General features: G+C 68.6%; 89 protein-coding genes, 2 tRNA genes and 3 pseudogenes (2 of these 94 cut by a window edge). 57 read left to right on the top strand and 37 right to left on the bottom strand.

Going from position 1 to position 115,343, the window contains the following annotated elements:
* A protein-coding gene (pepN, locus tag MAA44156_RS12985; RefSeq protein WP_009975931.1) for an aminopeptidase N crosses the window boundary here: on the bottom strand, window positions 1-1,556 show its 5' portion. Its footprint begins 1,036 nt before the window's first position; only the first 1,556 of its 2,592 coding nucleotides appear in the window; its start codon is at window positions 1,554-1,556; its stop codon lies beyond the left edge, outside the window.
* 107 nt (window positions 1,557-1,663) lie between these two features.
* On the opposite strand from pepN, the gene MAA44156_RS12980 reads away from it, so the two are divergent.
* The 4 genes from MAA44156_RS12980 (at window position 1,664) to MAA44156_RS23815 (ending at window position 4,034) form a co-directional block, all read left to right on the top strand.
* On the top strand, window positions 1,664-2,287 hold the full coding sequence (locus tag MAA44156_RS12980) for a mycothiol-dependent nitroreductase Rv2466c family protein (protein ID WP_009975933.1): 624 nt from the start codon (window positions 1,664-1,666) through the stop codon (window positions 2,285-2,287).
* Between the two features lie 55 nt (window positions 2,288-2,342).
* Window positions 2,343-2,822 (top strand): ribose-5-phosphate isomerase, encoded by a 480-nt coding sequence (locus tag MAA44156_RS12975; RefSeq protein WP_003875844.1) that lies wholly within the window; start codon window positions 2,343-2,345, stop codon window positions 2,820-2,822.
* A gap of 18 nt (window positions 2,823-2,840) precedes the next feature.
* Window positions 2,841-3,647 (top strand): Fpg/Nei family DNA glycosylase, encoded by an 807-nt coding sequence (locus MAA44156_RS12970; RefSeq protein WP_009975935.1) that lies wholly within the window; start codon window positions 2,841-2,843, stop codon window positions 3,645-3,647.
* A 90-nt stretch (window positions 3,648-3,737) separates the two neighbouring features.
* Window positions 3,738-4,034, top strand: a complete 297-nt coding sequence (locus tag MAA44156_RS23815; protein ID WP_472419732.1) for an Mtp family mycobacterial-type pilin — start codon at window positions 3,738-3,740, stop codon at window positions 4,032-4,034.
* A 66-nt stretch (window positions 4,035-4,100) separates the two neighbouring features.
* Here MAA44156_RS23815 and MAA44156_RS12965 read toward each other — a convergent pair whose 3' ends face one another.
* Together MAA44156_RS12965 and MAA44156_RS12960 are read right to left on the bottom strand one after the other, a co-directional pair.
* The gene (locus MAA44156_RS12965) at window positions 4,101-5,291 is read right to left on the bottom strand and encodes a serine hydrolase domain-containing protein (protein ID WP_009975937.1); all 1,191 of its coding nucleotides are present in this window, start codon (window positions 5,289-5,291) and stop codon (window positions 4,101-4,103) included.
* Between the two features lie 32 nt (window positions 5,292-5,323).
* A tRNA-Gly gene (locus MAA44156_RS12960) sits at window positions 5,324-5,394 on the bottom strand.
* 148 nt (window positions 5,395-5,542) lie between these two features.
* Between MAA44156_RS12960 and MAA44156_RS12955 the strand changes: the two genes are divergently transcribed.
* From MAA44156_RS12955 to clpP2, 4 genes are all read left to right on the top strand, one after another.
* Window positions 5,543-5,619 (top strand) — tRNA-Pro (locus MAA44156_RS12955).
* Window positions 5,620-5,687: 68 nt separating this feature from the next.
* Window positions 5,688-7,082 (top strand): trigger factor, encoded by a 1,395-nt coding sequence (gene tig / locus MAA44156_RS12950; protein ID WP_009975939.1) that lies wholly within the window; start codon window positions 5,688-5,690, stop codon window positions 7,080-7,082.
* Window positions 7,083-7,211: 129 nt separating this feature from the next.
* The gene (locus tag MAA44156_RS12945) at window positions 7,212-7,802 is read left to right on the top strand and encodes an ATP-dependent Clp protease proteolytic subunit (RefSeq protein ID WP_009975941.1); all 591 of its coding nucleotides are present in this window, start codon (window positions 7,212-7,214) and stop codon (window positions 7,800-7,802) included.
* Window positions 7,799-8,434, top strand: a complete 636-nt coding sequence (gene clpP2, locus MAA44156_RS12940) for an ATP-dependent CLP protease proteolytic subunit ClpP2 (protein WP_003875849.1) — start codon at window positions 7,799-7,801, stop codon at window positions 8,432-8,434. The genes MAA44156_RS12945 and clpP2 overlap by 4 nt, the downstream gene beginning before the upstream one ends.
* Window positions 8,435-8,455: 21 nt before the next feature.
* Here clpP2 and mmuM read toward each other — a convergent pair whose 3' ends face one another.
* The gene (gene mmuM, locus MAA44156_RS12935; protein WP_009975942.1) at window positions 8,456-9,331 is read right to left on the bottom strand and encodes a homocysteine S-methyltransferase; all 876 of its coding nucleotides are present in this window, start codon (window positions 9,329-9,331) and stop codon (window positions 8,456-8,458) included.
* 332 nt (window positions 9,332-9,663) lie between these two features.
* Between mmuM and clpX the strand changes: the two genes are divergently transcribed.
* From clpX to proB, 15 genes are all read left to right on the top strand, one after another.
* Complete coding sequence (gene clpX / locus MAA44156_RS12930; RefSeq protein ID WP_003875851.1) at window positions 9,664-10,944, top strand: ATP-dependent Clp protease ATP-binding subunit ClpX; 1,281 nt, start codon at window positions 9,664-9,666, stop codon at window positions 10,942-10,944.
* A 286-nt stretch (window positions 10,945-11,230) separates the two neighbouring features.
* Window positions 11,231-13,186 (top strand): 2-oxoacid:acceptor oxidoreductase subunit alpha, encoded by a 1,956-nt coding sequence (locus MAA44156_RS12925; protein WP_085988248.1) that lies wholly within the window; start codon window positions 11,231-11,233, stop codon window positions 13,184-13,186.
* Between the two features lie 57 nt (window positions 13,187-13,243).
* Window positions 13,244-14,335, top strand: coding sequence for a 2-oxoacid:ferredoxin oxidoreductase subunit beta (locus MAA44156_RS12920; RefSeq protein WP_009975946.1), 1,092 nt, complete (start codon window positions 13,244-13,246; stop codon window positions 14,333-14,335).
* A gap of 13 nt (window positions 14,336-14,348) precedes the next feature.
* Entirely contained in the window at window positions 14,349-14,930 is a 582-nt protein-coding gene (gene mobA / locus MAA44156_RS12915) for a molybdenum cofactor guanylyltransferase (RefSeq protein ID WP_049770286.1), read from the top strand.
* A gap of 1,009 nt (window positions 14,931-15,939) precedes the next feature.
* Complete coding sequence (locus MAA44156_RS12910) at window positions 15,940-16,473, top strand: transglycosylase family protein (RefSeq protein WP_033724854.1); 534 nt, start codon at window positions 15,940-15,942, stop codon at window positions 16,471-16,473.
* Between the two features lie 69 nt (window positions 16,474-16,542).
* On the top strand, window positions 16,543-17,802 hold the full coding sequence (locus tag MAA44156_RS12905; protein WP_009975963.1) for a saccharopine dehydrogenase family protein: 1,260 nt from the start codon (window positions 16,543-16,545) through the stop codon (window positions 17,800-17,802).
* A gap of 58 nt (window positions 17,803-17,860) precedes the next feature.
* Complete coding sequence (locus tag MAA44156_RS12900) at window positions 17,861-20,509, top strand: valine--tRNA ligase (RefSeq protein WP_009975964.1); 2,649 nt, start codon at window positions 17,861-17,863, stop codon at window positions 20,507-20,509.
* Window positions 20,506-21,963 (top strand): bifunctional tetrahydrofolate synthase/dihydrofolate synthase, encoded by a 1,458-nt coding sequence (gene folC, locus MAA44156_RS12895; RefSeq protein ID WP_009975966.1) that lies wholly within the window; start codon window positions 20,506-20,508, stop codon window positions 21,961-21,963. Before MAA44156_RS12900 ends, folC begins: the two co-directional genes overlap by 4 nt.
* Window positions 21,960-22,337 carry a DUF4233 domain-containing protein gene (locus MAA44156_RS12890; protein WP_003875859.1) on the top strand — a complete coding sequence of 126 codons (378 nt, stop codon included), beginning with the start codon at window positions 21,960-21,962 and terminating at the stop codon, window positions 22,335-22,337. Before folC ends, MAA44156_RS12890 begins: the two co-directional genes overlap by 4 nt.
* A 40-nt stretch (window positions 22,338-22,377) precedes the next feature.
* Window positions 22,378-22,788 (top strand): nucleoside-diphosphate kinase, encoded by a 411-nt coding sequence (gene ndk, locus MAA44156_RS12885; RefSeq protein ID WP_003875860.1) that lies wholly within the window; start codon window positions 22,378-22,380, stop codon window positions 22,786-22,788.
* A gap of 339 nt (window positions 22,789-23,127) precedes the next feature.
* Window positions 23,128-25,968 carry a ribonuclease E gene (gene rne / locus MAA44156_RS12880; RefSeq protein ID WP_156649248.1) on the top strand — a complete coding sequence of 947 codons (2,841 nt, stop codon included), beginning with the start codon at window positions 23,128-23,130 and terminating at the stop codon, window positions 25,966-25,968.
* A gap of 210 nt (window positions 25,969-26,178) precedes the next feature.
* A complete protein-coding gene (gene rplU / locus MAA44156_RS12875; RefSeq protein WP_003875862.1) occupies window positions 26,179-26,490 on the top strand; it encodes a 50S ribosomal protein L21 in 312 nt (103 codons plus the stop codon).
* 17 nt (window positions 26,491-26,507) lie between these two features.
* Complete coding sequence (gene rpmA / locus MAA44156_RS12870) at window positions 26,508-26,774, top strand: 50S ribosomal protein L27 (RefSeq protein WP_003875863.1); 267 nt, start codon at window positions 26,508-26,510, stop codon at window positions 26,772-26,774.
* Window positions 26,775-26,864: 90 nt separating this feature from the next.
* Window positions 26,865-28,343, top strand: coding sequence for a GTPase ObgE (gene obgE / locus MAA44156_RS12865; protein WP_009975971.1), 1,479 nt, complete (start codon window positions 26,865-26,867; stop codon window positions 28,341-28,343).
* Window positions 28,340-29,443: a glutamate 5-kinase gene (gene proB, locus MAA44156_RS12860; protein WP_009975973.1), complete on the top strand. Its 1,104-nt coding sequence runs from the start codon at window positions 28,340-28,342 to the stop codon at window positions 29,441-29,443. The genes obgE and proB overlap by 4 nt, the downstream gene beginning before the upstream one ends.
* Before the next feature lie 14 nt (window positions 29,444-29,457).
* On the opposite strand, the gene MAA44156_RS12855 is transcribed toward proB, so the two are convergent.
* Complete coding sequence (locus tag MAA44156_RS12855) at window positions 29,458-30,108, bottom strand: TetR/AcrR family transcriptional regulator (RefSeq protein ID WP_009975975.1); 651 nt, start codon at window positions 30,106-30,108, stop codon at window positions 29,458-29,460.
* A gap of 104 nt (window positions 30,109-30,212) precedes the next feature.
* On the opposite strand from MAA44156_RS12855, the gene MAA44156_RS12850 reads away from it, so the two are divergent.
* Complete coding sequence (locus MAA44156_RS12850) at window positions 30,213-31,490, top strand: cytochrome P450 (protein ID WP_011724312.1); 1,278 nt, start codon at window positions 30,213-30,215, stop codon at window positions 31,488-31,490.
* An 11-nt stretch (window positions 31,491-31,501) separates the two neighbouring features.
* On the opposite strand, the gene MAA44156_RS12845 is transcribed toward MAA44156_RS12850, so the two are convergent.
* Window positions 31,502-32,350 carry an SIR2 family NAD-dependent protein deacylase gene (locus MAA44156_RS12845; RefSeq protein ID WP_009975979.1) on the bottom strand — a complete coding sequence of 283 codons (849 nt, stop codon included), beginning with the start codon at window positions 32,348-32,350 and terminating at the stop codon, window positions 31,502-31,504.
* 17 nt (window positions 32,351-32,367) lie between these two features.
* Window positions 32,368-32,910 carry a cysteine hydrolase family protein gene (locus MAA44156_RS12840; RefSeq protein ID WP_009975981.1) on the bottom strand — a complete coding sequence of 181 codons (543 nt, stop codon included), beginning with the start codon at window positions 32,908-32,910 and terminating at the stop codon, window positions 32,368-32,370.
* 59 nt (window positions 32,911-32,969) lie between these two features.
* Here MAA44156_RS12840 and MAA44156_RS12835 point away from each other — a divergent pair, with 59 nt between their 5' ends.
* Window positions 32,970-35,012: an NAD(+) synthase gene (locus MAA44156_RS12835; protein ID WP_009975982.1), complete on the top strand. Its 2,043-nt coding sequence runs from the start codon at window positions 32,970-32,972 to the stop codon at window positions 35,010-35,012.
* Window positions 35,013-35,060: 48 nt separating this feature from the next.
* Here MAA44156_RS12835 and MAA44156_RS12830 read toward each other — a convergent pair whose 3' ends face one another.
* The 5 genes and pseudogenes from MAA44156_RS12830 to MAA44156_RS12810 all read right to left on the bottom strand — a co-directional run bounded on the left by MAA44156_RS12830 (window position 35,061) and on the right by MAA44156_RS12810 (window position 39,740).
* The gene (locus MAA44156_RS12830; protein WP_009975983.1) at window positions 35,061-35,468 is read right to left on the bottom strand and encodes a hypothetical protein; all 408 of its coding nucleotides are present in this window, start codon (window positions 35,466-35,468) and stop codon (window positions 35,061-35,063) included.
* A gap of 139 nt (window positions 35,469-35,607) precedes the next feature.
* Complete coding sequence (locus tag MAA44156_RS12825; protein WP_009975984.1) at window positions 35,608-36,177, bottom strand: LeuD/DmdB family oxidoreductase small subunit; 570 nt, start codon at window positions 36,175-36,177, stop codon at window positions 35,608-35,610.
* Window positions 36,174-37,421: a 3-isopropylmalate dehydratase large subunit gene (locus tag MAA44156_RS12820; protein WP_009975985.1), complete on the bottom strand. Its 1,248-nt coding sequence runs from the start codon at window positions 37,419-37,421 to the stop codon at window positions 36,174-36,176. The genes MAA44156_RS12825 and MAA44156_RS12820 overlap by 4 nt, the downstream gene beginning before the upstream one ends.
* Window positions 37,412-38,297: pseudogene (locus tag MAA44156_RS12815) on the bottom strand (isocitrate lyase/PEP mutase family protein). Before MAA44156_RS12815 ends, MAA44156_RS12820 begins: the two are co-directional and overlap by 10 nt.
* A 12-nt stretch (window positions 38,298-38,309) precedes the next feature.
* On the bottom strand, window positions 38,310-39,740 hold the full coding sequence (locus tag MAA44156_RS12810) for an MmgE/PrpD family protein (RefSeq protein WP_009975987.1): 1,431 nt from the start codon (window positions 39,738-39,740) through the stop codon (window positions 38,310-38,312).
* 82 nt (window positions 39,741-39,822) lie between these two features.
* Here MAA44156_RS12810 and MAA44156_RS12805 point away from each other — a divergent pair, with 82 nt between their 5' ends.
* A complete protein-coding gene (locus MAA44156_RS12805) occupies window positions 39,823-40,635 on the top strand; it encodes a GntR family transcriptional regulator (RefSeq protein ID WP_019732662.1) in 813 nt (270 codons plus the stop codon).
* On the opposite strand, the gene MAA44156_RS12800 is transcribed toward MAA44156_RS12805, so the two are convergent.
* Entirely contained in the window at window positions 40,632-41,510 is an 879-nt protein-coding gene (locus MAA44156_RS12800) for a ribokinase (RefSeq protein ID WP_080555734.1), read from the bottom strand. The two genes, MAA44156_RS12805 and MAA44156_RS12800, sit on opposite strands and share 4 nt — an antisense overlap.
* A gap of 157 nt (window positions 41,511-41,667) precedes the next feature.
* Between MAA44156_RS12800 and MAA44156_RS12795 the strand changes: the two genes are divergently transcribed.
* The 10 genes from MAA44156_RS12795 (at window position 41,668) to MAA44156_RS12750 (ending at window position 52,452) form a co-directional block, all read left to right on the top strand.
* Window positions 41,668-43,863 carry an adenylate/guanylate cyclase domain-containing protein gene (locus MAA44156_RS12795; protein ID WP_009975992.1) on the top strand — a complete coding sequence of 732 codons (2,196 nt, stop codon included), beginning with the start codon at window positions 41,668-41,670 and terminating at the stop codon, window positions 43,861-43,863.
* Window positions 43,863-45,266, top strand: a complete 1,404-nt coding sequence (locus tag MAA44156_RS12790) for a mechanosensitive ion channel domain-containing protein (protein ID WP_009975993.1) — start codon at window positions 43,863-43,865, stop codon at window positions 45,264-45,266. Before MAA44156_RS12795 ends, MAA44156_RS12790 begins: the two co-directional genes overlap by 1 nt.
* A gap of 64 nt (window positions 45,267-45,330) precedes the next feature.
* Window positions 45,331-46,638 carry a glutamate-5-semialdehyde dehydrogenase gene (locus MAA44156_RS12785; protein ID WP_009975995.1) on the top strand — a complete coding sequence of 436 codons (1,308 nt, stop codon included), beginning with the start codon at window positions 45,331-45,333 and terminating at the stop codon, window positions 46,636-46,638.
* 33 nt (window positions 46,639-46,671) lie between these two features.
* Entirely contained in the window at window positions 46,672-47,547 is an 876-nt protein-coding gene (locus MAA44156_RS12780; RefSeq protein WP_003875882.1) for an AAA family ATPase, read from the top strand.
* A gap of 10 nt (window positions 47,548-47,557) precedes the next feature.
* Complete coding sequence (locus tag MAA44156_RS12775) at window positions 47,558-49,006, top strand: vWA domain-containing protein (protein ID WP_009975998.1); 1,449 nt, start codon at window positions 47,558-47,560, stop codon at window positions 49,004-49,006.
* A 133-nt stretch (window positions 49,007-49,139) separates the two neighbouring features.
* Window positions 49,140-49,808, top strand: coding sequence for a nicotinate-nucleotide adenylyltransferase (gene nadD / locus MAA44156_RS12770; RefSeq protein ID WP_023879858.1), 669 nt, complete (start codon window positions 49,140-49,142; stop codon window positions 49,806-49,808).
* Entirely contained in the window at window positions 49,805-50,200 is a 396-nt protein-coding gene (gene rsfS, locus MAA44156_RS12765; RefSeq protein ID WP_009976001.1) for a ribosome silencing factor, read from the top strand. Before nadD ends, rsfS begins: the two co-directional genes overlap by 4 nt.
* Window positions 50,197-50,871, top strand: a complete 675-nt coding sequence (gene gpgP, locus MAA44156_RS12760) for a glucosyl-3-phosphoglycerate phosphatase (RefSeq protein ID WP_009976003.1) — start codon at window positions 50,197-50,199, stop codon at window positions 50,869-50,871. Before rsfS ends, gpgP begins: the two co-directional genes overlap by 4 nt.
* Window positions 50,861-51,610 carry a diglucosylglycerate octanoyltransferase gene (octT, locus tag MAA44156_RS12755; protein WP_009976005.1) on the top strand — a complete coding sequence of 250 codons (750 nt, stop codon included), beginning with the start codon at window positions 50,861-50,863 and terminating at the stop codon, window positions 51,608-51,610. The genes gpgP and octT overlap by 11 nt, the downstream gene beginning before the upstream one ends.
* Window positions 51,611-51,618: 8 nt before the next feature.
* Window positions 51,619-52,452 (top strand): DegV family protein, encoded by an 834-nt coding sequence (locus MAA44156_RS12750; protein ID WP_011724320.1) that lies wholly within the window; start codon window positions 51,619-51,621, stop codon window positions 52,450-52,452.
* Window positions 52,453-52,461: 9 nt separating this feature from the next.
* Here the strand turns inward: MAA44156_RS12750 and MAA44156_RS12745 are convergent.
* The 8 genes and pseudogenes from MAA44156_RS12745 to MAA44156_RS12710 form a co-directional block, all read right to left on the bottom strand.
* Window positions 52,462-55,367 (bottom strand): annotated as a pseudogene (locus tag MAA44156_RS12745) (MMPL/RND family transporter).
* Window positions 55,364-55,831, bottom strand: a complete 468-nt coding sequence (locus tag MAA44156_RS12740) for an MmpS family transport accessory protein (protein ID WP_003875890.1) — start codon at window positions 55,829-55,831, stop codon at window positions 55,364-55,366. The pseudogene MAA44156_RS12745 and the gene MAA44156_RS12740 overlap by 4 nt, the downstream one beginning before the upstream one ends.
* A 101-nt stretch (window positions 55,832-55,932) precedes the next feature.
* Entirely contained in the window at window positions 55,933-56,988 is a 1,056-nt protein-coding gene (locus MAA44156_RS12735; protein WP_009976011.1) for an NAD(P)H-dependent amine dehydrogenase family protein, read from the bottom strand.
* A 66-nt stretch (window positions 56,989-57,054) separates the two neighbouring features.
* Complete coding sequence (locus tag MAA44156_RS12730) at window positions 57,055-57,705, bottom strand: GAP family protein (protein WP_023879861.1); 651 nt, start codon at window positions 57,703-57,705, stop codon at window positions 57,055-57,057.
* Between the two features lie 40 nt (window positions 57,706-57,745).
* The gene (locus MAA44156_RS12725; RefSeq protein ID WP_023879862.1) at window positions 57,746-59,482 is read right to left on the bottom strand and encodes an AMP-binding protein; all 1,737 of its coding nucleotides are present in this window, start codon (window positions 59,480-59,482) and stop codon (window positions 57,746-57,748) included.
* A gap of 48 nt (window positions 59,483-59,530) precedes the next feature.
* Window positions 59,531-60,661, bottom strand: coding sequence for an acyltransferase PE (gene pe, locus MAA44156_RS12720; RefSeq protein WP_011724324.1), 1,131 nt, complete (start codon window positions 60,659-60,661; stop codon window positions 59,531-59,533).
* A gap of 40 nt (window positions 60,662-60,701) precedes the next feature.
* Complete coding sequence (locus tag MAA44156_RS12715; RefSeq protein WP_080555735.1) at window positions 60,702-63,710, bottom strand: MMPL/RND family transporter; 3,009 nt, start codon at window positions 63,708-63,710, stop codon at window positions 60,702-60,704.
* A 118-nt stretch (window positions 63,711-63,828) separates the two neighbouring features.
* Window positions 63,829-65,250, bottom strand: a complete 1,422-nt coding sequence (locus tag MAA44156_RS12710) for a condensation domain-containing protein (protein WP_009976019.1) — start codon at window positions 65,248-65,250, stop codon at window positions 63,829-63,831.
* Between the two features lie 905 nt (window positions 65,251-66,155).
* On the opposite strand from MAA44156_RS12710, the gene MAA44156_RS12705 reads away from it, so the two are divergent.
* Window positions 66,156-77,195, top strand: coding sequence for a type I polyketide synthase (locus MAA44156_RS12705; RefSeq protein ID WP_009976021.1), 11,040 nt, complete (start codon window positions 66,156-66,158; stop codon window positions 77,193-77,195).
* Between the two features lie 13 nt (window positions 77,196-77,208).
* Here the strand turns inward: MAA44156_RS12705 and MAA44156_RS12700 are convergent, their stop codons facing one another.
* The 3 genes from MAA44156_RS12700 to MAA44156_RS12690 are packed head-to-tail and all read right to left on the bottom strand — an operon-like array spanning window position 77,209 to window position 79,910.
* Window positions 77,209-77,631 carry a PPOX class F420-dependent oxidoreductase gene (locus tag MAA44156_RS12700; RefSeq protein ID WP_009976022.1) on the bottom strand — a complete coding sequence of 141 codons (423 nt, stop codon included), beginning with the start codon at window positions 77,629-77,631 and terminating at the stop codon, window positions 77,209-77,211.
* Window positions 77,632-77,635: 4 nt separating this feature from the next.
* Complete coding sequence (locus MAA44156_RS12695; protein WP_009976023.1) at window positions 77,636-78,742, bottom strand: acyl-CoA dehydrogenase family protein; 1,107 nt, start codon at window positions 78,740-78,742, stop codon at window positions 77,636-77,638.
* Between the two features lie 7 nt (window positions 78,743-78,749).
* Window positions 78,750-79,910 carry an acyl-CoA dehydrogenase family protein gene (locus MAA44156_RS12690; protein WP_003875901.1) on the bottom strand — a complete coding sequence of 387 codons (1,161 nt, stop codon included), beginning with the start codon at window positions 79,908-79,910 and terminating at the stop codon, window positions 78,750-78,752.
* 179 nt (window positions 79,911-80,089) lie between these two features.
* On the opposite strand from MAA44156_RS12690, the gene MAA44156_RS12685 reads away from it, so the two are divergent.
* Genes MAA44156_RS12685 through holA form a run of 3 tightly spaced genes read left to right on the top strand, consistent with a single transcriptional unit; the run spans window position 80,090 to window position 83,534 of the window.
* A complete protein-coding gene (locus MAA44156_RS12685; RefSeq protein WP_009976025.1) occupies window positions 80,090-80,950 on the top strand; it encodes a ComEA family DNA-binding protein in 861 nt (286 codons plus the stop codon).
* Window positions 80,951-80,994: 44 nt separating this feature from the next.
* Complete coding sequence (locus MAA44156_RS12680; protein WP_065370706.1) at window positions 80,995-82,497, top strand: ComEC/Rec2 family competence protein; 1,503 nt, start codon at window positions 80,995-80,997, stop codon at window positions 82,495-82,497.
* 59 nt (window positions 82,498-82,556) lie between these two features.
* Window positions 82,557-83,534, top strand: a complete 978-nt coding sequence (gene holA, locus MAA44156_RS12675) for a DNA polymerase III subunit delta (RefSeq protein WP_009976037.1) — start codon at window positions 82,557-82,559, stop codon at window positions 83,532-83,534.
* A 10-nt stretch (window positions 83,535-83,544) separates the two neighbouring features.
* On the opposite strand, the gene rpsT is transcribed toward holA, so the two are convergent.
* Complete coding sequence (gene rpsT / locus MAA44156_RS12670) at window positions 83,545-83,805, bottom strand: 30S ribosomal protein S20 (RefSeq protein ID WP_003875905.1); 261 nt, start codon at window positions 83,803-83,805, stop codon at window positions 83,545-83,547.
* A 144-nt stretch (window positions 83,806-83,949) separates the two neighbouring features.
* Here rpsT and MAA44156_RS12665 point away from each other — a divergent pair, with 144 nt between their 5' ends.
* From MAA44156_RS12665 to MAA44156_RS12650, 4 genes and pseudogenes are all read left to right on the top strand, one after another.
* The gene (locus tag MAA44156_RS12665; protein ID WP_009976039.1) at window positions 83,950-85,626 is read left to right on the top strand and encodes a circularly permuted type 2 ATP-grasp protein; all 1,677 of its coding nucleotides are present in this window, start codon (window positions 83,950-83,952) and stop codon (window positions 85,624-85,626) included.
* Window positions 85,626-86,603, top strand: a complete 978-nt coding sequence (locus tag MAA44156_RS12660; RefSeq protein WP_009976040.1) for an alpha-E domain-containing protein — start codon at window positions 85,626-85,628, stop codon at window positions 86,601-86,603. Before MAA44156_RS12665 ends, MAA44156_RS12660 begins: the two co-directional genes overlap by 1 nt.
* Window positions 86,603-87,439: pseudogene (locus tag MAA44156_RS12655) on the top strand (transglutaminase family protein); the annotation flags it as partial. The gene MAA44156_RS12660 and the pseudogene MAA44156_RS12655, both read left to right, overlap by 1 nt.
* A gap of 206 nt (window positions 87,440-87,645) precedes the next feature.
* Complete coding sequence (locus tag MAA44156_RS12650) at window positions 87,646-88,173, top strand: hypothetical protein (protein ID WP_009976042.1); 528 nt, start codon at window positions 87,646-87,648, stop codon at window positions 88,171-88,173.
* Here the strand turns inward: MAA44156_RS12650 and MAA44156_RS12645 are convergent.
* The gene (locus MAA44156_RS12645; RefSeq protein WP_009976043.1) at window positions 88,152-88,994 is read right to left on the bottom strand and encodes a ribonuclease Z; all 843 of its coding nucleotides are present in this window, start codon (window positions 88,992-88,994) and stop codon (window positions 88,152-88,154) included. The genes MAA44156_RS12650 and MAA44156_RS12645 overlap by 22 nt on opposite strands.
* Before the next feature lie 127 nt (window positions 88,995-89,121).
* On the opposite strand from MAA44156_RS12645, the gene MAA44156_RS12640 reads away from it, so the two are divergent.
* Complete coding sequence (locus tag MAA44156_RS12640) at window positions 89,122-89,550, top strand: CBS domain-containing protein (RefSeq protein WP_009976044.1); 429 nt, start codon at window positions 89,122-89,124, stop codon at window positions 89,548-89,550.
* 28 nt (window positions 89,551-89,578) lie between these two features.
* Here MAA44156_RS12640 and MAA44156_RS12635 read toward each other — a convergent pair whose 3' ends face one another.
* Window positions 89,579-90,181 (bottom strand): type II toxin-antitoxin system PemK/MazF family toxin, encoded by a 603-nt coding sequence (locus MAA44156_RS12635; RefSeq protein ID WP_009976045.1) that lies wholly within the window; start codon window positions 90,179-90,181, stop codon window positions 89,579-89,581.
* A gap of 24 nt (window positions 90,182-90,205) precedes the next feature.
* On the opposite strand from MAA44156_RS12635, the gene lepA reads away from it, so the two are divergent.
* Complete coding sequence (lepA, locus tag MAA44156_RS12630) at window positions 90,206-92,140, top strand: translation elongation factor 4 (RefSeq protein ID WP_009976046.1); 1,935 nt, start codon at window positions 90,206-90,208, stop codon at window positions 92,138-92,140.
* A 14-nt stretch (window positions 92,141-92,154) separates the two neighbouring features.
* Complete coding sequence (locus MAA44156_RS12625) at window positions 92,155-92,913, top strand: sensor domain-containing protein (protein WP_009976047.1); 759 nt, start codon at window positions 92,155-92,157, stop codon at window positions 92,911-92,913.
* 12 nt (window positions 92,914-92,925) lie between these two features.
* On the opposite strand, the gene MAA44156_RS12620 is transcribed toward MAA44156_RS12625, so the two are convergent.
* On the bottom strand, window positions 92,926-94,965 hold the full coding sequence (locus tag MAA44156_RS12620) for a glycoside hydrolase family 15 protein (protein ID WP_009976048.1): 2,040 nt from the start codon (window positions 94,963-94,965) through the stop codon (window positions 92,926-92,928).
* A 161-nt stretch (window positions 94,966-95,126) separates the two neighbouring features.
* Here MAA44156_RS12620 and MAA44156_RS12615 point away from each other — a divergent pair, with 161 nt between their 5' ends.
* From MAA44156_RS12615 to MAA44156_RS12595, 5 genes are all read left to right on the top strand, one after another.
* A complete protein-coding gene (locus MAA44156_RS12615; RefSeq protein ID WP_003875916.1) occupies window positions 95,127-95,321 on the top strand; it encodes a hypothetical protein in 195 nt (64 codons plus the stop codon).
* Window positions 95,322-95,671: 350 nt separating this feature from the next.
* A complete protein-coding gene (locus MAA44156_RS12610; protein ID WP_011724332.1) occupies window positions 95,672-96,703 on the top strand; it encodes a sulfate ABC transporter substrate-binding protein in 1,032 nt (343 codons plus the stop codon).
* Window positions 96,700-97,572: a sulfate ABC transporter permease subunit CysT gene (gene cysT, locus MAA44156_RS12605; RefSeq protein ID WP_003875919.1), complete on the top strand. Its 873-nt coding sequence runs from the start codon at window positions 96,700-96,702 to the stop codon at window positions 97,570-97,572. Before MAA44156_RS12610 ends, cysT begins: the two co-directional genes overlap by 4 nt.
* On the top strand, window positions 97,569-98,387 hold the full coding sequence (gene cysW, locus MAA44156_RS12600; RefSeq protein ID WP_009976057.1) for a sulfate ABC transporter permease subunit CysW: 819 nt from the start codon (window positions 97,569-97,571) through the stop codon (window positions 98,385-98,387). Before cysT ends, cysW begins: the two co-directional genes overlap by 4 nt.
* 14 nt (window positions 98,388-98,401) lie before the next feature.
* Window positions 98,402-99,490 (top strand): sulfate/molybdate ABC transporter ATP-binding protein, encoded by a 1,089-nt coding sequence (locus MAA44156_RS12595; RefSeq protein WP_009976059.1) that lies wholly within the window; start codon window positions 98,402-98,404, stop codon window positions 99,488-99,490.
* A 46-nt stretch (window positions 99,491-99,536) separates the two neighbouring features.
* On the opposite strand, the gene MAA44156_RS12590 is transcribed toward MAA44156_RS12595, so the two are convergent.
* Together MAA44156_RS12590 and MAA44156_RS12585 are read right to left on the bottom strand one after the other, a co-directional pair.
* A complete protein-coding gene (locus tag MAA44156_RS12590; protein ID WP_003875922.1) occupies window positions 99,537-100,280 on the bottom strand; it encodes a phosphoadenylyl-sulfate reductase in 744 nt (247 codons plus the stop codon).
* Complete coding sequence (locus tag MAA44156_RS12585; protein ID WP_009976061.1) at window positions 100,277-101,944, bottom strand: nitrite/sulfite reductase; 1,668 nt, start codon at window positions 101,942-101,944, stop codon at window positions 100,277-100,279. Before MAA44156_RS12585 ends, MAA44156_RS12590 begins: the two co-directional genes overlap by 4 nt.
* Before the next feature lie 340 nt (window positions 101,945-102,284).
* Between MAA44156_RS12585 and hemW the strand changes: the two genes are divergently transcribed.
* Window positions 102,285-103,457 (top strand): radical SAM family heme chaperone HemW, encoded by a 1,173-nt coding sequence (gene hemW, locus MAA44156_RS12580; RefSeq protein WP_009976062.1) that lies wholly within the window; start codon window positions 102,285-102,287, stop codon window positions 103,455-103,457.
* Window positions 103,458-103,463: 6 nt separating this feature from the next.
* On the opposite strand, the gene MAA44156_RS12575 is transcribed toward hemW, so the two are convergent.
* Window positions 103,464-104,705: a sodium-dependent bicarbonate transport family permease gene (locus tag MAA44156_RS12575; RefSeq protein ID WP_009976063.1), complete on the bottom strand. Its 1,242-nt coding sequence runs from the start codon at window positions 104,703-104,705 to the stop codon at window positions 103,464-103,466.
* A gap of 490 nt (window positions 104,706-105,195) precedes the next feature.
* Here MAA44156_RS12575 and MAA44156_RS12570 point away from each other — a divergent pair, with 490 nt between their 5' ends.
* On the top strand, window positions 105,196-106,548 hold the full coding sequence (locus MAA44156_RS12570; protein WP_011724335.1) for a salicylate synthase: 1,353 nt from the start codon (window positions 105,196-105,198) through the stop codon (window positions 106,546-106,548).
* A 160-nt stretch (window positions 106,549-106,708) separates the two neighbouring features.
* Window positions 106,709-107,725, top strand: coding sequence for an acyl-ACP desaturase (locus MAA44156_RS12565; RefSeq protein ID WP_011724336.1), 1,017 nt, complete (start codon window positions 106,709-106,711; stop codon window positions 107,723-107,725).
* 332 nt (window positions 107,726-108,057) lie between these two features.
* Here MAA44156_RS12565 and MAA44156_RS12560 read toward each other — a convergent pair whose 3' ends face one another.
* From MAA44156_RS12560 to MAA44156_RS12535, 6 genes are all read right to left on the bottom strand, one after another.
* A complete protein-coding gene (locus tag MAA44156_RS12560; protein ID WP_003878367.1) occupies window positions 108,058-108,984 on the bottom strand; it encodes a MerR family transcriptional regulator in 927 nt (308 codons plus the stop codon).
* Between the two features lie 14 nt (window positions 108,985-108,998).
* Window positions 108,999-110,501, bottom strand: a complete 1,503-nt coding sequence (locus MAA44156_RS12555; RefSeq protein ID WP_003878366.1) for a flavin-containing monooxygenase — start codon at window positions 110,499-110,501, stop codon at window positions 108,999-109,001.
* Window positions 110,498-111,418: a hypothetical protein gene (locus tag MAA44156_RS12550; protein ID WP_009976070.1), complete on the bottom strand. Its 921-nt coding sequence runs from the start codon at window positions 111,416-111,418 to the stop codon at window positions 110,498-110,500. Before MAA44156_RS12550 ends, MAA44156_RS12555 begins: the two co-directional genes overlap by 4 nt.
* 24 nt (window positions 111,419-111,442) lie before the next feature.
* Window positions 111,443-112,291, bottom strand: coding sequence for an SDR family NAD(P)-dependent oxidoreductase (locus tag MAA44156_RS12545; protein ID WP_023879869.1), 849 nt, complete (start codon window positions 112,289-112,291; stop codon window positions 111,443-111,445).
* Between the two features lies 1 nt (window position 112,292).
* Window positions 112,293-113,297 (bottom strand): alpha/beta hydrolase, encoded by a 1,005-nt coding sequence (locus MAA44156_RS12540; RefSeq protein WP_156649247.1) that lies wholly within the window; start codon window positions 113,295-113,297, stop codon window positions 112,293-112,295.
* Window positions 113,298-113,491: 194 nt separating this feature from the next.
* Window positions 113,492-113,755, bottom strand: coding sequence for a hypothetical protein (locus MAA44156_RS12535; protein WP_009976076.1), 264 nt, complete (start codon window positions 113,753-113,755; stop codon window positions 113,492-113,494).
* Between the two features lie 7 nt (window positions 113,756-113,762).
* On the opposite strand from MAA44156_RS12535, the gene MAA44156_RS12530 reads away from it, so the two are divergent.
* Together MAA44156_RS12530 and MAA44156_RS12525 are read left to right on the top strand one after the other, a co-directional pair.
* Window positions 113,763-114,008: a hypothetical protein gene (locus MAA44156_RS12530; RefSeq protein WP_009976077.1), complete on the top strand. Its 246-nt coding sequence runs from the start codon at window positions 113,763-113,765 to the stop codon at window positions 114,006-114,008.
* Window positions 114,005-115,343, top strand: partial view of a thiolase C-terminal domain-containing protein gene (locus tag MAA44156_RS12525; RefSeq protein WP_029248437.1) — the 5' portion only. Its footprint extends 281 nt past the window's final position; only the first 1,339 of its 1,620 coding nucleotides appear in the window; the start codon lies at window positions 114,005-114,007; the stop codon falls past the right edge of the window. The genes MAA44156_RS12530 and MAA44156_RS12525 overlap by 4 nt, the downstream gene beginning before the upstream one ends.

Raw genomic sequence — 115,343 nt, 5'->3', positions numbered from 1 at the left:
GTGACAGGACCCTCGACGTCGAGTTCCGCCCGGTGCACTCGCACCAGCTTCCCCGACCCGTCGTCGTCGTAGATGCCGATCACCAGCCGGTGCACCCGGGTCTCCCCGGCGCCCGGGGCGGCACCACTCTGGGTCACCGCGAACCGGGTGAACCGGCCGCGGTCGTCGACGTCGAAATCCGGCCGCAGCGTGTTCAGCCCGGTGGTCTTCAGCCACTGCCGACCCCAGTCGGACAGGTCGCGGCCGGATGCCTTCTCCAGCGCGGCGACCAGATGGTCGAAGGTGGCGTTGCCGAACGCGTGGGCGCGGAAGTAATCGCGCAGCCCGGCCAAAAAGTGCTCCAGCCCGACGTAGGCGACGAGTTGTTTGAGCACCGAAGCGCCCTTGGCGTAGGTGATCCCGTCGAAGTTCACCTCGACCGCGGCCAGGTCCGGGATGTCGGCGGCGATCGGATGCGTCGACGGCAGTTGATCCTGGCGGTAGGCCCACGACTTCTCCACCGTCGCGAACGTCGTCCACGCCTCGGTGAATTCCGTTGCCTCGCTTTGGCACAGCACCGACGCGAAGGTGGCGAACGACTCGTTCAGCCACAGATCGTCCCACCAGGCCATGGTGACCAGGTCCCCGAACCACATGTGCGCCATCTCGTGCAGCACCGTCTCGGCGCGCCGCTCGTAGGAGGCCCGGGTGACCTTGCTGCGGAACACGTAATCCTCGAGGAGGGTCACCGCGCCCGCGTTTTCCATTGCGCCGGCGTTGAATTCGGGCACGAACAGCTGATCGTATTTGCCGAACGCGTAGGGCATCCCGAAGTTCTTGTGGTAGAAGCCGAATCCCTGCTTGGTCTGGGTGAAGAGCCGTTCGGCGTCCATGTACTGCGCCAGCGAGGCCCGGCAGTAGATGCCCAGCGGGATCTCCCCGTGCTCGTCGACGTAGCTGTCCTTCCACTCGGCGTACGGGCCGGCGATCAGGGCGACCAGATAGGTGCTCATCCGCGGCGTGGTGGCAAACGTGTGCACCCGGTGTTGCGCCGCGTCGTTCACCGACACCGCCGCGCTGTTGGAGATCACCTTCCAATGCCGGGGCGCGGTCACCCGCACGTCGAAGGTCGCCTTGAGGTCGGGCTGGTCGAAGCAGGCGAACATCCGCTTGGCATCGGCGGTTTCGAATTGCGAGTACAGGTAGACCTCGTCGTCGACCGGGTCGACGAAGCGATGCAGACCCTCGCCGGTGTTGGAGTAGCGGCAGTCCGCGTCGACCACGACGACATTGCGGTCGGCCAGCCCCTGCAACGGGATCCCGGTGGATTCGTCGTAGCCGGAGACGTCGATGTCGCGACCGTTGAGGGTGGCGCTGCGCACGGTGTCGGCGGCGATGTCGATGACGGTGTCGGCGCCGGCCAGCGCGTCGAACACCACCGTGGTGATCGAGCGGAAGGTCCGTTCGCCGGGAGCGCCGTTCCCGTCGGTGAGGTCGAGGTCGATCCGGTAGCCGGCTACGGTGACCAGCGCGGCGCGCTCGACGGCTTGTTCGCGGGTGAGATTGGGAAGTGCCACGTGTCCAACTTACGGGGCGGGCAAACCGGGAACAGGATGCAGACGCCTACGGTTGTGCAGATCAGTCTTTCAACTCCACGAGCAACTCCCACACGAGAGGATCCGCCATGGCGCAGCAGGCCCCCGCGAAGAACAAAGCCGATTTCTGGTTCGACCCGCTGTGCCCGTGGGCATGGATCACCTCACGCTGGATCCTCGAGGTGGAAAAGGTCCGCGACATCGAGGTGAACTTCCACGTGATGAGCCTGGCGGTGCTCAACGAGAACCGCGAGGGCCTGCCCGACGAATACCGGGAGCGGTTGGCCAAGGCGTTCGGCCCGGTGCGGGTGGCCATCGCCGCCGAACAGGCGCACGGCGCCGAGGTGCTTGCGCCGCTGTACACGGCGATGGGCACCCGCATCCACAACGAGGGCAACAAGGACCTCACCGACGTGATCAAGCAGTCGCTGGCCGAGGTGGGCCTGCCGGCCGAGCTGGCCGAGGCCGCCGACACCGACGCCTACGACGACGCGCTGCGCAAGAGCCACCACGCCGGCATGGACCCGGTCGGCGACGACGTCGGCACCCCCACCATCCACGTCAACAACGTGGCGTTCTTCGGGCCGGTGCTGTCCCGGATCCCGCGCGGCGAGGAAGCGGGCAAGCTGTGGGACGCCTCGGTGACGTTCGCGTCCTACCCGCACTTCTTCGAACTCAAGCGAACCCGCGACGAGAAGCCCGAATTCGACTAGCCTGCCGCACACAGCCGCGGGCCCGGCGGCCCGCGGCTGTGTAAGGATTGCGGGCATGCGCGTCTACCTCGGCTCTGACCACGCCGGATTCGAGCTCAAGCAGCAGATCATCGCCCACCTCGAGCAGTCCGGCCACCAGCCGATCGACTGCGGCGCCTTCAGCTACGACGCCGACGACGACTACCCGGCGTTCTGCATCGCCGCCGCGACGCGCACCGTGGCCGACCCGGACAGCCTCGGCATCGTGCTCGGGGGGTCGGGCAACGGCGAGCAGATCGCCGCCAACAAGGTTCCCGGCGCCCGCTGCGCGTTGGCCTGGAGCGTGGAAACGGCGCAGCTGGCGCGCGAGCACAACAACGCCCAGCTGATCGGCATCGGCGGTCGCATGCACACCGTGGCCGAGGCGCTGGCCATCGTCGACGCCTTCGTGACCACGCCGTGGTCGAAAGCCCCACGCCACCAACGGCGTATCGACATACTGGCCGAATACGAACGCACCCACCAAGCCCCGCCGGTACCCGGCGCCGTGGGCTGAGGTCGGCAGGGTCCGCGCGTGCCCGAAGGCCATACCCTGCACCGGCTGGCCCGGCTACATCAACGCCGTTACGCCGGCGCGCCGGTGGCGGTGACCAGCCCGCAGGGCCGCTTCGCCGAGGCGGCCGCGGTGGTCGACGGCCGGGTGTTGCGGCGCACCAGCGCCTGGGGCAAACACCTGTTTCACCACTACGCGGGCGGCCCGATCGTGCACGTGCACCTGGGACTGTACGGCTCCTTCAGCGAATGGGAACGTCCCGGCGACGGGCCGTTGCCCGACCCGGTCGGGCAGGTGCGGATGCGCATGGTCGGCGCCAGCCACGGCACCGACCTGCGCGGCCCGACGGTCTGCGAGGTCATCGACGAGGGGCAGGTCAGCGACGTGCTGGCCAGGCTGGGCCCCGACCCGTTGCGCGACGACGCCGACCCGTCCTGGGCCTGGCAGCGAATTGCCAAGTCGCGCAGACCTATTGGCGCGCTGCTGATGGACCAGACCGTGATGGCCGGGGTGGGCAACGTGTACCGCAGCGAGTTGTTGTTCCGGCACGGCATCGACCCGTACCGGGCGGGCCGCGACGTGGGCGAGGCCGAGTTCGATGCGGCCTGGACCGATCTGGTGGCGCTGATGAAGGTGGGCCTGCGGCGCGGCAAGATCATCGTGGTGCGGCCCGAACACGACCGCGGCGCCCCGTCCTATCGCCCCGACCGGCCGCGCACCTACGTGTACCGGCGGGCCGGCGAGGCCTGCCGGGTGTGCGGCGAGCCCGTCCGGACTGCGGTGCTGGAGGGCCGAAACGTGTTCTGGTGCCCCACTTGTCAGAAGTGAGCCCGCCCGCTCGATCGCCCCGGTTGGCAGGAAGCTCACAGGCAAGAAACGCCAGGCCATTGTTTAGCCAAAGCATCTATACGGGTATGAGTGTTCTTCGTGAAAACTCTTCCACGTTTGGCCGCAACGGCCCTCGCGATCGGTGGGCTGGGCCTGGCCGGCTTGGGCATCGCAACGGTAGCCCAGGCCCATCCCGGGCCCTTCCCGCAATGGTGCCCCGGCGAATTCTGGGATCCGGGCTGGGGAAACAACTGGGACTGGAACAACTGCCATGACTGGCGTGGGGGCCCGCCCCCGCCGCCTCCGGGTCCGCCGGGACCGCCACCCCCGGGCTGGGGCCACCCTGGTCCAGGCGGACCGCCGCCGCCGCACGGCTGGCACCCCTGACGCCGCGCACGTCCACGAAACCCGAACGCGCCCCGCCGATCCGGGCGGGGCGCGTTCGCGTCGCAGTTAGCGGACGCCCAGCACGGAGTAGACCTCGTTGGACAGCGCCAGGCTCCGCGGATCGGCGTTGGCCTTGGTGGCGTCGAAGCGATTCATCACGTACGCGTAGCCGATCCGGTGTTCCAGGTCGACGAATCCGAACGAGCCGCCCAGCCCGCCGTGGCCGAAGATCCGCGGGTTGGGTCCGTTGACGCACCGCTGGTTGAGCATGTACCCCAGGCCCCAGCCGTGGTCGGCGACCCGGGGTCCCAGCACCAGGTCGGTGTCCAGCCCGCCCTGGCACACCCGCACCCGGTCCATGTGCTCGCGGCTGAGCAACTTCTCCTGGGCCAGCGCGTTGTAGAAGGTCGCCAAGCCGAGCGCCGACACCTGCCCGTTGGTGCCCGGGAACTCCAGTTCGCGCCACAGGTTCAGATCGTGCGAGCCCAGCTCGTCGTCGGGGGCGAAACCCATCGAGATGGACAGCCCGGCCTTGGGGTGCTCGGCAAGGCTCCTCGGGTCGGTGGGGGCGTTGGCGTCGGCCAGCAGGTCGCGGGCGTGCGGCTTGTTGACCCGCTCGGCGCAGCGGTGTTGTTCGGCCAGCGGCAACCCGATGTGGACGTCGGCGCCGAACGGTCCGGCGATCTCGGTGCGCAGGTAGTGGCCGATGGTTCGGCCGGTGACCCGGCGGAACACCTCGCCCATGATGAAACCGAAGGTGGTCATGTGGTAGCCCTGGGCGGTGCCCGGCTCCCACCACGGCTCGGCGGCGGCCAGCTGTTCGCAGACGTAGTCCCAGTCGGCGACCTGTTCCCAGCGCATCCGGGTGCGCGGCCCGATCACCCCGGATCGGTGGCTCATCACCATCGCCAGGGTGATGTCTTGTTTGCCCGCCTGGGCGAACTCGGGCCAGTAGCGGGCCACCGGCGCCTGTAGGTCCAGCTGCCCGCTGTCGGCCAGTCGATGCACACAGGTGGCGGACAGGCCCTTTGTGCCGGACAGCACCGTGGTCAGGGTGTTCTGCTGCCAGGGGCGGGTGCGCGCGGCGTCGGCCCAGCCGCCCCACAGATTGACGACCAGCGACCCGTCCACCCAGACGGCGACGGCCGCGCCGACCTCACCGCCATGGGTGAAATTGCGCTCGAAGGCGTCGCGTACCCCGACGAAGTCCGGCGCACATGAGCCATGAATCGGCGCGTCCGTCTTCAGGTCGCTCATGGCGCCTCTCTATCGAGAAGATAGTTAGCCCGAGCGGGCGACGGGAATCGAACCCGCGTAGCTAGTTTGGAAGACTAGGGCTCTACCATTGAGCTACGCCCGCATGTGTCTAGTCGAGCGTGACTGTAGCTGGCGACGAAGATCAAATCTAATCGACGCGGCTTTGTGACCACCCCGTGAGGTCCGCGCGGTCGCTGCGAAGCCTGTGGCGGACCTGGCTTCGAGGGGCCTTAGGATCATCGAGGTCAGCGCGGGGTGTAGCGCAGCTTGGTAGCGCATCCGCTTTGGGAGCGGAAGGCCGCAGGTTCAAATCCTGTCACCCCGACCAGCACGACCGGCCCCGTGCCCCGCGCACGGCCCACCGACCGCCAGCAACGAGTACCAAGGAGCACACCCGTGAAGAGCACCGTCGAGCAGTTGAGCCCTACCCGGGTGCGCATCAACGTGGAGGTCCCCTTCGCCGAACTCGAGCCCGACTTCCAGCGGGCCTACAAGGAACTGGCCAAGCAGGTGCGGCTGCCCGGCTTCCGGCCCGGCAAGGCGCCGGCGAAGTTGCTGGAGGCCCGCTTCGGCCGGGAGGCGATGCTCGACCAGGTCGTCACCGAGGCGCTGCCCGCCCGGTACGGACAGGCCGTGGCCGAGTCGGAAGTGCACCCGCTGGGCCAGCCCGAGATCGAGGTCACCAAGAAGGAGTACGGGCAGGAGCTGGCCTTCACCGCCGAGGTCGACGTCCGCCCCGAGCTGAACCTGCCGGACCCGGGCGCCCTGAAGATCTCGGTGGACCCGATCGAGGTCACCGACGAGGACGTCGACGCCGAACTGCAGTCGCTGCGCGCCCGCTTCGGCACCCTGACCGGGGTGGAGCGCCCGGTGGCCGAGGGGGACTTCGTCTCGATCGACCTGTCGGCCACCATCGACGGGCAGGAGGTGCCCGGCGCCACCGCCCAGGGGCTGTCGCACGAGGTCGGCTCCGGCCGGCTCATCGAGGGGCTGGACGAGGCCCTGATCGGGATGTCCGTCGACGAATCCCGGGAGTTCACGACCAAGCTGGTGTCGGGCGAGCACGCCGGCCAGGACGCCCAGGTGACGGTCACGGTCAAGTCGGTCAAGGAGCGCGAGCTGCCCGGGCCCGACGACGAGTTCGCCCAACTGGCCAGTGAATTCGACACCATCGACGAGCTGCGGGCCAACCTGCGCGAGCAGGTCGGCCGGGTCAAGCGGGCGCAGCAGGCCGAACGCATCCGCGACGCCGCGATCGACACCCTGCTCGAGCAGGTCGACATCCCGTTGCCGGAAGCAATCGTCAAGGCCCAGGTGGACAGCGCCCTGCACGGCGCGCTGCACAGCCTCAACCACGACGAGTCCAAACTCGAGGAAGTGCTTGCCCAGCAAGGGAAGTCCCGCGAGGAGTTCGAGAACGAGACGCGCACCGCCGCCGAGACGGACGTCAAGAAGCAGTTGTTGCTCGACGCACTGGCCGACAAGCTGCAGGTCCAGGTCGGCCAGGAAGACCTGACCGAGCGGCTGGTGGCGACCTCGCGGCAGTACGGCATCGAGCCGCAGCAGTTGCTGGCCTACCTTCAGGAGAACAACCAGCTGCCGGCCATGTTCGCCGATGTGCGACGGGCGCTGGCCATCGCCGAGGTGATCCGGGCGGCGACGGTCACCGACACCGCCGGCAACACCATCGACACCAGTGAGTTCTTCGGCAAGCGCCCGTCGGGCGACGGCGCCGCCGATGAGGACGCCGATCAGGCCGACGAAACCACCACGGCCGACGCCGGCGAATGACCTTGCCGATGACGCTGTGAGCGAACGCGGCCCGTTTCCGGGGCGCGTGGCCGCGAAACGGCGGGCCCGGTTGGTTAGTGTCGGTGCAGAGAAGAACTCGAGAAAGCAGGTAACCCAGTCGTGTCTGACATGCGTTCGCCCTCGCAGGGTCTCAACCTCACGGACTCGGTCTATGAGCGCTTGCTGTCCGAGCGCATCATCTTCCTGGGTTCGGAGGTCAACGACGACGTCGCCAACCGGCTGTGCGCGCAGATCCTGCTGCTCGCCGCCGAAGACCCCACCAAGGACATCTCGCTCTACATCAACTCCCCGGGCGGTTCGATCAGCGCCGGCATGGCCATCTACGACACCATGGTGCTGGCGCCCTGCGACATCGCCACCTACGCGATGGGCATGGCCGCCTCGATGGGCGAGTTCTTGTTGGCGGCGGGCACCAAGGGCAAGCGCTACGCGCTGCCGCACGCCCGCATCCTGATGCACCAGCCGCTCGGCGGGGTCACCGGCAGCGCGGCCGACATCGCCATCCAGGCCGAGCAGTTCCACGTCATCAAAAAGGAGATGTTCCGGCTCAACGCCGAATTCACCGGACAGTCGATCGAACGCATCGAGGCCGACTCCGACCGCGACCGCTGGTTCACCGCCCAGGAAGCCCTCGAGTATGGGTTCGTCGACCACATCATCACCCGCGCCGCCACCATCACCAACGGAGAAGCACAGTGAACCCTCAGATCCAGCCCCAGGCGCGCTACATCCTGCCGTCGTTCATCGAGCACTCCAGCTTCGGGATCAAGGAATCCAACCCGTACAACAAGCTGTTCGAGGAGCGCATCATCTTCCTCGGCGTCCAGGTGGACGACGCGTCGGCGAACGACATCATGGCGCAGCTGCTGGTGCTGGAGTCGCTGGACCCGGACCGCGACATCACCATGTACATCAATTCGCCCGGCGGCGGATTCACCTCGCTGATGGCCATTTACGACACCATGCAGTACGTGCGCGCCGACATTCAGACGGTGTGCCTCGGTCAGGCCGCCTCGGCGGCGGCGGTGCTGCTGGCCGCCGGCACCCCGGGCAAGCGGATGGCGCTGCCCAACGCGCGGGTGCTGATCCACCAGCCGTCGCTGCAGGGCGTGATCCAGGGGCAGTTCTCCGACCTGGAGATCCAGGCCGCCGAGATCGAGCGGATGCGCACGCTGATGGAGACCACCCTGGCCCGTCACACCGGCAAGGACGCCGCGACCATCCGCAAGGACACCGACCGGGACAAGATCCTGACCGCCGAAGAGGCCAAGGACTACGGGATCATCGACACCGTGCTGGAGTACCGCAAGCTGTCGGCGCAGACGGCCTAACTCGCTGCGCCGAACGTGCACTCAGGGCGATTTTTTGGCGGAATTTTCGCCGTCACTGCACGCTCGGCGAACGGCCGCGATGTCGGTGGGCCGCACCCGGCAGCATCCGCCGACGATACGTGCTCCCGCCGAGATCCATTGGCTTGCAAGTTCTGCGGAAAACTTTGATCGGCCCGTCCAGACGCGACCATCCCAGTGCTCTCCGCTGTTGGGATACACGATCACGGGTTTGCCGACGGCTCGGGCCGGCCCGATCGCCGGAAGCACATCATCCGGCGCGCAGCAATTGACGCCGACAGCGACAATCTCGGGAACCCCTGCCGCCACCGCGAAAGCGTCGGCCAGCGGCTGACCCGCCCGGGTGTGGGCGCCGTCAATGGTGTAGCTCAGCCACGCCGGCACACCGAGCGAGCGCACCAGATTCACCAGCGCCTCGGCCTCGTCGACGTCGGGGATGGTTTCCACTGCCAAGACGTCCGCGTCGGCGTCGGCCAACACCTCCAGCCGCGGCCGGTGCCAGTCCTCCAGCTGCCTCACGCTGAGCCCGTAGCGGCCGCGGTATTCGGAGCCGTCCGCAAGTGCGGCGCCGTACGGGCCCACCGACGCGGCCACGTAGCCCGCAACACCTGCCTCATCCCGCGCAGCCTTGGCGAGTTCGACACTGCGCCGAAGCAATCCGGCGGTGTCGGAACGGCTGATTCCGCGGGCCGCGAAGCCCTCGAAGGACGCCTGGTAGCTGGCCGTCGTCGCGATCATCGCCCCGGCGCGGAAGTAGGCGGCGTGCACCGCGCCGATCTCCTGCGGGGCGTCGGCGAGCAGCCGCGCCGACCACAACGGGTCGGAGAGGTCGTGACCGCGCGCTTCCAGCTCGGTGGCCAGGCCGCCGTCGAGCAGCACGGGAGCGCTGGGCCAGGTGAAGCCCCGGGCTGAACCCACCTGGCCACTGTAGGGTGATTTCGTGGGGGTTCGCCCACGCCTCGAGCCGGCCGCCAGCCTCGGTCGCATCACGACCGCGACACGCCAAAGACACGCAAAGCGCGTCTATCGCGAGTCACGGGCACCGTGTGGCTATATGTTTCATCCATACGGAAAGAGGCACGAACCCCCGCAATACCATGAGCGCGATTCGGCGTTTATGGTCGCGGCGGGCCCGATCAAGCGGGTAGCGTCGGTGAATACATGCGGGACAGGCAAGACCAACGGCGAACAGGAAGTAGGCCCTCAGCACCATGGCGCGCATCGGAGACGGCGGTGACCTGCTGAAGTGCTCGTTCTGCGGAAAGAGCCAGAAACAGGTCAAGAAACTCATTGCTGGCCCCGGCGTGTACATCTGCGATGAGTGCATCGACCTCTGCAACGAGATCATCGAAGAGGAGCTCGCCGACGCCGACGACGTGAAGCTCGACGAGCTGCCCAAGCCGATCGAGATCCGGGAGTTCCTCGAGGGATACGTCATCGGGCAGGACACCGCCAAGCGGACGCTGGCCGTGGCGGTCTACAACCACTACAAGCGCATCCAGGCCGGCGAGAAGGGCCGCGACTCGCGCCACGAACCGGTCGAGCTGACCAAGTCCAACATCTTGATGCTGGGGCCGACCGGATGCGGCAAGACCTACCTGGCCCAGACGCTGGCCAAGATGCTCAACGTGCCGTTCGCCATCGCCGACGCCACCGCGCTCACCGAGGCCGGATACGTCGGTGAGGACGTGGAGAACATCCTGCTGAAGCTGATCCAGGCCGCCGACTACGACGTCAAGCGCGCCGAGACCGGCATCATCTACATCGACGAGGTGGACAAGATCGCGCGCAAGAGCGAGAACCCGTCGATCACCCGCGACGTGTCGGGGGAGGGCGTGCAGCAGGCCCTGCTGAAGATCCTGGAGGGCACCCAGGCGTCGGTGCCGCCGCAGGGCGGCCGCAAGCACCCGCACCAGGAGTTCATCCAGATCGACACCACCAACGTGTTGTTCATCGTCGCGGGCGCCTTCGCCGGGCTGGAGAAGATCATCTACGAGCGCGTCGGCAAGCGGGGCCTGGGTTTCGGCGCCGAGGTGCGCTCCAAGGCCGAGATCGACACCACCGATCACTTCGCCGAGGTCATGCCCGAGGACCTGATCAAGTTCGGTCTGATCCCCGAGTTCATCGGCCGGTTGCCCGTGGTCGCCTCGGTCACCAACCTGGACCGCGAGTCGCTGGTCAAGATCCTGTCCGAGCCGAAGAACGCTCTGGTCAAGCAGTACACCCGGCTGTTCGAGATGGACGGCGTGGAGCTGGAGTTCACCGACGACGCGCTGGAGGCGATCGCCGATCAGGCCATCCACCGCGGCACCGGGGCCCGCGGCCTGCGCGCGATCATGGAAGAAGTGCTGCTGCCGGTGATGTACGACATCCCGAGCCGCGACGACGTCGCCAAGGTCGTGGTGACCAAGGAGACCGTGCAGGACAACGTGTTGCCAACGATCGTGCCGCGCAAGCCGTCGCGCACCGAGCGTCGCGACAAGAGCGCCTGACGCGACGCCGCGCCCCTGCCGCGGCTAAGCGCGGCGGTTAACGCTCACGACGTGACCAATAACACAGTTTGGTGCGGTCCGCGTCGGCGCCCCCGCCCTGACTTGGGCTTTTGGTGAGTTAACGGCCGCGTGTGGCGGGTATCAGGTGACCATGTACGCGCGAAATGAGTGCCATAATTGGTACCGCCAGTGACATAAAACCGTGATGGCCGGAGACTCACTTCGCCGGCGCGTAATCTGAAGCTGCGCGAACTGTCTGTCCGGTGAACAAATGGAGGGCAACGACGTGGATCCGAACGGCAGCGGAGCCGGATCAGACTCACAGAATGGGGCTTCCCCCAACGGATCTAGCCGTCAGCGCCTGGAACAGGTCGTCATCCGCTTCGCCGGTGACTCCGGTGACGGCATGCAGCTCACCGGCGACCGGTTCACCTCCGAGGCAGCGCTTTTCGGCAACGACCTGGCGACCCAGCCGAACTACCCTGCCGAGATCCGCGCGCCCGCAGGCACTCTGCCCGGTGTCTCGTCGTTCCAGATTCAGATCGCCGACTACGACATCCTGACCGCCGGCGACCGGCCCGACGTCCTCGTCGCGATGAATCCCGCTGCGCTGAAGGCCAATATCGGCGACCTACCCCGCGGCGGCATGGTGATCGCGAACTCCGACGAGTTCACCAAGCGCAACCTGACCAAGGTGGGTTACGTCACCAACCCGCTGGAGACCGACGAGTTGTCCGACTACGTGGTGCATTCCGTCGCGATGACCACGCTGACGCTCGGTGCCGTCGAATCCATCGGCGCGTCGAAGAAGGACGGTCAGCGGGCCAAGAACATGTTCGCGCTGGGCCTGCTGTCGTGGATGTACGGTCGGCCGATCGAAACCAGCGAGAAGTTCATCCGGGAGAAGTTCGCCCGCAAGCCCGAGATCGCCGAGACCAACGTGCTGGCGCTGAAGGCCGGCTGGAACTACGGCGAGACGACCGAGGCGTTCGGCACCACGTACGAGGTTTCCCGCGCGACGCTGCCGGCCGGTGAATACCGGCAGATCTCCGGCAACACCGCGCTGGCCTACGGCATCGTCGCGGCCGGTCAGCTGGCCGACATTCCGGTCGTGCTGGGCAGCTACCCGATCACGCCGGCCTCCGACATCCTGCACGAGCTGTCCAAGCACAAGAACTTCAACGTCATCACCTTCCAGGCCGAGGACGAGATCGGCGGGATCTGCGCCGCGATCGGCGCCTCCTACGGCGGCGCGCTGGGCGTCACCACCACGTCCGGGCCGGGCATCTCGCTGAAGTCCGAAGCGCTCGGGCTGGCCGTGATGACCGAACTGCCCCTGCTCGTCGTCGACGTGCAGCGCGGCGGGCCGTCGACCGGGCTGCCCACCAAGACCGAGCAGGCCGACCTGCTGCAGGCGTTGTTCGGCCGCAACGGCGAGTCGCCGGTCGCGGTGCTGGCGCCGCGCTCGCCGTCGGACTGCTTCGAAACCGCGCTGGAGGCGGCGCGCATCGCGGTGTCGTACCACACCCCGGTGATCGTGTTGTCCGACGGCGCGATCGCCAACGGCTCAGAGCCGTGGCGCATTCCGGACGTCAGCACTCTGCCGCGCATCACGCACGCCTTCGCCAAGCCGGACGAACCGTTCCAGCCCTACGCCCGCGACCCCGAGACGCTGGCGCGGCAATTCGCCGTTCCGGGCACGCCGGGCCTCGAGCACCGCATCGGCGGGCTGGAAGCCGCGAACGGCTCGGGCAACATTTCCTACGAGCCGGTCAACCACGACCTGATGGTGCGGTTGCGCCAGGCCAAGATCGACGGCATCTCGGTGCCCGATCTCGAGGTCGACGACCCCACGGGCGACGCCGAGCTGCTGCTGATCGGGTGGGGCAGCTCTTACGGCCCGATCGGTGAGGCCTGCCGGCGCGCGCGGCGCAAGGGCATCAAGGTGGCGCACGCCCACCTGCGCTACCTCAACCCGTTCCCGGCCAACCTGGGCGAGGTGTTGCGGCGGTACCCGCAGGTGGTGTGCCCGGAGATGAACCTGGGGCAGCTGGCCCTGCTGCTGCGCGGCAAGTACCTGGTAGACGTGCAATCGGTCAGCAAGGTACAGGGCGTGGCGTTCCTGGCCGACGAGATCGGTCGCGTCATTCGCGCCGCGCTGGGCGGCACGCTGGCCGAGGTCGAGAACGACAAGACGATGGTCGCCAGGATGGCGGCGGCAACGGTTGGAGCCAGCGCATGAGCGCACTGGTGACGGCCGGTTCGATGCAGAGCGAAGCGATGAGGAGGAGCGGCGCTCGTGACTGACGTGGTCGGCAACTTGGCGGGTAAGGACCTCGGTCTGACCGCGAAGTTGACCAAGAACGACGGGGTTCCCACAACGGACCAGCCGCAGAAGGCCAAGGACTTCACCAGTGACCAGGAGGTCCGCTGGTGCCCGGGCTGCGGGGACTACGTCATCCTCAACACCATCCGCAACTTCCTGCCGGACCTGGGGCTGCGCCGCGAGAACATCGTGTTCATCAGCGGCATCGGCTGCTCGAGCCGCTTCCCGTACTACCTGGAAACCTACGGCTTCCACTCGATCCACGGCCGCGCGCCGGCCATCGCCACCGGGTTGGCATTGGCCCGCGAGGACCTGTCGGTGTGGGTGGTCACCGGTGACGGCGACGCATTGTCGATCGGCGGCAACCACCTGATCCACGCGCTGCGCCGCAACGTCAACATCACGATCCTGTTGTTCAACAACCGGATCTACGGGCTGACCAAGGGGCAGTACTCGCCCACGTCGGAGGTCGGCAAGATCACCAAGTCGACCCCGATGGGATCGCTGGACCACCCGTTCAATCCGGTGTCGTTGGCCCTGGGCGCCGAGGCGACCTTCGTCGGCCGCGCACTGGACTCCGACCGGGCCGGTCTGACCGAGGTGCTGCAGGCGGCGGCCGGGCACCGGGGCGCCGCCGTCGTCGAGATCCTGCAGGACTGCCCGATCTTCAACGACGGCTCGTTCGACGTGCTGCGCAAGGAGGGCGCCGAGGAGCGGGTCATCAGCGTCCGGCACGGCGAACCAATTGTGTTCGGCGCCAACGGCGAATACTGCGTGGTGCAGTCCGGCTTCGGCCTGGAGGTCGCCAAGACCGCCGACGTGTCGGTCGACGAGATCGTGGTGCACGACGCGCACACCGACAACTCGGCGTACGCCTTCGCGTTGTCGCGGCTGTCGGACCAGAACCTCGAGCACACCGTGCTGGGCATCTTCCGCGACATCAGCCGGCCCACCTACGACGACGCCGCGCGCGCCCAGGTCCAGGCCGCCCAGTCGGCCAAGGCGTTCGACTCCGCGGCGCTGCAGTCGCTGCTGCGTGGCCGCGACACCTGGACCGTCGACTGACGTGGCCGACTCGATGCAACTGGCAGGGATCGTGCTTGCCGGCGGTGAATCGCGGCGGATGGGCCGCGACAAGGCCACCCTGCCGGGGCCCCGCGGGGCCGCGACGCTCCTCGAGTACGTCGTCGGGGTGCTCACCCAGCGCTGCGACCCGATCTTCGTGATGGCTGCCCCGGGGCAACCGTTGCCCGAGGTGTCGGCGCGCATCATTCGCGACGAGATACGCGGCCAGGGGCCGCTCCCGGCGACCGGCCGGGGCCTGCGCGCCGCCGCCGAGGCGGGCGCCCGGTACGCGTTCGTCTGCGCCGTCGACATGCCGCTGCTGTCCCCCGAATTGATCGACGACCTGGTGCATTTGGCCACCGAAACCAATGCCGAGGTGGTGCTGCCGTGGGATGGCCGCAGTCACTACCTTGCCTCGCTGTACCGCACCGATCTGGCCGAGCGGATCGACCGGCTGGTCGCCGGCGGCGCCCGATCGATGCGAGCCCTGATCGACGCCTCCGACGCCCAGCAGATCGTGCTGCCGGAATCGCGGTTCCTGGCCAACGTCAACACCGAGGCCGACCTGCGCGCCCTGGCGCAGGCGCGGGCCTGACAATCGGCCGGCGAATTCAGCGAATTCCCCTCTGCCTCCGAATTCGCGGCCGCCATCAATGCGGTAGCGCAAGCGAATGCGGCGTTATTGTTCCCTTTCGAATCGGTCTGGCCCGTCCATACCGGCTTTCCATCGTGATCTGTTGGGGCAGCGGCGATTTGAATGCACGTGTCGGAATCGGGTGCCGGCGTCCCACGGTTTTGCAAGTGGCCCGCCCACCCATGACGCTGTCGGGGCGTGGCAAATTCGAATCGGTGAATCCCGCGACCCGGTGTGCACGGTGGGCATCGCTTGGTGCCTATGAAAGCTGCTGCAGCACTGCCTGTTTGGTGAAATCTATTGCGGGCATTGGTAATACGATGACGACGGACCGCGGCATCGGTGTACCCGGTGGACAATTTATTTTCCGAAAAACCATGCAGCACAGCGCTACTCGACGTACGGGCGCACGATGTGCTGCTACTCGGCGTGGCGCGCGCTGTTGCGGCGCCCGCTGCGTTATCCTCCCGAACCCCCATCGGTGGGGGTCGAATGCGTTGAAGCACCACCGGATCGGGCTACCCACCCGGCAAACGATGGTGCGCCAGCTCACAAAATACGCGTGATTCGGCTCACCATTTGTTTGCCCGGGCAATCCGCGAGCTCCCGCCGAAAATGCCCGCACGACCTGCGAAAATGCCCGCGCTATCGCGGCGTGATCGGCTCGTTACCGAAACGAGATATCCAGTTTCCGAAGATGACGAATGCAGCGGCGTCTTCTACGGTCCGTGTTAGCCCACAACGGGTTACGGAAGAGTAATCGAAAATTGAATCCACGGACCCGCGTGTGAGCGGCGGCACGGACGGCGACAGCCCGCCCGTGACCGGTGGGTGAAGCCCGCCGGCAGACCTGGCCCGCCGCTGTCGTGCCCGACCCAGACGGCACGTCCCGAAGCAGGCATTCAACCAACAGCCTCAGCCCACCTTCGTGGGCTTGCTTTGGCGCGCGCGCACCGCGAAAGGAAGGATATTGAGGAACGTCCGCAAGACGCTCATTCTCGCCGCGGTCACGGGCACGCTCGTGACCATCCCGTCCGCTACTGCTCACGCAGACGCGGAGCAGGTGGGCTTCGACCCGAACGTGCCGGCCGCCGGCCCCGCCCCGGACGCGCCACCGCCCCCGGCCCCGGATGCTCCGCCGGCCCCGGCTCCGGACGCCCCGCCGGCCCCGGACGCTCCGCCGCCCCCGGCTCCGGACGCCCCGCCGCCGCCGGCCCCGGATGCGCCGCCGGCCCCGGGCCCGGACGTCCCGCCGCCTCCCGCTCCCAAGGCGTACAGCGTGAACTGGGACGCCATCGCGCAGTGCGAGTCGGGCGGCAACTGGGGGATCAACACCGGTAACGGCTACGCCGGTGGCCTGCAGTTCACCTCGAGCACCTGGCACGCCAACGGCGGCAGTGGCTCCCCGGCCGGCGCCAGCCGCGAGGAGCAGATCCGGGTCGCCGAGAACGTGCTGCACTCGCAGGGCATCGGCGCGTGGCCGGTGTGCGGCCGCCGCGGCTGATCCCAGCCATCCAAGAAGTGCCGGGCCTAGTGCCCGGCACTTCTTGGCTCCAGGGGTAGCGTCGGGCCGGTGACCGCAACACCGCGCGAATTCGACATTGTGTTGTATGGGGCTACCGGCTTCGTCGGCAAGCTCACCGCCGAGTACCTGGCCGGGGCGGCACCGGACAAGCGGATTGCGCTGGCCGGCAGGTCCACCGAGAAGCTGCATGCCGTCCGCGACTCGCTCGGCGACGCCGCGCAGTCCTGGCCGGTCCTGCAGGCCGACGCCAGCTCGCCCGCCACCCTCAACGAGATGGCGGCCCGCACCCAGGTCGTCATCACCACGGTCGGCCCGTACACCCGCTACGGGCTGCCGCTGGTGGCCGCGTGCGCGGCCGCCGGCACCGACTACGCCGACCTGACCGGAGAGGCGATGTTCGTCCGGGACAGCATCGACTCCTATCACAAGCAGGCCGCGGATACCGGCGCCCGCATCGTGCACGCCTGCGGATTCGATTCGGTGCCGTCGGACCTCAGCGTGTACGCGCTGTACCGGGCGGCGCGCGATGACGGCGCCGGCGAGCTCGTCGACACCGACCTGGTGGTGCGTTCCTTCTCCGGCGGGGTGTCCGGCGGCACCGTCGCCTCGATGCTCGAAGTGCTCGACACCGCATCCCGCGATCCCGAGGCCCGGCGCCAGCTCGCCGACCCCTACACGTTGAGCAGCGACCGCGGCGCCGAACCCGACGTCGGGCCGCAGCCCGATCTGCCGTGCCGACGGGGTCGCCAGATCGCGCCGGAACTGGCCGGGGTGTGGACCGCGGGCTTCGTCATGGCGCCCTACAACACCCGGATCGTGCGGCGCAGCAACGCATTGCTCGACTGGGCCTACGGTCGGTCGTTGCGTTACAGCGAAAGCATGAGCCTGGGCTCGTCGCCGCTGGCGCCGGTGGCCTCCGCGGTGGTGGGCGGAACGGCCGCCGCGACGTTCGGGTTGGGCAGCCGCTATTTCCGCTTCCTGCCGCGCCGGCTGGTGGAGCGCATCGTGCCCAAGCCGGGAACCGGCCCCAGCCCGTCGGCCCGCGAGCGCGGCTACTACCGGATCGAGACCTACACCACGACCACCAGCGGCGCCCGCTACGTGGCCCGGATGGAACAGCGCGGGGACCCCGGCTACAAGGCGACCTCGGTGCTGTTGGGGGAGAGCGGGCTGGCGCTGGCCTTCGACCGCGACAAGCTCCCGCAGCTGTACGGGGTTCTCACCCCCGCGGCCGCAATGGGCGACGCGCTGCTGGACCGATTCCCCGGCGCGGGCGTGTCCTTGCAGGTCGACCGGCTCGCCGGGTGACCCGGCGCACGGTTCGGGCACTTACATGAAGGTAAACGTCGCTCCCTAGAATTGACGGGTGACCGCCAGCCGCAGCCCCGCCACCGACCTGCCCAAGTCGTGGGACCCGGCCGCGGCCGAATACGCGATCTACCGCCAGTGGGTGGACGCCGGGTACTTCACCGCGAACCCGGCCAGCGACAAACCCGGCTACTCGATCGTGTTGCCGCCGCCCAACGTCACTGGCAGCCTGCACATGGGCCACGCGCTGGAGCACACCATGATGGACGCCCTGACCCGGCGCAAGCGGATGCAGGGCTACGAGGTGCTCTGGCAGCCCGGCATGGATCACGCCGGCATCGCGACCCAGAGCGTGGTGGAAAAGCAGCTCGCCGTCGACGGCAAGACCAAAGAGGACTTCGGTCGCGAGCTGTTCATCGAGAAGGTGTGGGACTGGAAGCGCGAGTCCGGCGGCGCCATCGGCGGCCAGATGCGCCGGCTGGGCGACGGGGTGGACTGGAGCCGCGACCGGTTCACCATGGACGAGGGCCTGTCCCGGGCCGTGCGCACCATCTTCAAAAGGCTCTACGACGCCGGGCTGATCTACCGCGCCGAGCGGCTGGTCAACTGGTCGCCGGTGCTGCAGACGGCCCTCTCCGACATCGAGGTCAACTACGAGGAGGTCGAGGGCGAGCTGGTGTCGTTCCGCTACGGCTCGCTCGACGACTCGGGCCCTCACATCGTGGTGGCCACCACCCGGGTTGAGACGATGCTGGGCGACACCGCCATCGCGGTGCATCCCGACGACGAGCGCTACCGGCACCTGGTCGGCAGCAGCCTGCCGCACCCGTTCGTGGACCGGCAGCTGCTGATCGTCGCCGACGAGCACGTCGACCCCGAATTCGGCACCGGCGCAGTCAAAGTCACGCCCGCGCACGACCCCAACGACTTCGAGATCGGGCTGCGCCACCAGTTGCCGATGATCTCGATCATGGACACAAAGGGTCGAATCGCCGACACCGGAACACAATTCGACGGCATGGACCGGTTCGCGGCCCGGGTCGCGGTGCGCGAGGCGCTGGCCGCGCAGGGCCGCATCGTCGAGGAGAAGCGACCCTACCTGCACAGCGTCGGGCATTCCGAGCGCAGCGGCGAGCCGATCGAGCCGCGGCTGTCGCTGCAATGGTGGGTCCGAGTGGAATCGCTGGCCAAGGCCGCCGGTGACGCGGTTCGCAACGGCGACACGGTGATTCACCCGACCAGCATGGAACCGCGCTGGTTCGCCTGGGTGGACGACATGCACGACTGGTGCATCTCGCGGCAGCTGTGGTGGGGCCACCGCATCCCGATCTGGTACGGGCCCAACGGCGAACAACGCTGCGTCGGCCCGGACGAAACACCGCCCGAGGGCTGGGAGCAGGACCCCGACGTGCTGGACACCTGGTTCTCCTCGGCGCTGTGGCCGTTCTCCACCCTGGGCTGGCCGGAGAAGACGCCGGAGCTGGAAAAGTTCTATCCCACAAGCGTTCTGGTCACCGGCTACGACATCCTCTTCTTCTGGGTGGCCAGAATGATGATGTTCGGCACCTTCGTCGGCGACGACGACGCCATCACCCTGGACGGCCGGCGCGGCCCGCAGGTGCCGTTCACCGACGTCTTCCTGCACGGGCTGATCCGCGACGAGTCCGGTCGCAAGATGAGCAAGTCCAAGGGCAACGTCATCGACCCGCTGGACTGGGTGGACATGTTCGGCGCCGACGCCCTGCGGTTCACCCTGGCCCGCGGCGCCAGCCCCGGCGGCGATCTGGCGATCGGGGAGGATCACGTCCGGGCGTCGCGCAACTTCTGCACCAAGCTGTTCAACGCCACCCGCTATGCGCTGCTCAACGGCGCGCAGCTGGCGCAGCTGCCGCCACTCGACGAGCTGACCGACGCCGACCGATGGATCCTGGGGCGGCTGGAAGAGGTTCGCGCGGAAGTCGATTCGGCGTTCGACAACTACGAGTTCAGCCGGGCCTGTGAATCGCTCTACCACTTCGCCTGGGACGAATTCTGCGACTGGTACGTCGAATTGGCCAAAACACAACTGGCCGAAGGAATTACACACACCACGGCGGTGCTGGCAACAACGTTGGACACGCTGCTGCGGCTGCTGCACCCGGTGATCCCGTTCATCACCGAGGCGCTGTGGCAGGCCCTGACCGGCAACGAGTCCCTGGTGATCGCCGACTGGCCGCGGTCGTCCGGCGTCGGCCTGGATCAGGTTGCCGCGCAACGGATCACCGACATGCAGAAGCTGGTGACCGAGGTCCGCCGGTTCCGCAGCGACCAGGGGCTGGCGGACCGGCAGAAGGTGCCGGCCCGACTGGCCGGTGTCACGGAATCCGATCTGGACACCCAGGTGAGCGCGGTGACCTCGCTGGCCTGGCTCACCGACGCGGGGCCCGACTTCCGCCCGTCGGCGTCGGTGGAGGTGCGGCTGCGCGGCGGCACCGTGGTCGTCGAGCTCGACACCTCGGGCAGCATCGACGTCGCCGCCGAGCGGCGCCGGCTGGAAAAGGATCTGGCCGCCGCCCACAAGGAGCTGGCGTCGACCACCGCCAAACTGGCCAACGAGGACTTCCTGGCCAAGGCGCCCCCGCACGTCGTCGACAAGATCCGGGACCGACAGCGGCTGGCGCAGGAGGAAAGCGAGCGGATCAACGCGCGGCTGGCCGTGCTGCAATGACCGAGCCGCCCGACTGGGCGCCGGAGCACGACGTTCCCGACCCGGTCCCCACCCCGGACGAGATCGCCGCGCTGCTGCAGGTCGAACACCTGCTGGACCAGCGCTGGCCGGAGACCAAGATCGAGCCCAGCCTGACCCGGATCAGCGCACTGCTGGACCTGTTGGGCTCGCCGCAGCGCGCCTACCCGTCCATCCACGTCGCGGGCACCAACGGCAAGACCTCGGTGGCCCGGATGATCGACGCGCTGGTCACCGCGCTGCACCGGCGCACCGGGCGCACCACCAGCCCGCACCTGCAATCCGCGGTGGAGCGCATCTCGATCGACGCCAAGCCGATCAGCCCGGCCCGGTATGTCGACACCTACCGCGAAATCGAGCCGTTCGTGCAGATGGTCGATCAGCAATCGCAAGCCGCCGGGGGACCGGCGATGAGTAAGTTCGAGGTGCTCACCGCGATGGCGTTCGCCGCGTTCGCCGACGCCCCGGTCGACGTCGCCGTGGTCGAGGTGGGCATGGGGGGACGCTGGGACGCCACCAACGTGGTCAACGCCCCGGTCGCGGTCATCACCCCGATCTCCATCGACCACGTCGACTACCTGGGCCACGATCTCGCCGGGATTGCCGGGGAGAAGGCCGGCATCATCACCCGGGCGCCCGCGGGGGCACCCGACACCGTCGCGGTCATCGCCCAGCAGCCGCCGGAGGTGATGGAGGTGCTGTTGGCGCAGTGCGTGCAGGCCGACGCCGCGGTGGCCCGCGCGGGCTCGGAGTTCGCGGTGCTGGGCCGGCAGGTCGCGATCGGCGGGCAGCTGCTGCAGCTGCAGGGGCTGGGCGGGGTGTATTCCGACGTCTACCTGCCGCTGCACGGCGAGCACCAGGTGCACAACGCCGCGCTGGCCCTGGCGGCGGTCGAGGCGTTCTTCGGCGCCGGCGCCCAGCGCCAGCTCGACGTCGACGCCGTTCGTGCCGGTTTCGCCGCCGTCACAAGCCCCGGCCGGCTTGAGCGAATGCGCCGCGCCCCAACGGTTTTCATCGACGCCGCGCACAATCCCGCCGGCGCGGCGGCCCTGGCGCGCACGCTGGCCGACGAATTCGACTTCCGCTTCCTGGTCGGCGTGCTCAGCGTCCTCGCCGACAAGGACGTCGACGGCATCCTGGCCGCGCTGCAGCCGGTGTTCCACTCCGTGGTGGTCACCCACAACGGGTCCCCGCGGGCGCTCGACGTCGAGTCGCTGGCCCTGGCGGCGCGCGAGCAGTTCGGCCCCGATCGGGTGAGCACCGCCGAGAACCTCAGCGACGCCATCGACGTCGCGACCGCGCTGGTCGACGACGCCGTCCGGGACGGGTTGGTGGACGGGCAGGCCGAGGACTTCGCCGGGACCGGGATCGTCATCACCGGCTCGGTGGTCACCGCCGGCGCGGCGCGAACCCTGTTCGGTCGTGATCCGCAATGACCCGGCCCGACCCACCCGAAGGCCCGCAGCAGCGCGGCGCGGCCGACCCGTGGCGCAGCTTCGGCGCGGTGATGGCCGCCACCCTGATCCTGGAGGCCATCGTCGTGCTGCTGGCGATCCCGGTGGTGGGCGCGGTCGGCGGCGGGCTGACGCGGGTGTCGCTGGGCTATCTGATCGGGCTGGCCGTTCTGCTGGTGCTGCTGGCCGGGGTGCAGCGCAGACCGTGGGCGATCTGGGTCAACCTGGGTGCGCAGGCGATCCTGCTGGCCGGCTTCGCCGTGTACCCGGGGGTGGGGTTCATCGGTGTGCTGTTCACCGGGCTGTGGGCGCTGATCGCCTACTTCCGCGCCGAGGTCCGCCGCCGGCAGGGATGACGCCCGGCGTCTGGCCAGCTGGTTATGTACGCTGTCCGCCGTGACCGAACGGACATTGGTACTGATCAAGCCGGACGGCGTCCAGCGGCAGCTGGTGGGGGAGATCATCGGCCGGATCGAGCGGAAGGGCCTCACCCTCGTCGCGCTGGAGCTGCGGCACGTCAGCCAAGATCTGGCCGCCCAGCATTACGCGGAGCACGAGGGCAAGCCGTTCTTCGCGTCGTTGCTGGAGTTCATCACCTCCGGTCCGGTGGTCGCGGCCATCGTCGAGGGGCCGCGGGCGATCGCGGCGTTCCGGCAGCTCGCCGGGGGAACCGACCCGGTGGAGAAGGCGATTCCCGGCACCATCCGGGGCGATTTCGGGTTGGAGACGCAGTTCAACCTGGTGCACGGGTCCGATTCGGTCGAGTCGGCGAAACGGGAAATCGGGCTCTGGTTTCCCGACGCCTAGAGCTGCGGCGATGCCGCCGCCTGCCGGGGGCGGGCGGTTCCGCCCGAGCCGGCGGCCTCAGGTGCGGGTGGGCCGGTGCCGTGATGTGGGATACTGATCTCGGGTGAACGTCGCCGGACCGGCGTCAGACACCCGAATGAAGACTTGGACAAGCGCGACCATAGCCCCGTCGCCTTGGTTCGCTGCGTGTCAGGCCGTCATTCAGCACGGCGCCGAGTGGGTTCTACCGAGCCGCTCGGGGCGAGACCATCACAAGCCCGGGAGAAGTGACCCGGGCCCATAGCGAAGCCCTCGCGTGGCCGCGTCGCAACGACGCGCCCGGGGGCTTGAGGAGAATACGTGGTAGACGGTGCACCGACTGCAGACCCATCAGAAGAATCGACCCGGTCCGGGGACCTGCCCGACCGTTTGAGAGTTCATTCGCTGGCCCGAACGCTGGGAACCACCAGCAAGCGGGTGCTGGACGCGCTCAGCGAGCTGGACGGCCGCGTGCGCAGCGCGCACTCCACGGTGGACCGCGAGGACGCGGTCCGGGTGCGTGACCTGCTCGCCGCCCAGCCGTCGGCAGAACCGGAGCCGGCTGCCGAGGACGCGGCGAGCGGCGGACCGGACGCCGGGATCACCGGCGAACCCGAATCCCGGCTGCTGCTGGAAACCCCCGACGCTACCGAGCGGCCGCATTACATGCCGCTGTTCGTCGCGCCGCAGCCGCTGGAAAGCAGCGACGACGACGGCGATGCCGACGAGACCGCCGACTCCGACGACTCCGACGGCGACGACGACGAGCAGGCCGACCGGCCGTCCAGCCGGCGGCGCCGCCGCGGCCGTCGCGGCCGCGGGCGGGGCCGCGGCGAGCAGGGCGGATCCGACGGGCCGGGCGACGGCGACGACGACGAGCCGCAAAACCGGGGCAAGAAGGGCGGCCAGTCGGACGGCGACGACGACTCCGACAGCCAGGACGCCGAGGACGCCGACGACTCCGACACCGGTGACGACGGCTCGGCCGACGGCGGTAATCGCCGCCGCCGCCGGCGCCGGCGCCGCAAATCCGGGTCCGGCGACGACAACGAGGACGGGCCCTCGCCCGACGATCCGCCCAACACCGTCGTGCACGAGCGGCCTCCCCGCAACGGCAAAAACGGCGGGGACGACGGCAACGGCAGCTCGAGCAGCGAGATCAAGGGCATCGACGGCTCGACCCGGTTGGAGGCCAAGCGGCAACGACGCCGGGACGGCCGCGACGCCGGCCGGCGCCGCCCCCCGGTGCTGACCGAGGCCGAATTCCTGGCGCGTCGCGAGGCCGTCGAACGGGTCATGGTGGTGCGCGACCGGATCCGCACCGAGCCGCCGCATCAGGGCTCGCGGTACACCCAGATCGCGGTGCTCGAGGACGGCATCGTGGTCGAGCACTTCGTCACCTCGGCCGCTTCGGCGTCCCTGGTGGGCAATATCTACCTGGGCATCGTGCAGAACGTGCTGCCCTCGATGGAGGCGGCCTTCGTCGACATCGGCCGCGGCCGCAACGGGGTGCTCTACGCCGGCGAGGTCAACTGGGAGGCCGCAGGGTTGGGCGGATCCGACCGCAAGATCGAGCAGGCGCTCAAACCCGGCGACTACGTCGTCGTCCAGGTCAGCAAGGATCCGGTCGGGCACAAGGGCGCCCGGCTCACCACGCAGGTGTCGTTGGCGGGCCGCTACCTGGTTTACGTGCCGGGGGCGTCCTCGACGGGCATCAGCCGCAAGCTGCCCGACACCGAACGCCAGCGGCTCAAGGAGATCCTGCGCGAGGTGGTGCCGTCGGACGCCGGGGTGATCATCCGGACCGCGTCCGAGGGTGTCAAAGAGGACGACATCCGCGGCGACGTCACCCGGCTGCAGGAGCGCTGGAAGCAGATCGAGGCCAAGGCGATCGAGATCAAGGAGAAGGCGGCCGGCGCGGCGGTGGCGCTCTACGAAGAGCCCGATGTGTTGGTCAAGGTCATCCGCGACCTGTTCAACGAGGACTTCGCCGGCCTGATCGTCTCCGGCGACGACGCCTGGAACACCATCAACGAATACGTGAATTCCGTTGCGCCGGACCTGGTTTCGAAGGTCACCAAGTACGAGCCGGCCACCGGCCCGGACGGCACGCCGGGGCCGGACGTGTTCGCGGTGCACCGCATCGACGAACAACTCGCCAAGGCGATGGACCGCAAGGTGTGGCTGCCGTCGGGCGGCACGCTGGTGATCGACCGGACCGAGGCCATGACGGTGATCGACGTCAACACCGGCAAGTTCACCGGCTCGGGGGGCAACCTGGAGCAGACGGTGACCAAGAACAACCTCGAGGCGGTCGAGGAGATCGTGCGCCAGCTGCGGCTGCGCGACATCGGCGGCATCGTGGTCATCGACTTCATCGACATGGTGCTGGAGTCCAACCGCGACCTGGTGCTGCGCCGGCTGACCGAGGCGCTGGCCCGCGACCGCACCCGTCATCAGGTGTCGGAGGTGACGTCGCTCGGGTTGGTGCAGCTGACCCGCAAGCGGTTGGGCACCGGGCTGGTGGAGGCCTTCTCGACGTCCTGCCCCAACTGCGGCGGCCGTGGCATCCTGCTGCACGCCGACCCGGTGGACTCGGCCCCGTCGAACGGGCGGAAGTCCGAGTCCGGGGGGCGCCGCGGCCGGCGCAAGAAGAGCAAGGCCGAGGAGCCGGTGGTGGCCAAGGTGCCGGTCCACTCGCCCGGCGAGCATCCGATGTTCAAGGCGATGGCCGCCGGCTCGTCCACGCAGGCGGCTTCCGACGAGGACGAATCCGCCGCCGAGGAGGCCGGTGACGAGCTCGAGCGGAAGAAGGCGGCGCGCGCCGAGGAGCTCGAAGCGGCCGAGGACACCGAGGACCTCGAGGACACCGAGGACGACGACGAGGACTCCGACGACTCCGACGACTCCGATGATGAGGACCTCGATGACGAGGACATCGACGACGAGGAAGATCTGGGCGACGACGACGAGGACCTCGAGCTGGACGACGACGACCTGGACACCGAGGACTCCGACGATTCCGACGACTCGGAGGATTCCGACGATTCCGAAGACCAGCGGGACCCGGCGGCCGAGCGCCCGGGCGTTTCGGCCCTCGGCCGGCCACGGCGTCGGCGCGCGGCCGGCCGGCCGGCCGGACCGCCGATCCACGCGGACTGAGCGCCGCGCCGGGGTGCCCGGTTTGACCCTGTAGCCGCTGGTCACGTACCCTTGGACAGTTGTCGTCGGGCCGGGTGGCTACTTTGGCCGGCGGCAGCGGGACTTCCCCGGGAATCGGCGCAGGCCCGCAACCCAGACCCACCACGTGCACCGCGGCTGGTTCGCGCGCGACGCGCCGAGCGGCGGCTACAAGAAGGAGCAGGAGCAACGATGGCGACCTACGCAATCGTCAAGACGGGCGGCAAGCAGTACAAGGTCGCCGTCGGGGACGTGGTCAAAGTCGAGAAGCTCGACTCCGAGCCGGGTTCGAACGTGTCGCTGCCGGTCGCCCTGGTGGTCGACGGCGCCAAGGTGACCAGCGACGCCGCCGCGCTGGCCAAGGTCGCGGTCACCGGCGAGGTGCTCGAGCACACCAAGGGCCCCAAGATCCGCATTCACAAGTTCAGGAACAAGACCGGCTACCACAAGCGTCAGGGACACCGTCAGCAGCTGACGGTCCTCAAGGTCACCGGTATCAAGTAGCTCGGGAGGCGACAGACATGGCACACAAGAAGGGCGCTTCCAGCTCGCGCAACGGCCGGGATTCCGCCGCGCAGCGGCTCGGGGTGAAGCGGTTCGGCGGCCAGATCGTCAAGGCCGGCGAGATCATCGTCCGCCAGCGCGGCACCAAGTTCCACCCGGGCACCGGCGTCGGCCGCGGCGGCGACGACACGTTGTTCGCCAAGCAGGCCGGCGCCGTCGAATTCGGCATCAAGCGCGGCCGCAAGACCGTCAACATCGTGGCGGCCGGGCAAGCCGCCGACTGAGCGCCGCGAGCGTGCACTCACCGCGATAATTCGAGGCAATTCTCGCGGTAGCTGCACGCTCGGCGAACGAGACGGCTGAGAGGATCCACGATGCCTCGGTTCGTCGACCGCGTCGTCATCCATGCGCGCGCCGGGTCCGGGGGCAACGGGTGCGCCTCGGTCCATCGCGAGAAGTTCAAGCCGCTGGGCGGCCCGGACGGGGGCAACGGTGGCCGCGGCGGCAGCATCGTCTTCGTCGTCGACCCCCAGGTGCACACCCTGCTGGACTTCCACTTCCATCCGCACATCAGCGCGCCGTCCGGCAAACAGGGCATGGGCAACAACCGCGACGGCGCCGCCGGCGCCGACCTGGAAGTCAAGGTGCCCGACGGCACCGTCGTGCTCGACGAGAACGGCCGGCTGCTGGCCGATCTGGTGGGCGCGGGCACCCGCTTCGAGGCCGCCGCGGGCGGACGCGGCGGCCTGGGCAACGCCGCGCTGGCGTCGCGGGCCCGCAAGGCTCCCGGGTTTGCGCTGCTGGGCGAGCCGGGCGAAACCCGTGAGCTGACACTGGAACTCAAGACCGTCGCGGACGTCGGCTTGATCGGCTTCCCGTCGGCCGGCAAATCGTCGTTGGTGTCCGCGATCTCGGCGGCCAAGCCCAAGATCGCCGACTACCCGTTCACCACGCTGGTGCCCAACCTGGGCGTGGTGTCGGCCGGCGAGCACACCTTCACCGTCGCCGACGTGCCCGGCCTGATCCCGGGCGCATCAGCGGGCCGCGGCCTGGGCCTGGACTTCCTGCGGCACATCGAGCGCTGCGCGGTGCTGGTGCACGTCATCGACTGCGCCACCGCCGATCCGGGCCGTGACCCGATCTCCGACATCGACGCGCTGGAAGCCGAACTCGCCGCCTACACGCCCACCCTGCAAGGCGACGTGACGCTGGGTGATCTCACCGAGCGGCCCCGCGCGGTGGTGCTCAACAAGATCGACGTGCCCGAGGCGCGCGAACTGGCCGAGTTCGTCCGTGACGAGATCGCCGAGCGCGGCTGGCCGGTGTTCCTGGTGTCGACGGTGGCTCGAGAAGGGTTGCAGCCCTTGACCTTCGGGCTGTGGCAGATGATCTCCGAGTACCAGTCCGCCCAGCCGGAGATCGTGCCGCGGCGCCCGGTGATCCGCCCGGTTCCCGTCGACGACAGCGGTTTTCGGGTGGAACCCGATCCGCGGCAGCCGGGCGCGTTCGTGGTCAGCGGTGCGCGGCCCGAGCGCTGGGTGCGCCAGACCAACTTCGACAACGACGAGGCGGTGGGGTATCTCGCCGACCGGCTGGCCCGGCTCGGCGTCGAAGAGGAGTTGCTGCGGCTGGGCGCGCGACCCGGCTGCGCGGTCACCATCGGGGACATGACGTTCGACTGGGAGCCGCAAACGCCTGCCGGACAACAGGTTGTGCTGTCCGGCCGCGGTACCGACGCGCGGCTGGAGCGCACCGAGCGGGTCGGCGCCGCCGAGCGCAAGGCCGCCCGCAGGCAGCGCCGCACCGGCGACGATGCAGAGCGCGGAACCACAGAACGCGGTGAGAACACGTGACCGCCCACCGCGACGCCATCCGCACGGCGCGCAGCCTGGTGGTCAAGGTGGGCACCAACGCGTTGACCACCCCGGCCGGGGTGTTCGACGCCGGCCGGCTGGCCGGGCTCGCCGACGCCATCGAGGCGCGGATGAAGGCCGGCACCGACGTCGTCATCGTCTCGTCGGGTGCCATCGCCGCGGGCATCGAGCCGCTCGGATTGTCCCGTCGCCCCAGGGATTTGGCGACCAAGCAGGCCGCGGCCAGCGTCGGTCAGGTGGCACTGGTGAATTCCTGGAGCGCGGCGTTCGCCCGCTACGGCCGCACCGTCGGGCAGGTGCTGCTGAGCGCGCACGACATCTCGATGCGCGCCCAGCACACCAACGCCCAGCGCACCCTGGATCGGCTGCGCGCCCTGCATGCGGTGGCGATCGTCAACGAGAACGACACCGTGGCCACCAACGAGATCCGGTTCGGCGACAACGACCGGCTCTCGGCGCTGGTGGCCCACCTGGTCGGCGCCGAGGCGCTGGTCTTGCTGTCCGACATCGACGGCCTTTACGACTCGGACCCGCGAAAGACCAAGGGAGCCAAGTTCATTCCGGAGGTGACGGGCGCGGAGGATCTGGCCGGCGTGGTCGCCGGCCCGGGCAGCGACCTGGGCACCGGCGGCATGACGTCGAAGATGTCCTCGGCGCTGCTGGCCGCCGACGCCGGGGTGCCCGTGCTGCTGGCCGCCGCGGCCGACGCCGCCAGCGCGCTCACCGACGCTTCGGTCGGCACGGTGTTCGCCGCCCGGGCGGTGCGGATGTCGGCCCGGCGGTTCTGGGTGCGCTACGCCGCCGAGGCGGCCGGCGCGCTGACCCTGGACGAGGGCGCGGTGCGCGCCGTGGTGCATCAGCGCCGCTCGCTGCTGCCCGCGGGTATCACCGCGGTGTCCGGCCGGTTCTACGCCGGCGACGTCGTGGAACTGCGCGGGCCGGACGCGGTGCCGGTGGCCCGCGGCGTGGTGGCCTACGACGCCACCGAACTGGCGACCATGATGGGGCGCTCGACCAGTGAGCTGCCCGGCGAGCTGCGCAGGCCCGCGGTGCACGCCGACGACCTGGTGGCGGTGTGAGCGGTGCCGTGCGGTCAGCTCCCCGAGGCGGGCTTGAGATACAGTGCGCCCCAAACGATTTCGGCCAGCGTGTCGGCCAGCTCCGCGTCGTAGGCGGGCGGCTGGGCCGGTAGGTTCTGCTGGCAGGCCCGCTCGACCATCCAGGTCAACGCGCTCGCGGTGGTGGCCGCGGCCAGCCGCGGGCGGATCGACCCGTCGGCCTGACCGTCTTCGATGACCCGGGTGAGCTGGCCGGAGATGCCGGTCAGTATCTCGCGGTAGGTCTGCGCCGTCAGCGGGTCGTAGCCGGACATCTCGTTGAGCGCCACCAGCACCGCCTGATGCCGGCGATAGGTGGCGATGATGCGGGTCATCGCCGCCCGCACGTCGTCGGGGTCGTGCCGCCCGGCCACACTCCACCAGCGCCGCGCGCCGTCGGTGAGCTCGCCGAACACCCGGCTGGCCAGCCGGCGCAGCAGATGGCCCTTGTCCTCGAAGTAGATGTAGAAGCTGGCCCGCGAGATGCCGGCCGCACCGGCGAGCCGATCCACGCTGAGCTCGGTGAAGCTGGCGCCGTCACGCATCAGCCGTTCGGTGGCGTCCAACAGCCGGCGCTCCAGCTGCTCGCGGCGCTGCTCGCGGCCCGGGCTGCGGCGGCCCGGCGGCGTGCGGGTCACCGACGGCATACGGCCAGCCTAGCCGACTATTCGACATATTGACTAGACACACTGTCTAGGAATATCGTCGCCGATGTGCTGTGACCGGTGTCATAGCGGAGAGGAACGGCATCATGGCCGTGCTGACGGGTGAGTCCGGGACCGATCGATCGCGCCGCGCCTACGACGAGATCGATCTGTCGTCGCGGGCGTTCTGGTCCGGCACCGCCGCGGAGCGGGAACGCTCGTTCGCGGCGCTGCGCGCCGAGCGGCCGGTGAGCTGGCATCCGCCGGTCGAAGACTCGTTGCTGCCCGATCCCACCGATCCCGGCTTCTGGGCGGTCACCCGGCGCGCCGACATCGTGACGGTCAGCCGCAACAACGACGTCTTCCTGTCCGGGCACGGGGTGATGTTCGAGAGCATTCCCGCGGAGCTGCTCGAGGCGTCGCAGTCGTTCCTGGCGATGGACCCGCCGCGGCACACCAAGTTGCGCAAGCTCGCGCACGCCGCGCTCAGTCCCCGCCAGGTGCGCCGCATCGAGGACTCGATCAAGGCCAACGCCAAGGCGATCGTCGAGGAACTGCGCGCCGCCGGCAGCGGCTGTGACTTCGTCGACCACTGCGCCAAGGAGCTACCCATCCGCACGCTTTCGGACATGATGGGCATTCCCGAATCCGAGCGGGAACGCATGGCGCACGCCACCGACGCCCTGGTCTCGTGGGCCGACCCGGAGTTCCTCAACGGGCGCCCGGCGCTGGAAGTCCTGCTGGAAAACCAGATGTATCTGCACCAGGTCGTCGGCGACCTGGCCACCCAGCGCCGCGAGCGGCCCGGCGACGACCTGATCAGCAGCCTGGTCACCGCCGAGGTCGACGGCGACCGCCTGGAGGACGCGGAGGTGGCGGCGTTCTTCGTGCTGCTGTCGGTGGCCGGGAACGACACCACCCGGCAGACCATCAGCCACACCCTCAGGGCGCTCACCGTATTCCCTGACGAAAAGTCTTGGCTGCTCGAGGATTTCGACCACCGCATCGGCACCGCGGTCGAGGAGTTCATCCGCTGGGCGAGCCCGGTGATGACCTTCCGCCGCACCGCGGCAGCCGACGTCGAACTCGGCGGTCAGACCATCCTGGCGGGGGAGAAGGTGGTCATGTTCTATCCGTCCGGCAACTGGGACACCGAGGCGTTCGACCATCCCGAACGGCTGAACCTGGGCCGTGACCCCAACCCGCACGTCGGCTTCGGCGGCGGCGGGCTGCACTTCTGCCTCGGCGCGCACGTGGCCCGGGCGCAGCTGCGGGCCATCTTCTCCGAGTTGTTCCGGCAGCTGCCCGGCATCCAGGCCGGCGAGCCCACCTATTTGGCGGGCAATTTCGTGCACGCCATCCGCGCCATGCCGTGCACCTTCTGACGCGTGTGGCGCTAATGCGTTGGCAGCGGCGATAACTCGTCGGCGAGCAGGGCCAGCAACTCCGAACACCCGCCGTCGACCTTGACGGTGGCCAAGTGGTCGCCCCGGGTGTCGCCGCGGTTGACGATCGCGATCGGGATGCCCCGCGCGGCGGCATGACGCACGAACCGGTAGCCGGAGAACACGGTCAGCGACGACCCCGCGACCAGCAGCGTATCGGACTCGTCGATGAGCCGATAGGCAGCTGCCACAACATCTTTGGGCACGCTCTCGCCGAAATAGACGATGTCGGGCTTGAGCATGCCGGCGCAGCGCGCACAGTCGACATAACGGAACGACGCGGTCTCGGCGACGACCGCGTCGGCGTCGGGGGCCACCGCCAGCCCGCCGATCGCCTCGGTGCGCTCGATGAACCCCGGGTTGAGCGCTTCCAGCCGCTCGGCCAACGCGGCGCGGCTCGTCGTGTCACCGCAGCCCAGGCAGATCACCCGCGCGTAGCTGCCGTGCAGGTCGATGACGTTTCGGCTGCCCGCCTTGGTATGCAGCAGGTCGACGTTCTGGGTGATCACGCCGGTGACCACCGCTGCATCCTCGAGCGCGGCCAGCGCCCGGTGGCCGGCGTTGGGCAGCGTGTCGTCCATGTGCCGCCAGCCGACGTGGTTGCGCGCCCAGTACCGCTGCCGGAACGCCGGATCGCCGGTGAACTGGCGGATCGTCATCGGATTGCTGGGCGGCGACTCGGGCCCGCGGTAGTCCGGAATGCCCGAGTCGGTGGAGATGCCCGCACCGGTCAGCACCGCGATCCGCCGACCGGCCAGCACCGCCACCAGTTCCGGGGATTCCGCGCGGCCGACCGTCACGCTGTTCAGGGTACGAGTCAGCCGAGGCAGTCCGCCGCCGTTGTCAGCTCGGCGGACATGTTCTGCTCCATCATCTTGCAGGCCGCCGCGCCCAGCTCGGGGTCGATGTGTGCGACCGCGTCCGTCGGGATGACGACGGGGAAGTGCCGCACGTAGGCGTCCAGGGCCGTGTAGAGGATGCACTGCTCGGTGACCTGCCCGGTGATGATCAGCCGCTTGGTGCCCAACCGGCTCAGCAGGTAAGCCAGCGCGGTCGAATAGAACGCGCTGTGACGCACCTTGGTCAGGCTGGCGGCTTCGCCCGAGACCGGGGCGATCGGCTTCACCAGGTCCGGCCGGGCGCCGTCGAGCGCCGAGCGGACCAGATCGGAGAACTGGGCGGTGAAATCGCCGTAGTTGTCGTTGACGTACACCAGGTCGACGCCGGCGGATTCGCGGGCCCGGCGCACCAGACCGGTCAACGGCTCGATGATCTTCTCGACATTGGGTATTAGATTTTCAGCGTCGGGATGCTGATACGAATTCATCATGTCGACCACCAACACAGCAGTGTCGCTCATGCCGTCCGGGATACCCGGCGGCCAGCAGTTGACACGCCTGGGGCGACAATGGAAGGGCGATGGACTTTTACAACGCTTACAGCCAGGGCTTCGCCCGCGTCGCCGCGTGCACGCATCGCACCGTCATCGGTGACCCCGCCGCGAACGCCGAGTCGGTGCTGCGGCTGGCCCGCGCCTGCCACGACGACAGCGCGGCGCTGGCCGTCTTCCCGGAACTGACGCTGTCCGGGTATTCCATCGAAGACATCGTGCTGCAGGACCTGTTGCTCGACGACGTGGAGCAGGCCATCGCCGCGATCGTGGCGGCCTCGGCCGATCTGTTGCCGGTCTTGGTGGTCGGCGCCCCGGTGCGGCACCGGCACCGGATCTACAACGCCGCGCTGGTGATCCATCGCGGCGCGCTGCTCGGTGTGGTGCCGAAGTCCTACCTGCCCACCTATCGGGAGTTCTACGAGCGCCGTCAGATCGCGCCGGGCGACGACGAGCGCGGCACCGTCCGCGTCGCCGGCCTCGAGGCGCCGTTCGGCCCGGATCTGCTCTTCGCCGCCTCCGACCTGCCCGGTTTCGTGCTGCACGTGGAGATCTGCGAGGACATGTTCGTGCCGATTCCGCCCAGCGCGCAGGCCGCGCTGGCCGGCGCGACGGTGCTGGCCAACCTGTCCGGCAGCCCCATCACGATCGGACGCGCCGAGGACCGTTGCCTGCTGGCGCGTTCCGCGTCCTCGCGATGCTTGGCCGCCTACGTGTATTCCGCTGCCGGCGAAGGGGAATCCACCACCGATCTGGCCTGGGACGGCCAGACCATGGTGTGGGAAAACGGTGTGCTGCTGGCGATGTCGGAGCGGTTCCCGAAGGGGGAGCGGCGCAGCATCGCCGACATCGACACCGAATTGCTTCGCTCGGAACGACTTCGGATGGGCACCTTCGACGACAACCGGCGCCATCACCGGATCGCGTCGGAGTCGTTCCGGCGCATCGAGTTCCGGCTCGACCCGCCGGCCGGTGACATCGGCTTGCGGCGTGAGATCGAGCGCTTTCCCTTCGTGCCCGCCGATCGCGAACGGCTGCAACAGGATTGCTTCGAGGCCTACAACATTCAGGTCGCCGGGCTGGAACAGCGGCTGCGCGCCCTGGACTACCCCAAACTCGTCATCGGGATTTCCGGCGGGCTGGACTCGACACACGCGTTGATCGTCGCCGCCCGGGCCATGGACCGCGAACAACGGCCGCGCAGCGACATTCTGGCGTTCACGTTGCCCGGCTTCGCCACTGGGGACCGCACCAAACGCAACGCGATCGAGCTGTGCCGAGCACTGGGGGTGACGTTCTCCGAGATCGACATCCGCGAGACCGCCCAGCTGATGCTCAAGGAGATGGACCATCCCTTCGCGCGCGGCGAAAAGGTGTATGACGTCACCTTCGAAAACGTGCAGGCCGGCTTGCGCACCGACTACCTGTTCCGGCTGGCCAACCAGCGCGGCGGCATCGTGCTGGGCACCAGCGATCTCTCCGAGCTGGGGCTGGGCTGGTCGACCTACGGTGTCGGCGACCAGATGTCGCACTACAACGTCAACGCCGGGGTGCCCAAGACGCTGATCCAGCACCTGATCCGCTGGGTGATCTCGTCGGAGGAGTTCGCGCCGGAGGTCGGCGCGGTGCTGCAGTCGGTGCTCGACACCGAGATCACCCCGGAGCTGGTGCCCAGCGGCGAGGAGGAGGAACTGCAGAGCAGCGAGGCCAAGGTGGGTCCGTTTGCGCTGCAGGACTTTTCGCTGTTCCATGTGCTGCGCTACGGGTTCAGGCCGTCCAAGATCGCGTTCCTGGCCTGGCATGCGTGGAGCGATCCCGAGCAGGGCAACTGGCCGCCCGGCTTCCCCGAGGACAAGCGACCGTCCTACTCGCTCAAGGAAATCCGGCACTGGCTGCAGGTCTTCGTACAGCGGTTCTATTCGTTCAGCCAGTTCAAGCGCTCGGCGCTGCCCAACGGCCCCAAGGTGTCGCACGGCGGTGCGCTCTCGCCGCGCGGCGACTGGCGCGCCCCGTCGGACATGTCGGCGCGCATCTGGCTCGACGAGATCGAACGCGAAGTCCCCGAGGACTAGCAACGGCGGCGGTGGGCCCGCCCGGGTTCGCCGAGCGGGCCCCGAACCTCACGCCCTGGCGCGCCGCCAGCCCTGGTATTGCAGCTCGGCGAACACCAGCGTGTAGACGCCGGCCGCCAGGTTCAACACCACACCCGTCGACGTCAACGGGAACACGTCGGCGAGCACCAGCACCACGGCGGCCGCGGTGTAAAGCAGGTTGCCGATGATGACGGCCATGCCGGCGCGGCGCACCGAGGGCAGCGCGGCCAGCCCGAACACCAGCACGCCGTAACCGATCAAGAACGCGGACATGCCGTACTCGAAGGCCGTGGTGGTGCCGGACACCTCGGCGAGCCAGCCGACCAGCGGGATACCGGCCAGGCCGACCAGCCCGCTGATGGCGGCGTCGGCGCGCATGGCCAGGCGGAGCAAACCGTCCCGGCCGGTGGTGCGGTCAATCGTGGTGGCGGACATGATTTTCCTTTCCGAGGGCTGACAGGTCGCCACCGAGGCTGCTCGCCCACCACTGCCAGATCGACGCGCTACGCTGCCAAACACTGCCAACCGCAGGTCAGCGGGGTTGCGCGGTGTCGGCAACGGCGGCGTCGAGCGCTCATGCGCCGCTGCCCGCGCCGCGCATCGCCACCGTGGGCGAGCGCAGCAGGTCGGCCAGCTCGCCGGGCAGGTATCCCTGCCGGGCAAGCCGGGGCAGCACACCGCCGCTGTCGATGATGTCGAGGATCAGGTCGGGAAGTTTCGGGACGGTGCCCGAGGCGCCGGTGGTGTCGTTGCGCCAGCTGCCCTCGGCGAGGTCGAAGGTGCCGGTGTCGCCGTCGCGGAACACCGCGGTGGCGTCGGGGACGGTGATGGCCGGCAGCCCGGAGTTGACGGCGTTGCGGAAGAATAGCGAGTTGAATTCCTCGGCGACCAGCCCCGCGACGCCGAGTTCGACGAACAACGCCGCCACCGGTCGCGACGAACCCAGCCCGAAGTTCTTGCCGGCCAGCACGATATCGCCCGGCGACACTTCGTCGGTCCAGCCCGGCCGCACCTGGTAGAACACGTGTTTGGCGGCTTCGGCGGGCTGCGTCTTCATCGCGAACGCCGGGTACATGGCGTCGGTGTTCAGGTTGTCGCCGAACACCCAGACCTTGCCGCGGAACATTAGCGAGCGCAGCGTCATGCGGTCACACTCCTCGGGTCGGTGATGTAGCCGGCGACCGCGGACGCCGCGACGGTGGCCGGCGAGGCCATGAAGATTTCGGCTTCGGTGCTGCCCATCCGGCCGGTGAAGTTGCGGGTGCTCGCGGTGATGCACACCTCGCCGGCCCCCAGCAGGCCCATGTGGTAGCCGAAGCAGGCCCCGCAGGTGGAATTGGTGACGACGGCGCCGGCGTCGGCGAGGTCCTGAAGGTAGCCGCGCCGCAAGGCCTCTCGATACACGGCCTGCGAGGCGGGGGTGATCAGCAGCCGCACGCCCGGCGCGACGGTCTTGCCGCGCAGCACCTCGGCGGCGATGCGCAGGTCCTCCAGCTGCCCGTTGGCGCAGGAGCCGATGAAGGCCTGGTCGATCTTCTGCCTGCCCAACCGCGACACCGGTGAACCGTTGCGGCTCACGGTGCCCGGCCGTGCCACGTAGGGTTCCAGCGTCGCCAGGTCGACGCGTCGGACGTCGTGGTATGCCGCGTCGGAATCCGGTGTGACGGCCTCGTATTCGACGACACCGCGTTCGGCCAGGAACGACGTCAGCACGTCGTCGGGCTCGAAGGTGCTGAAATCGGCGGACACCTCCGCGCCCTGGGTGGCGATGGTCCGCCGGTCGTGCATCGGGATGCCGGCCAGGCCCGGCCCGCCGAACTCGAGGTTCCGGTTGGGGGCGTCACCGTACTCGTCGGCGATGTGCAGGAAGATGTCCTTTCCGCTCACCACCTCCGGCTTGGCGCCGTGGAATTCGTAGCGGATGGTCGGCGCGACCTGGAACCAGGTGGTGCCGGTGCACATGATCGAGTAGATTTCGGCGGGCCCCAGACCACGGGCGGCGTTGTTGTAGGCGCCGGCCGCGCAGGTATGAGAGTCGGTGCAGGCCAGCACTTCTCCCGGACGGGCCAGCCCGTTCTCGGCGATCACCTGGTGGCAGATGCCGTGCCGGCCGACGTCGTAGAAGCGCTCGATGCCGAAGTCGGCCACGAACCTGCGGGCCTGCCGGCCGCCGTCGGCGTCCTTGATGGTGGGCGCGGGCACCGCGTGGTCCATGATCACCGCGAGCCTGTCGGGGTCGTGAATCCGGGTGGGGGATATCCACATGGTGGCGAATTGCAGGTCGATCAGGACGGTCATGTCGACGTCTACGACGACGGTGTCGCCCGATGACACGGAGTCCAGCCCGGCCTTGCGGGCCAAGATCTTCTCGATGACGGTCATGCCCATGTGCGGCCCCCGGTGTGTGCGTACTTCTCGTCGAGGGCCCGCCAGTGCGCCATGCCCACCAAGTCGAAGAAATCGCCCGGAGACGCCGGCAGATGGGCGGCCGGGTCGGTGCCGTTGAGGCCGCACAGGCTGTGCAGCATCGCGAACGTCGTGTGCATCAGCAGGTCGCCGGGGTGGATGGCGATGGCGTAACCCAGCTCGTGCAGCCGCGCCGCCGACTGCAGCGGCGTCAGGCCGCCGAGCACCAGGTTGATCAGCAGGGGTGCGTCGACTTCGGTTGCGATGCGCTCGATTTCGCCGGCGTCGTGCGGCGCCTCCACGAAGACGATGTCGGCCCCCGCGCGCGCGTACCGGTTGGCGCGCTCGATCGCCGCGTCCAGCCCGAGCGGGCCGCGCGCGTCGGTGCGGGCCACCACCAGCAGGTCGTCGTCGGATCGGACGTCCAGCGCGGCGGCCAGCGTCTGTTCGAACACCGCGGCGTCGACGACCTGCTTGTCGGGCAGGTGACCGCAGCGTTTGGGAAACACCTGGTCCTCCAGTTGGATGGCGGCCACCCCGGCCGCGTCGTAGGCGCGAACCGTGCGCACCACGTTCATGGGGCCGCCGTAACCGGTGTCGGCGTCGGCGATCAGCGGGACATCCCCCAATGCGGCCGCGATCATCGCCGCCCGATCCGCCATCTCGGTCGCGGTGACCAGGCCGATGTCGGGCAGCCCGAACCCCGATGCCGCCACGCCGGCGCCGGTCAGGCGCCGCAACGTGGCCGGTCCGGCGGGCCAGGTGCGCCGATAGCCCGTCGAAAACGCCTGGGGCGACGATGAGTTCGCCGTTGTCCAGCAATTGCCTGAGCCGCCTGCGGGCGGGTGTGGTGGCCATCTTCGTTCCTTGTCAGTCCAGTGCCCCAGCGACGGGGTCGGCCAGCAGGTCCATCAGGTTCTCGACGTCGGTCAGGTCGTCGAGTCGGATCACTGCGCGTTCGATCGCCGCGGCGCGGCCGCGGCTGGTCACCCGGTCGGCCAGCGCGTGGAACTTCGCCACTACTTCGTCGTTGGTGACCGGATCGTTGGGCGCGCCGTGCGGCAGCGCCACCCGGGCGCGGTGCACGGTTCCCTCGCGGGTGGTGACAGCGAGGTCGGTGCGGAACTTCTCGGTGATGTCGGCGTCGGCCAGTGATTCGTCGAGATGCACTCGGGTGGCCGAGATCAGCGCCCAGATGTCGTCGGCATCGAGGCGGGCCGCGGTGAATTGCTCGGGCAGCACGTTGCCGTCGAGCAGTGCGGCCGCGGTGGCGTACCCGATGTTCATCTGAGCGCCGATCGGGGTCAGCGGCCGCTCCGGTAGCCACCAGCCGTGCTTGTACACGGTCTCCCCGACGGTGATGTCGACCGAGGAGATGTTTTGCGGGGCAACCGAATTCCGCAACCTCCGGGCCGCGTCGATGGCCCCGTGCAGCCCGCCCATCGCGGCGTAGGACTTGACCATGATGAGCGAGGTCTCCCAGCGCTGGCCCAGGTCGGCGGTCAGTGCGGCGGCGTCGGGATCGTGGCCTTCACCGAATACACTGAGGAAACCCCCGTATTCGCGTTCGAACACCCGCTTGATGCCGGTGTAGCCGGCGGCCGCCAGGCCGGCCGCGTAAAAGCCGTTGCGCGCCGCCAGGCCGTGGTGCATCCGCTTACTCATCGCCTCGTACTGCGCGGCCATCAGACCGGCCGACTGGGTGCCGGCCAGCCCCAGGGCGTCTTCCAGTTGCGCCGGCGGCAGCCCGCGCAGCTTGCCGGACGCCATCGCCGCCGCGTGCGTGCCGAAGACCGGACCGGAATGCCATCCGCGGTCCAGCATTTGGGTGCCGTGCAGGGCGTGGCCGACGCGGGGACCGACTTCGAACCCGGCTATCGCGGCCGGCAGCAGCTCGCGGCCGGTCGTCGTCGCCGACCGCGTCGCCGCCGTGGACAGCAGCGCCGGGATCAGCAGCGAGCAACTGTGCAGCGGGGCCAACGGATGAAAGTCGTCGAGCTCGAAGCCCTGGATGAACGTGCCGTTGAGGACCGCGGCCGCGGGTGCGCTGGTCCGCCGGCCGGTTCCGATGACGATGCTGTCGCCGCTTCCCTCCAGGGCGAGGACGGCGTCGGTGGCGATGCGCGACCACGGCAGCTGCGCACCCACCAGGGCGCAGCCGATGCCGTCCAGCAGCAGGTGCTTGGCGCGGTCGACGACGGGCGGGGGGACGTCGTCGAGGGTCAGCTCGGCGACCCAGGTGGCGAGCAGCCCGGTGGGCCCGACCGGATCGGTGACTGTCTCCTGCTGCAGGGCGGTCATGGCTCCCCCTCGGACCGTGTGGTTATTTGTTATATGATTATAACAACAAATCGAATCCCGCAAGCGAGGTGGTGTGGAAGCATTGGGCATCGTGCAGCAGCGCAGCGACAAGGCCGGCCCGGTGACGGCGGCCGCCGGTGTGCCGTTGCACCGCCAGCTGTTTCTGGTGTTGCACGACGAAATCGACCGCGGCGTCATCGCCCCGGGCGAGGCGTTGCCCACCGAGCAGACGCTGTGCGATCAGTTCGGGGTCTCTCGCATCACGGTGCGACGGGCGCTGGCGGACCTGGCCGCGCAGGGCTACATCGAGCGCCGGCAGGGCGTGGGTTCCTTTGTACGCCAGCATGATCCGGCCGATGTGCCGACAGGGCGCTCATACCTGCAGGGACTGCGGCAGACCCAGTTTGAAACCGAGGCCGAAGTCGTCGAGCTGGGGGTGCGGTCCGCGCCCCGGGCGGTCGCCGAGGCCCTGGGGCGCTCCGGCGAGTTGTTACACATCGTGCGGGTGCGCCGGCAGCGCCGCACCCGCGAGCCGCTGATGGTGACCGACGCCTGGCTGCCGCCGGAGTTGGCCCCGGTGCTGACCGAGCGCGCGCTGCGGCGCGCGCCGCTGTATGAGCTGCTGTCGGCGAACGGGGTCGCCGTGGATCGGGTGCGGCACGAGATCACGGCCGAAATCGCCGGTCCGCGCAACGCGCAACTGCTCGACGTGCCGATCGGTGCCGCCCTGCTGAGGGTCAACCGGCTCGTCTACGTCGGCGACCGTCCGCACCACCACGTCTCGGCGCTGTTGTCGCCGAGCCGAAGTCGGGTGCTGCTCAGCCAGTCCGCCGACGACATGGAGACCGGCGACGGCCTGCGGATCGCCCACGACGTCGGCGGCCCGCGCGGCTAAGACTTACCACGCAAGGCCCTTTCGATTTCCTCGGCCCGCGGCGCGCAATCCCCGGCCCCGGGCACCAGGGTGGCCAGCGCACCCGCGGCGCAGGCCCGTCGCAACGCCAGCCGCCGCTGATCCGGCGAACCGGGCTCGAGTGGCCAGTTCGCCGCCAGCACCCCGGCGAACACGTCGCCGGCACCTGTGGTGTCCACCGCATCGACGTCGGGAGAGGGCACCGAGTACTCGCCGTCGGCGCCGACGTAACGGGCACCGTGCGATCCCAGGGTGACCACCAAGTGCCTTGGCCGCCAAGGCCATTCGCTGGTCTCCTCCTCGTTGGTGATCACCACGTCGGCGGCGGCGGCCAGCTCGCTCAACGAGTCGGGGTCCCGGCCTGCCGGCGACGCGTTCACCACGACCACCGCTCCGCCGGACCGGGCGTGCCGCGCCGCCGCGACCGCAGTGGCGACCGGAATCTCGAGCTGGGTGAGCATCACGTCGCAGCCGGCGAGCACCGCGCGGGCACGCTCGTCGTTCAGCGTGAACCGCCCATTGGCGCCCGGGGCGACCACGATGGTGTTCTCGGCGTTGGCGTCGACGACCACGATCGCGGTGCCGCTGGGACCGGGGATCTCGACGGCCCCGTCCAGCCCGACCCCGTTGGCCTGCAGGTGCGCCCGCAACTGCCCGGCGGCCGCGTCGTCGCCGACCGCGCCGACGAACTGCACCCGCGCGCCCGCCCGCGCCGCCGCCACCGCCTGGTTGCCCCCCTTGCCGCCGGGGGCCTGCCGCAACGACGACGCCAGCACCGTCTCGCCGGGCCGCGGCAGCGCGTCGACGGCCAGCGACAGATCGAGGTTCACACTGCCCACCACACAGACGTCTGTCATGGGCGCCGAGGTTAGTCGCCGTCCCGGCGGCCAAACCAGGCCAGGGGCGCGGGCCTTTTGCCGTGGATCCGCGTCACGGCAAACGGTCAATATCCGCGTGTCGGCACGCTAGTCTGCTGCGTTAGGCGCGCTTCTCCCGCGAGAAAAGGGCAGACGATTGACCACGAGCGAACTCACCGACGCCGAATCGGACATCGCGCCCGCCCCGGCGCCGCAACCCGCAAAGCGCACCCGGCGAACCCCGCTGCGTAGCCGGTTCCGGTTCGGCATCCAGTCCAAAATCCTGATCACCATGCTGCTGTCGAGCATCCTGGGGGTCGCGGTGATCGGGCTCATCGGCGCGGTGTCGGGGCGCAACGCGTTGCGGCAGGTCGAGTCCGAGCGGTTGATCGAGCTGCGCGAGGGGCAGAAGCGCGCGGTGCAGGCGCTGTTTCGGGAGGTGACGAACTCACTGATCGTCTGGAGCGGTGGTTTCACCATCAACGAGGCGACCGCGGCGCTCACCACCGGCTTCGCCCAACTGGCCAATGCGACCATCACGCCGGCCCAACAGCAGCAGCTGGTCAACTACTACGACAACCAGATGCTCAAACCGATCAAACACGCCACCGGTGACAGCATCGACATCAATGCGGTGCTGCCGAATTCCAATGCACAGAAATACGTTCAGGCGTACTACACCGCCGCGCCCCGGCCCACCCCCGACTCGCTGCCGGTGCAGGACGCCGGGGACGGCAGCGCATGGTCGGCGGCCAACGCCCGCTTCGATTTCTACGTCCGCGACATCGCCACCCGCTTCGACTACCGCGACGCGCTGCTGCTCGACACGCAGGGCAACGTCGTCTACAGCGTCATGAAGGGCCCCGATCTCGGGACCAACATCCTCACCGGCCCGTACCGCGAATCGAAGCTGCGCGAGGCCTACCAGAAAGCCTTGGCCTCCAACGACGTCGACTTCGTGTGGATCACCGACTTCCAGCCCTACCAGCCGCAACTCGACGCCCCGACCGCATGGGTGGTGTCCCCGGTCGGGATGAACGGGAGGATCGAGGGCGTGATGGCCCTGCCGGTGCCGGCCGCCAAGATCAACAAGATCATGACCGCCGGCGGTCACTGGGAAGCCGCCGGGATGGGCCCGGCCACCGAGACCTACCTGGCCGGCCCGGACGATCTGATGCGTTCCGACTCGCGGGTTTTCGTCGAGGATCCGCAACAATACCGGCGCGACGCCATCGACGCGGGCACCCCGCCGGACGTCGTGGACCGCGCGATCCACCTGGGCGGCACCACGCTGGTGCAGCCCGTCGCGACCGCGGGCCTGCGCGCGGCCCAGCGCGGCGAGACGGGCGTGGTCACCGCCACCGACTACATGGGCAACCGGGAGTTGGAGGCCTACGCCCCGCTGAACATCCCCAACTCCGACCTGCACTGGTCGATCCTGGCCACGCGGGACAACTCCGATGCGTTCGCGCGGCTGGGCCGGTTCAGCAAGAACCTGGTGATCGCGGTCACCGCAATGATTTTCGTGATCTGCGTGGCGTCGATGTTCGTCGCCCAGGCGGCGGTGCGCCCGGTCCGGCGACTGGAGGAGGGCACCCGCAAGATCAGCTCCGGCGACTACGACATCAACATTCCCGTCCGGGCCCGCGACGAGATCGGTGATCTGACAGCGGCTTTCAACGAGATGAGCCGAAACCTCGCGATCAAGGAAGAGCTGCTCAACGAGCAGCGCCGGGAGAACGACCGCCTGCTGCTGGCGCTGATGCCCGAGTCGGTGCTGCAACGCTATCGGGAGGGCGAGGAGACCATCGCCCAGAAGCACCAGGACGTCGCCATCATCTACGCCGACATCGTGGGCCTGGACGAGCTGTTCACCGAGATGCCGGAGGCCCAGCTGGTCGGCACCGTCGACGAACTCTTCCGCCAGTTCGACTCGGCGGCGGAAACCCTTGGCGTGGAACGCATTCGCACCTTCCACAACGGCTATCTGGCCAGCTGCGGGGTGGTCACACCGCGACTGGACAGCATTCACCGCGCCGTCGACTTCGCGCTGGAGATCGGCCGCATCATCGACCGGTTCAACAGCCAGACCGGCCACCAGCTGGGCCTGCGGATCGGCGTCAACACCGGCAACGTCGTCAGCGGTCTGGTGGGCCGCTCCGGCCTGGTCTACGACATGTGGGGCGGTGCGGTCAGCCTGGCCTACCAAATGCACAGCGGCTCACCGCAACCCGGGATCTACGTCAGCTCCCAGGTGTACGAGGCGATGCGCGACGTTCGGCAGTTCGCCCCGGCGGGCACCATCTCGGTCGGCGGGACCGACCAGGCCATCTACCGGTTGCTGGAGCGCTGATGAACGCCTTCGGCTCGTCGTGGTTCTACTGGGCGATCGGAATCGCGATCGGATTGCCGATCGGAATGATCGCGCTCACCGAGATCCACGACGCCCTGCTGCGCAGGCAGAGCCCGCTGGCCCGGCAGGTGGGCCTGCTGCGCAACTACCTGCTGCCGCTGGGTGCGCTGCTGCTGTTTTTGGTTCAGGCGTCCGGGATTCCGGCCGGCCACATCCCGGTGCGGATCCTCACCACGGCCTTCGGCCTGCTGGTGTTGGTGCTGCTGCTGTCCGGGCTCAACGCGACCGTGTTCGAACGCGCACCCGAAAAGAGTTGGCGCAAAAGGCTTCCCACCATCTTCATCGACGTCGCCCGGCTGGCCCTGATCTGCGTCGGGCTGGCGGTGATGTCGTCCTACATCTGGGGTGTGCGGATCGGCGGGCTGTTCACCGCGCTGGGCATCACCTCGGTCGTCATCGGCCTGATGCTGCAGAACTCCGTCGGCCAGATCGTCTCGGGCTTGTTCATGTTGTTCGAGCAGCCGTTCCGGATCGACGACTGGCTGGACACCGGAACCACCAGCGGGCGCGTCGTCGAGGTGAACTGGCGTTCGGTGCACATCGACACCGGCGCCGGGATCCGCATCATGCCGAACTCGATGCTGGCGACCACGTCGTTCATCAACCTCAGCCGACCGCCCGGACCGCACAAGGTGGCGATCGACACCACGTTCTCCACCGCCGACGCGCCCGACCGGGTGTGCGCGACGCTGTCCCGGGTCGCCCGCGCGTTGCCGCAAGTCAAACCCGGCACCGTCACCCGCACGGTGCCCGTCGGCGCCGCCGGGTACCGCACCGTCATCTGGCTGGACTCACCCGCCGACGCCGGCGCCGCGAAGGCCACCTTCCTGCGCTGGGCCTGGTACGCCGCCCGGCGCGAGGAGCTGCACCTCGACGGCGCCGACGACGATTTCTCCACGGTGCAACGCGTGGAGCACGCGTTGGACACGGTCGTCGCGGCGGCCTTGCGGCTCAGCACCGAGGAGCAGCGGTCGCTGCGGTCGGCGGCCAGGATCGTGCGGTACGGCGCCGACGAGATCGTGGAGGACGCCGGTCAGGTGCCGTCGGCGATGACGTTTCTGGTGTCGGGCCGGGTGCAGCTGACCGCGACGGCCGAGGACGGGACCGTCGTTCCGGTCAGCACCCTGACCGAAGGCGAGTTCCTGGGGCTGACCGCGCTGACCCGGCAACCCAACCTGGCCAGCGCGTACGCGCTGGAGGAGGTCACCGCCCTGGAGATCGACCGGGAACACATCGAGCATCTGGTGACACGGGCCCCGGCGCTGCTGCAGAACTTCGGCCGCATCCTCGAGGAGCGCCGCAGCAAGGTGCGCGGCGCCCGGCGCGGCGAGCGGGTCGGCTAGGGGCCGGCCGGGCCCGGCAGCGGGCCGCCTCACCCGGGCGTTTGCGGCCCGATACCCTGGTTCAATGGGTCTGCAAGCACCATTCCGCAGCGGTGGCGGCACCTCGCGCCCGCAGGGCCGGGCCGCACCCCGCGCGGTCGACCTGCGCCGCGAGGTGCACGACGCGGCGCGGCGCGCCCGGGTGGCTTCCCGGGTGCTGGCGCTGTTGCCCACCGTCGCCAAGGACCAGGCGCTGCGCTCGGCCGCGGATGCGATCGCCGGCCACGCCGAATTGATCCTGTCGGCCAACGCCGAGGACCTCGAGACGGCCCGGGCTGCCGGCACGCCCAGCGCCATGCTGGACCGATTGGCGTTGGACACCAAGCGGGTCGAGGGCATCGCCGCCGGGCTGCGCCAGGTGGCCGGGCTGCCCGACCCGGTCGGGGAGGTGCTGCGCGGCTACACGTTGCCGAACGGGCTGCAGCTGCGCCAGCAGCGGGTTCCGCTCGGCGTGGTCGGAATGATCTACGAGGGCCGGCCCAACGTCACCGTGGACGCGTTCGGTTTGGCGCTCAAGTCCGGCAACGCGGTGCTGTTGCGGGGCAGCTCCTCGGCGACGCGGTCCAACCAGGCGCTGGTCCAGGTGTTGCGGGCCTCGCTGGTCAGCGAGGACCTGCCCGCCGACGCGGTGCAGCTGCTGTCGGCCGACGACCGCGCCACGGTGACGCACCTGATCCAGGCCCGCGGCCTGGTGGACGTGGTGATTCCGCGCGGCGGGGCGAACCTGATCAACGCGGTGGTGCGCGACGCCCAGGTTCCCACCATCGAGACCGGGGTGGGCAACTGCCACGTGTACGTGCACGAAGGCGCCGACCTGGAGGTGGCGGAGCGCGTGCTGCTGAATTCCAAGACGCGCCGGCCCAGCGTCTGCAATGCGGCCGAGACGCTGCTGGTGGACGCCGCCATCGCGGAGGAGGCGTTGCCCCGGCTCGTGACCGCGCTGCAGGACGCCGGGGTGACCGTGCACGGCGGCTTCGCCCGCGACGCCACCGAGGACGACCTGCGGCGCGAGTACCTGTCGATGGACATCGCGGTGGCGGTGGTCGACGGCGTCGACGCCGCGATCGCCCACATCAACGAGTACGGCACCGGGCACACCGAGGCCATCGTCACGACGAATATGGCTGCGGCGCAACGGTTTACCGACGGTGTCGATGCCGCCGCGGTGATGGTGAACGCGTCCACCGCGTTCACCGACGGCGAGCAGTTCGGGTTCGGCGCCGAGATCGGCATCTCCACCCAGAAATTGCACGCCCGCGGTCCCATGGGGCTGCCCGAATTGACGTCGACCAAATGGATTGCGTGGGGAGACGGACAGACCCGTCCGGCCTGATCCGCATCCGAAAGTGCTTGAGGAGAACCGATTGTGAGTGTGCCCGCCCGGCCCAGGCCGCTGTTCGCCGACATCGACGACGTCTCGCGGCGGTTGGCCGAGACCGGCTACCTGCCCGACACCGCCACCGCGACGGCGGTGTTCCTGGCCGACAGGCTCGGCAAGCCGTTGTTGGTCGAGGGCCCGGCCGGGGTGGGCAAGACCGAGTTGGCCCGCGCGGTGGCCCAGGCCACCGGCTCGGGTCTGGTGCGCCTGCAGTGCTACGAGGGCGTGGACGAGGCGCGGGCGCTCTACGAGTGGAACCACGCCAAGCAGATACTTCGAATTCAGGCCGGCTCCGGGGACTGGGACCAAACCAAGACCGACGTGTTCAGCGAGGAATTCCTGCTGCAGCGCCCGTTGCTGACCGCCATCCGCCGCACCGAGCCCACCGTGCTGCTCATCGACGAGACCGACAAGGCCGACATCGAGATCGAGGGCCTGCTGCTCGAGGTGCTCTCCGATTTCGCCGTCACCGTCCCGGAATTGGGCACGCTGACCGCCGAGCGGCCCCCGTTCGTGGTGCTGACCTCGAATGCCACCCGCGAACTCTCGGAGGCGCTCAAGCGGCGCTGCCTGTTCCTGCACATCGACTTTCCCAGTCCCGACCTGGAACGCCGCATCCTGCTGTCCCGGGTCCCCGAGCTGCCCGCGCATCTGGCCGACGAGCTCGTCCGGATCATCGGGGTGCTGCGCGGCATGCAGCTCAAGAAGGTGCCGTCCATCGCCGAGACCATCGACTGGGGACGCACGCTGCTGGCGCTGGGATTGGACACCATCGACGACGCCGTCGTCGCCGCCACGCTGGGCGTGGTCCTCAAGCATCAATCCGACCAGCAGCGCGCAACCGGCGAGCTGCGGCTGAATTAGGAACACCGCCATGGCCACCCGCCGCATCCGACCATCCCGGCCGCTCGCCCCGCACGGGCTGCCCGGCCACCTGGTCGGGTTCGTGGAAGCCCTTCGCGGAGCGGGGATTTCGGTCGGCCCGTCGGAGACGGTGGACGCCGGCCGGGTGATGGCCACGCTCGGCCTGGGCAACCGCGAGGTGCTGCGCGAGGGCCTGGCGTGCGCGGTGCTGCGCCGGCCGGATCACCGCGAAACCTATGACGCCATGTTCGACCTGTGGTTCCCGGCGGCGCTGGGCGCCCGCGCGGTGGTCACCGACGAGGACGCCGGGCCGGGCTCCGGCGAGGACGCGTTGCCGCCCGATGACGTCGAGGCGATGCGCGAGATGCTGCTCGACCTGCTGACCGAGAACCCGGATCTGGCCGACATGGACGAGCGCCTGGTCGCGATGATCGCCCGGATCGTGGAGGCCTACGGCAAATACAGCTCCAGCCGCGGCCCGTCGTTCTCGTCGTACCAGGCGCTCAAGGCGATGGCGCTGGACGAACTCGAGGGCAAGCTGTTGGCCGGGCTGCTCGCCCCGTACGGCGACGAACCCACCCCCACCCAGGAGGAGATCGCCAAAGCCCTTGCCGCGCAGCGGATCACCCAGCTGCGCAAGCTGGTCGACGCGGAAACCAAGCGGCGCACCGCCGAGCAGCTGGGCCGCGATCACGTCCAGATGTACGGCATCCCACAGCTTTCCGAGAACGTCGAGTTCCTGCGTGCCTCCGGTGAGCAGCTGCGCCAGATGCAACGGGTCGTCGCCCCGCTGGCCCGCACCCTGGCCACCCGGCTGGCGGCCCGCCGCCGGCGCAGCCGGGCCGGAACGATCGACCTGCGCAAGACGCTGCGCAAGTCGATGTCCACCGGCGGGGTGCCGATCGACGTGGTGCTGGCCAAGCCCCGCCCGGCCCGCCCGGAGCTGGTGGTGCTGTGCGACGTGTCCGGCTCGGTCGCCGGGTTCAGCCACTTCACCCTGCTGCTGGTGCACGCCCTGCGCCAACAGTTCTCCCGGGTACGAGTGTTCGCGTTCATCGACACCACCGACGAGGTCACCCACATGTTCGGCCCGGAAGCCGACCTGGCCGTGGCCATCCAGCGCATCACCCGGGAGGCCGGCGTCTACAGCCGCGACGGCCATTCCGACTACGGCAACGCGTTCGCGTCGTTCGAGCAGAAGTTCCCCAACGTGCTATCCCCGCGCACCTCGCTGCTGGTGCTCGGCGATGGCCGCACCAATTACCGCAACCCGGAGGTCGAGCTGCTGAGCCACATGGTGACCGCCAGCCGGCACGCGCACTGGCTCAATCCCGAGCCCAAGCATCTGTGGGGCAGCGGCGACTCGGCCGTGCCGCGCTACCAACAGGTCATCCCGATGCACGAATGCCGGTCCGCCAAGCAGCTCGCCGCGGTGATCGACCAGCTGCTGCCGGTGTGAGGCGCCGTTCCCGCCCGGCGTCACGCTGGCGTGACGCTCGGCGGCGCCGGTCACGCTGGCGTGACGTTCGGCAGCCGAGAGCGGCGGGCTGGAAAATCGGGTCAGGTCACCGGCTCAAGTAAGCTGGCACATCGTGCAAAAGCAGCTTCGCAGGTTGGGAGTGATGGGTGGGACGTTCGATCCCATCCATTACGGCCACCTGGTTGCCGCCAGCGAGGTCGCCGACCTGTTCGGCCTCGACCAAGTGGTGTTCGTGCCCAGCGGGCAGCCCTGGCAGAAGGATCGGCACGTCTCGGCGGCCGAGGACCGCTATCTGATGACGGTGATCGCGACCGCGTCCAATCCCCGGTTCTCGGTGAGCCGGGTCGACATCGACCGCGCCGGCCCCACCTACACCCGGGACACCCTGCGCGACCTGCACGCGCTCAACCCGGACTCCGAGCTGTTCTTCATCACCGGCGCCGACGCGCTGGCCTCGATCCTGTCCTGGCAGGGCTGGGAGACGCTGTTCGAGCTCGCCCACTTCGTCGGGGTCAGCCGCCCCGGCTACGAGCTGCGCCGCGAACACATCACCGGTGTGCTGGGTGAGCTGCCCGACGACGCGCTGACCCTGGTCGAGATCCCCGCGCTGGCCATCTCGTCCACCGATTGCCGTCAGCGCGCCGCGCACCGCCGCCCGCTGTGGTACCTGATGCCCGACGGCGTGGTGCAGTACGTGTCCAAGCGTCGGCTCTACCGCGCCGAGCCGGGGCCCGCGGTGGCCGTCACCGAAACCAGCCTGAGCACAGGGGATCACCCATGAGCGCCACGCAGGAAGCCATCGACATGGCCACGGTGGCCGCCGGCGCCGCCGCCGCCAAGCTCGCCGACGACGTCGTCGTCATCGACGTCTCCGCCCAACTGGCCATCACCGGCTGCTTCGTGATCGCCTCGGCGTCCAACGAGCGACAGGTCAACGCGATCGTCGACGAGGTCGAGGAGAAGATGCGCAAGGCCGGCTACAAGCCCGCCCGCCGCGAGGGCGCTCGGGAGGGACGCTGGACGCTGCTGGACTATCGCGACATCGTGGTCCACATCCAGCACCAGGACGACCGCGACTTCTACGCCCTGGACCGGCTGTGGAGTGACTGCCCGGTGGTGCCGGTGAACCTGGACGAGGATCGGCACGACCCCGGCGACGCGGGCACGCCATGAAGATTCGTCGGCTGATCATGTTGCGGCACGGGCAAACCGAGTTCAACGCCGGCAGCCGCATGCAGGGCCAATTGGATTCCGAGCTCAGTGAACTCGGGCGGGCGCAGGCGGTCGCGGCCGCCGAGGTGCTCGGCAAGGCGCAGCCCCTGCTGATCGTGTCGTCGGACCTGCACCGCGCCTACGACACGGCGGTCCGGCTGGGGGAGCGGACCGGCCTGCCCATCCGGGTGGATCGGCGGCTGCGGGAAACCCACCTCGGCGACTGGCAGGGCCTGACCCACACCCAGGTGGACACCCAAGCCCCCGGCGCCCGCCTGGCCTGGCGCGAAGACGCCACCTGGGCGCCGCACGGCGGGGAAAGCCGGGTCGACGCCGCGGCCCGCAGCGTGCCGGTGGTGGCCGAACTGGTGGCCGGCGAACCGGAATGGGGCGATCCCGACGGCCCGGATCGGCCGGTGGTGCTGGTGGCCCACGGCGGTCTGATTGCCGCCCTGTCGGCGGCGCTGCTGAAGCTTCCGGTGCCCAACTGGCCGATGCTGGGCGGCATGGGCAACGCCAGCTGGGTGCAGCTGTCCGGCCATTCCGACGATGCCGCCGACGAATTCGACGACATCCGTTGGCGTTTGGACGTGTGGAACGCCTCGGCGCAGGTTGCCAACGATGTCCTCTGAACAGCGGCCGCGGCCCACCCTGCTGATCTTCGCCGACTCGCTGGCCTACTACGGGCCCACCGGGGGGCTGCCCGCCGACGACCCCCGGATCTGGCCGAACATCGTTGCCGCCCAACTCGATTGGGATGTAGAACTGATCGGCCGCATCGGCTGGACGTGCCGCGACGTGTGGTGGGCAGCGACCCAGGACCCGCGGGCGTGGGCGGCGCTGCCCCGGGCCGGTGCGGTCATCTTCGCCACCGGCGGCATGGACTCGCTGCCGTCGGTGCTGCCCACCGCGCTGCGCGAGCTGATCCGCTACGTGCGTCCGCCGCGGCTGCGGCGCTGGGTCCGCGACGGCTACGGGTGGCTGCAGCCCAGGCTCTCCCCGGTGGCCCGCTCCGCCCTGCCCCCGCACCTGAGCGTCGACTACCTCGAACAGACCCGCGGCGCAATCGATTTCAACCGCCCCGGCATCCCGATCGTGGCGTCGCTGCCCTCGGTGCACATCGCCGACACCTACGGCAGGGCCCACCACGGCCGCGCCGCCACCGCGGCCGCGATCACCGAATGGGCGCAAAGCCACGACATCCCGCTGGTGGATCTGAAAGCTGCTGTGGCAGAACACATCATGAGCGGGCGGGGAAACCCCGACGGCATTCACTGGAACTTCGAGGCCCACCAGGCGGTGGCGGAGTTGATGCTCAAGGCGCTGGCCGAGGCCCTGCCGAACACCGTGCCGCCCACCGAGAAACGGTAGCGGCGCTCGTGGCTGTCGTGGTGGTCACCGACTCGTCGGCGCGTCTGCCGGCCGACCTGCTCGGGCAGTGGGGGATACGCGTCGTCCCGCTGCACATCCTGCTCGACGGCACCGATCTGCGCGACGGTGTGGACGAGGTGCCCGCCGACATTCACCAGCGCGCGGCGACGACCGCGGCGGCCACCCCGGCCGAACTCGCCGACGCCTACCAGCAGGCGCTGGCCGACAGCGGCGGCGACGGCGTGGTGGCGGTGCACATCTCGTCGGCGCTGTCCGGGACCTGCCGGGCCGCCGAACGTACCGCGGCCGACCTGGACCCCAACCTACGCGTCGTCGACTCCAAGTCGGCCGCGATGGGCACCGGCTTCGTCGCGTTGGCCGCCGCGCGGGCGGCGGCCGCCGGCGCGCAGCTGGACGCCGTCGCCGACGCCGCCCGCGCCGCCGTGTCCCGCGGGCACGGCTTCATCGTGGTGCACCGGCTGGACAACCTGCGCCGCAGCGGGCGCATCGGCGGCCCGGCGGCCTGGCTGGGCACCGCGCTGGCGCTCAAGCCGCTGCTGCGCATCGACGACGGGAAACTCGTTCTGGCCCAACGTGTCCGCACCGCCGGTCACGCGACCGAGGCGATGATCGATCGGGTCTGTCAGGTGGTCGGCGAGGGCGCCGCCGCGCTGGCGGTGCACCACGTCGACAACCCGGGCGGTGCCGCCGAGGTGGCCGCCGCGCTGGGCGAGCGGTTGCCGGCGTGCGACCCGGCGATCATCACCGAGCTGGGCCCGGTGCTGGCGCTGCACGTCGGGGCGGGCGCCGTCGCGGTCGTCGTGCAGCAGCCGGGGTCCTAGGCCCGCGCGCTACGACGACGCCGGCACCGGCCGCCGCGCGTTGTCACCCCGCGGGTGCACCACCATCGGCCACCAGAACCAGCGGCCCAACAGGGTGGCGATCGACGGCATCAACAGCGTGCGCACGATCAGCGTGTCCAGCAGCAGACCGATGCACACCGTGGACCCGAACTGGCCGAGCACCCGCAGCTCGCTGCCCAGCATGGCCGCCATGGTGAAGGCGAACACCAGGCCGGCGGCCGTCACCACCCCGCCGGTGCCGGCCATCGACCGGATGATGCCGGTCTTGAGCCCGCCGTGAATCTCCTCGCGGAACCGGGAGACCAGCAGCAGGTTGTAGTCCGATCCGACGGCCAGCAGGATGATCACCGACAGCGCCGCCACGATCCAGTGGATCCGGATGCCGAACAGGTCCTGCCAAATCAGCACGGACAGACCGAAAGACGCCGCGATCGAGCTGGCCGCGGTGCCGACGATCACCAGCGCGGCCACCACGCTTCGGGTCAGCAGCAGCATGATCATGAAGATCAGCGTCAGCGCCGACACCACGGCGATCATCAGGTCGTACTTCTCGCCGTCGGCCATGTCCTTGAACGTCGCGGCGGTACCGCCGAGATACACCCGGGCATCCGACAGCGAGGACTGTTTCAGCCCCTCCTGCGCGGCGGTGCGTTCGGCGTCGACCCGCTTGATCCCCTCCGGCGACATCGGATCGCCCTGATGGGTGATGAAGAACCGCGCCGACTTACCGTCGGGCGACAGGAACATCCGCAGGCCCGTCTGGAAGTCGGGGTTGTCGAACGCCTCGGGCGGCAGGTAGAAGAAGTCGTCGTTCTTCGACGCGTCGAAGCTCTGACCCATCACGACGGCGGTGTTGCTCATCGCCTCCATCTGGTCGATCATCGCCTTGAACGTCTGATACAGCGTCAGGGTGATGCCCCGCGTCGTCTTCAGCGTGGTGATCAGGGTGGGGAACAGCGCGGTCAGGTCGCGCGAGGCCTTGGCCGTGTGCGCGATGTCGGTCGTCAAATAGTGGAACTGCTCGGCCAATTGGTCGAACCCGTCGAATGTGTCGAACAGCGACCGCAGCCCGATGCACACCGGAATGTCGTAGCAGTGCTTCTCCCAGTAGAAGTAGGTGCGGATCGGCCGGAAGGTGTCGTCGAAGTCCGCGATGTGGTCGCGCAGGCTGTCGGTGATCTGCGACGTCACCGCCGTGGTTTTCGCGCTGTCGTCGGCGGCGTTGGCCAGATCCATCGACACCTCGTATTGGCGTTGCGTGGTGTCGATCTGGGTCTGCAGGTCGTCGGCCATCTTGAGGATGTCGTTCATGCGCTCCTTGAGGAAGCCCATGTTCTGCATCGTCGTCTGGCTTTGCACGCTGTTCTGGAACGGAATCGAGCTGTGCTGGATCGGGATTCCCAGGGGCGGGTGATGTCCTGCACCATGGCGATGCCCAGCGTGCGCATCTCGTTCTTGGCCACCCGGTCCAGCACCAGCATGTCGGCCGGGTTGCGCATGTCGTGGTCGGATTCGATCATCAACAGGTCCGGGTTCATCCGCGCCTCGGAGAAATGCCGATTCGCGGCCTCCTGTCCCTGATTGGACGGGGCCGACAGCGGCAGGTAGTGCCGGTCGTTGTAGCTGGTGTGAAAGCTCGGCAGGGCGATCATGCCGACCAGCACCACCGCGGCGCTGACCGCCAAAACCGGTGCCGGCCAACGCACTACGGCCGTGCCTACCCGGCGCCACAGCCGACCCCGCTTGGCCTGCCGTTCGAAGAAGTGGAACCGGCTGCCGACGAAGACCACCGCGGGGCCCAGCGTGACGCCGGCCAGCACCACCACCAGCATGCCGATCGCCACCGGCGCACCCATGGTGTTGAACCACGGCAGCCGCGAAAAACTCAGGCAGTAGGTGGCGCCGGCGATCGTCAGGCCCGACCCCAACACGACCGGGGCGACGCCCTTGAACGTGGTGTAGTACGCCGATTCCCGGTCCTCGCCGGCGGCCAGCGCCTCCTGATAGCGGCCGATCAGGAAGATGCCGTAGTCGGTTCCCGCGGCGATCGCCAGCATGGTGAGGATGTTGGCGGCGAAGGTGGTGAGGCCGAATGCGTTGTGATACGCCAGAACCGCGACCACACCCCGTGAACACGCCAACGCGACGAAGGTCATGAACAGCTGCACCAGCGTGGTCACGATGGACCGGTAGACCAGCAGCAGCATGATCGCGATGGCGCCCAGGGTGAACAGCGTGATCTTGGCCAGGCTGGCGTTACCGATGATGTGCATGTCGTCGGACAGCGCCGCCGGGCCGGTGACGTAGGCCTTGACGCCGGGCGGCGCCTTGTTCTCGTCGATGACCTTGCGGACGGCGTCGACGGATTCGTTGGCCAGCGTGGTGCCCTGGTTGCCGGCGAGGTTCACCTGCACATAGGCGCCCTTGGCGTCGGCGCTCTGCGCCCCCGCGGCCGTCAGCCGGTCGCCCCAGAAGTCCTGGATGTGCTGGATGTGCTTGGGATCCTGGCGCAGCTGGCGAATGAGGTTGTCGTAGTACTTGTGGGCGTCGGGGCCCAGCGGCTGCTGACCCTCCAGCACGATCATCACGGTGCTGTTGGAGTCGAACTCGTGGAAGTTGTGGCCCAGCCGCATCATCGCCTTCATCGACGGCGCATCGAGCGGTGTCATCGGCGCCGAGTGCGCCTCGCCGACCTTTTCCAGCGTCGGCACGATGACGTTCACCAGCACCGTGACGAACAACCAGCCCAGGATGATGGGCACCGCGAAGATGCGGATCGCATGCGGAAGGTAGGGCCGGTGGCCCCGCTCGGCCTTGGACAGCCCCTTGACGTTGATCGGACCGGTGTCGGCCGCGCTCAGGTCGGGTTGGGTCTTGTTGCTCGCGTCGCTCATGCGGACTTCACCAGGCAGAAGGTTTGGGCGTTATGGCCGTCGGAGTTCTGGTTGTCGCGGACGACGCCGTCCACGGTGATCTTGCAGCTGATGGTGCTGCCGTCGCTTTGGGCCATGATGTTGGCGCTCACCGAGGGCAGCGTGGTCGAGATCGTGGTCGACCAGGGCAGCGGGGCGTTGTTGACCTGATGGGTGTTGGCGTTCTCGTCCCAGTAGTTGATGTTGGCCGTGCTGCCGGGCGCGCCGGAGATTTCGTAGACGACGACCTTCGGGTTGAACTGCACGATTTCGATCCCCTTGCCCGCGTTCGCGTTGAGATCCTCCGACCCGAAGATCTTGTGCAACCGCGACACGATCAGCGCCGAGACGGCCAGCACGACCACCAACACCAGCGGTATCCACGCTTGTTTGCGCGCGCGGCTCAGGACGCCTGGGCGGCTCTCTGAGTTTGGACCAGCCACCACCTGACCGCCTTCCGCAAAGCTCACCTCAGCTAGGCATCCTAACCTTAGTGCACGCAAGCGTTCCTCCCGGGGGCCGTCCGGTGTGGCGAACGGCATAGGCGTCAGCCCAGCCGGCCGGTGACCGGCGGTAGATCCGCCAGCGTCACGATCCCCGGTCTGGCCGCCACCACCGCCGGCACCGCGTTGGTGACCGGCATCGCGGTGTAGATCATGCCGAGCCCCATGAATCCGGGTTCGGTCCAGTCCTTGGGCGGCAGGCAGTGCAGCACGGTGCGCATGTTGGGCAGCCCGAACACCTGGATGACGTGGCCGTGCTCGAGCGGTTTGGGCGGCACCACGTGTTCGCCCATGGTCCAGTTGAACCCGACGCTGACGACGTTGCGGTCGCCGACCCAGCCGCGGTGATAGCCGTAGACGCTGCCGACCGTGCCGGCCGGAATCTTCATGAAGCCCAGGTCGGAGTCGCCGGTGGCCGCGGTGAAGGTGACGTCGAAGGTCATCTTGTCCAGCTTCGCCCCGATCGCGTCGGCCATCATCGCCGCCGACTCGGCGAACACCTCGCTTTCCCGCCGCACGCTTTCCGCCAGGCCCGGGGTGTCGGGGTCTTGCGAAAACCCCATGGCCGTCTGGGTTTCCGCCGATTCGTAGGTGGAGCAGTCCACCGACTCGGTGATCCGGATCTCGTCGACCCGCTCGCAGGACGCGGACAGCACCATGCCGACCATGTTGGTCATGCCCGGATGTGCGCCGCTGCCGAAGATCGTCGAATTGCCCTTCCGGCAGGCCTCTTCGATGCGCCGACGGTCTTCGGGCGTCTGCTTGCCGCCGGTGATCCAGGCCGCGCTGGTGCACACGTTGACGCCCGACTCCAGCAGCCGCACCAGCTCATCGACGTTGGGCCACAACGGGTTATAGCAACACGCGTCGGCGCCCAGGGACAGCAGCGCGTCGATGTCGTTGGTGGCCGCCACCCCGGTCGGCTCCGGCCAGCCCGCCAGCTCGGCGGCGTCGACGCCGACCTTCTCGGCGCCGTGCGCATAGACCCCGACCAGTTCCATGTCGGGCCGGCCGATGATGGCATGCAGCGAACGCCGCCCGATGTTGCCGGTGGTCCACTGGATCACCCGCAGCGGACGGGTGGTGCTTGGCTTGCTCATCGGGGCTCCTTTGCCGTGCGATTGCCTCATTATGTTCATCCCGGCTCCGCGCCCGCGCGCCGGGCCTCAAAGTCCGGTCACGCCGACCGTGAGGAACACACAGCCGGCCGCGGCCAGCAGGACGGCGACCTGAGGTCGGCGGCGCGATCGAATCCAGTTGTGCAAGGCCGTCATCGACGCGGCGGTTCTGGCGGGCGCCACCAGATAGGCCAGCAGCGGAATCTCGACGAGGGCGAAGGCCACGACGTTGAACAGCAGCAGCGCGCCGACCTGCGTCGCGGCCGCCGCGCCCGAGGCCACGATGACGGCGAGCGCGGCGAGATAGTCGACCGAGGGCAACGCGATGCCGAGGCCGGCGAGGCCCGCGACCGACAACGAGTCGCCGTTCAGCAATCGTTGGGCCGGCCGCGCCATCGCGGCGGGCCGCGAACCCAACCAGCGGGGGACGTCCACCGCCAGCGCCGCCGCGACCAGCAGCGCCAGCACACCGATCAGCAGCTGAACCTTCGGCACGGTGAAGTAGCTGGACCCCAGCAGCACCCGCCGCAGCAGGAACAGCACCACCAGGCCCACCGTCATGCCCATGGCGAAGCCGCCGGCCAGGAACGCGAGCAACTGCAGCACCGGTCTGGGCCGCGTCATCATCAGCACGGCCATGCCGATGCGGAACGGTTCGACGCTGACGGCCGCGGCCATGACCAGCACGGTGATCAACATCGATATGCCTGTGAGGCGGCCCGATCGGCGAGCGCCTCCCTCAGCTGTCCAACCGGGTGAATTGCCGCTGACGGTACTGCTCGATACAGCCGGCGCGGCGGATCTTGCCGCTCGTCGTGGTGGGAATGGATCCGGGCGATACCAGCACGACGTCGTCGACGTTCAGGCCGTGCGCGTTGGATATCGCCGCCGTGACATCGCTTTTGACGCTCGCGATTCGGTGCGACGTGTCCGCCGAATCGCTGCGCTCTTTGAATTCGATGATGGTGACCAGCTTTTCGGTGCCGTTGGCCGGGACCGATATTGCCGCGACCCGGCCGCGGGTGATCTCGTGCACGGTCGCCTCGATGTCCTCGGGATAGTGATTGCGGCCGTTGATGATCAGCAGGTCCTTGATGCGGCCGACGATGAAAAGCGCGCCGTCGAAAAGGAAACCCTGATCGCCGGTTTTCAGCCAGGGCCCGCCGGGCGTGCCGGGCGAGGGATCCCGCAGCGAGGCGCCGAAGCAGGACTGTTCGTGCGGCGGCTTGCGCCAGTAGCCGTCGGCCACGTTTTCGCCATGCACCCAGATCTCGCCGACCACGCCGGGCGGGCACTCCCGGTGGGTGTCGCCGTCGACGATGCGCAGCGTCGGTGACTGCGGCACTTGGTATTTGACCAACGCGGTGCCGGACCCGGCCGGGCACCGCCGGGCGCGTCCGGCGGACAGTTCGTCGGTATCGAAGCGGACCGCTCCCGACGATTCATTCCAGGTGCCGGCCGCCGCGAAGACGGTCGCCTCCGCCAAGCCGTACGACGGACGCACCATCTCGTCGCGAAAATTGAAGTGCGCGAACCGATCAACGAAGCGTTGCAAGGTGGCCGGCTCCACCCGTTCGGCGCCGCTGATGATGCCCAGCACGCCACCGAGGTCCAGGCCGGCCAGGTCGCCGTCGGTTGTCTTGCGGGCCGCTAAGTCGAAGGCGAAGTTAGGTGCCGCCGACCACGCGTGCGGGCTGCTGGCCAGGGCCTGCACCCATCGGGCCGGCCGCTCCAAAAACGAAAGCGGACTGCTCAACTCGCCCCGGTAGCCACCCAGGACCGGGGCGCAGACCCCGAGCACCAAACCCATGTCGTGGTAGAAGGGCAGCCAGGACACGATGGTCAGATCCGAGGGGGCCTTGACGTGGGCGTCGGCGAAAAAGCCGCGCATCAACTGTTCGAAATTCACCTTGAGGTTGCGGTGCGAGATCATCACCCCGGTGGGCTGCCGCGTCGAACCCGAGCTGTACTGCAGATAGGCGACGCTGGGCAGGTCGGCCGCCCGCACGTGTGGTCCGCCGTCGACGTCGAGGTTCAGCGAATCGATCTCGACGATCTTCGGAACTGCGTCCAGGCAGGCCTTGTCCACGTATTCGGTGATGTCTTCGGCGACCGCGGACGTCGTCAGGACGACGGACGGCGAGGTGTCGGCAAGCACCGCGCTGACCCGCTCATGACTCGAGCCGCGGTGCGGCAACGGGAGTGGAACCGCGACGAGCCCGGCCTGCATCGAGCCGAGGAACGCCGCGATGTAGTCGAGGCTTTGGGGCGCAAGGATTACCGCCCGGTCTCCCACCGAACCATGAAGGTGAAGCTCGCGCGCCACGTTGATGGTTCTGCGCGACAACTGCGACCAGGTGAGGCTCTCCCGAACACCCGCCCAGTCGCGCTCGTAATCGGTGAAGGTGAACGCGATGTCAGCGGGACGCAGGCTGGCCCGTGCGTGCAGCATCGACAGAATAGATGACTGGGACATAGGCATCACATCACGTCCGTACTGATAGTCGGTTTTTCGTGCTCGGAGTCAGTGGTCGGCTTCGCCCGCGCCGTGCGACAACACGGACATGGCCCCGGCCATGATCTGCGACAGCGGGTCGGCGCCGCCGCCGAACGTCGCCTGGTTGGCCGGCGCGGTGACCTCGGCCGGGTCGAAGCCGTGCACCGGGTCCACCTGCACCGGGGCGGTCGCCGGGTCGTCGTTGCGTGAATAGCCCGCGTTCACCCGGGGGGTCAGGATCGCATCGAGCTTGTTCAGCGTGTTTTCGTCGATCCCGATGTATTTCAGCGGCATCACCAGCGGAAGGTGCTTTTCCGGGATCATGATCGTGGTGTCTTTGGCGCCACGGGAGTTGATCGTGGTTCTGATGTTCTGCGGCGGCACCATGCTCGGATTGGTGAAGGCCACCGCGGTGTGACCCGTCGCCAGCCCCATCAGCGTGTTGGCGAGCGCGAACATGTTGTCCGGCCGATCGGGAAAGTCCGCGATCGAGTCGTATGCGGCGACGAACCTGTTGGTGTCGTACTGGCTCTCATACGGCGGCGGCATGGTGTAGTCCAGTGCGGGAACGACGCTGCCGACTCCGAACATGGCGGTCAGAAAGCTCTGACCGAAGGCGTGCCGCCCGATCGGGTCGCCGAACGTGGCGAAGTTCAGCGTGTTCGGCGGGGGAGCGGTGGGGTCGTTCGCCAATCGGGCCTGCTCGCCGTCGACCACGAACGCGCCCTCCGACAGGCCGATCGCGGTGCCGGGGCGCCCGGTGGTGCGAATCGCCGCATCGAGATTGTCGATCCCCTCGGCGACCGATTCGCCCACGCTCGGGCCGTCCATGCCCAGGCCGGGGAAGGATTCGTCGAGCTTGCCGATGCCCGGGAAGAGTCGCTCGAGCACGTGTCCCTGCACCTGCCCGGCCGGGTAGCGAACGATTTGGCGCTGCTGGCCGGGAAACCAGTCCGCGCCCTCCATACGGATGTATTGGTCGTAGGGGATGCCCAACACGTGCGCGCCGCCAAGAGCGTAGGCGGTCTGGTCGCCCGGCGCGCCCGGGGTGGGCGGTCCGCCGATGGGCCCGCCGTCGGCCGCTGCCGTACCGATGCCGAAATACCCTGCGGTACTGACACTTAACAGCGCCGTCACTCCTGCGAGTAGTTGCTTCATCCCTACTCCTGACCCGTCGGCTTCTCTAGTCTCACATACGTCATGGCTGCCCGCTAACCGGGTTCCGCCGGACGGCAATGCGTGACGGCCACCAGTTGGCCCGTCCGGCCAGCGCCGCGATGGCGGGAACGGTGACGGTGCGCACCAGGAAGGTGTCCAGCAGGATCCCCACCCCGATCACCACACCGCCCTGCACCACGGTGCCGATGCTGGAGAACAGCAGACCGGACATCGAGGCCGCGAAGATCAGACCCGCGGCGGTGATCACTCCACCCGTGGAACTCAGGGTGCGGATGATGCCGTAGCGCATGCTGTGCGGCGACTCGTCACGCATCCGGGAGACCAGCAGCATGTTGTAGTCGGCACCCACCGCGACCAGCACCACGAACGCCAGTGGCGGCACGCTCCAATGCAATTGCTGGCCGAGCAAAAATTGGAAGACCAACACGCCGACGCCCACCGCCGACAAATACGAAATGACCACGGTGGCAACCAGATACAGCGGCGCGACGATCGCGCGCAGCAGCGCCATCAACGTCAGGAGCACCACCAGCAGGGTGACCGCGATGATGAATTTGATGTCGTGCTGGTAGTAGTCCCGGGTGTCTTTGAGGCCGACGGTGTATCCGGCCATCGACACCTCGGCATCGGCCAAGGCGGTATTGGGCTGGGCGCCCCGGGCCGTGGCCGTGATCGCGTCGACCTGATCCACGGCTTGGGTGCTGAACGGGCTCAGTTTGCTTTGCACCAGGTACCGCACCGAGTGGCCGTCGGGTGAGATGAACACCTTGGCGGCCTCCTGGAACTGCGGCAGACGCAGCAGCTGCGCCGGGATGTTGAACCCGGCCATCGCCGGGTGGGCCGCGTCGTGCTTCAACGACAACAAAAACGCCGCCGACTCGCTGAGCCCCGCGCCCAGCTGCTTGACCTTGTCGACGAGTTGGGCCACCGCGTCGGCCACCTGCCGGCTGCCGCCGGCGAATTGGTCGGCGCCGTTTTGCAGGGTGGTCAGGTTGGACTGCAGGCCGCCGGGCCGATCCATTCCCATCGCCCGCAGCACGTCGTTGAGTTTGGCGAAGGCGTTGCGCAGCCGGTCGGTGGATGCTTTCAGGGCCCGTTTGTCGGGATAGGCCTGCAGTTGGTGGGACAGGTCATCGATCGCGTCGAGGTCGGCCTGACCGCGCGGACCCACCAATTGCTCGAACGTCGCGCGGGTGGCGCTGCACGACGAGTCGGCGTCGCAGACCGGGTTGCCCTGCAGCGCCGCCAGCACCGGGCCGATCCAGGCGAACATGTTCTTGGCGGCGGTGAAGTTCCACCCCATGGCGTTGCTGAGCGAGTTGACGTGGTCGACCAGCCGGGCCGCGATGTCGACCTGGTTGACCAGCGCGTCGCCGCTGTACTGGTTTTTCGTCGACGAGAACGCATTCTCCAGTTCGCGCACGCTGGCGGCGAGCTGGTTGACCTGGCCGCGGACGTCGCCGAGGTTGTCGGCCAGGGTGCCGGCCCCCCGGGCCAGGCGGTTGAGGTCGTCGGTCTGGTCGTTGATCATGGTGGACCCGCCGGCCAGCATGCTGCCGATCGCGCCGGCCTGATACGTGGCCCGGAATTGCTCCGGCACGTTCCCGGTGGGGCGGGTGATGCCGCTGACCACGCTGACGTTCGGCAGTTGGCTGACTCGATCGGCCAGCTGTTCCAGGTCGGCGAGGGCCTGCGGGGTACGAAGGTCGTGCGGTGACCGGATGAGGATGTACTCCGGGATGGACTGATTCACCGGGAAGTGGCGCTCCAGCGCGGCGTAGCCGACCGAACTCGGGGCCGACGGCCGCAACGCCTTGCGATCGTCGTAGTTGTAGCGCACCAGGCCCGCGCAGCTGGCCAGGATGATCAGCACCAGCACGCTGGCCACCAGGTGGGCCCGCGGCCGGCGCACAATGCGGATGCCCGAACGCCGCCACAGCCCGGTGGTCAGTTCGCGCCGCGGCCTGATCCAACCCCGCGGCCCGGCGAGCACCATGATGGCCGGCAGCAACGTCACGGCGGCGAGAAAGGCCACGCCGATCCCGATCGCCGACGAGATCCCGACCGTCTTGAACACGCCCATCCGGGCGAAGCCGATCAGCAGAAACGTGATCCCGACCGTACTGGCCGACGCGGTGATCACCTTGCCGATCGAGATCAGGGCCTTCCTGACCGCCTGATCGAAATCGTCCCCCCGGCGCAGAAAGTCGTGATAGCGGCTGATGAGAAAGACGGCGTAATCCGTCCCGGCGCCGGCCATGATCGCGCTCAGGAACACGATGGACTGGTTGGATACGCCCGAGCCCGTCAATTGCGAGTAGCCCGCCACGGCCGCCTGCGCGATCACCAGCGACAACAGGATCGTCACCAACGGCAGCAGCATCGTGACCGCACTGCGGTAAACGACCAGCAGGACGACGAGCACCAGAACGGCGATCGCCAGCTCGATCGGCAGTCGATCCCGCTCGCCCGCGACGGTGAGGTCGGCGACGGTCGCCGCGGGGCCGGTGAGGCTCACCGTCAAAGACGTTGCGGCCGGACCGTTTTCATGTTTTTCCAGGGTCTGTTTGACGATGCCGGCGATCCGGTTGAACGCCGCGTATGACTGCGGGGTGCCCAACTCGCCCGCGATGCCGACGGGCAGTACCCAGGCTTTGCGGTCCTTGCTGGTCACGGCCGAACGCAGCGGCGGCGCGCTGATGAAGTCCTGCACCATCACCACGTCACGGGTGTCCCGGCGCAGCGCGTCCACCAGCCTGCGGTAGACGGCTTCGTCGGCGGGGCCCAGACCCTTCTCGTCGGTCAACGCCACCAACAGCAGGTCATCCGAGCCCGATTCGTGGAACGCCTCGGTCATCTGGCGGGCGGCGACATTGGACGGTGCGTTGCCCGGCAAGATCGCCAGCGGATGCTTCTGGGCCATCTCGGCCAGGGACGGGAAGGCCAGCGGCAGGGCGACCGCCAATGCCGCCCAGAACCCGATCACCAGCCAGGGCCAGCGCACCACGAAATCGGCTATCCGGCGCATCTCGACCTCATCCCCGGCCGGCGCGGTCGGGGACATCCGGCGGCGGCACCCGCCGACGCCGCTGCCGAGCCGCGCGATTTTCCACGCGATCTTTCAGGAGCCATCGAACTAACCCACGCTACGCAACGCGCCCCCAATGCCCGGTGTCGGCGACCCGCCCGCATACGGACCTCATCGTCTCCGTGTAGCGGGCAACCGACTTGTGAGCGACCGGATTGTCCGGGTACATCATGGCCATGGCCGTGCCCTCGCCGTACCGGAACACGTAAATGGTGAGCTGATAGGAATACCGGCCGTCGGAGTAGATCCCGATGTTGTTGGCATAGCCGAGGTCGGCCGCGGCGAGCACGGCATTGAGGGGAGCGGCGCCGGCGTGGAAGAAATTCGAGACCGGAAAGTTGGGTTGCGGCCACTTCAGCCAGGGCGCCAATTCCAATACCCGGTAATAGGGCACCTTCGCCAATTGCTGGCCCGAATCGAACGAGGTCTGTGCCGTCCACGCGGCATCGGCGAACGAGGCCGCCGCGATGGGCACGGTGATCGGGACCAGGCCGGTGAACCAGCCCTGCGTCATGAAATTGTCCGTGGTTCGGCGGGTGTCCCGGGGGGTGAGGCCGTAATACGTGAGCGCGCCGGTGAGCTCGTGCTCCACCAGGGCGATGCAGGCGAACAAGCCGCCGATGAACCGCACGCCGACGGCGGTGCAGGCCGATTCGAATCGCTCCGTCTGTTCGGCGTCCATCACCAGCTCGGAGACCATGGCGCTGGCGGTCGCCTCGGACGGGTTGCCCAGCGGCAGCGGAAATTCCGGAAAGCTGCCATTGTTGTTCTCCGCGAAGTCGATCCACGCGCGGACTTCGGGCGAATCCACGGTCAACGCCGACGTGTACTCCCGCTCGCGGGCGCAAAAGTCGTCGAAGCTGCCGGCATCGGGCAGCTCGAGGGGTTCGCTGCCCGCGCTCGCCGCCGCATACATGCCGTTGGCCTCGAGCATCGTCGTGCCGATCAGCGTCGCGTCCCCGTGCACGTGATCCATGGCGGCGAAGAAAGTGAAATATTCCTCGTTTTGCACGACCCCGAACGTGAAGCAGCCCCACTCCAGCGGATTGGGTATCGCCACGACATGAGCGCGTATTTCCTCCGCCGTCATTTCGCCGTGGTGGATCGGGGCGAATTCGATGTCAGCGGGGTTGCTGACGGTGTGCCTGACGAACTCCCCATCGCCGCTGTGGTGGAACCAGCTGCGGAATGTGTCATGACGCCGCAAGTAGGCGTTGACGGCGTAATTCATCGCCGAGATATCGCAACGGCCCGGCACGTCACAGGTGGCGATGATTTGACGGGAAAAATCGAGCCCCGCCGCGGTCCGCTCGTGATAATTGCGCAAATGCTGGCCCTGCATGTAGCTGACCGGAACGGGACTGGCCGGCGCTTGGCGCACCTTCTCGGCCGCCGCGGCGGTCGGGTGCCAGGAGGTGACCGGTCCGGGGGTCGGTGTCCAATCACCGAGCGAGCCGATCGTGATTTTCCCGATGCGCAATCTGTTCTCCTCGGTCCGGACGGCCGCGGTTCGGCCCCGCTGGCGGCACCAACATAACCCCGGCGGCAATGGCCGTCGCCGCGAAGCGCGGATATGCGTGCAACGGCCGACCGGCACGGCGGTGTTGGCGGGACGGATCCGGCCCCGCGCCGGACACAGGCCGGCGCGGACACTTGACGATACCCGCGCGATTACCCGACGATACTGATGCAACGCTCCGCGGAGAAGACCCGTACTCGTTGACCTTGCAGATGCGCAACCGGAACGGCATGCGTACATTCGCTGTACGACTTGTTCGTTCGCTGCCACAGGTTTGCGTCGGTGATCCAGCAGCGGCTGGGCCGCGGTAAAGACCCTTGAGCTTGCTGGGAGTGTCGAGATGTCGGACGAACGCTGTGTGGGAGCGGGCTGATCATCGCACCTCTGAACGCGTCCGGACGCATGCATTGCGTTGCGGGACAAGGCATTCCGCGTGACGGTCGAAATCGATCGGATCCGATGAGGCGACCCTGTGGTTGCCGAGCGGACGGGCGGGAGACCTCGCGCTCGGTTGGTTGTCTGCGGTGGGATGGACAAGGGCCCCTCGGGCAGGCGGCTGTCAGCGGCCCGGCGGCGGCATCCGCCCGCCGGTCCGGTCCCGCGCTCGTGTTGTATCATCGCCGCCTATACCGAAAGCCTTCCTGCAGTCCATTCGATTGGCGGAAAGCGCGAATTTGGATGCGGTGCTTGAGGATATCGACGGCGTCTCGGGGTGTTGGCACTCCGAGCAGGGGCCGGTGAGTGTGCGGCCAGGAGCACGACGGTTGCCGGAGGCAGGACCTGGTACGGAACACCACGGCGGTGGTGCTTAAAGGCCGGCCCGCGACCATGGGTCCTTCGCTGGCTGAGAGAGAGAGGACAACCGCATGTCGACCGTCGAGGGTCTGAGGGACCCGGCGTCCAGTTTCGCGATCGTTGGCTATGCGGCGCGCTTTCCCGGCGCCGCGGACGCCGATGAATTCTGGCGGGTGCTGGCCGAAGGCCGGGACGCGGTATCGGAGGTGCCCAAGGACCGGTGGGACGCCGACGAGTTCTTCGACCCGGATCCCGACGCGCCCGGCAAAGTTGTCACCCGCCGGGCCGGTTTCGTCGACGACGTAACCGGGTTCGACGCGCCGTTTTTCGGCATGTCGGCGCGCGAGGCCAGGCTGTTGGACCCGCAGCATCGGCTGCTGCTCGAGACGGCGTGGCGGGCGGTGGAACATTCCGGCACCGCGCCAACGGATTTGGCGAACACCAACACCGGTGTGTTCATCGGAATATCCACCCACGACTACCTGGGGATGGCCTCCGACGAGCTGACCTACGACCAGATCGAGGCTTACACGGCGATCGGGACATCGTCTGCCGCCGCCGCGGGACGGATCAGCTATCGGTTGGGACTGCAGGGCCCGGCGGTCGCGGTGGACACCGCGTGCAGCTCGTCGTTGGTGGCGATCCATCAGGCGTGCCAAGCGCTGCGTCTGGGGGAGTGCGACCTCGCGCTGGCCGGCGGCGCGAACGTCCTGCTCACCCCGGCGACCATGATCACCTTTTCCCAGGCACACATGCTCGCGCCCGACGGGCGATGCAAGACCTTCGACGCGGCCGCCGACGGCTACGTCCGTGGCGAGGGATGTGGCGTCCTCGTTGTGAAGCGGCTCGAGGACGCGATCCGCGACGGCGACCGGATCCGGGCGGTAATCCGGGGCAGCGCCATCAACCAGGACGGCGCATCGGGCGGTTTGACCGTGCCGAACGGCGTTGCCCAGCAACGAGTTATCGCCGAGGCGCTGCAGCGCGCCGGCATCGCACCCGGCGACGTCGACTACCTGGAGGCGCACGGCACCGGCACCTCGCTGGGCGATCCGATCGAGGTCCAGGCCGCAGGTGCGGTGCTCGGCGCGGGGCGCGAGGCCAGCAGACCGCTGCTGATCGGCTCGGTCAAAACCAACATCGGACACCTGGAAGCGGCCGCCGGCATCGCGGGCGTGATCAAGGTGATCCTGGCGCTCGAGCACGGGATGCTGCCGCAACATCTGCACTTTCGCGATCCGTCGCCGCACATTCCCTGGGATCGGCTTGCGGTGCAGGTCGTCAAGGAGGCGACCGCGTGGCAACGCAACGGCCGGCCCCGCGTGGCGGGCGTCAGCTCATTCGGGTTCGCCGGAACCAACGCGCACGTCATCCTCGAGGAAGCACCCGACGGGACGGGTCGGGCCGCCGTACCACCGGCCGCCGTCCGGCCGCCCGGTCAGCGCCGGTTCCACGTACTTCCGCTGTCGGCGCGAACACCCGCCGCGTTGGTGCAGATCGCCGGCGAGTACCGCGACTGGTTGAGCGCGCATCCCGACACCGCCCTGGCCGACCTGTGCTTGACCGCCGGGGCGGGCCGGGCGCACTTCGAACACCGGGCCGCGCTGGTGGTGGATTCGACGGGGTCCGCCGGTGAGTTGCTCGCGGCGCTGGCCGACGACCGGCCGGCCCCGGGACTGCTGCGCGGGGTTTGCGAGGACGCGCCGAAAACGGCGTGGCTGTTCACCGGTCAGGGCAGCCAGTACGCCGGCATGGCCAGAGAGTTGTTCGACACCGAGCCGGTGTTCGCCGAGACGCTGACCCGCTGCGCCACGGTGCTCGCCGATGTTCTCGAAAAGCCGTTGCTGGACGTAATTTTCGATACGGATGACCCGGCCAGCGAAGCGACGTTGCGGCAGACCAGCTACGCCCAGCCCGCCTTGTTCGCCGTGGAGATGGGTCTGGCCCGGCTCTGGCAGTCGTGGGGCTTCGAACCCGACGTGGTGCTGGGCCACAGCGTCGGCCAGTATTCGGCGGCCTGCGTTGCCGGCGTGCTGCGCCTCGAGGATGGGGCGCGGCTGATCGCCGAGCGCGGCCGGCTGTTCGGCAGTTTGCCCGCGGGCGGTCGGATGGTGGCGGCGTTCGCCGCCGCGGCCCGCGTCGAGGGCCTCACCGACGAGTTCCCGAGCTTGTCGGTCGCCGCGTACAACGGTGCCAACACCGTGTTGTCGGGACCGGGGCAGGAGCTGGAGCAGGCGGTGGCCCGGTTGACCGCCGAGAAAGTCCGGTGCGACTGGCTCGACACCAGCCACGCGTTCCACTCGGCGCTGCTGGATCCGATTCTCGACGAGTTCGAGTCGTATGCGAACCAGTTCGATTTCGGTCCGCCCCAACGGATCTTGATCTGCAACCGAACCGGCTCCGCCCTGGGCAGGAGCGTGAAACTCGATGGGGCCTATTGGCGTCGCCATGCCCGCCAACCGGTCGAGTTCGCCAAGAGCGTTCACACCCTCGCCGACCTGTGCTGCAAGGTGTTGCTGGAGATCGGCCCCCAACCCGTGCTCACCGCCGCGGCCCTGCGGGCCTGGCCCGACCCGGCGACCGCGCCCCGGGCGATCGCATCCTTGCGCCGCAACACCGCCGACCACCGCCAGATCACCGAAGCGCTTGCCGAGGCCTACATTGTCGGCCACCTCCCGGACTTTGGTGCCGCCGTCGGTCCGGCGCGAAAGCTTGACCTGCCCACCTATCCGTTCCAGCATCGCCAGTACTGGTTCAGCGAGCAGCGGGTCCCGCCCGGCAGCCAACAAACCTCGACCCAGACCACGGCCGTCCGGCTTCTCGAGGACGGCCGGATCGCCGAACTCGCGGAGTTGCTCGACGGCGCGAGCGCCGATCAGCACACCCTCGATGTGCTGACGAAGCTTGCCGCACAACACAATCAACAGCGCAAGAGTCGGTCCATCGCCGAGGACCGCTACGAGATCCGCTGGGAGAAGTCCACGGTCCCTGGCCCCGAAGCCGAAGCCACCTGGCTCGTCGTCGGCGATGACGACGACGCCGTCGCGCCGCTGGTCGACGCGCTCACCGCGCGCGGGCACCAGCACCGGATTCTCGTGTTGCCCGCCTCCGACGCGGACGAGGAACGACTCGAGATCGTATTGCGCGCCGCGGCGGCGGAGGAAGCGCCGCTACGCATCGCGCTGGTGGCGGCGCTGGATTCCGGCACCGCACCATCGATGCGGTCGCTGCTGCGGATGCAGCACCGGGTACTGGCCGGAACACGGCGGCTCTTCCGCGCCGCGGCCGCCGCTGAACTGCGCCAACCGATTTGGTTGGTCACCCGCGGCGCGCAACGAGTCACCGACGCCGACACCGTGTTCCCGGATCAAAGCTGCCTGTGGGGATTCGGCCGGGCGGCGTCCCTGGAATATCCGCAATTGTGGGGCGGGCTGGCCGACCTGGCGCAGGGCAGCGCCGAGGAATGGTCCCGGTTGGTCAGGGTCGCGTCGGCGCCGCGCGACCCGGCCGTCGGGGAGGACCAGATCGCGCTGCGCGGCTCGGACATCTACGTTCCCCGGCTGACGCGACGAAGCGGGCAGCCGGCCGCGGCTGCGCTGACATTGCGTGCCGACGCAACGTATCTGGTGACCGGCGGGCTGGGTTCGATCGGACTGGAGATCGCCGGCCACCTGGCTGCGCAGGGCGCCCGGCACCTGGTGCTGACCGGCCGCCGCGCGCCGGGCGAAGCCGCACAGCGGCGCATCGACGCCCTCAGCCAACAGCACGGATGCGAAGTCCGGGTGATCGCGGCCGATGTCGCCGACGCCCACCACGTTGCGCGGCTGCTCGGCGCCGTGCGGGCCGAACTGCCGCCGGTGGCCGGCATAGTCCATGCCGCGGGCGAGATCGGCACCACCCCGCTGAGCGACCTCGAAGACGCCGAAATAGACCGGGTTTTCGCCGGGAAGGTCTGGGGTGCTTGGCATTTGAGCGAAGCCGCCGCCGACCTGCGGTTGGACTTCTTCGTCAGCACGTCCTCGATCGCCTCGGTATGGGGTGGTCTGGGTCAGACGGCGTACGGCGCGGCCAACGCCTTCCTCGACGGGCTGGCGTGGCGGCTGCGTGAGCAGGGCGTCAACGGGATCAGCGTCAACTTCGGTCCCTGGGCGGCGGGCATGGCCGACGAGAACGCCCGGGCGCGACTGGCTCAGCGCGGCATCAAGACACTCTCACCCGCCGACGCGCTGGCGGGTCTGGCCGATGTCATGGCGACCGCCGCCGCGCAGGGGGTGGTGGCCCGGATCGACTGGACCCGCTTCCTGCCGCTCTACCAGCAAGCGGGGCAGCGGTCGTTGCTGGCGGAACTGGTCCGGGAGATACCCGATTTCGCCCCGGCACCAACGCCTTCCGGGAAGACGGGGCTGGTCGAGCGGCTCGCCGGCGCGCCGGTACAGCAGCGCAGGAAACTCATGACGGAGTTTCTGCGCAACGCTGTCGCCGAGGTGACGCGCGTCGATGCCGCGGAGATCCGCGAGGACGCGGGATTCTTCGACCTCGGCATGGATTCGCTGATGGCCATCGAACTGCGCCGCCACATCGAGCAAGGCGTGGGCAAGCAGATACCCGCAACCCTGGCGATGGATTACCCGCGGCTGTCCGATGTCGCCGAGTACCTGCTCGGCGACGTGCTCGACCTGCGCGGGCAGCCGGACGCCAAACCCGCACCGCCGGCGGGCACCCCGGCGCCGGCCGGCCGCACGGACGAGCCGATCGCGATCGTCGCGATGGCATGCCGTTTCCCCGGCGCCGCTGATCCGGAAGCCTTCTGGGAGTTGCTGTCCGGCGGTGTCGACGCCATCCGGGAAGTCCCGGAAGACCGATTCGACATCGACGAGTTCTACGACCCGGATCCGGAAACCCCCGGCAAGATGTACAGCCGATTCGGCGGATACCTGGACCAAATCGACGAATTCGATCCGGAGTTCTTCGGTATCTCGCCGCGCGAAGCGGTGTGGATCGACCCGCAGCAGCGGCTGGTGCTGGAAACCGTGTGGGAGGGCTTGGAGCGTGCCGGGTATTCCCCGGCCGCGCTGCGCGGCAGCCGAAGCGGCATCTTCGTGGGGGTCGGCGCCAACGAGTATTCGCATCTGCTGTCCGCCGAGTCGGTGGACAAGATCGAGCCGCACTTCATCACCGGCAACGCGCTCAACGCCATCTCCGGCCGGGTCGCCTTCGCGCTGGGTCTGGAAGGACCCGCGGTGGCCGTCGACACCGCATGCAGCTCGTCGCTGGTGGCCGTGCATCAGGCCTGCCAGGCATTGCATTCCGGTGACTGCGATTTGGCGTTGGCCGGCGGTGTCAACGTGCTGCTGAGTCCGGTGTCCAACATCGCCGCGTCGCGCGCCCGGATGCTTTCACCCGTCGGGCGATGCAAGACCTTCGATGCCACCGCCGACGGTTATGTGCGCAGCGAAGGCTGCGGGATCCTGGTGCTCAAGCGGATGAGCGACGCCGTGCGCGACGGAGACCGGGTGTGCGCGGTCATCCCGGCCAGCGCGGTCAACCAGGACGGCGCGTCCAGCGGTCTCACGGTGCCCAATGGTGGTGCACAGCAACGGCTTATCGCCACGGCGCTGAGCCGCGCCGGCCTCTCCGGCGATGACGTCGACTACCTCGAGGCGCACGGGACGGGCACCGCGCTGGGGGATCCGATCGAAGTGCAGGCGGCCGGGGCCGTCTACGGCGCCACCCGGGACACCGACCGGCCGCTGCTGATCGGATCGGTGAAGACCAACATCGGCCACCTCGAGGCGGCCTCCGGGGTCGCCGGCCTGATCAAGGTCGTGTTGTCGCTGCAGCACGAAATGCTCCCGCAGAGCCTGCATTTCGAGACCCCGTCGCCGCATATCCCGTGGGACTCGCTGCCACTGCGGGTGGTGGACAAGGCGGTTCCCTGGCAGACCAACGGCCGGCCGCGGCGAGCCGGGGTGAGCTCGTTCGGGTTCACCGGCACCAACGCACACGTGTTGATCGAGGAGGCGCCGCAACCGGTAACGACGCAAGACGCCACCCCGGCAGCCGAATCCGACGCACGCCCGGTCGACGTGCTGCCGCTGTCCGCGCGGTCACCGGAGGCGCTGCTGGCGCTGGCGCAGCGGTACGGGGAATGGTTGCACGCTCATCCCGACGCGGACATCGGCGATCTGTGCTTCACCGTCGGGGCCGGGCGTGCGCATTTCGAGCACCGGGCCGCGCTGGTGGTGGATTCGGTGCGCAGCGCACGCGAGGCGCTGGCCGACCTCGCCGACAACCGAACCCGGCCGGGAGTTGCGCGCGGCGAGTGCACCGACCCGCCGACGACGGCGTGGTTGTTCACCGGACAGGGCAGCCAATACCCGGGGATGGCGCGCGAGTTGTTCGACGCCGAGCCGGTTTTCGCCGAGACGGTGACGCGCTGCGCGGACGCCGTCGACGGGCTGCTGCCGCGTCCGTTGACCGAGGTGATCTTCGCGACCGACAAGGACACCGGTGGTGAGGCCGGAAAAACCCTGCGGAATACCGCTTTTGCGCAGCCCGCGTTGTTCGCCGTCGAGATGGGCCTGGCCAGGCTGTGGCAATCCTGGGGTGTCGAGCCCGACGTGGTGCTGGGGCACAGCGTGGGCCAATACGCGGCGGCTTGTGTCGCAGGCGTTTTCAGCCTCGAGGACGGGGCGCGGCTGATGGCCGAGCGCGGCCGGCTGTTCGGCGGCCTGCCCGACGGCGGCCGGATGGTGGCGGTGTTCGCCGACGCCCAATACGTCGAGGAGCTCGCCAACGACTGCCCCCGGGTGTCGGTGGCCGCCTACAACGGTCCCAACACGGTGCTCTCGGGTCCCGGCGCGGATCTGGAACAGATCGTGGCCCGCGGTGCCAGTGACGGGATCCGGTGCAGCTGGCTGGAAACCAGCCACGCCTTCCACTCGGAGCTGCTGGACCCGGTGCTCGATGAATTCGAGTCGTATGCGGCGCATCTGGACTTCGCCGTACCCACGCTGCCGCTGGTCTGCAACCGCACCGGTACGGTGCTCACCACCGAAACCCCGCTCGACGCCCGCTATTGGCGGCGGCATTCCCGCCAGCCGGTGCAGTTCGCCGAAAGCGTGCGTACCGTCGCGGCGCTGGGCTGCACGGTGCTGATGGAGATCGGTCCGCAACCGGTGCTGACGGGGGCCGCGGTGCAGGTCTGGCCGGAACACCTGGCCGCGCCACGCGCGATCGTTTCCCTGCGCAAGGGCGTCGGCGATCGGCGACAGATCGCCGAAGGGCTGGCCGCGGCATACGTCAGCGGTCATCGTCCCGAGTTCGCCGCGCTGCATCGTCGACCGCGCCGCAAACTCGAACTGCCCACCTACCCGTTCCAGCGGCGGCGCTTCTGGCCCAAAGCTTCCGGCATCGCCGGCATCGATGGACAGGGCGCCGCGGCATCCGGGCTGCTGGGCAGCGCGAAGGAGCTCGCCTCCGGCGACTCCGTCTACACCAGTAGGTTGTCGGTGAAGTCGCAGCCCTGGCTTGCCGATCACGTGATCTACGGCACCGTCGTCGTCCCGGGCGCGACATATGCGGCGATGGCCCTGGCCGCCGTCGGGCCGCCGGCACGTGTGCAAAACGTCTACTTCTATGAGCCGATCATCCTGCCCGACAAGGCTTCTCGTGAAGTGCAGCTGAGTCTGCATCCGCTGCAGGAGGGCGGCTGGAGCTTCCGGGTGGACAGCCGCCCGTACGGCGTCCCCGATGCCGAATGGTCGTTGAACGCCGATGGCACCGTCGTCGCCGGCATCGAGGACGAGCCGGCGGCCGACCCGGCGGACCACATCGACGCCGTGATCGAGAGGTTGGACCGCAGCCGCCCGCAACTGCTGTTCGACAGCTTCGCCGAAAGCGAACTGGAGTGGGGGACCACGTGGTCCACCTCGCTGAAGTCGCTGTGGATGGGCGACGGTGAGGCGGTCGGCGACGTCACCGTGGGTGACGAACTCGCCGAGCACCTCGGGACGGAGCCCATGCATCCGGTGCTGCTCGACCTGTGCACCGGAGTCGTCTTCCCGGCGTTTCCCGCCCTTCTCGCCGCCGAACAGGGCTTCAATGATCTGTTGCTGCCGTTGCGGTACGGGCAGGTGTCCCTGCGGGAGAAGATGCCGCGGCGGTTCTATTGCCGCGGGAAATGGCGGCCCAGCGCGCTGGACAGCGAAACCCAAGTCTTCGACATCGATTTCATCGATCGGGACGGTCGCCACCTGGGTGGGATACGCGAGTTCACGGTCAAGCGCGCGCCCCGCGAGGCGTTGTTGCGGGGACTGGGCGGCGATGCCACCCGGCTGCTGTACACCCTTGGCTGGCATGAGGTTCCACCCCAGCCGTCGAACGATGGTGTCGCAAATCCAAGCGGGACATGGCTGATCGCCGGCTTCGACGAACTGGCGGCTCAACTGCCGGGCTGCATCCCATTCGACCGCAACACCGATCCGGAGTCCTTCGGGCAGCTGTTGGCGCGCGCCGAGGACCGCGGCGGCCGGGTCACCGGCATCGTCTGGCGCGCAACGCAATCCGGTGGACAGGAGTCGAGCGCCGAATCCGTGGCGCGGCTGGAAACCGAGATCGCCGGGCTTCTCACCGCCGTGCACGCCTTGCAGAACGCGGATGGCTCGGCGGTCAAGCTTCCCGGTGGCCTGTGGATCGTCACCGAACGGGGCGTGGCGACCGAGTCCGGCGAACCGGTCGACCCGGTGCAGGCGGCGCTGTGGGGACTTGGGCGCACCATCGTCAACGAGGAACCGGCGCTGCGGTGCAGGCTGGTCGATTCCGACGGGTCGGAGCAGGCCGTGCGGTCGCTGGCCGGTCTGCTCGGCGCGCCGCTGGACGAACCGGAACTGGCGGTGCGGCAGGGGAAACTCCTGGCATCCCGGTTACTGCCGTGGGCGCGCAGCGGTCATCTCGCGGTACCTCGCGGCACCGACTACGTCCTTGCCCCCACCGAACGCGGCGCGATCGACAACCTGCGGCTGATCGAGCAGGAGGCGCCGCCCCCGGCCGAGGGCTGTGTGCAGGTGCGTGTCGAGGCCGGCGGTTTGAACTTCCGGGAGGTGCTCAACGTGCTGGGCCTCTACCCGGGCGACCCGGGGCCGCTCGGCGGCGACTTCGCCGGCACCGTCACCCAATTGGGCAGCGGCGTTACCGGACTCGAGGTCGGCACGCGCGTCTACGGTTTCATGCAGGGCGCGTTCGCCAGCCGGTTCAATGTGCCGGTCCAGTTGCTGGCGCCGATTCCCGACGGCGTGAGCGCGGTGGATGCCGCGACCATTCCCGCCGCGGCGCTCACCGCCCGGCTCGCGTTCGACTGGGCCCAGCTGAAACCCGGTGACCGCGTGCTCATTCATGCGGCAAGCGGTGGCGTCGGATTGGCCGCCATCCAGCTGGCGCAGCGACACGGAGCGACCGTGTTCGCCACCGCGAGCACCTACAAACGCGCGACGCTGCGCAAGCTGGGTGTGGAATACGTCTACGATTCGCGCAGCACCGATTTCGCCGACCAGATCCTCGCCGACACCGACGGCGCCGGCGTCGACGTGGTGCTCAACAGCCTGACCAATGAGGGATTCATCGAGGCGACCGTGCGGGCCACCGCCCAACACGGCCGTTTCGTCGAGATCGCCAAGCGAGACATCTGGACCCGCGAGCAGATGGCGGCGGCCCGCCCCGATATCGCCTACGAGATCGTCGCGTTGGACTGGGCCTGCGTGGAACAGCCGGAGCACATTCATGCCCTGCTGACCGAGGTGTCGGACGGGCTGGCCAGCGGCGAGTGGAGGCCGTTGCCCGCCGAGATCTATCCGCTGGCCGAGGCGAAGACGGCGTTTCGCCGCATGCAGCAAGCAAGGCACATCGGCAAGATCGTGCTGCAGATGCCGAAACCGCTGCAACCGCGCGGTGATCGCAGCTATCTGATCACCGGTGGGCTCGGCGCGATCGGCCTGCACCTGGCGGCCTATTTGGCCCAGCTCGGCGCCGGCGAGATCGTGCTGACCAGCCGGCGTGCACCCGACGCCGCGGCGCGGCGGGCCATCGACGACATCACCGAGCGCTACCGGTGCCGCGTCCACACCTTCGCCGCCGACGTCGGTGACGCCGCGCAGGTCGAGCAGCTGCTGGCCCGGATCCGCGCCGAACTGCCCCCGCTGGCGGGAGTGGCGCATCTGGCGGGCGTGCTCGACGACGCGCTGCTGTCCCAGCAGAGCCCGGAGCGTTTCCGGGTGGCGTTGGCGCCCAAGGCATTCGGAGCCAGCTACCTGGACCATGCGACGAGGACCGACGATCTCGACTTCTTCATCGTGTCGTCCTCGGTGTCCAGCCTGCTCGGTTCACCCGGCCAGGCCAACTATTCGACCGCCAACGCGTGGCTCGACGGGCTGGTCGCAGCGCGACAGGCGCGCGGCTTGCCGGCGACCGGGGTCAACCTCGGGCCCTGGGCCCAAGGGGGGATGGCGTCGTCGGAGGCCGCGCGCGCCAACATCGGTGCGCAGGGACTCATTCCGCTGGAACCGACGGCCGCGCTGGCCGCGCTCGCCGAGGTCGTCGCCAACGGAACCGGGCAGGCGACCGTCATCAAGGCCAACTGGCAGCGGGCGGCGAAGCTGCTGGGCGGTGCTCGCCCACCGATTCTCGATCTCGTGCTGCCGAGCGCCGTCGGGGAGGCGAGTGGTGACAGCGAATTACTCAAGCAGTTGCAGGAGATCCCGGTGGCGCAGCGCGCCGCCTTCATCACCGAATTCCTGCAGCGCGAGGTGCAGGGTTTCCTGCGGCTCGCGCAGCCACCCGCCGCGACGAGCCGATTCCTGGACCTGGGCACGGATTCCCTGATGGCGGTCGAACTCCGCAACCGGTTGCACAGCCAATTCGGTGGCGCGTTCACGATCAACGCGACCGCGGTCTTCGACTATCCGACGATCGGTGGGCTGGCCGAGTATCTGGCAGGCCAACTGCCCGACGCGGAATCGGAGCCCGGTGCGGCGGTGGCCGCCAACCCGAATCCGGGCTCGGAAACCGGCACCGGTGAGGCCGAACCGGAACGTGAGGCGGCGCCCGAGCCGAGCTGATCCGGGCCGGGGTTCAGTCGGCGACGTCGAAGGCGGAGTTCACCTTCGTCGGCCGAACCCGCACCACCAACTCGCCGGGGACGGCGTTACGCCGGCCGAACTCGTCGGCCCGGTCGGCGCCCATGTACCGCGCGCCGGTCCGGGTGGCGATGTCCAACACCTCGGCGGGGTCCTCGCTCACCGCGGCCACGCCCTGCACCTGGACGAACGAATAGGGCGGATGCGGATCGTCGACACAGATGACCACCCGCGAATCACGCGCTATCGCACGGGCTTTCGCCGTGCCACGGCCGGTGTTGAAGGCCAGCTCGCCGTCGTCGACCACGAACCAGATCGGCGCGACCAGCGGCCGGCCGTCGGCGGCGACATAGCCGAGCATCCCGGTGCGGGTGCCGGCGGACAGGAACTCGACGACCTCGGCGGACAGCGCGGCCATGGGGTTAGAGGCGGACCAGGTCGTAGTCGCCGAGGTGGTCGATCAGGTTGTGCAGATGCTCACCCGAGGTGCCCAGGGTGTGCTCGATCGCGGTGAGCCGGGCGGCGTAGTGGCTGATCGGGTACTCCGCGGTCACCCCGATCCCGCCGTGCATCTGGATCGACTCCTGCGCGATGTGCCGGCCGGAGCGGCCGATCTGCAGCTTGGCCCGCGAGGCGATCACCGGGTCGATGTTGCCGTCGGCGATCGACATCGCCGCATACAGGCTCATGCTGCGGGCCAATTCCAGCGAGACGTACATGTCGGCGGCGCGCTGGGTGAGCGCCTGGAATTTGTTCAGGGTGACCCCGAACTGCTTGCGGGTCTTGAGGTAGTCGGTGGTCAGGCGCAGCGATTCCTCCATCGCCCCAAGCGCTTCGGAGCACAACGCGGACTGGATGCGGATGATGGCCGCCTCGATGCCGCCCGATGCGTCGGTCGCCTCGCCCAGCGGTTCGGCCGGGGTGGCGTCCAGATCGATTTGGGCGCCCCGCTGCCCGTCGAAGGTGCGGTACGGGTGCCGGGTGACGGCGCCCGCGTCGACCAGGAACAGCCCGGTGCCGCCGTCCGGCAACGCGGCGCTGACCACCAGGGTGTCGGCGCAGTCGCCGGCCAGCACCGGGTTCTTCTGACCGCTCAGCGTCCACGGATCACCTTGCCGCGCAGCCTTGGTGCCCACCTCGGCGGTCGGTTTGCGCTGCCCCGGCTCCAGGTGGGCGAACGCCAGCAGCCGCTGGCCGGCCGCGACCTCGTCCAGCAGTTCCTTCTGGGCCGCGCTGCCCAGCTCGGCGATCAGCGCGCCGGGTCCCAGCGCGGCGTGCAGCACCGGCTCGGGGGCCAGCCGGCGCCCGATCTCGGTGAGCACCACCATGATCTCGATCTGGCCCGACTCGTCGGGATCGAAGCCCAGGCCCAGGATCCCGGTGTCGGCGAGCTGGCTCCACACCTCGCGGCTCCAGCCCAGCTCGGAACCGATGACCTTGTTGCGGCTCTCCGGGTCGTAACTGCGCGACAGCAGATCGCGGGTGGTGTCGCGCAGCAGGGCCTGCTCGTCGCTCAACTGAAAGTCCATGGCTGCCTCACAATCCCAGAATGGTGGACGCGATGATGTTGCGCTGTACTTCGCTGCTGCCGCCGTAGATCGACGTCTTGCGATAGTTCAGGTAGTGCGGCGCGCTGGATTGCGCCCAGGACGGGGAGGCGATGTCATCGGCCTTGGCCGGCAACGCATCCGGGCCGGCCACCTCGACGAGCAGTTCGGTGGCCACCTGCTGCAGTTGGCTGCCCCGCAGCTTGAGCACCGACGACGCCGGGTTGGGCTGCCCGTTCGCCGAGTCGGTGGTCACCCGCGACTGCGTGAGTTCCAGTGCCAGCAGCTCGTTTTCGGCCTCGGCGAGCCGGGCGGCGAACAGCGGATCGTCGAGCACCCCGGTGGCCGCGGCGTGCTTCTTCACCTCGGCCAGGCGCACCTTGGTGCGGCCCACTCCGGCGATGCCGGTGCGTTCGTTGCCCAGCAGGAACTTCGCGTACGTCCAGCCCTGATTCTCTTCTCCGACAAGCTGATCGGCGGGCACCCGGACGTCCTCGAAGAAGACCTCGTTGATCTCGTGGCCGCCGTCGATCGTCTTGATGGGCCGCAGCGTGATGCCCGGGCTTTTCATATCGAAGAGCAGGAACGAGATGCCGGCCTGGCGCTTGGGCGCCTGCGGGTCGGTGCGCACCAGGCAGAAGATCCAGTCGGCGTACTGGCCCAGCGTGGTCCAGGTCTTCTGGCCGTTGACGATGTAGTGGTCGCCGTCGCGCACCGCGGTGGTGCGCAGCGACGCCAGGTCCGAACCGGCGTCCGGCTCGGAGAATCCCTGGCACCACCAGATGTCGAGGCTGGCGGTCGGGGGCAGGAAGCGTTGTTTGACCTCCTCCGAACCGAATTCGGCGATCACCGGGCCCACCATCTTGGTGTTGAAGTTCAACGGCTCCGGGACGCAGGCCAGCTGCATCTCGTCGGCCCAGATCTGGTGCTGGGTGGGCGTCCAGTCCTTGCCGCCCCACTCCACCGGCCAGTTCGGTACCGCAAGGCCGTGCTCGTGCAGGATCTTGTGGCTGGTGACGATGTCGTCGCGGTTCACTTCCGCCGATCCCCGGCGCACCCGCTCGCGCAGCTCCTCGGGAATCTTGGTCGTGTAGATGGTGCGAAGCTCGTCGCGGAACGCGGCTTCCTCCGGTGTGAGCGCCAGTTGCATGGCAGCCTCCTGTCGTTTCGGGGTGAACGTGGCGACCCATCGCCCTGGTCGTTCGCTCGGCTTCCATCTTGACCCATCGGGTGCGGGCCCTGTGCACAGCCTCGGGTTAGTCCACAGTTCGGCCCGGCGGCGCCGCGGAGCGGGGCGGTCGCGCCGGTGGGCGGACCTACGGTCGGGCCATGCGAACAGAACTTCCGGCCGAGCGCCTGCAACGGCGGCTGCGCGCCGAACCGGATGCCGATGCCGCGGTGCAGCCCGAGGAGCCCGGGCCAATCGCGGGCGAGGACTTTCCGGATGACGACCAGAATTCGCTGCTGCCGCGGTGGCTTCCCGGCGCGCCGGAGCACCGGGGCTGGGTGGCCCGGATTCGTGCCGACCCGGGACGTGCCGGCGCCATCGGGTTGGCCATCGTGGCGGCGCTGGCCGTGCTGGTCACGGTTTTCACGCTGATCCGCGACCGGCCGGCGCCGGTGATGTCGGCCAAGCTGCCGCCGGTGGAGAAGGTGTCGACCGCGAGCCCACGCTCGTCGGCAAGCCCGAGCGGCGGCCCGGACCGCCCGGTGGTGGTCAGCGTGGTCGGCCTGGTGCACACGCCCGGCCTGGTCACGCTGGCGCCGGGGGCGCGGATCGCCGATGCGGTGCAGGCGGCCGGCGGCGCGGTGAACGGCGCCGACACCGCCGGGTTGAACATGGCCCGGCCGCTGGACGACGGCGAGCAGATCGTGGTGGGCTTGGCCCCGGTGCCCGGACAGCCGCCGGTGCTGGGCAGTTCGGTGGCCGCGGGGTCGACGCCGGCCCCGAAACCGCCGCCGGGTCCCGGGGCGGCCAAGGCCAAGCCGAAGACCAGCGACGCGGTCGACCTGAACACCGCGACAGTGCAGGAGCTCGACGCCCTGCCCGGCGTCGGGCCGGTCACCGCCGCCGCGATCGTGGCGTGGCGGCAGACCAACGGCAGGTTCACCAGCGTCGACCAGCTCGCCGACGTGGAGGGCATCGGCCCCGCGCGGCTGGAGAAGCTGCGCGCTCTGGTCCGTGTCTGAGCGCTGTGCATCCCGGCGGGCCGTCGCCCGAGGGCCGCGTCGATGTGCGGCTGGTGCCGTCCGCGCTGACCTGCTGGGCGGTGACGGCCGGCGGAATCTGGTGGCCGATCGGCCGGGAGCTCGCCTGGTGCTGCGTCGGGTTGCTCGCGATCGCCGGCGCCCTGCGGTGGCGTGCGGCGCGCCGGCACCGCCGGCCGCGGCTGTCGTCGGTCAGCGCCGGGCTGGCGGCGATCGGTGTGGTGGGGGCGGGGTTCGGGTTCGCCGTGGCGCTGCGCGCCGACGCGGTCGATCACCACCCGATCGCCGCGGACTTCGGCGCCAGCGCCCCGGTCACCGTCACCCCCTCCGAGAGCCCGGTGTCGTTGGGCTCCGGGACCCAGGGCCGGCTGATGTTTCGGGCCACCCTGCAACAGCTGCGTTCCGACCAAATGTCCGGGCGGGTCGTTGTTTTCGCGCGCGGCCCGGATTTCGGCGGGCTGATGGTGGGCCAGCCGGTGCGGTTCACCGCCCGGATCGGCCGGCCCACCCGGCGCGACCTGACGGTCGCGGTGCTCACCGCGTCGGGCCGGCCAACCCTGGGCAGCGCGAGTGCCGTGCAGCGGGCCGCGCACGAGGTGCGCCGCCGCTTCGCCGCCGCGGTGCGTGACACGCTGCCCGCCGACCAGGCCGCGCTGCTGCCCGCGCTGGTGCTCGGGGACACCTCGGCGGTGCCCACCCCAACCGGCCGGGACTTCCGGGCGGCCGGCATGACGCACCTGATGGCCGTGTCGGGCGCCAACGTGACGATCGTGTGTGCGGCCGTGCTGTTTTCGGCGCGGCTGATCGGCCCGCGGGCGGCGGTCCTGCTGGCGGCGCTGGCGCTGGTGGCCTTCGTCGTCGTGGTGCAGCCGACGGCAAGCGTGTTGCGGGCGGCCGTGATGGGCGCCATCGCGTTGGCGGGCATGCTGACTTCGCGTCGGCGGCAAGCGATTCCGGCCCTGGCCGCCACGGTGCTGGTGTTGTTGGCCGTCGCGCCGCAGCTGTCGGTGGACGTCGGGTTCGCGCTGTCGGTGCTCGCCACGGCCGCGCTGGTCGTTCTCGCGCCGGCCTGGTCGCGGCGGTTGGCGGACCGGGGCTGGCCCAAGCCGTTGGCCGATGCGGTCGCCGTCGCCTGGGCCGCGCAGCTGGTGACCGCGCCTTTGGTCGCGGCCATCTCCGGCCGGTTCAGCGTGGTCGCCGCCGCCGCAAACCTGCTCGTGGCGGCCGTGATCGCACCGATCACGGTGCTGGGCACCGCGGCGGCGGCGCTGTGCCCGATCTGGCCGGCCGGCGCGCGGCTGCTGATCCGATTCACCGGCCCCGAGTTGTGGTGGGTGGGCGGGGTGGCCCACCGGGCCGCGGGCCTGCCCGGCGCCACCGTGCCCGTCCCGGACGGGACGGCGGGCACGTTGATCGTCGGCGGCGTCACGCTGCTGGCGGTGGTGGCGTGGCGGTGGCGCCGGTTCCGCGCCGCGGCCGCCGCGGCGTTGCTGGTCGGCCTGGCCTGGGTGCTGTCCGGGCTGGCGTAGTACCCGGCGAGCGCCGATCCCCGCGCGAGGTCGTCGGTCGGTCGTGACACCATCGTGGAGTGAGCGAGGTTTCGCCGTTACACCTGGTCCTCGGGGACGAGGAACTGCTGGTCGAGCGGGCGGTGGCCGAGGTGCTGGCCGAGGCGCGCAAACGCGCCGGCGCCTCCGGCGACGCCGACGTCCCGGTCAACCGGATGCGGGCCGGCGACGTGAGCACCTACGAACTCGCCGAGCTGCTCAGCCCGTCGCTGTTCGCCGACGAGCGCATCGTCGTGCTGGAGGCCGCCGGCGAAGCCGGGAAAGACGCTGCGGCCGTGATCCTTTCGGCGGCCGCCGAGATGCCGGCCGGGGTGGTGCTGGTGGTGGTGCACTCCGGCGGTGGCCGGGCCAAGGCGCTGGCCACCGAGCTGCAGGCCCTGGGCGCCGTGGTGCACCCGTGCGCGCGGATCACCAAACTGAGCGAACGCATCGATTTCGTCCGCAAGGAGTTCCGGCGGCTGCGGGTCAAGGCCGACGAAGAGACCGTGACCGCGATGCTGGACGCGGTCGGCTCCGATCTTCGGGAGTTGGCCTCGGCCTGCTCGCAATTGGTCGCCGACACCGGCGGGGCGGTCGACGCCGCCGCGGTGCGCCGCTATCACAGCGGCAAGGCCGAGGTGAAGGGCTTCGACATCGCCGACAAGGCCGTCGCCGGCGACATCGAAGGGGCCGCCGAGGCGCTGCGCTGGGCGATGATGCGCGGCGAGCCGTTGGTGGTGCTGGCCGATGCGCTGGCCGAAGCGATCCACACCATCGGCCGGGTCGGCCCGCTGTCCGGCGATCCGTACCGGCTGGCGGCCCAGCTGGGGATGCCGCCGTGGCGGGTGCAGAAGGCGCAGAAGCAGGCCCGGTACTGGTCGCGGGACTCGGTGGCGACGGCGATGAAGGTGGTGGCGACGCTCAACGCGAACGTCAAAGGCGCGGTGGCCGACGCCGACTACGCGCTGGAATCCGCGGTGCGCAGGGTGGCGGAGCTGGCCGGCGGCCGCAATCGCTGAGCGGCGGTCCTCAGAGCTTGTTGAGCGCCTGGGCCAGCGCCGACTTCTTGTTGGCGGCCTGGTTCTTGTGGATCACGCCCTTGCTGGCCGCCTTGTCCAGCTTGCGGTTGGTCGACACCAGCAACTCGGCGGCCTTTTCCTTGTCGCCGGCGTGGGCGGCCTCGCGGAACGCGCGGACGGCGGTGCGCAGCGAGGACTTCACCGACTTGTTGCGCAGCCGGGCGCGCTCGTTGGTCTTGTTGCGCTTCTGCTGCGACTTGATGTTGGCCACGCTCGAGTTCCCTTTTCGATCAGACGTTTGCTTGGGCGCCGGATATCTCCACAGCGACTGCCCAGGTTATCAGTGAGTTACGTTTTCCCCCAAAACGGGAAGACGTGGGCTGCCGGGACGTCGATTTGAGGCAGCATCTAAACAGTGAGTCTTTCGAACCAGCTTGAGGACACCGGGCGGGGTTTTCGCGCTGCGCGTTCGGAGCGCATATTCGGCGGCTACAACGTGGCGTCGGACGCCTACGACATGGCCTTCGACGAAATGTTCGACGCCGCGGGCGCCGTGCGCGGCCCCTACAAGGGCATTTACGCCGAGCTGGCGCCGTCGGACGCCTCGGAGCTGAAGGCTCGCGCCGAAGCGCTGTCCCGCGCCTTCCTGGATCAAGGCATCACCTTCTCGCTGTCCGGGCAGGAGCGGCCCTTCCCGCTGGACCTGGTGCCGCGGGTCATCTCGGCCGCCGAGTGGGCCCGGCTGGAACGCGGGATCACCCAGCGGGTCAAGGCCCTTGAGATGTACCTCGACGACATCGACGGCGACCAGGAAATCCTCAACGACGGGGTGATCCCGCGCCGGTTGGTCACCTCCTGCGAGCACTTCCACCGCCAGGCGGTGGGCATCGTCCCGCCCAACGGGGTGCGGATCCACGTCGCCGGCATCGATTTGATCCGCGACGAGAAGGGCAATTTCCGGGTCCTCGAGGACAACCTGCGCTCGCCGTCGGGCGTGTCCTACGTGATGGAGAACCGCCGCACCATGGCGCGGGTGTTCCCGAACCTGTTCGCCACCCACCGGGTGCGGGCGGTCGACGACTACGCCGCGCATCTGCTGCGGGCGCTGCGCAACTCGGCGGCCACCAACGAGGCCGACCCCACCGTGGTGGTGCTCACCCCGGGCGTCTACAACTCGGCGTACTTCGAGCATTCGCTGCTGGCCCGCCAGATGGGGGTCGAGCTGGTCGAGGGCCGCGACCTGTTCTGCCGCGACAACCAGGTGTACATGCGCACCACCGAGGGTGAGCGCCAGGTCGACGTCATCTACCGGCGCATCGACGACGCGTTCCTGGATCCGCTGCAGTTCCGCGCCGACTCGGTGCTCGGGGTGGCCGGCCTGGTCAACGCCGCCCGCGCCGGCAACGTCGTCATTTCCAGCGCGATCGGCAACGGGGTGGGCGACGACAAACTCGTCTACACCTACGTGCCCACCATGATCGAGTACTACCTGGGTGAGAAGCCGCTGCTGGCCAACGTGGAGACGCTGCGGTGCTGGCTCGACGACGAGCGCGAGGAGGTGCTCGACCGCATCGACGAGCTGGTGCTCAAGCCGGTCGAGGGGTCGGGCGGCTACGGCATCGTGTTCGGCCCGGAAGCCTCCGACAAGGAGCTGGCCGCCGTCGCCAAGAAGATCCGCGACGACCCGCGCAGCTGGATCGCGCAGCCGATGATGGAGCTCTCCACGGTGCCGACGCAGGTCGGCAGCTCGCTGGCGCCCCGCTACGTCGACCTGCGGCCGTTCGCGGTCAACGACGGCGAGGACGTGTGGGTGTTGCCGGGCGGGCTGACCCGGGTGGCCCTGGTCGAGGGTTCGCGGGTGGTCAACTCCAGCCAGGGCGGCGGCTCCAAGGACACCTGGGTGCTGGCCTCGCGCGCGTCGTCCGGCGACCATGAACTCGGTGCCGCCGAGGTGGTGCGCTCGTTGCCGACGGCGATGCCCGACCCGCTGGTGGACGACGCGCCGCGGTCGATGGCCCAGCAGCCGCAACCCACCGGGCCGCCCCAGCGCGAGCAGCTCGAGCAACAGCAGCAGCAACGGGCGGGGCGTTGATGCTGGCACGCAACGCCGAGGCGCTCTACTGGATCGGCCGCTACGTCGAGCGCGCCGACGACACCGCGCGGATCCTGGACGTCGCCCTGCACCAACTGCTGGAAGACTCCAGCGTCGACCCGGACCAGGCGTCCCGGGTGCTGCTGCGGGTGCTCGGCATCGACCCGCCGGACCACGACCTGGACGTGTGGTCGCTGACCGACCTGGTGGCCTACAGCACCGGCGCCCAGGGCGGCTGCTCGATCGTGGACGCCGTCACCGCCGCGCGGGAGAACGCGAAATCGGCGCGGGAGGTGACGTCCAGCGAGATCTGGGAGTGCCTCAACACCACCTACCACGCCCTGCCGGAACGGGAACGAGCCGCCAAACGCCTTGGGCCGCATGATTTTCTGTCGTTCATCGAACGACGGGCGGCGATGTTCGCCGGGTTGGCCGACTCGACGTTGTCCCGCGACGACGGGTACCGGTTCATGGTGCTGGGCCGGGCGATCGAGCGGGTCGATATGACGGTGCGGCTGCTGCTGTCCCGGGTCGGCGACAGCGCCTCGTCGCCGGCGTGGGTGACGCTGCTGCGCTCGGCCGGCGCGCACGACACCTACCTGCGCACCTACCGCGGCGTGCTCGACGCCGGCCGGGTGGTCGAATTCATGTTGCTGTACAGGCTGTTTCCCCGCTCGGTGTTCTACTCGCTGCGGCTGGCCGAACACAACCTCGACGAACTGATGCACAACCGGCAGAGCCGGGTCGGGGCCACCGCCGAGGCGCAACGGTTGCTCGGGCAGGCCCGCAGCGAACTGGAGTTCGTCCAGCCCGGTGTGCTGCTGGAGTCGCTGGAGTCCCGGTTGGCGGGACTGCAGCGAACCTGCCGCGACGTTTCAGACGCGTTGGCGCTGCAGTACTTTCACGTCACCCCGTGGGTGGCCTGGTCGGACGCCAGCCAGCGCGCCCGGCTGGTCAGCCGCAAAGGGGACGGCTGATGTGGCGGCTGCGGGTGGTGCACACCACGGGGTACGCCTACCAGTCGCCGGTGACGGCGTCTTACAACGAAGCCCGGCTGACCCCGCGGTCGAACAATCGGCAGAACGTCATCCTCAACCGCGTCGAGACCATCCCGGCGACCCGGTCCTACCGCTACATCGACTACTGGGGGACCGCGGTCACCGCGTTCGACCTGCACGCGCCGCACACCGACCTCACGGTGATGTCCTCGTCGGTCGTAGAGACCGAGCGGGCCGAACGGCCGGCGACCGAGCTGGGCTGGGGTGATCTGCACTCGGAGGCGGTGATCGACCGCTTTGACGAGCTGCTGCGCCCCACCGGGCACGTCCCCGCCAGCAAGCGGGTGGCATCGGTCGCCAAGAAGATCGCCAAATCGCATGACCCGGCCGAAGCCGTTGTCGCCGTGGGTGATTGGGTGCGCGGCGAGCTCGAATACCTGCCCGGCACCACCAGCGTTCACTCGTCCGGGCTGGACGCGCTGAAGGAGGGCAGGGGAGTCTGCCAGGACTTCGTGCACCTGTCGTTGATGTTGTTGCGCAGCATGGGAATTCCGTCGCACTACGTGTCGGGTTACTTGCACCCCAAACGCGACGCCGTGGTCGGCGACACCGTGGACGGGCGCAGTCACGCCTGGATCGAGGCGTGGACGGGCGCGTGGTGGAGCTACGACCCCACCAACGACGCCGAGATCACCGAGCAGTACGTCGGGGTGGGCGCGGGCCGCGACTACGCCGATGTCTCCCCGCTCAAGGGCATCTATTCGGGGAAGGGCGCCACCGACCTCGACGTGATCGTCGAGGTGACCCGGCTCGCCTTACCAACGGAGGAGCCGGCGGCGATCAGGAGAAACGCATGGACGACACCGCGCGCCGCGCCTCCGGGTTGCCGCTGCTGTCGCTGCTCTGCGTCGGCCTGCTGGGCGGCGGGCTCGCCGTCGGGGTCGGGATGGGCGGCGTCATGCCGCTGCCGTACGGCCCGGTGGCCGCGGTGGCGGCCTATGTTCGCGCTTAGCCGGATGCCGTGCGGGTGATCGCCGTCGCGACGTTCGCGTCGTCGGTCCCGCTGGCGCTCTACGCGGCGACGGCCGCCGCCCGGTTGCGCCGCCTCGGGGCCGGCCCGACGACCGCCGCGATCACGCTCACCGGCGGAACCCTGGCGGCCGGATTGCTCGCCCTGGCCGGATTGCTCGGCTGGACGCTGTCCCGGCCGGCGGTCACCGCGGACACGGCGGTGGTGGCGGCGCTGTACCTGCTGGTGTTTCTCACCGGCGGGCCGGGGCACATCGTGGCGCTGGGCGTGTTGGTCGCCGCGATGGCGGTGCCCGGCCTGACCCGGGGGGTGCTGCCCCGGCCCGTCGCGCGGGCCGGTCTGGCCACGGCCGCACTCGCCGGGTCGGCGACCGCGGTGCTGATCTGGCCCGCGCTGGGCGTGATCTTGCCGGTCGCGCGGGTGGCGGCGCTGGCCTGGCTGCTGGCCGCGGGAATTGCTTTGCGGGACAAGGGTTATGGTGACCGGGGCGGTCGAGCTCAGGAGGGCGCGTCGACCTGAACCCGGTGCAGGTCGTCGCCGAGTTCGACGCGTCCGGCGAACTCGCGGGCCGCCAGCGCCCGCCACTGTTCTTCCTGGCCCGCCACCAGCGCGGGCACGTAGTGCGTCATGACGAGGGTGCCCACCCCGGCGCGGGCCGCGGTCGCCGCGGCCTGCTCGACCGAGGAGTGGTAGTCGCAGATGTCCTGCAGCCGCTGCTGCGGGATGGTGGCCACGATGTCCTTGCGGATCACGGTGTGCACCAGCGCGCCGGCGCCGGCCGCCAGCTCGTCGAGCCCGGCGCACGGCACGGTGTCGCCGGCCAGCACCACCGACGCGCCCTGGTAGTCGACGCGGAACCCGATGGTCGGGGCCACCGGCCGGTGGTCAGTGGGGGCCACCCGGATCGACACGCCGTCGCGGTCCCACACCGGGCCGTCGGTGTGCTCGCGCACGTCCACCGCCGGGGGCGCGTTGAGATCAGCGTGATGGGCGATCCGGTAACCGATGTCGTGCCGCAGCGCGTTCAGCGTCGCCGCCACCAGCTCGGCCGTGCCGGGCGGCCCGATGATGGGCAGCGGCACCGGGTCGGGGGTGAAGGTGCTGACCCACCGCGTGATCAGGACGTCGCCCAGGTCGCCGACGTGGTCGCTGTGCAGGTGGGTGAGCAGCAGCGTCGACAATCCGGCCGCGCCCACCCCCACCGCCGCGGCGCGCTGCAGCACCCCGCGTCCGCAGTCGACCAGGAACACCTGCCCGCCGGCGCGCACCAGGGTCGACGGGCCGGCGCGGTTGGGGTCGGGGATCGGGCTTCCGGTGCCCAGCAGGGTGACCTCGATCATGGGGCCTATCTTGCAGGGCCTGGAGCTTGGACACGATCTGTTTGCAGGTTCTCCTGGTGGCTTTTGCGCCGCGCGAGTTCGCCGTAGCCTGGTGTGAAGCGGCTCACAAACCCGGCTGGAGGCCTCGATGCGGATTGCGGACGTGTTGCGGAACAAGGGCGCGGCGGTGGTCACCATCAATCCCGACGCCACGGTTCGTGAGCTGATCGCCGGCCTGACCGAACAGAACATCGGCGCGATGGTGGTGGTCGGCGCCGAGGGTGTGCTGGGCATTGTGTCGGAGCGCGACGTCGTGCGCCAGTTACACGTTCACGGCGCCAGCGTGCTGTCCCGGCCGGTGTCCAAGATCATGACCACCACGCTGGCCACCTGCACCAAGACCGACACCGTCGACGAGATCAGCGTGCTGATGACGCGCAACCGGGTGCGGCACGTGCCGGTGCTGGACGGCAAGAAGCTGATCGGCATCGTCAGCATCGGCGACGTGGTCAAGATCCGGATGGAAGAACTCGAGGCCGAACAGCAGCAGCTGCAGTCCTACATCACGCAGGGCTGATCGCCCCCGGTTCGCCGAGCGTGCAGACCTAGCTCCAGGCGTACTGCGCGCGCAGCCGCGCGGCCACCACGTCGAAGACCTCCCGATCCAGGATGGCCCCCTCGCGGCGGATGCCCTCTTCGGGCACCACCAGCACCCGGTCCAGCCGGACCCAGCTCGGCCTGCCCTCGTAATCCCAACTGCCGGAACCGATTCCGACCCATTCCGGATCGGCGGCATGACGCTCCTGGCTGGACACCATCAACCCGAGCAGGGTGCTGCGGTCGCGTCCCACCACCAGGACGGGCCGGTCCTTGCCGCGGCTGGGATCGTCCTCGTAAACCACCCAGGTCCACACGATCTCGCCGGGATCGGCCCGGCCGTCCAGTTTGGGCGCGTACACCAGCTTGCGGGCCCGCTGCGCGGTGGGCAGGCTGCTGCGGGTCACCGGCCGGCCCAACACGGCGGTGTCCGGCGGCGGGGGTGCGGCGGCGGCGATGACGTTCGCGGTGATCTTCACGGCCTGCTGCAGCTCGCGCAGCACGGTCTGCGAGTTCTGCACATGCCGCACCAGCCGCGGCGCGCGATCGAAAACCAGGTTCTCCGCGAACCGCTGAAACGCCTTCCACTGCGACTTCCGGGCGGACGCCATATTCGCAGCATAGACGCGCCGATTGTGCCGCAGTCCGGCCGCGCCGATACGCTGGACACACTTGCGAACCGCCGTCTAGCAGGCCCGGACCAGGAGATACCCATCAGCAGTTTCGCCGACAAGACCTTCACCGCGCCGGCGCAGATTCGCAACTTCTGCATCATCGCCCACATCGATCACGGCAAGTCGACGCTGGCCGACCGGATGCTGCAGCTCACCGGCGTCGTCGACGAGCGGTCGATGCGCGCCCAGTACCTGGACCGGATGGACATCGAGCGGGAGCGCGGCATCACCATCAAGGCGCAGAACGTGCGGCTGCCCTGGCAGGTCTCCGGCGGCGAGGACGCCGGCAAAGAATTTGTCCTGCACCTGATCGACACCCCGGGCCACGTCGACTTCACCTACGAGGTGTCGCGCGCACTGGAGGCCTGCGAAGGTGCCGTGCTGCTGGTCGACGCCGCGCAGGGCATCGAGGCCCAGACGCTGGCCAACCTCTACCTGGCGCTGGACCGCGATCTGACCATCATCCCGGTCCTCAACAAGATCGACCTGCCGGCCGCCGACCCGGACCGGTACGCCGGCGAGCTCGCCCACATCATCGGGTGCGAACCCGACGACGTGCTGCGGGTGTCCGGCAAAACCGGGGAGGGCGTGGCGCGGCTGCTCGACGAGGTGGTGCGCCAGGTGCCGCCGCCGCAGGGGCAGGCCGATGCGCCGCTGCGCGCGATGATCTTCGACTCGGTCTACGACATCTACCGCGGCGTGGTGACCTACGTGCGGGTGGTCGACGGCAAGATCACCCCGCGCGAACGCATCGCGATGATGTCCACCGGCGCCACCCACGAACTGCTCGAAGTCGGCATCGTCTCACCCGAGCCGAAGGCCAGCGACGGCCTGGGCGTCGGCGAGGTGGGCTACCTGATCACCGGGGTGAAGGACGTCCGCCAGTCCAAAGTGGGCGACACCGTGACCAGCGCGCGCCACGGCGCGCAAGAGGCGCTGACCGGATATCGCGAACCCAAGCCGATGGTCTATTCGGGTCTGTATCCGGTGGACGGCTCGGACTATCCGGATCTGCGCGACGCGCTGGACCGGCTGCGGCTCAACGACGCCGCGCTCACCTACGAACCGGAGACGTCGGTGGCGCTGGGCTTCGGATTCCGTTGCGGCTTTTTGGGTTTGCTGCACATGGAGATCACCCGCGAGCGCCTGGAGCGCGAGTTCGACCTCGACCTGATCTCGACGTCGCCCAACGTGGTGTACCGGGTGATCAAAGAGGACGGCACCGAGATCGTGGTGACCAACCCGTCGGACTGGCCCGAGGGCAAGGTGCGCACGGTGTACGAGCCGGTGGTCAAGACCACCATCATCGCGCCCAGCGAATTCATCGGCACCATCATGGAGCTGTGCCAGTCCCGCCGCGGCGAGCTGGGCGGCATGGATTACCTGTCGCCGGAACGGGTCGAGCTGCGCTACACCATGCCGTTGGGCGAGATCATCTTCGACTTCTTCGACTCGCTGAAGTCGCGGACCCGCGGCTACGCCAGCCTGGACTACGAGGAGGCCGGCGAGCAGGAGGCCCAGCTGGTCAAGGTGGACATCCTGTTGCAGGGGGAGGCCGTCGACGCGTTCAGCGCGATCGTGCACAAGGATGCGGCGTTCGCCTACGGCAACAAGATGACCACCAAGCTCAAGGAGCTGATCCCCCGTCAGCAGTTCGAGGTGCCCGTCCAGGCCGCGATCGGCTCGAAAATCATTGCCCGCGAGAACATTCGGGCCATCCGCAAGGACGTGCTGTCCAAGTGTTACGGCGGTGACATCACCCGTAAGCGCAAACTTCTGGAAAAGCAGAAGGAGGGCAAGAAGCGGATGAAGACCATCGGCCGGGTCGACGTGCCGCAGGAGGCGTTCGTCGCGGCGCTGTCCGCCGACGCCGCGGGCGACAAATCCAAGAAGTAAGGCAACGAATAGCGATGCGGATTTTCACGGCGGCGACGCTGCTCACGGCGGTCGCCGCGCTGGCGGCGGGCTGCGGCGGGGTGGTGTCGGGCACGGCCAAACCCGCGCCCAACCTCAAACCGCGACCGCTCAGCGGCGCCACCGTCCAGCAGGTGCTGCTCGACGGCCCGACCCTGTCGCGAATGCTCAACCAGCCCTTCGTCGCCCGGGATCCGGCCCAGGTCGGCGGCCCGGAAAAGCTCTACCGGGGCGGCCGGTCGGCGTCGCAGAGCGGCTGCCTGGGCGTGACGGCGATGCTGCAGAAGAGCGTCTACCCCGCCGCCGACGTCCGCGACGTCGCGGCCGAATCCTGGTGGAACAACGGCGAACTCGCGCAGGTGATCACCGTGATGGAGGGCGTGGTGACGTTGCCGTCGGCCGCGCAGGCCCAGGCGCTGTTCGCGCAGTTCTCCCGGCAATGGCAGCAGTGCAACGGCATGACGACCTCCGAACAGAGCGGCCCGATCAGCGCCACCAACGTCATCAGCGACGTGCGGGCCACCGACACCACCGTCGCGGCGACCAAGACCGCCACCGCGGTGCTGCCCAACATGCCGGCCCTGCGGCCCACCCCTCAAGGGCGTGCGCTCGGTGTCCGGTCGAACTGCCTGGTCGAGGTCGAGGTGGTGTTCTTCGGCGGGCGACGGTCCTCCGACCCCGGCTCGGCCGACCTCAACACCAGCGCGCTCGACATCGCGCACGCGATGATGGACCGGGTCAGCGCGCTGGGCTGACCCCGGTGCGGCTCACATGGGCGCGTTGGCCGGCTGGAACATGCCGGAGCCGTCGGCTTCCTCCTCGGCGCGGATGACGTGCACCACCGCGTTGATCAGCGCCAGGTGGGTGAATGCCTGCGGGAAGTTGCCCAACTGGCGACCGGTCCGCGGTTCGATCTCCTCGGCGTAAAGGTGCAGCGGGCTGGCGTAGGACAACAGCCGCTCACACAGCCGCTTGGCGCGCCGCACCTCACCGATCTCGACCAGCGCCGAGACCAGCCAGAACGAACAGATGGTGAAGGTGCCCTCCTCGCCGGAGAGCCCGTCGTCGGTCTCCTCGACCCGGTAGCGCAGCACCAGGCCCTCCTGGGTGAGTTCGTCGGCGATCGCCAGCACGGTGTTGCGCACCCGCGGGTCGTCGGGCGGCAGGAACCGGGTCAGCACCACCAACAGCAGCGAGGCGTCCAGCGCGTCGCTGCCGTAGCGCTGGGTGAACACCCCGCGGGAGTCCACGCCGTGCGCCAAAATGTCGGCCTTGATCTCCTCGGCGATGTTGCGCCACTGCTGGGCGTAGCTCTTCTCGCCCTGCCGCTCGGCCAGCTTGGCGCCGCGGTCCAGCGCCACCCAGCACATCACCTTCGACGAGGTGAAGTGCTGCGGTTCCCCGCGCACCTCCCAGATGCCGCGGTCCGGCTCCCGCCAGTGCTTGATCGCCTCTTCCACCTGCTTCTTCAGCACCGGCCACAACGTCTCGGGAACCTGTTCGCGCGACTTGGCGTGCAGGTAGAACGAGTCCAGGATGGAGCCCCAGATGTCGTGCTGGACCTGGTCGTAGGCGCCGTTGCCGATGCGCACCGGCCGGGCGTGGTCGTAGCCGGACAGGTGGTGCAGCTCCTCTTCGACCAGGCTGCGCTCGCCGCCCACCCCGTACATGACCTGCAGCGGATGCCGCTCGTTGTTGTTGGCGCCGGAGACGTCGGCGATGAAGGCGAAGAAGTCGTCGGCCTCGCGGTCCAGCCCCAGCGTGTACAGGCCCCACAACGCGAAGGTCGAGTCGCGCACCCAGGCGTAGCGGTAGTCCCAATTGCGTTCGCCCTGAGGGGTTTCCGGTAGCGAGGTGGTGCTGGCGGCCAGCAGCGCCCCGGTGGGGGAGTAGGTCAACCCCTTCAGGGTGAGCGCGCTGCGCTGCAGGTATGCCCGCCACGGGTGGTCGGGGAAGTTGCCGATGTTGATCCACTGCCGCCAGCACTCGGTGGTCTGCCACATCTTGTCGGCGGCTTCCTGGTAGGTCTGCGGCGGCGGATGCTTGGTCCAGCTCAGCGCGACGAACACGTCGTCGCCCTCTTTCATCCGGGTGCGGGCCCGGGCTTCCCGGCCTTCCAGCCCGATGCGCAGGTTGGTGGTGAGCCGCAGCGTCGGGTGGGCGTCGGGCTGCTTGGTGGCGCGGGCGATGGCCTCGCCGTAGGCGTTGGCGGAGTACTCCCAGGTGGCGCCGACGCGGTGGTAGTCGAACGCCGGCTCGCAGCTCATCATCAGCTCGACGGTGCCGCTGACGCAGCGCACCGTGCGCAGCAGGATGTGCTCGGCATCCCAGTCCATCGGGGTGCGGCGGTGGGTGCGCGAGCGTCGCTCCAGGTCGTGCCAGGGGCCCATGACCAGCGCGTCCCGCACGATCAGCCATCCCGTGTGGGTCTGCCAGGTGGTTTCCATGATCAGGCTGCCGGGCAGGTAGCGGCGGGCCGACGGGACGGACACGCCGTAGGGTCCCAGCCGGAAATGGCCGGCGCTGCGGTCCAGGATCGCCCCGAACACGCTCGGGGAGTCCGGTCGGGGCACACACATCCATTCCACCGACCCGGCCGGAGAGATCAGGCAGGTGGTTTCCCAGTCGGACAGGAATGCGTAGTCGGCGATCGGGGGAAACGGGTTCCGCAGGGCTGCGTTGGGAGCAAGCGGCCCGGGTGTGCGCAGGTCGATCGACGACTCCATCGACGTCGCGGGGGCTGCGCGGAAGGGTTCCTCGGGCATGGTGTCGGCCGGTTGGTCGTCGGGTTGAACGTGCAGAACCATCTGGACATCATCGACTGCGCGGCGGCCCTTCGTCCAACGTTTCGGCCGCGCGGCAAAGTCGGCGTGCTTTTTCCCTCACCGTGACTTTGACGCCGGAGCGGGCCGGCACGCCCGTCTTCACACATTGGTCTTCGGCCGCCGGGCGCAATAGGGTGAGCTCCGTGAACGCGTTCCTCAACTGGTGGGACGGCAACGAGCTGTGGCTTTCCGGGCTGGCCTTCGTGCTTCAGGCCATGGTGGTGATGCCGATCGTGCTGGCGGTGGCCTACGTGACGGCGGCGTTGCTGGACGGCCTGCTCGGCAAGGGCATCGCCCTGATGCGCCGCGCCCGCCAGGCCGGCGGGACCTCCGGATAACCCGGATGCCTCGCTCGCACGTGACGCTGGTGCTCGCCATCCTGGTGGCGCTGGTGATCATCACCTGGCTGGTCACCCATCTGATGCACCGGTAGGGCGCCGACGCGATCCCCGCAACGGCCAGCCGTGCGGCGGTCCGGTGGCGGCCCCGTCAATTCCTGTTAGGCTTCCGGCCATGCGTGCGGCGTTCGGCATTCCGGGGTGCTATGCCTTCATGCACTGTTGTCGCTGACTCCCAAGCCCGTGTGCGGTCTGGTTCCGGAGTTCTCGAATTCTCCTGACGTTCTAGTTGCCTTTCCGCCGAGACGGGACACCGAGATCCGCTAAGTTCTCCCACCGGAAGGCCATCGATGGACATCAGGACCGCAGCGCGCTGGCGGCCTGTTCTCGCCCTTGTTCTCACCGCCGGTGTCGTGGCCGGATGCCACGGCGGCGCCAGCGATGCCGTCGGCGGCACCGGGCCGGCCGACGCGCACACCAGCATCACGCTGGTCGCCTACTCGGTCCCAGAACCCGGATGGAGCAAGATAATTCCGGCGTTCAACGCCTCCGACGAGGGCAAGGGCATCCAGGTGGTCACCTCCTACGGGGCCTCCGGTGACCAATCCCGCGGTGTGGTGGACGGCAAACCCGCCGACGTGGTGAACTTCTCCGTCGAACCCGACATCGCGCGCCTGGTCAAGGCCGGCAAGGTCGCCAAGGATTGGAACACCGACGCCACCAAGGGGATCCCGTTCGGCTCGGTGGTCACGCTGGTGGTGCGCAAGGGCAATCCGAAGCACATCAAGGATTGGGACGACCTGTTGCGGCCCGGCGTCGAGGTGATCACGCCCAGCCCGCTCAGTTCCGGGTCGGCCAAGTGGAATCTGCTGGCGCCGTACGCCGTCAAGAGCGAGGGCGGCGCGCACGGCGACGCCGGCGTGGACTTCATCCGGAAGTTGGTGACCGAACACGTCAAGTTGCGCCCGGGATCGGGGCGCGAGGCCACCGACGTCTTCGTGCAGGGCAGCGGTGACGTGTTGATCAGCTACGAGAACGAGGCCATCGCCACCGAGCGGGCGGGAAAGCCGGTCGAGCACCTCAATCTGGCGCAGACCTTCAAGATCGACAACCCGGTCGCGGTGGTCAACACCAGCCCGCACCTGCAGGCCGCCGTCGCGTTCAAGAACTTCCAGTACACCGCGGCGGCCCAAAAGGTGTGGGCGCAAGCCGGTTTCCGGCCGGTCGACCCGGCCGTCGCCGCCGACTTCCGCGACCAGTATCCGGTGCCGGCAAAGCTGTGGACCATCGCCGATCTGGGCGGCTGGAGCGCCGCGGACCCGCAGCTGTTCGACAAGAACACCGGCAGCATCACCAAGATCTACACGCAGGCCACCGGATGACGGCCATCACGCCCGACCCGCTGGCGATCCGGCCCGAACTCGGCGGCGACCCCGGACACCAGCCGGTGCCCGGACGCGGCCGCGGCACCACCGCGCTGCGGGTGGGGGTGGCCACGGTGTGGCTGTCGGTGATCGTGCTGTTGCCGCTGGCCGCCATCGCCTGGCAGTCCGCCGGCGGCGGATGGCACGTGTTCTGGCTGGCGGTCACGTCGAACGCCGCGCTGGAATCGTTCCGGGTGACGCTGACGATCTCGGCCGGGGTGACCGTGCTCAACCTGGTCTTCGGCCTGGTGATCGCCTGGGTGCTGGTGCGCGACGAGTTCCCCGGCAAGCGGCTGGTCGACGCGATCATCGACCTGCCGTTCGCGCTGCCCACCATCGTGGCCAGCCTGGTGATGTTGGCGCTGTACGGCAACAACAGCCCGGTGGGTCTTCACCTGCAGCACACCGCGGCGGGTGTGGCGGTGGCGTTGGCCTTCGTCACGCTGCCGTTCGTGGTGCGTGCGGTCCAGCCGGTGCTGCTGGAGCTGGACCGCGAAACCGAGGAGGCGGCCGCGTCGCTGGGCGCCAGCGGCCCGAAGATCTTCACCTCCGTGGTGCTGCCCGCGTTGCTGCCCGCGTTGTTGTCCGGTGCGGGCCTGGCGTTTTCACGCGCGATCGGCGAGTTCGGCTCGGTGGTGCTGATCGGAGGTGCGGTGCCGGGCAAGACCGAAGTGTCCTCGCAGTGGATCCGGACCCTGATCGAGAACGACGACCGGACCGGCGCCGCCGCGATATCGATTGTGCTGTTGGCGATTTCCTTTGTGGTGCTGCTGATCCTGCGGGTGGTCGGTGGGCGCGCGGCCAAACGCGAGGAGCTGGCCGCATGACGTCGTCGCCCGGGGTCCGCTATGGCCTGCGATTCGTGGCGCTGGCCTACATTTTCGTGCTGCTCGTCATTCCGGTGAGCCTGATCCTGTGGCGGACGTTCCGGCCCGGATTCGGCCAGTTCTATGCCTGGGTCAGCACCCCCGCGGCGATCTCGGCGCTGAACCTGACGCTGCTGGTGGTGGCCATCGTGGTGCCGCTCAACGTCTTCTTCGGCATCCCCACCGCATTGGTGCTGGCGCGCAACAGGTTTCGGGGCAAGGGCGTGCTGCAGGCGATCATCGACCTGCCGTTCGCGGTGTCGCCCGTCATCGTCGGCGTGGCGCTGATCGTGCTCTGGGGTTCGGCCGGCGCACTCGGGTTCGTCGAAAAGGACCTCGGCTTCAAGATCATCTTCGGTCTGCCCGGCATCGTGCTCGCCAGCATCTTCGTCACCCTGCCGTTCGTGGTGCGCGAGGTGGAACCGGTGCTGCACGAGCTGGGGACCGACCAGGAGGAGGCGGCGGCCACCCTGGGTTCGGGCTGGTGGCAGACGTTTTGGCGGATCACGCTGCCGTCCATCCGGTGGGGCCTGACCTACGGCATCGTGTTGACCATCGCACGTAGCCTGGGGGAATACGGCGCGGTGCTGATGGTGTCGTCGAACCTGCCGGGGAAGTCGCAGACGCTGACCCTGCTGGTCTCCGACCGCTACAACCGGGGCGCCGAGTACGGCGCCTACGCGTTGTCGACGCTGCTGATGGGGGTTGCCGTGCTGGTGCTGGTTTTCCAGGTGGTTCTCGATGCCCGCCGCGGCCGCGCGGCCCGGCAGGCCTGACGAGGAGGCATGACGTGACCGACGCCGGTACCGACCGCGGCGACATCGCCATCACTGTGCGCGACGCCTACAAACGCTACGGCGACTTCGTCGCACTGGACCACGTGGACTTCGTGGTGCCGACCGGTTCGCTGACGGCCTTGTTGGGTCCCAGCGGATCGGGCAAATCGACGCTGCTGCGCACCATCGCCGGCCTGGACCAGCCCGACACCGGGACGGTGACCATCTACGGCCGGGACGTGACCCGGGTGCCGCCGCAGCGCCGCGGCATCGGCTTCGTGTTCCAGCATTACGCGGCGTTCAAGCACCTGACGGTCCGCGACAACGTGGCCTACGGCCTCAAGGTGCGCAAGCGGCCCAAGGCCGAGATCAAGGCCAAGGTGGACAATCTGCTGGAAGTGGTGGGGCTGAGCGGTTTTCAGGGCCGCTACCCCAACCAGTTGTCCGGTGGGCAACGGCAGCGGATGGCGCTGGCGCGGGCGCTGGCCGTCGACCCGCAGGTGCTGCTGCTCGACGAGCCGTTCGGCGCGCTGGACGCCAAGGTGCGCGAGGACCTGCGCGCCTGGCTGCGCCGGTTGCACGACGAGGTGCACGTGACCACGGTGCTGGTCACCCACGACCAGGCCGAGGCGCTGGATGTCGCCGATCGGATCGCGGTGCTCAACCAGGGCCGCATCGAGCAGATCGGATCCCCGACCGAGGTGTACGACGCGCCGACGAACGCGTTCGTGATGTCGTTTCTGGGTGCGGTGTCCACGCTCAACGGCACTTTGGTGCGACCGCACGACATCCGGGTGGGCCGCACTCCCGAGATGGCGGTGGCGGCCGAGGACGGCACAGCCGAGTCGACGGGTGTGGCCCGGGCCATCGTCGACCGGGTGGTCAAGCTGGGTTTCGAGGTGCGGGTCGAGTTGACCAGCGCGGCCACCGGCGGGCCCTTCACGGCGCAGATCACCCGCGGTGACGCCGAGGCGCTGGCCCTGCGCGAGGGCGACACCGTCTACGTGCGGGCCACCCGGGTTCCGCCGATCACTGCCGGTGCGACGACGGTGCCCGCGGTCTCCCGCGACGGCGCCGACGAGGCCACCCTGACGTCGGCGTAAGGAACGCTCTTCAGCGCGACAGCCAAACAGGTTGGCGCCGAAGGCTTTACGAGGCGTGCAGCCCGCATTCCGTCTTGGCCAGGCCCTGCCAGCGCCCGCTGCGCGGGTCGGCGCCGGCCAGCGGCTTGGCCGTGCAGGGGGCGCAGCCGATCGACGAATAGCCTTCGTAGATAAGCGGATTGACCAGCACGTTGTGCTCGTCGATGTAGTTCTGCACGTCCTCGTCGGTCCAGGTGGCCATGGGGTTGACCTTGACCAGCTTGAAGCCCTCGTCGAAGCCGATCACCGGCGCGTTGGCCCGTGTCGCGGCCTCCGAGCGGCGCAGGCCGGTCACCCAGGCCGAGTATCCGCGCAGCGTCTTGCCCAGCGGGGCGACCTTGCGCAGCCGGCAGCATTCGCCGGGGTCGCGCGCGAACAGGTCCTTGCCCAGCAGTTTGTCCTGCTCGGCGACGCTGTGCTCGGGAGTGACGTTGAGCACCCGGATGTCGTAGACGGATTCGATCGCATCCCGGGTCCCGATGGTCTCGGCGAAGTGGTAGCCGGTGTCCAGGAAGACCACCGGCACACCGGGGCGGACCTTGGCGGCCAGGTCGATCAACACCGCTTCCTGCATGCTCGAGGCCACCACGTAGTTGCAGGTGGCCCATCCGCGTGGCCCGTTGACGCCGCCGAATGTTTCGTCGGTCCAACGCAACACGTCGCTGGCGCTGGCGCCTTCGAGCTCGGCGGCGCCGCGGGCGGCTAGTTCACGCAGTTCGGCCTCTGGAAGTTTGGTCGTTCGTTCGGTCATCGCAAATCGTCCTCGTCTGCCCTCATGGCCCACTGGGCGAAACGTTCACCTTCGCCGCGATATTTCAAGAAGTTGCGTGCCACCCGCTCGATGTAGTCGCCGAGCTCGTCGCTGGTGACCTTGTGCTGGCGCAGTTTTCGGCCGAAGCCGCTGTCCTGGCCCAAGCTGCCGCCCAGGTGCACCTGGAATCCCTCGACCGAGCCGCCCTCTCCGTCGTCGACCATCTGGCCTTTGAGGCCGATGTCGGCGACCTGGATGCGGGCACACGAGTTGGGGCAGCCGTTGAGGTTGATGGTGATCGGCACGTCGAGCTGCCGGTTGACATCGGCGAGGCGGCGCTCCAGCTCGGGCACCAAACCCTGTGCCCGCACCCGTGTTTCGGCGAAAGACAGCTTGCAGAACTCAATTCCGCTGCAGGCCATCAGGTTACGACGCCAATGCGACGGTTGCGATTGCAGGCCGAGGGCTTCCAGCCCGGCCACCACCTCGTCGAGCTTGTCGTCGGGGATGTCGAGCAGCACCAGCTTCTGATAGGGAGTGAACCGGATCCGGTCGCAACCCGCTTGCTGCGCCAGGTCGGCCACCGCCAGCAGGATGGTGCCCGACACCCGCCCGGCGATCGGGGCGACTCCCACCGCGTTGAGCCCGTTCTTGAGCCGTTGCACCCCCACGTGATCGATCGGATGCGCGACCGGCTCGGGGGCCGGACCGTCGATCAGCGGACGCTTGAGATATTCGGTTTCGAGAACTTCGCGGAACTTCTCGATGCCCCAGTCCTTGACCAGGAACTTCAGCCGCGCCTTGGAGCGCAGCCGGCGGTACCCGTAGTCGCGGAACACCGAGGTGACCGCCGCCCACACCTCGGGCACCTCGTGCAGCGGAACCCAGGCGCCGACCCGTTGGGCCAGCATCGGGTTGGTCGACAGCCCGCCGCCGACCCACAGGTCCAGGCCGGGACCGTGCTCGGGATGGTTGACGCCGATGAACGCGACGTCGTTGACCTCGTGGGCGACGTCCTGCAACCCCGAGATCGCGGTCTTGTACTTGCGGGGCAGGTCGGCGAATTCGGGCTGACCGATGTAGCGGCGGGCGATCTCGGCGATCGCCCAGCTCGGGTCGATGACCTCCTCGAGCGACTCACCCGCCAGCGGCGACCCCAGGATCACCCGCGGGCAGTCGCCGCAGGCCTCGGTGGTGCGCAACCCCACCGCGTCAAGCCGACGCCAGATCTCGGGGACGTTTTCCACCTCGATCCAGTGGTACTGGATGTTCTCGCGGTCGGTGATGTCGGCGGTGTCGCGGGCGAAGTCCACCGAAATCTGGCCCAGCGTGCGCAGCGCGGCCGCGGAGATGGCGCCGCCGTCGCAGCGCACCCGCATCATGAAGTACCTGGCCTCGAGCTTTTCGATGTTCTCGTCGCCGGTCCAGCTGCCGTCGTAGCCCTGCTCGCGCTGGGTGTACAGGCCCCACCAGCGGAAACGGCCGCGCAGGTCGCTCTTGTCGATGCTGTCGAAGCCGTTTTTGGCGTAGATGGTCTCGATCCGCTCCCGAACTGCCAGCGGCGCGCCGGCCTGTTTCATTTCCTCGTTCGGGTTCAGCGGCTCACGATTCCCCAGTGCCCACTGGCCCTCGTTACGGGCCTTCGCGGGTCGGGCGGTGGTCATCGGACGTTCTCCTCGGAAAAAGATCGCCAGCGCGGCCAGCACAGTTCACCGACACTGTTGGGCGGCATGGAACCGTCAGCCGGCTGGAGACGCGGGGGGGCTGGGTCTACCACGTCAAGGCAGACAGATACAGCTGCAGACGCGCTTGAGATCGATGTGCCGTCGCGCCACGAGCACCACGTGCGGGCTGGGTTGGGCGACAGTCACGCCAACCATTGTGCCACGGACGCCGACGGGCCGTGCGAGCAGGTCAAATCTTGGCTCACGGTGATTTAAAACCCGGGCCGCAGCGGGCTCGCCGTACCGCCCGGGCCGCCCGTTCGCCGTGGGATCATGTGGCATGGCCATTCGCGAGCAAACGGTCGAGCTGCCCGACGTGCGGGTGGTCGACGGGCGCCCGTTCGGCCTCTATGTGCACGTGCCGTTTTGCGTAACCCGTTGCGGCTACTGCGATTTCAACACCTACACACCCGCCGAGCTGGGCGGGGTCAATCCCGACGCGTGGCTGGGGGCGCTGCGCACGGAACTGGAACTGGCCGCCGCGCGGCTGCGGCCACCACCGGTGAACACCGTGTTCGTCGGGGGCGGGACGCCCTCGCTGCTGGGGGGCGCGCGGCTGGCGCTGCTGCTGGACATGGTGCGCGAGCACTTCGCCCTGGCGCCCGACGCGGAGATCACCACCGAGGCCAACCCCGAGTCGACGTGGCCGGAGTTCTTCGACGCCATCCGGGCGGCCGGTTACACCCGGGTGTCGCTGGGGATGCAGTCGGTGGCGCCGCGGGTGCTGGGTGTGCTGGACCGCATTCACACGCCGAACCGGTCGGCGGACGCCGCCCGCGAGGCGCTGGCCGCCGGGTTCGAGCACGTCAGCCTCGATCTCATCTACGGGACGCCGGGGGAGTCCGACGAGGACCTGCTGTGGTCGCTCGACACCGCGATCGAAACCGGTGTGGACCACGTGTCCGCCTATGCGCTGGTGGTCGAGGAAGGCACGGCGCTGGCCCGGAGGGTGCGCCGCGGTGAGCTGGCGGCGCCCGACGACGACGTGCTGGCGCACCGTTACGAATTGGTCGACGCGCGGCTGTCGCAGGCGGGTCTGTCCTGGTACGAAGTCTCCAACTGGTCGCGCCCGGGCGGGCAGTGCCGGCACAACCTCGGCTACTGGGACGGCGGTCAGTGGTGGGGCGCGGGTCCCGGTGCCCACGGCTACGTCGGCACGACGCGCTGGTGGAATGTCAAGCACCCCAACGCCTATGCCGAACGGCTCAACGCCGCGGCGCTGCCGGTGGCCGGATTCGAGCAGCTCGGCTCCGAGGCCTTGCACACCGAAGACGTGCTACTGAAAATCCGCCTGCGCCAAGGGCTTCCGGTGGATCTGTTGAATCCCGCGGAACGCGAACGCGTCCAGGGCGTGGTGGCCGACGGGTTGTTGGTGCGCGACGGCGACCGGCTGGTGCTCACGCCGCGCGGGCGGCTGCTGGCCGACGGCGTGGTGCGCACGCTGTTGGGGTGACGCCGGTCAGACCCCGTACCAGCGCTCGACGAGGCGGGCGATCTCGATGTAGAGCGGGATCCCCACCGTGACGTTGTAGGAGAACGTCAGGCCCAGCGAGGCGGCCAGCGGCAGCGTCGGGCTCGCCTCGGGGATCGCCAGGCGTTGCACCGCGGGCACGGCGATGTAGGACGCCGCACCGCAAAGCACCGCGAACAGCACGTAGGTCCCGGTCTTGAAGTCGGTGTGGGTCAGCGAGGCGTAGCTGCAGGCGACGAAAATGCCCAGTGTCGCAAAGACATTCGGGGCCACCAGGCCGAAGACGATGAAACCCCAGCCGGCGGAGCGAAGGTCCTTCAACTTGCGCGACGCCGTCATCCCCATCTCGAGCAGGAACAGACACAGCACGCCCTGGAAGGCGATCACGAAGAACTTGTCGTCGTCGGCGACGACCTTCTGGCCTTGCAGCCCGCTGACCAGGCCGATGATGATGCCGCCCATCAGCAGGACCAGGCCGGGGTTGAGGAAGACCTCCTGGAACAGCTCCCGGGAGAAGATCGGCGCCCTTGTGCCCTTGCCGCGCAGCGGGCCCGGGTCGGTCTGCCACTCCGGATGCTCCAGCTTTTCCAGCGACAGTTCCAGCTCCTGCTCGATGGCCGCCTCCTCCTGGGTCTGCAGGCTCTGGCCGTGCGGCGGACGCGCGGCGGTGCCGGGACCGACCCCGACCCGGACCGGCGGCGTGTAGCCCGCCTCGTCGGGCATGTACCCGGCGGAGTCCATGCCCCGGTGGCGCAGTCGCGCCACGAAGTACAGCGCCACCAGGCAGCCGGGAATCTCCATCACGGCCAGCATCACCGGCATGTAGGCGTTGAAGGCGATGTTCACCGCCGCCAGGACCGCCACGCAGGTGGCGAAGGTGCCCGCCGAGTCCGACCCGTAGTAGCCGGCGATGGTGGCGCGGTCCACCTTGCGCAGCGATTTCAGCCGGCTCAGCCCCAGGTAGGCCAGCCCGCCGATGGCGCAGTTCAGCACGAACCCGAGCACCATGAAGCCCACGATCGCCCCGACGCTCGACGCGCTGACCTGGGCGAGTTCCTCGCCGCCGTGCCAGCCGATGGCCAGCAGCAGATACATCGTCAACCCCTGATAGATCACGTAGGGGAATTCGAACCGCACCTTGAGAATCGGGATCAGGAAACCGAAGTAGAAGAACAGCAGTAGCGGCTTGAAGAGGTTGTGGGTGAAGTTGTGCCAGAACTCTTGCAGCATCGATGCCTCCGTTGATCAGAGCCGTGATCGTGGGGAAGCACCGTCCGCGAGCCGAGCAGCCACGAAACGTCCCGACGACCGTGACGAACCTATCCCCGCCGCCCTGGCCTCGCCACTCGACGACACGGCGGGTGAGGAAGATTTAACGGAATCCTTTCGGGCGGCATAAGCGCTGCTCAGGGCCGGATTTCCGGGCGGAATCGGGGCGGATTGGCCGGTTCGCCGCCGCCGTGCATTTGGTGTGAAGGTGCTGTGGATTTACTGTGCAGTCAATAGAAGCCAGGTCCGGACTGTAGGCCACGGCCGGTGGCTGCTCCGAACCGACGGGCGGTGACCACCCCGGGATGAGTGTGGCCGCCGGATGCGCACCGTGTGTGGCCGCCACGTAAACGGCGGGAAAACGTTGCGACGACGATCACCGCCCTTCCGGGAATCGGGCTGACGAGATCGGTTGCGCAAAGCTACATAGGTTAGGCTACATTTACTAACCGTGACCGAGGTCAGCGTCGAGACAACTTCCGCCGGCTCTGAGTCGCCGTCGATTCCCCTTCCGGTGCACATCGACCCGGCGGACCTGGCCGCCGAGCTGGCCGTGGTGCTCTCCGAGCGTGCCGGGGAAGAGTATTTGCTCTACGAGCGCGGCGGTGAATGGGTGCTGGCCACCGGGGTGCGCGCCATGATCGAGCTGGACAGCGACGAGCTGCGGGTGATCCGCGACGGCGTGACCCAGCGCCAACACTGGTCGGGCCGGCCGGGGCCGGTGCTCGGTGAGGCCATCGATCGGCTGCTGCTGGAGACCGACCAGCTTTTCGGCTGGATCGCCTTCGAGTTCGGCGTCTATCGCTACGGGCTGCAGCAGCGACTGGCGCCGGGCACCGCGCTGGCCCGGGTGTTCTGGCCGAACGGACGCGTCGTGGTGACCCGCGAGGCGATCCAGCTGTTCGGGACGTCGACCGGCCGGCGCGACGACGTGCTGGGCGTGCTCGGCGACGGGGTGCCGGGGCTGCGCGACGCCTCGGCGGTCGACGTCGTCACCGACCCGTCGAACTATCGCGATCGGGTGGCCTCGGCCGTCGCGGAGATCGCTGCCGGCCGCTATCACAAGGTGATTCTTTCCCGTTGTCTCCAAGTGCCTTTCGCGCTGGACTTCCCCTCCACCTACCGGCTGGCCCGTCGGCACAACACCCCGGTGCGGTCGTTTCTGCTGCGGCTTGGCGGGATTCGCGCGGTGGGCTACAGCCCGGAACTGGTTGCGGCCGTGCGTCACGACGGCGTCGTGGTGACCGAACCGCTGGCGGGCACCCGCGCGTTCGGCCGCGGCGCCCTGCACGACCGCCAGGCCCGTGACGACCTGGAGTCGAACTCCAAAGAGATTGTCGAGCACGCGATTTCGGTGCGAAGCTCGCTGCAGGAGATGGCCGAGATCGCCGAGCCCGGCACCGCCGTGGTCACCGACTTCATGACGGTCCGGGAACGGGGCAGCGTCCAGCATCTCGGCTCCACGGTCAGCGGGCGGCTGGGCACGTCCAACGACCGGATGGACGCGCTGGAAGCGCTGTTCCCCGCCGTCACCGCCTCGGGCATCCCGAAAGCGGGCGGAGTGGAGGCGATCCTGCGTCTCGACGAGGGACCACGCGGGCTGTATTCGGGTGCGGTGGTGATGGTTTCGGCCGACGGCGCGCTGGACGCGGCGTTGACGTTGCGCGCGGCCTACGAGCATGACGGCAAGACCTGGCTGCGGGCCGGCGCCGGCATCATCGAAGAGTCGACGCCCGAGCGCGAATTCGAGGAGACCTGCGAGAAGCTGTCCACCCTCGCGCCGTATCTCATTGCGCGCCAATAGCTTCCCGGGGCTGCCGCTGCCTGGCGTGTGCCGGGTCACGGTTCGGCGCTAAGGGACTTTCGGCCCTAGGTGGTCGCCTCCGCCGCGTGTCATCTTCATGTAACCGCATGACACAGATACATGCGGGCTGCCGACCGCGATGGACAACCGGGAGGGTTCCGTGCCCAAGGACCTGACTAACCTGCAGCTGCTGCATGAACTCGAGCCGGTGGTGGAGGGGCTGCTCAACCGGCACCTGGCGAAGTTCAAGGAGTGGAACCCGCACGACTACGTGCCCTGGTCGGACGGCAAGAATTTCCACACCCGCGGCGGGCAGGATTGGGAGCCCGGCCAGACCCGGCTGCCCGACGTCGCGCAGGTGGCCATCGTCCAAAACCTGCTGACCGAAGACAATCTGCCGTCGTATCACCGCGAAATCGCCATGAATTTCGGCATGGACGGCCCGTGGGGCCAGTGGGTGAACCGCTGGACCGCGGAGGAGGCCAGGCACAGCACCGCGCTGCGCGATTACCTCGTGGTCACTCGATCGGTGGACCCGGTGGAATTGGAGTTGCTGCGGCTCGAGCAAATGACCCGGGGCTTCAGCCCCGGCCAGAATCAGCAGGGCGACATGTTCGCCGAGAGCCTGTTCGACTCGGTCATGTATGTCTCATTCCAGGAATTGGCCACCCGCGTCTCGCACCGCAACACCGGCAAAGTGTGCAACGACGCGATCGCCGAGCAGTTGATGGCCAGGGTGTCGCACGACGAAAACCTGCACATGATCTTCTACCGGGACGTCAGCGCCGCAGGCCTGGATATCGCACCGAATCAAGCGATGAAGTCGGTGCACCGGATTCTGCGCAATTTCAAGATGCCCGGATTCACGGTGCCGGAGTTTCGGCGCAAGGCGGTGATCATCGCCGTCGGCGGTGTGTATGACCCACGGATCCATCTCGACGAGGTGGTCATGCCGGTGCTCAAGAAATGGCGCATCTTCGAACGCGAAGACTTTACCGGCGAGGCCGCCCGAATGCGCGACGATCTCGGCCTGCTGGTCAAGGAGCTGCAGGATGCGTCGGAGAAATTCGAGGAATCCAAGCAGCGCTACCTCGAACGTGAGGCACGCAGGACCGAGAAAATCACCGCCAGCAAAGTGTTGCAAACGAAAGGAACGCTGACGCTGAGCCGGCATTGAGCCGAGTGTTCGCCGATGATTGTCGCCGCCGGGCCGATGTCACGCGCAACCCTGCACGCCTGCTGCGGGTTTGCCGCGAAAATCCATCATTCTCCGGTTTTCTGACAGCGCCGCGTTTAGCATCTGTGCCACCTTCAACGGGATGGAGTATTTGTGTCTGGCCGTAAGTCCAAAATCATTCTTGCCGTAATGCTGGCCCTCACTTACCCCACGGCCGCAGCCTGCACGGGCACCTACACGTGCTTAACCTGCACTGTGGTCAGCACTCCTTTTTAGTGCTGACCCACGTCTAGATTGCGCGCGCACGACCCGAGGTGCGCGCGAAGCCGTATTCAGGCCGACGAGCTGGATTCGAGATAGTCGGCCAGAATACGGCTGACCAACGACTCAATATTGGCTTCGATCGACGACGCGAGCGTCGCGGTGACCGTCGCGACCGCTTGGGTGCGGAACCGCACCAGCATGGTGATCAGCTCGGCGATCTCGGCGTCGGCCGGCAATGGTTCGCCGGGCTTGATCCGATCGAGCACGTGTTCGGCGCCCGCGCGCACCAGCATGTCGCTGATCTTGTCGATCTCGGGGACGATCTGCTCGTGCAGGTCGATGAGCTTGTCGAATTCGACGCCGTAGCCGCGTATTTCGTTGAACGCCTCGATCAGCTTCGGGCGGGTCAGGGTGGCCCGGGACCCGTCGACGCGGATCACCTGAAGCGCCACCAGGCGCTCGAACGCGCGGGGGTCGCCGACGAGTCGCTGCGCCTCGGCCAGCGACATGGTCTCCGGTTTCTCGGTGGTCCAGGTGCCCACGATGGCGGTTTCCAGGCCCAGCACGTCACCGAGGTTCTTGCCTTGCTCCCAGGCGCTGAGCATTTCCCGGACGTGGGCGATGGTGTAGCCGCGGTCGAGCATCGACGTGATCAGCCGCAGCCGGGTCAGGTGGGTGTCGTTGAACAGCGCGATCCGGCCGACGCGCAGGGGCGGCGGCAGCAGCCCGCGGTCACGGTAGACGCGAATGTTGCGGGTGGTGGTGCCGGCCAGCCGGGCCAGGTCGTCGATCCGGTACTCACCGGAGTTGGGGTCGCCGTGCGGGTGACGGACCGCCGCGTCGAAAAGCTGCGACACCGCGCCCTCGATGAGTTGGCGATATTCCCGCGACTGGCGCCGGACGCGCTTGGGTGCCCGCCGCACGTTGTGCAGCACGCTGGCGATGGTGCCCGGCTCCGGCCTGGAAGAACGGTAGGTTGCGCGCTCGGTTGCCATGTCGGTGCGCCGGCTCAGGCGGAGGAGGCGGCGGGTGTGCGGGCACGCCGCGCCACGGCCTGATAGTCCTGGTACCGGAAATCGCTCATCTGGCGAAGATACTGCGTGGCGAAGCCGGGATACATCGACCCGTTGAATCCGTCCTTGGTGAGGTACCAACTTCGGCACCCCGACATCCAGGTCGTCTTGGTGAGCCGGCGTTGAATGGCCTCGTTGTGGCGGCGTTGAACCTCTTCGCGCACATCGAGGTAGCGCAGGTCGTCGTTGAGAATGGTGGTGATGCCGCGGACCGCGTAGTCCAGCTGGCCCTCGATGTAGACCAGCAGCGAGTTGTGCCCGGGCCCGGAGTTGGGGCCGGTCATCACGAACAGGTTCGGGTAGCCGTGCACGTTGATGCTCTTGTAAGCCTGTGCGCCACCGGCCCATTCGGCGGCCAGCGATCGGCCCCCCAGCCCGGTGACCGGAAACGGCGGACCGGTCAGGTGCACGTCGTAGCCGGTGGCGAACACGATGCAGTCGAGGTGGTGCTCGATGCCGTCACTGGTGCGAATGCCGGCCGGGCTCAACGTGGCGATCGGCCAGTCGATGAGCTTGCAGTTGTCGCGTTGCAGCGCCGGGTAGTAGTCGCTCGAGACCAGCATGCGCTTGCAGCCGGGCCGGAAGTCCGGCGTCAGCTGACGGCGCAGCCACGGATCCTTCACCTGAGCGCGCAGATGCGCCTTTCCGAGCCGGGCGACCAGCGACGTCAACGGCGTGTCCCACACCAGCGCGGTGGCGCTGGCTTCGTGGCCCCAGTACAGCGCCTGGCGGGCAAGTTCCTGTGCGGCAGGAACTTTCGCGAACAACGCCTGGACAGCCGGTGGGGTGGCGACGTCCAGCCGCGGCAGCACCCAGCACGGGGTGCGCTGAAACACCTTGACGAACCCGGCCTGCTTGACCAGTTCGGGGATGATCTGGATGGCGCTGGCGCCGGTCCCGATGACCGCGACCCGCTTGCCCGCGAAGTCGTAGTCGTGGTCCCAGCGCGCGCTGTGGATCTTGTGCCCGCGGTAGCTGTCCAGCCCACGGATGTCGGGGAAGCTGACGTCGGACAGCGGACCCGACGCCAGCACCACGGTACGGGCGCGGAACTTCTTGCGGTTCTTGGTGGTGGCGGTCCACACGCCGGCGTCCTCGTCGAAGGCCAAACCGCTGACCTCGTGGCCGAACCTGATGCGCCGGCGAATGTCGAACCGGTCGGCCATGTCCTCGAGGTGGCGATAGATCTCGGGGGCCGGCGAGTAGGTTCGCGACCAGGTCGGGTTCTTGACGAACGAGTAGGAATACAGCAGCGAGGGAACGTCGCAGCTGGCACCGGGATACGTTGTGTCACGCCAGGTTCCGCCGACCCGGTCGGCGCGCTCCAGAATCACGATGTCGTCGACTCCGGCCTCGGCCAGTCGGATCGCCGCACCCAGACCGGTGAAGCCGGCTCCGATGATGAGCGCCGCGTGGGCGTGATCGCGTGCCATGCTCACGCCGCCGGCTCGTGGGTGAGTTCTTCCACCCAGGATGGCACCGGCGGAAGCAGCAGCCGCGGATACCGGTCGGAAAGCCACACCATCGAATTCGCCAGCAGGTGGTAGGGGTGGCGTGGGTTGGTGACCACTCCGGCGTAGCGCCTCAGGAAACGATAGGTCGGCACCCGAGTGGTGCGTTCGCCGCGATCGCCAAGCTCTTTGAATCGTTTCACCGCCCGGTAGAGCCGCTCCGGCTCCATGCCCATGGCGGTGATCTCGTTGCGGATCCGGTTGATCAGCGGTGCGCCGGTGATCGCACCGATGATGAGGCCCGGAGTGGCATGGTGACCGACGAAGTCGATCAGCAACCGCCGGACCTTGGCGTGCCCGATCATGTCGAGGACTTCGAAATCGACGACGAGATGGCGGGATTCGTCATTGTTGATCTTCTCGAAGACCTGATGGCAGATGGGGTCGTGCACCTCGTCGAGGAGAAATTTCAACAGGGCGCCGTCCAGTGCCACCTCGAGCATCGGGATGACGGTGCCCAGCAGCGACAGCGGCATGTCGTCGGCCCAACGGTCCAACCAGTCGATCGCCAGCCGGATATTCACGTTCGGCTCGGGAATCTCACCGTCGGTGAGCATGCCCCAGCGTTTCATCAGCGCCAGTTCGGCGTTGGCGTGCCGCTGCTCCTCGGCGTGAAAGTAGCGGTAGATCTCGGCGATGGTCGGGGTGGGCGCCTTCTTCGCCAGTGCCGCGAATCCCCTGGCGCCGATGTTCTCGATCCAGCACAGGTCGGCCATGAACGCCTTGAGCTGTGGCCGCTGTTCGTCACTGATCATGTCGGCGCCGGGCGCGGTCCAATCGATGTCGGCGAGCGCCCACTGTCGATCCTTGATCTTGGCGAGCATGGCTTCCATGTCGATGGCCACCGGAGGCTCCTTTCCGTCGGGTGATCAGGGCAGGTTGATTCGGGACACCAGGCCGGCCGCTCGCGTATAGGCCTGCGGGGCAAGGCGTTTGATGTGCCAGCCGATTTGTGCGTCGAGCTGCGGCATGCAGTACAGGTCGCCGCGGTCGTGCGCGTCCAAGCAGATGCGGGCGACTTTGTCCGCGGAGAACCCGGTCCAGCGCATCAGTTTTGCGGCCAGTTCGCCGGATTCCTCGCTGATCCGCCCGGATTCGAGGATGTTCGTCTTGACGAACGTCGGGCACAGCACGGTGACCCGCACCGGCGTGCCGGACAGCTCGGCGGCCAGGGTCTCGGACAGTGACAGCACGCCCGCCTTGCTGACGTTGTAGGCCGCCATGCCGGGGGCCGCGCCGAACGCCGCGGCCGAGGCCACGTTGATGATGCCCCGCGGCGCGGCCGACTGCGCGGCGTCGCGCAGGATCGGGGTGAACACATGACAGCCGTGAATGGGACCCCACAGGTTGATTCCGAGCGTCCACTGCCAATCGTCCAGTGGCGCATCACCGATGGCCGCGCCGCCGGCGCCGACACCGGCGTTGTTGATCACCAGTGTGGGTGGGGCGCCGAACCAGGACTGCGACTGCTCGGCCAGCGCCTGCACGTCGCCGAATTGCGAGACATCACAACGGGTTGCGAGGGCTTTCGCGCCGTGTTCGGTGATCGCGTCGGCCGTCCGCTGGGCGGCGGCTTGGTCGATATCGCTGCACACGACGGTGCCGCCGCGCTTGCCCAGTTCGAGGGCGAAGGCCGCACCGATGCCGCTTCCCGCGCCGGTCACCACCGCCAGGGCGCCGCGGCTGGTCTTCGATCGGTGCAGCAGCCGGTCCAACATGTCAGTGCACCTCCTGGGTGAGGGCACGGGCATCCTGCAGGGCGTGGGTGATGAACCGCGCGACATAGGCCATGGCCTTGGCGGCTTCGGGCGTCATGCGCGGCAACGCCTGAAAGACGTGCACCTGGTGCGGCCAGATCTGTAGTTCGCATCTGCCGCCGGCGGTGCGGATGTCGGCGGCGAGTTGGTGGGCGTCCTCTTGCAGCATTTCGGCTCCGCCGGCCTGGATCAGTGTGGGCGGAAGCGCGGGACCGCGGGCGACGTCGAGCGTCAGCCGCTCATGGGTGAGGTCGACGCCGCTGTGGTAGCGGCCCACCAGCCGGATCGCGTTGGCCGCCCGGGTGGCCGGATCGGGGCGAATCCGTTCTCGCGCCTTGGCCAGCTCGAACGTCAGGTCATAGAGGGGGGAGAACAACACCATGGCGGCGGGGTGTTCGACCCCCGGTTGCAGCAGTAGGTCGACCGACAGGTGACCGCCCGCCGAATCTCCGGCGATCACAATGTGTTTGGGCAGTAGGCCGCACGTGTCGACCAGCCAGTCCCAGCCCGCGCGGACATCGTCGGCCGCGGTGGGGAAGCGATGCTTTGGGGCGAGTCGGTAGTCGATGCAGAACACCGGAAGGCCGGTCAAGGACGAAAGCCAGGATGTCAACCGGCGGTGCGTCTTTGGCGAACACACGGCGTACCCGCTGCCGTGCACGTAGTAGATGGCTCCCGCGGTTGTCGATGAGCGCTCAGCTTCGCTGGTGGGGGTGCGCGGCCCGTAGACCCATTCCCCTTTGACGCGGCGGCCGTCGGGCAGCCTGGTGTCGACCAGTTCGACGCGCGTGCCCGCGAGCGAGGGTCCAAAGGTGCCCATGATCCTGGCGATGATCTGACGCGAGAGCCATAGCCCCCATGCCCGCTCGGGCGGGATCACGCTGGTGATCGGCCGCAAGGTGTAGGCACTTACCGCTGCCGCCCCGCGGGATCGCAGCGACCCGCGAGCCGGAACACCGTCCGTCATACAACGCAGTCAATACCAAATGGTGACATTCGTCAATGGCAGATTCGCGGTGGGGTGTCGAGCCGGTCGCCTACGAAAGCTGTAGGTTCTCAAATCCCGTTTCCAATTCTCAAATGAAATGTCCACTTGATGTCCAATTGGACATTTGAGTGAGACGGCTGAACCCGTGGATCGTCGTCTGGCCGTAAGACAAGTCAGCTCATGACTACTGGGGCGGAGGTTCTGCTGCGGCTTACGGCCTCAAATATCAGTACCTGGCGACGCTCGAGTATTTTCTGCGACACCTGCGCGAACACCCCGAGTTGATTCCGTGCGCGGGTCTGGTCGTGGAACCGATGCTCAAAGATACCGATGACGCGAACGACGACATCGTCGATTTCGCGATCGAATTGAATGATGTTGCGGTCCACCACGTTCAGGTCAAGGCCACGACTAAGCCCGACCAATACCCACTGCAACCGGCCGATGCTCGAGCCGGTCGTCGCTGATCATTCGTTGACCATGGACGACGACAACCTCGAACTGATGCGCATCGGCCAGCCGGCCGGTAGCTGGGCCGACCGATGTGAGACTATGGCGACAATGGGCAATTGCAATTATGAGAATGAATATATTCGCAGCTACCCGGCGCGGATGCCTCCCATAGCGCGGCGGCAACTCACGGAAGCTGACGGCCTTCGCGACCGGCGTGCGCCCGGGGGCAAGGCATGAGACCGCTGCCGCAGCTCACACCGTGGAATCAATGGTTCTGGACGTCCGGCAAGGATGGCCATCTACGCATCCAGCACTGCAGCGAGTGCGATACGTACGTGCACCCTCCGGTGCCGATCTGTCCATCATGCCGGGCGACATCGGCTGAACCCGCCGTGGTTTCCGGTCGTGCGACGGTGGTGGGCTACACGGTCAACGAGCATCCATGGCTTCCCGGATTCGAGCCGCCCTACGTCATCGCGGTGGTCGCACTCGACGAGTGCGCCGAGGTGCGCCTGACGACCAACGTCGTCGGCTGCTCACCCGAGGAGGTGCACGTCGGCCAGCGCGTCTCCGTGCGATTCGACAACATTGACGACGTCTGGATCCCGCTGTTCGAACCCACGGGTGGCACCGATGAGCGGGACCTGCTGGGGCCGCCCGCTTCTCCCGTTCCGCGTCAGCCGGTAACGACGGAGCGGTTTGAGCATCGATCCGTGATATCGGGCATCGGCCGGTCAGCCACCGGCCGCCGGCTGATGGTCGATCCGTTGTCGCTCACGATGGACGCATGTCTTGCCGCGGTTGCCGATGCCGGTTTGGAACTGTCTGATATTGACGGTCTTTCGACGTACCCGGGACCCGTGGGCATGGGTATGAGCGAAGGCGGCATCGCTGCCGTCGAGGAGGCTTTGCGCATACATCCCACGTGGATCAACGGCGGCATGGATCTACCCGGCCAGGGTGGCGCGATCATAGCCGCGATGATGGCGGTGGCCGCGGGCCTTTGCCGACACGTCCTGTGCTTTCGGACGGTGTGGGAATCGACGTATGCCGCGCTTCGACTACACGGGGGCGGCGGACGGGTATCGGGGCCCCAGCAATGGTCGTTGCCGTTTGGCGCCGCCTCGGCGGCCAATTGGATCGGTGTGAATGCCAACCAGTATCTGCATCGATACGGTGCGAATCGGGAACTCTTCGGCATGATCGCCGTGAACGCGCGGCGCAATGCCGCGCTCAACCCGTCGGCCATCTACCGCGAACCGATGACCATGGACGACTACCTCGCCGCGCGGCCCATCACGTCACCGTTCGGCCTCTACGACTGCGACGTTCCCTGCGACGGTTCGATCGCGGTCGTGGCCTCCAACGCGTCGATCGGCGGTGATCTGCCGCGACCGGCCATACGCTGTGAGGCCGTCGGAACGCAAGTGGCCGAACGTATCTCGTGGGATCAGGGGACGCTCACTCACGAGCCCCAGGTCATCGGCCAGGCCGCGCATTTGTGGAGCAGAACTGATCTGCGGCCCGAGGACGTCGACCTTGCCCTGCTGTACGACGGCTTTACGTTCAACT

The organism is Mycobacterium avium subsp. avium, from assembly GCF_009741445.1.
Taxonomy (GTDB): Bacteria; Actinomycetota; Actinomycetes; order Mycobacteriales; family Mycobacteriaceae; genus Mycobacterium; species Mycobacterium avium.
Note: the sequence above shows the minus strand (reverse complement) of the source record. Positions and strands in the feature narration are given on the sequence as shown.

Bases quoted from the DNA above. Each gene is read 5' to 3' on its own strand.
- MAA44156_RS12645 (WP_009976043.1), bottom strand. From the start codon at position 88,994: ATGATCGAGGTCACCCTGCTGGGCACCGGAAGCCCGATCCCCGACCCC.
- MAA44156_RS12775 (WP_009975998.1), top strand. From the start codon at position 47,558: ATGGCCACCCGCCGCATCCGACCATCCCGGCCGCTCGCCCCGCACGGG.
- MAA44156_RS12625 (WP_009976047.1), top strand. From the start codon at position 92,155: ATGCGGATTTTCACGGCGGCGACGCTGCTCACGGCGGTCGCCGCGCTG.
- rsfS (WP_009976001.1), top strand. From the start codon at position 49,805: ATGAGCGCCACGCAGGAAGCCATCGACATGGCCACGGTGGCCGCCGGC.
- MAA44156_RS12825 (WP_009975984.1), bottom strand. From the start codon at position 36,177: ATGACGCTGCGCTCGCTAATGTTCCGCGGCAAGGTCTGGGTGTTCGGC.
- MAA44156_RS12590 (WP_003875922.1), bottom strand. From the start codon at position 100,280: ATGACCGAACGAACGACCAAACTTCCAGAGGCCGAACTGCGTGAACTA.
- MAA44156_RS12560 (WP_003878367.1), bottom strand. From the start codon at position 108,984: ATGGCAACCGAGCGCGCAACCTACCGTTCTTCCAGGCCGGAGCCGGGC.
- MAA44156_RS12855 (WP_009975975.1), bottom strand. From the start codon at position 30,108: ATGCCGTCGGTGACCCGCACGCCGCCGGGCCGCCGCAGCCCGGGCCGC.
- folC (WP_009975966.1), top strand. From the start codon at position 20,506: ATGACCGAGCCGCCCGACTGGGCGCCGGAGCACGACGTTCCCGACCCG.
- rpmA (WP_003875863.1), top strand. From the start codon at position 26,508: ATGGCACACAAGAAGGGCGCTTCCAGCTCGCGCAACGGCCGGGATTCC.
- obgE (WP_009975971.1), top strand. From the start codon at position 26,865: ATGCCTCGGTTCGTCGACCGCGTCGTCATCCATGCGCGCGCCGGGTCC.
- MAA44156_RS12705 (WP_009976021.1), top strand. From the start codon at position 66,156: ATGTCGACCGTCGAGGGTCTGAGGGACCCGGCGTCCAGTTTCGCGATC.
- MAA44156_RS12700 (WP_009976022.1), bottom strand. From the start codon at position 77,631: ATGGCCGCGCTGTCCGCCGAGGTCGTCGAGTTCCTGTCCGCCGGCACC.
- MAA44156_RS12800 (WP_080555734.1), bottom strand. From the start codon at position 41,510: ATGACAGACGTCTGTGTGGTGGGCAGTGTGAACCTCGATCTGTCGCTG.
- MAA44156_RS12725 (WP_023879862.1), bottom strand. From the start codon at position 59,482: ATGTCCCAGTCATCTATTCTGTCGATGCTGCACGCACGGGCCAGCCTG.
- MAA44156_RS12830 (WP_009975983.1), bottom strand. From the start codon at position 35,468: ATGTCCGCCACCACGATTGACCGCACCACCGGCCGGGACGGTTTGCTC.
- MAA44156_RS12610 (WP_011724332.1), top strand. From the start codon at position 95,672: ATGGACATCAGGACCGCAGCGCGCTGGCGGCCTGTTCTCGCCCTTGTT.
- MAA44156_RS12730 (WP_023879861.1), bottom strand. From the start codon at position 57,705: ATGTTGATCACCGTGCTGGTCATGGCCGCGGCCGTCAGCGTCGAACCG.
- MAA44156_RS12635 (WP_009976045.1), bottom strand. From the start codon at position 90,181: ATGGCGTCCGCCCGGAAGTCGCAGTGGAAGGCGTTTCAGCGGTTCGCG.
- MAA44156_RS12735 (WP_009976011.1), bottom strand. From the start codon at position 56,988: ATGAGCAAGCCAAGCACCACCCGTCCGCTGCGGGTGATCCAGTGGACC.
- cysW (WP_009976057.1), top strand. From the start codon at position 97,569: ATGACGTCGTCGCCCGGGGTCCGCTATGGCCTGCGATTCGTGGCGCTG.
- rplU (WP_003875862.1), top strand. From the start codon at position 26,179: ATGGCGACCTACGCAATCGTCAAGACGGGCGGCAAGCAGTACAAGGTC.
- clpX (WP_003875851.1), top strand. From the start codon at position 9,664: ATGGCGCGCATCGGAGACGGCGGTGACCTGCTGAAGTGCTCGTTCTGC.
- MAA44156_RS12540 (WP_156649247.1), bottom strand. From the start codon at position 113,297: ATGACGGACGGTGTTCCGGCTCGCGGGTCGCTGCGATCCCGCGGGGCG.
- MAA44156_RS12785 (WP_009975995.1), top strand. From the start codon at position 45,331: ATGGGTCTGCAAGCACCATTCCGCAGCGGTGGCGGCACCTCGCGCCCG.
- MAA44156_RS12715 (WP_080555735.1), bottom strand. From the start codon at position 63,710: ATGCGCCGGATAGCCGATTTCGTGGTGCGCTGGCCCTGGCTGGTGATC.
- MAA44156_RS12530 (WP_009976077.1), top strand. From the start codon at position 113,763: ATGCTCGAGCCGGTCGTCGCTGATCATTCGTTGACCATGGACGACGAC.
- MAA44156_RS12585 (WP_009976061.1), bottom strand. From the start codon at position 101,944: ATGACCACCGCCCGACCCGCGAAGGCCCGTAACGAGGGCCAGTGGGCA.
- MAA44156_RS12945 (WP_009975941.1), top strand. From the start codon at position 7,212: ATGCGTTCGCCCTCGCAGGGTCTCAACCTCACGGACTCGGTCTATGAG.
- MAA44156_RS12545 (WP_023879869.1), bottom strand. From the start codon at position 112,291: ATGTTGGACCGGCTGCTGCACCGATCGAAGACCAGCCGCGGCGCCCTG.
- MAA44156_RS12790 (WP_009975993.1), top strand. From the start codon at position 43,863: ATGAACGCCTTCGGCTCGTCGTGGTTCTACTGGGCGATCGGAATCGCG.
- MAA44156_RS12980 (WP_009975933.1), top strand. From the start codon at position 1,664: ATGGCGCAGCAGGCCCCCGCGAAGAACAAAGCCGATTTCTGGTTCGAC.
- octT (WP_009976005.1), top strand. From the start codon at position 50,861: ATGTCCTCTGAACAGCGGCCGCGGCCCACCCTGCTGATCTTCGCCGAC.
- MAA44156_RS12695 (WP_009976023.1), bottom strand. From the start codon at position 78,742: ATGGACTTTCAGTTGAGCGACGAGCAGGCCCTGCTGCGCGACACCACC.
- MAA44156_RS12840 (WP_009975981.1), bottom strand. From the start codon at position 32,910: ATGAGCGACACTGCTGTGTTGGTGGTCGACATGATGAATTCGTATCAG.
- MAA44156_RS12640 (WP_009976044.1), top strand. From the start codon at position 89,122: ATGCGGATTGCGGACGTGTTGCGGAACAAGGGCGCGGCGGTGGTCACC.
- MAA44156_RS12810 (WP_009975987.1), bottom strand. From the start codon at position 39,740: ATGACCGCCCTGCAGCAGGAGACAGTCACCGATCCGGTCGGGCCCACC.
- MAA44156_RS12660 (WP_009976040.1), top strand. From the start codon at position 85,626: ATGCTGGCACGCAACGCCGAGGCGCTCTACTGGATCGGCCGCTACGTC.
- MAA44156_RS12820 (WP_009975985.1), bottom strand. From the start codon at position 37,421: ATGGGCATGACCGTCATCGAGAAGATCTTGGCCCGCAAGGCCGGGCTG.
- MAA44156_RS12890 (WP_003875859.1), top strand. From the start codon at position 21,960: ATGACCCGGCCCGACCCACCCGAAGGCCCGCAGCAGCGCGGCGCGGCC.
- MAA44156_RS12965 (WP_009975937.1), bottom strand. From the start codon at position 5,291: ATGAGCGACCTGAAGACGGACGCGCCGATTCATGGCTCATGTGCGCCG.
- mobA (WP_049770286.1), top strand. From the start codon at position 14,349: ATGCAACTGGCAGGGATCGTGCTTGCCGGCGGTGAATCGCGGCGGATG.
- MAA44156_RS12575 (WP_009976063.1), bottom strand. From the start codon at position 104,705: ATGCTGCAAGAGTTCTGGCACAACTTCACCCACAACCTCTTCAAGCCG.
- pe (WP_011724324.1), bottom strand. From the start codon at position 60,661: ATGAAGCAACTACTCGCAGGAGTGACGGCGCTGTTAAGTGTCAGTACC.
- MAA44156_RS12685 (WP_009976025.1), top strand. From the start codon at position 80,090: ATGCGAACAGAACTTCCGGCCGAGCGCCTGCAACGGCGGCTGCGCGCC.
- gpgP (WP_009976003.1), top strand. From the start codon at position 50,197: ATGAAGATTCGTCGGCTGATCATGTTGCGGCACGGGCAAACCGAGTTC.
- MAA44156_RS12620 (WP_009976048.1), bottom strand. From the start codon at position 94,965: ATGGTTCTGCACGTTCAACCCGACGACCAACCGGCCGACACCATGCCC.
- MAA44156_RS12975 (WP_003875844.1), top strand. From the start codon at position 2,343: ATGCGCGTCTACCTCGGCTCTGACCACGCCGGATTCGAGCTCAAGCAG.
- cysT (WP_003875919.1), top strand. From the start codon at position 96,700: ATGACGGCCATCACGCCCGACCCGCTGGCGATCCGGCCCGAACTCGGC.
- MAA44156_RS12835 (WP_009975982.1), top strand. From the start codon at position 32,970: ATGGACTTTTACAACGCTTACAGCCAGGGCTTCGCCCGCGTCGCCGCG.
- hemW (WP_009976062.1), top strand. From the start codon at position 102,285: ATGGCCATTCGCGAGCAAACGGTCGAGCTGCCCGACGTGCGGGTGGTC.
- MAA44156_RS12690 (WP_003875901.1), bottom strand. From the start codon at position 79,910: ATGCAACTGGCGCTCACACCGGAGGAAGCCGCGTTCCGCGACGAGCTT.
- MAA44156_RS12850 (WP_011724312.1), top strand. From the start codon at position 30,213: ATGGCCGTGCTGACGGGTGAGTCCGGGACCGATCGATCGCGCCGCGCC.